General features: G+C 63.9%; 109 protein-coding genes and 1 tRNA gene (1 of these 110 cut by a window edge). 46 read left to right on the top strand and 64 right to left on the bottom strand.

All coding sequences use genetic code 11. The features are described 5' to 3' along the window. Window positions 1-1197: the 5' portion of a flagellar motor switch protein FliM gene (gene fliM, locus G522_RS0118970; protein WP_026792401.1), read on the bottom strand. 24 nt of this gene lie to the left of the window's left edge; 1197 of the gene's 1221 nt are visible here — the first part of the coding sequence; its start codon is at window positions 1195-1197; its stop codon lies beyond the left edge, outside the window. An 11-nt stretch (window positions 1198-1208) separates the two neighbouring features. Continuing rightward, window positions 1209-1721, bottom strand: a complete 513-nt coding sequence (locus G522_RS0118965) for a flagellar basal body-associated FliL family protein (protein WP_026792400.1) — start codon at window positions 1719-1721, stop codon at window positions 1209-1211. A 344-nt stretch (window positions 1722-2065) separates the two neighbouring features. Here G522_RS0118965 and flgF point away from each other — a divergent pair, with 344 nt between their 5' ends. From flgF to flgH, 4 genes are read left to right on the top strand one after another with little or no spacing between them, the layout of a single operon-like run. Then, window positions 2066-2809 (top strand): flagellar basal-body rod protein FlgF, encoded by a 744-nt coding sequence (gene flgF, locus G522_RS0118960; RefSeq protein ID WP_026792399.1) that lies wholly within the window; start codon window positions 2066-2068, stop codon window positions 2807-2809. 23 nt (window positions 2810-2832) lie between these two features. Continuing rightward, a complete protein-coding gene (gene flgG, locus G522_RS0118955) occupies window positions 2833-3621 on the top strand; it encodes a flagellar basal-body rod protein FlgG (RefSeq protein WP_026792398.1) in 789 nt (262 codons plus the stop codon). 8 nt (window positions 3622-3629) lie between these two features. After that, a complete protein-coding gene (flgA, locus tag G522_RS0118950) occupies window positions 3630-4613 on the top strand; it encodes a flagellar basal body P-ring formation chaperone FlgA (protein WP_169453558.1) in 984 nt (327 codons plus the stop codon). A 10-nt stretch (window positions 4614-4623) separates the two neighbouring features. Continuing rightward, window positions 4624-5367 (top strand): flagellar basal body L-ring protein FlgH, encoded by a 744-nt coding sequence (gene flgH / locus G522_RS0118945; protein ID WP_026792396.1) that lies wholly within the window; start codon window positions 4624-4626, stop codon window positions 5365-5367. Between the two features lie 246 nt (window positions 5368-5613). On the opposite strand, the gene dksA is transcribed toward flgH, so the two are convergent. Next, window positions 5614-6030, bottom strand: coding sequence for an RNA polymerase-binding protein DksA (dksA, locus tag G522_RS0118940; protein ID WP_026792395.1), 417 nt, complete (start codon window positions 6028-6030; stop codon window positions 5614-5616). A 164-nt stretch (window positions 6031-6194) separates the two neighbouring features. Beyond that, the gene (locus G522_RS0118935) at window positions 6195-6617 is read right to left on the bottom strand and encodes a flagellar assembly protein FliX (RefSeq protein ID WP_026792394.1); all 423 of its coding nucleotides are present in this window, start codon (window positions 6615-6617) and stop codon (window positions 6195-6197) included. Window positions 6618-6842: 225 nt separating this feature from the next. Here G522_RS0118935 and G522_RS0118930 point away from each other — a divergent pair, with 225 nt between their 5' ends. The 3 genes from G522_RS0118930 to G522_RS0118920 are packed head-to-tail and all read left to right on the top strand — an operon-like array spanning window position 6843 to window position 8757. Continuing rightward, window positions 6843-7961 (top strand): flagellar basal body P-ring protein FlgI, encoded by a 1119-nt coding sequence (locus G522_RS0118930; protein WP_425414083.1) that lies wholly within the window; start codon window positions 6843-6845, stop codon window positions 7959-7961. Beyond that, window positions 7961-8281, top strand: coding sequence for a rod-binding protein (locus tag G522_RS27630; RefSeq protein ID WP_051228839.1), 321 nt, complete (start codon window positions 7961-7963; stop codon window positions 8279-8281). The genes G522_RS0118930 and G522_RS27630 overlap by 1 nt, the downstream gene beginning before the upstream one ends. Then, window positions 8278-8757: a hypothetical protein gene (locus G522_RS0118920; protein WP_026792392.1), complete on the top strand. Its 480-nt coding sequence runs from the start codon at window positions 8278-8280 to the stop codon at window positions 8755-8757. The genes G522_RS27630 and G522_RS0118920 overlap by 4 nt, the downstream gene beginning before the upstream one ends. Window positions 8758-8772: 15 nt before the next feature. On the opposite strand, the gene G522_RS27625 is transcribed toward G522_RS0118920, so the two are convergent. Beyond that, the gene (locus G522_RS27625; protein WP_051228836.1) at window positions 8773-9879 is read right to left on the bottom strand and encodes an acyltransferase family protein; all 1107 of its coding nucleotides are present in this window, start codon (window positions 9877-9879) and stop codon (window positions 8773-8775) included. A 423-nt stretch (window positions 9880-10302) separates the two neighbouring features. Between G522_RS27625 and G522_RS0118910 the strand changes: the two genes are divergently transcribed. Continuing rightward, a complete protein-coding gene (locus G522_RS0118910) occupies window positions 10303-10677 on the top strand; it encodes a hypothetical protein (protein ID WP_026792391.1) in 375 nt (124 codons plus the stop codon). Between the two features lie 121 nt (window positions 10678-10798). Here G522_RS0118910 and flaF read toward each other — a convergent pair whose 3' ends face one another. From flaF to G522_RS29200, 3 genes are all read right to left on the bottom strand, one after another. After that, window positions 10799-11173: a flagellar biosynthesis regulator FlaF gene (gene flaF, locus G522_RS0118905; RefSeq protein WP_026792390.1), complete on the bottom strand. Its 375-nt coding sequence runs from the start codon at window positions 11171-11173 to the stop codon at window positions 10799-10801. 336 nt (window positions 11174-11509) lie between these two features. Continuing rightward, window positions 11510-13267, bottom strand: coding sequence for a flagellin N-terminal helical domain-containing protein (locus G522_RS0118900; RefSeq protein WP_026792389.1), 1758 nt, complete (start codon window positions 13265-13267; stop codon window positions 11510-11512). 537 nt (window positions 13268-13804) lie between these two features. Further along, window positions 13805-15562 (bottom strand): flagellin N-terminal helical domain-containing protein, encoded by a 1758-nt coding sequence (locus tag G522_RS29200; RefSeq protein ID WP_026792388.1) that lies wholly within the window; start codon window positions 15560-15562, stop codon window positions 13805-13807. A gap of 327 nt (window positions 15563-15889) precedes the next feature. On the opposite strand from G522_RS29200, the gene G522_RS0118890 reads away from it, so the two are divergent. Together G522_RS0118890 and flbT are read left to right on the top strand one after the other, a co-directional pair. Beyond that, entirely contained in the window at window positions 15890-17359 is a 1470-nt protein-coding gene (locus G522_RS0118890) for a flagellin (RefSeq protein ID WP_026792387.1), read from the top strand. 23 nt (window positions 17360-17382) lie between these two features. Next, entirely contained in the window at window positions 17383-17796 is a 414-nt protein-coding gene (gene flbT, locus G522_RS27615; RefSeq protein ID WP_036840002.1) for a flagellar biosynthesis repressor FlbT, read from the top strand. Window positions 17797-17909: 113 nt separating this feature from the next. Here the strand turns inward: flbT and G522_RS0118880 are convergent, their stop codons facing one another. The 6 genes from G522_RS0118880 to G522_RS0118855 form a co-directional block, all read right to left on the bottom strand. After that, a complete protein-coding gene (locus G522_RS0118880; RefSeq protein ID WP_026792386.1) occupies window positions 17910-19580 on the bottom strand; it encodes a hypothetical protein in 1671 nt (556 codons plus the stop codon). A 41-nt stretch (window positions 19581-19621) separates the two neighbouring features. Then, window positions 19622-21508, bottom strand: coding sequence for a flagellar hook-associated protein FlgK (gene flgK / locus G522_RS0118875; RefSeq protein WP_026792385.1), 1887 nt, complete (start codon window positions 21506-21508; stop codon window positions 19622-19624). A 74-nt stretch (window positions 21509-21582) separates the two neighbouring features. Continuing rightward, a complete protein-coding gene (locus tag G522_RS0118870; protein ID WP_084633281.1) occupies window positions 21583-23460 on the bottom strand; it encodes a flagellar hook-basal body complex protein in 1878 nt (625 codons plus the stop codon). Between the two features lie 205 nt (window positions 23461-23665). Further along, on the bottom strand, window positions 23666-24661 hold the full coding sequence (locus G522_RS27610; protein ID WP_036839999.1) for a YcjF family protein: 996 nt from the start codon (window positions 24659-24661) through the stop codon (window positions 23666-23668). Then, window positions 24658-26121, bottom strand: a complete 1464-nt coding sequence (locus tag G522_RS0118860) for a YcjX family GTP-binding protein (RefSeq protein ID WP_026792383.1) — start codon at window positions 26119-26121, stop codon at window positions 24658-24660. Before G522_RS0118860 ends, G522_RS27610 begins: the two co-directional genes overlap by 4 nt. A 101-nt stretch (window positions 26122-26222) precedes the next feature. Then, window positions 26223-26750, bottom strand: a complete 528-nt coding sequence (locus tag G522_RS0118855) for a SixA phosphatase family protein (RefSeq protein ID WP_026792382.1) — start codon at window positions 26748-26750, stop codon at window positions 26223-26225. 149 nt (window positions 26751-26899) lie between these two features. On the opposite strand from G522_RS0118855, the gene G522_RS0118850 reads away from it, so the two are divergent. Beyond that, window positions 26900-28279 (top strand): glutamine synthetase family protein, encoded by a 1380-nt coding sequence (locus G522_RS0118850; RefSeq protein WP_051228835.1) that lies wholly within the window; start codon window positions 26900-26902, stop codon window positions 28277-28279. Here the strand turns inward: G522_RS0118850 and G522_RS29195 are convergent. From G522_RS29195 to G522_RS0118835, 3 genes are all read right to left on the bottom strand, one after another. Continuing rightward, window positions 28225-29436, bottom strand: coding sequence for an acyltransferase family protein (locus tag G522_RS29195; RefSeq protein WP_156886988.1), 1212 nt, complete (start codon window positions 29434-29436; stop codon window positions 28225-28227). The genes G522_RS0118850 and G522_RS29195 overlap by 55 nt on opposite strands. 196 nt (window positions 29437-29632) lie before the next feature. Then, window positions 29633-29953 (bottom strand): 2Fe-2S iron-sulfur cluster-binding protein, encoded by a 321-nt coding sequence (locus tag G522_RS0118840; protein WP_026792379.1) that lies wholly within the window; start codon window positions 29951-29953, stop codon window positions 29633-29635. A 227-nt stretch (window positions 29954-30180) separates the two neighbouring features. Further along, window positions 30181-30522 (bottom strand): hypothetical protein, encoded by a 342-nt coding sequence (locus G522_RS0118835; protein WP_026792378.1) that lies wholly within the window; start codon window positions 30520-30522, stop codon window positions 30181-30183. Window positions 30523-31202: 680 nt separating this feature from the next. On the opposite strand from G522_RS0118835, the gene G522_RS27600 reads away from it, so the two are divergent. The 7 genes from G522_RS27600 (at window position 31203) to G522_RS0118800 (ending at window position 41364) form a co-directional block, all read left to right on the top strand. Beyond that, window positions 31203-37298: an apolipoprotein A-IV repeat region-like domain-containing protein gene (locus G522_RS27600; RefSeq protein WP_036839996.1), complete on the top strand. Its 6096-nt coding sequence runs from the start codon at window positions 31203-31205 to the stop codon at window positions 37296-37298. 180 nt (window positions 37299-37478) lie between these two features. Further along, window positions 37479-37793 (top strand): BufA1 family periplasmic bufferin-type metallophore, encoded by a 315-nt coding sequence (locus G522_RS0118825; protein WP_026792377.1) that lies wholly within the window; start codon window positions 37479-37481, stop codon window positions 37791-37793. A gap of 43 nt (window positions 37794-37836) precedes the next feature. Further along, window positions 37837-38745 (top strand): MNIO family bufferin maturase, encoded by a 909-nt coding sequence (gene bufB, locus G522_RS0118820; RefSeq protein WP_026792376.1) that lies wholly within the window; start codon window positions 37837-37839, stop codon window positions 38743-38745. After that, window positions 38732-39544: an HvfC/BufC N-terminal domain-containing protein gene (locus G522_RS0118815; RefSeq protein ID WP_026792375.1), complete on the top strand. Its 813-nt coding sequence runs from the start codon at window positions 38732-38734 to the stop codon at window positions 39542-39544. The genes bufB and G522_RS0118815 overlap by 14 nt, the downstream gene beginning before the upstream one ends. Beyond that, window positions 39528-40049 (top strand): DoxX family protein, encoded by a 522-nt coding sequence (locus tag G522_RS0118810; protein ID WP_026792374.1) that lies wholly within the window; start codon window positions 39528-39530, stop codon window positions 40047-40049. Before G522_RS0118815 ends, G522_RS0118810 begins: the two co-directional genes overlap by 17 nt. A 126-nt stretch (window positions 40050-40175) precedes the next feature. After that, the gene (locus tag G522_RS0118805) at window positions 40176-40742 is read left to right on the top strand and encodes a sigma-70 family RNA polymerase sigma factor (protein ID WP_026792373.1); all 567 of its coding nucleotides are present in this window, start codon (window positions 40176-40178) and stop codon (window positions 40740-40742) included. Further along, the gene (locus tag G522_RS0118800; RefSeq protein ID WP_026792372.1) at window positions 40729-41364 is read left to right on the top strand and encodes an NrsF family protein; all 636 of its coding nucleotides are present in this window, start codon (window positions 40729-40731) and stop codon (window positions 41362-41364) included. Before G522_RS0118805 ends, G522_RS0118800 begins: the two co-directional genes overlap by 14 nt. Before the next feature lie 140 nt (window positions 41365-41504). Here G522_RS0118800 and G522_RS0118795 read toward each other — a convergent pair whose 3' ends face one another. The 6 genes from G522_RS0118795 to G522_RS27595 all read right to left on the bottom strand — a co-directional run bounded on the left by G522_RS0118795 (window position 41505) and on the right by G522_RS27595 (window position 46870). After that, complete coding sequence (locus tag G522_RS0118795; RefSeq protein ID WP_425414081.1) at window positions 41505-41954, bottom strand: carboxymuconolactone decarboxylase family protein; 450 nt, start codon at window positions 41952-41954, stop codon at window positions 41505-41507. Continuing rightward, complete coding sequence (locus tag G522_RS0118790; RefSeq protein WP_026792370.1) at window positions 41860-42288, bottom strand: MerR family transcriptional regulator; 429 nt, start codon at window positions 42286-42288, stop codon at window positions 41860-41862. Before G522_RS0118790 ends, G522_RS0118795 begins: the two co-directional genes overlap by 95 nt. Window positions 42289-42473: 185 nt before the next feature. Continuing rightward, complete coding sequence (locus G522_RS0118785; RefSeq protein ID WP_051228833.1) at window positions 42474-43097, bottom strand: ABC-type transport auxiliary lipoprotein family protein; 624 nt, start codon at window positions 43095-43097, stop codon at window positions 42474-42476. Window positions 43098-43296: 199 nt separating this feature from the next. Then, complete coding sequence (locus G522_RS0118780; RefSeq protein WP_026792368.1) at window positions 43297-44949, bottom strand: MCE family protein; 1653 nt, start codon at window positions 44947-44949, stop codon at window positions 43297-43299. A gap of 8 nt (window positions 44950-44957) precedes the next feature. After that, window positions 44958-45752: an ABC transporter ATP-binding protein gene (locus G522_RS0118775; protein WP_026792367.1), complete on the bottom strand. Its 795-nt coding sequence runs from the start codon at window positions 45750-45752 to the stop codon at window positions 44958-44960. 2 nt (window positions 45753-45754) lie between these two features. Continuing rightward, the gene (locus G522_RS27595) at window positions 45755-46870 is read right to left on the bottom strand and encodes an ABC transporter permease (protein ID WP_051228830.1); all 1116 of its coding nucleotides are present in this window, start codon (window positions 46868-46870) and stop codon (window positions 45755-45757) included. A gap of 458 nt (window positions 46871-47328) precedes the next feature. Here G522_RS27595 and dgcA point away from each other — a divergent pair, with 458 nt between their 5' ends. Further along, the gene (gene dgcA, locus G522_RS0118765) at window positions 47329-48309 is read left to right on the top strand and encodes an N-acetyl-D-Glu racemase DgcA (RefSeq protein WP_026792366.1); all 981 of its coding nucleotides are present in this window, start codon (window positions 47329-47331) and stop codon (window positions 48307-48309) included. 30 nt (window positions 48310-48339) lie between these two features. Here dgcA and G522_RS0118760 read toward each other — a convergent pair whose 3' ends face one another. Continuing rightward, window positions 48340-49677, bottom strand: coding sequence for an MFS transporter (locus G522_RS0118760; RefSeq protein ID WP_342663911.1), 1338 nt, complete (start codon window positions 49675-49677; stop codon window positions 48340-48342). A 34-nt stretch (window positions 49678-49711) separates the two neighbouring features. On the opposite strand from G522_RS0118760, the gene G522_RS0118755 reads away from it, so the two are divergent. Further along, a complete protein-coding gene (locus tag G522_RS0118755; protein WP_026792364.1) occupies window positions 49712-50977 on the top strand; it encodes a protein phosphatase CheZ in 1266 nt (421 codons plus the stop codon). A gap of 199 nt (window positions 50978-51176) precedes the next feature. Continuing rightward, window positions 51177-51365 (top strand): putative motility protein, encoded by a 189-nt coding sequence (locus G522_RS0118750; protein WP_026792363.1) that lies wholly within the window; start codon window positions 51177-51179, stop codon window positions 51363-51365. A gap of 10 nt (window positions 51366-51375) precedes the next feature. Here G522_RS0118750 and G522_RS27590 read toward each other — a convergent pair whose 3' ends face one another. From G522_RS27590 to G522_RS0118725, 5 genes are all read right to left on the bottom strand, one after another. Beyond that, window positions 51376-52425: a glycosyltransferase family 4 protein gene (locus G522_RS27590; RefSeq protein WP_084633278.1), complete on the bottom strand. Its 1050-nt coding sequence runs from the start codon at window positions 52423-52425 to the stop codon at window positions 51376-51378. Continuing rightward, a complete protein-coding gene (locus G522_RS0118740; RefSeq protein ID WP_425414080.1) occupies window positions 52422-53249 on the bottom strand; it encodes a UDP-2,3-diacylglucosamine diphosphatase in 828 nt (275 codons plus the stop codon). Before G522_RS0118740 ends, G522_RS27590 begins: the two co-directional genes overlap by 4 nt. 190 nt (window positions 53250-53439) lie before the next feature. Further along, window positions 53440-54132: a 6-phosphogluconolactonase gene (pgl, locus tag G522_RS0118735; RefSeq protein ID WP_026792361.1), complete on the bottom strand. Its 693-nt coding sequence runs from the start codon at window positions 54130-54132 to the stop codon at window positions 53440-53442. A gap of 242 nt (window positions 54133-54374) precedes the next feature. Continuing rightward, window positions 54375-56018 carry a glucose-6-phosphate isomerase gene (gene pgi / locus G522_RS0118730; protein WP_026792360.1) on the bottom strand — a complete coding sequence of 548 codons (1644 nt, stop codon included), beginning with the start codon at window positions 56016-56018 and terminating at the stop codon, window positions 54375-54377. Between the two features lie 152 nt (window positions 56019-56170). Continuing rightward, window positions 56171-56758, bottom strand: a complete 588-nt coding sequence (locus G522_RS0118725) for a cysteine hydrolase family protein (RefSeq protein WP_036839992.1) — start codon at window positions 56756-56758, stop codon at window positions 56171-56173. A gap of 86 nt (window positions 56759-56844) precedes the next feature. Between G522_RS0118725 and G522_RS0118720 the strand changes: the two genes are divergently transcribed. After that, window positions 56845-57702 (top strand): LysR family transcriptional regulator, encoded by an 858-nt coding sequence (locus G522_RS0118720; RefSeq protein WP_026792358.1) that lies wholly within the window; start codon window positions 56845-56847, stop codon window positions 57700-57702. Here G522_RS0118720 and thiD read toward each other — a convergent pair whose 3' ends face one another. The 7 genes from thiD to G522_RS27580 all read right to left on the bottom strand — a co-directional run bounded on the left by thiD (window position 57703) and on the right by G522_RS27580 (window position 65295). Further along, window positions 57703-58500 (bottom strand): bifunctional hydroxymethylpyrimidine kinase/phosphomethylpyrimidine kinase, encoded by a 798-nt coding sequence (gene thiD, locus G522_RS0118715; RefSeq protein ID WP_026792357.1) that lies wholly within the window; start codon window positions 58498-58500, stop codon window positions 57703-57705. It lies immediately after the preceding gene. Beyond that, a complete protein-coding gene (locus G522_RS0118710) occupies window positions 58497-59105 on the bottom strand; it encodes a thiamine phosphate synthase (protein WP_026792356.1) in 609 nt (202 codons plus the stop codon). The genes thiD and G522_RS0118710 overlap by 4 nt, the downstream gene beginning before the upstream one ends. Window positions 59106-59132: 27 nt before the next feature. Beyond that, window positions 59133-60158, bottom strand: coding sequence for an FAD-dependent oxidoreductase (locus G522_RS27585; protein WP_051228828.1), 1026 nt, complete (start codon window positions 60156-60158; stop codon window positions 59133-59135). Window positions 60159-60336: 178 nt separating this feature from the next. Then, entirely contained in the window at window positions 60337-61005 is a 669-nt protein-coding gene (locus tag G522_RS29690) for an FkbM family methyltransferase (protein WP_169453556.1), read from the bottom strand. 470 nt (window positions 61006-61475) lie between these two features. Continuing rightward, on the bottom strand, window positions 61476-62402 hold the full coding sequence (locus G522_RS0118695; RefSeq protein ID WP_026792354.1) for a DMT family transporter: 927 nt from the start codon (window positions 62400-62402) through the stop codon (window positions 61476-61478). Between the two features lie 245 nt (window positions 62403-62647). Further along, window positions 62648-63526: a dienelactone hydrolase family protein gene (locus G522_RS0118690; RefSeq protein WP_026792353.1), complete on the bottom strand. Its 879-nt coding sequence runs from the start codon at window positions 63524-63526 to the stop codon at window positions 62648-62650. Between the two features lie 254 nt (window positions 63527-63780). Then, complete coding sequence (locus tag G522_RS27580; protein WP_051228825.1) at window positions 63781-65295, bottom strand: CYTH and CHAD domain-containing protein; 1515 nt, start codon at window positions 65293-65295, stop codon at window positions 63781-63783. Between the two features lie 292 nt (window positions 65296-65587). On the opposite strand from G522_RS27580, the gene G522_RS0118680 reads away from it, so the two are divergent. The 6 genes from G522_RS0118680 to G522_RS0118655 all read left to right on the top strand — a co-directional run bounded on the left by G522_RS0118680 (window position 65588) and on the right by G522_RS0118655 (window position 71818). Next, a complete protein-coding gene (locus G522_RS0118680) occupies window positions 65588-67183 on the top strand; it encodes an ABC transporter substrate-binding protein (RefSeq protein ID WP_026792352.1) in 1596 nt (531 codons plus the stop codon). Between the two features lie 211 nt (window positions 67184-67394). After that, complete coding sequence (locus tag G522_RS27575) at window positions 67395-67892, top strand: GNAT family N-acetyltransferase (protein WP_051228823.1); 498 nt, start codon at window positions 67395-67397, stop codon at window positions 67890-67892. A 9-nt stretch (window positions 67893-67901) separates the two neighbouring features. Continuing rightward, window positions 67902-68912: an ABC transporter permease subunit gene (locus tag G522_RS0118670; protein ID WP_026792350.1), complete on the top strand. Its 1011-nt coding sequence runs from the start codon at window positions 67902-67904 to the stop codon at window positions 68910-68912. A 4-nt stretch (window positions 68913-68916) separates the two neighbouring features. Then, on the top strand, window positions 68917-69801 hold the full coding sequence (locus G522_RS0118665; RefSeq protein ID WP_026792349.1) for an ABC transporter permease subunit: 885 nt from the start codon (window positions 68917-68919) through the stop codon (window positions 69799-69801). Then, the gene (locus G522_RS0118660; RefSeq protein WP_026792348.1) at window positions 69801-70817 is read left to right on the top strand and encodes an ABC transporter ATP-binding protein; all 1017 of its coding nucleotides are present in this window, start codon (window positions 69801-69803) and stop codon (window positions 70815-70817) included. Before G522_RS0118665 ends, G522_RS0118660 begins: the two co-directional genes overlap by 1 nt. Continuing rightward, the gene (locus G522_RS0118655; RefSeq protein ID WP_026792347.1) at window positions 70814-71818 is read left to right on the top strand and encodes a dipeptide ABC transporter ATP-binding protein; all 1005 of its coding nucleotides are present in this window, start codon (window positions 70814-70816) and stop codon (window positions 71816-71818) included. The genes G522_RS0118660 and G522_RS0118655 overlap by 4 nt, the downstream gene beginning before the upstream one ends. 128 nt (window positions 71819-71946) lie before the next feature. On the opposite strand, the gene G522_RS0118650 is transcribed toward G522_RS0118655, so the two are convergent. Further along, window positions 71947-72852, bottom strand: coding sequence for a LysR family transcriptional regulator (locus G522_RS0118650; RefSeq protein ID WP_026792346.1), 906 nt, complete (start codon window positions 72850-72852; stop codon window positions 71947-71949). Between the two features lie 103 nt (window positions 72853-72955). Between G522_RS0118650 and G522_RS0118645 the strand changes: the two genes are divergently transcribed. Next, window positions 72956-73981 (top strand): zinc-dependent alcohol dehydrogenase family protein, encoded by a 1026-nt coding sequence (locus G522_RS0118645; RefSeq protein ID WP_026792345.1) that lies wholly within the window; start codon window positions 72956-72958, stop codon window positions 73979-73981. Between the two features lie 5 nt (window positions 73982-73986). Here the strand turns inward: G522_RS0118645 and G522_RS0118640 are convergent, their stop codons facing one another. Continuing rightward, the gene (locus tag G522_RS0118640) at window positions 73987-74916 is read right to left on the bottom strand and encodes an NAD-dependent epimerase/dehydratase family protein (protein ID WP_026792344.1); all 930 of its coding nucleotides are present in this window, start codon (window positions 74914-74916) and stop codon (window positions 73987-73989) included. 156 nt (window positions 74917-75072) lie between these two features. Between G522_RS0118640 and G522_RS0118635 the strand changes: the two genes are divergently transcribed. Then, window positions 75073-75966, top strand: a complete 894-nt coding sequence (locus tag G522_RS0118635) for a LysR family transcriptional regulator (RefSeq protein WP_026792343.1) — start codon at window positions 75073-75075, stop codon at window positions 75964-75966. Further along, window positions 75963-76517 carry a DNA-3-methyladenine glycosylase gene (locus G522_RS0118630; RefSeq protein ID WP_026792342.1) on the top strand — a complete coding sequence of 185 codons (555 nt, stop codon included), beginning with the start codon at window positions 75963-75965 and terminating at the stop codon, window positions 76515-76517. Before G522_RS0118635 ends, G522_RS0118630 begins: the two co-directional genes overlap by 4 nt. Window positions 76518-76523: 6 nt before the next feature. Here the strand turns inward: G522_RS0118630 and G522_RS0118625 are convergent, their stop codons facing one another. Beyond that, window positions 76524-76940: a DUF2000 domain-containing protein gene (locus G522_RS0118625; RefSeq protein ID WP_026792341.1), complete on the bottom strand. Its 417-nt coding sequence runs from the start codon at window positions 76938-76940 to the stop codon at window positions 76524-76526. Window positions 76941-77068: 128 nt separating this feature from the next. On the opposite strand from G522_RS0118625, the gene G522_RS0118620 reads away from it, so the two are divergent. Further along, a complete protein-coding gene (locus G522_RS0118620) occupies window positions 77069-77545 on the top strand; it encodes an Lrp/AsnC family transcriptional regulator (RefSeq protein WP_026792340.1) in 477 nt (158 codons plus the stop codon). A gap of 7 nt (window positions 77546-77552) precedes the next feature. Here G522_RS0118620 and G522_RS27570 read toward each other — a convergent pair whose 3' ends face one another. The 4 genes from G522_RS27570 to G522_RS0118600 form a co-directional block, all read right to left on the bottom strand. Next, complete coding sequence (locus tag G522_RS27570) at window positions 77553-78362, bottom strand: HAD-IA family hydrolase (RefSeq protein WP_084633273.1); 810 nt, start codon at window positions 78360-78362, stop codon at window positions 77553-77555. After that, window positions 78362-79033, bottom strand: a complete 672-nt coding sequence (gph, locus tag G522_RS0118610; protein WP_026792339.1) for a phosphoglycolate phosphatase — start codon at window positions 79031-79033, stop codon at window positions 78362-78364. Before gph ends, G522_RS27570 begins: the two co-directional genes overlap by 1 nt. Continuing rightward, complete coding sequence (rpe, locus tag G522_RS0118605; protein ID WP_026792338.1) at window positions 79030-79686, bottom strand: ribulose-phosphate 3-epimerase; 657 nt, start codon at window positions 79684-79686, stop codon at window positions 79030-79032. Before rpe ends, gph begins: the two co-directional genes overlap by 4 nt. Before the next feature lie 152 nt (window positions 79687-79838). Continuing rightward, window positions 79839-80096, bottom strand: a complete 258-nt coding sequence (locus tag G522_RS0118600) for a YjhX family toxin (RefSeq protein WP_026792337.1) — start codon at window positions 80094-80096, stop codon at window positions 79839-79841. A 460-nt stretch (window positions 80097-80556) separates the two neighbouring features. Here G522_RS0118600 and G522_RS0118595 point away from each other — a divergent pair, with 460 nt between their 5' ends. Together G522_RS0118595 and G522_RS0118590 are read left to right on the top strand one after the other, a co-directional pair. Continuing rightward, complete coding sequence (locus tag G522_RS0118595; RefSeq protein ID WP_026792336.1) at window positions 80557-81483, top strand: LysR substrate-binding domain-containing protein; 927 nt, start codon at window positions 80557-80559, stop codon at window positions 81481-81483. A gap of 42 nt (window positions 81484-81525) precedes the next feature. Continuing rightward, window positions 81526-82353, top strand: a complete 828-nt coding sequence (locus G522_RS0118590; RefSeq protein WP_156886986.1) for a hypothetical protein — start codon at window positions 81526-81528, stop codon at window positions 82351-82353. Window positions 82354-82476: 123 nt separating this feature from the next. On the opposite strand, the gene otsB is transcribed toward G522_RS0118590, so the two are convergent. The 3 genes from otsB to G522_RS0118575 all read right to left on the bottom strand — a co-directional run bounded on the left by otsB (window position 82477) and on the right by G522_RS0118575 (window position 85215). After that, window positions 82477-83253, bottom strand: coding sequence for a trehalose-phosphatase (gene otsB / locus G522_RS0118585; protein ID WP_026792334.1), 777 nt, complete (start codon window positions 83251-83253; stop codon window positions 82477-82479). A 149-nt stretch (window positions 83254-83402) separates the two neighbouring features. Continuing rightward, entirely contained in the window at window positions 83403-83711 is a 309-nt protein-coding gene (locus tag G522_RS0118580) for a Dabb family protein (protein ID WP_026792333.1), read from the bottom strand. Window positions 83712-83751: 40 nt separating this feature from the next. Then, a complete protein-coding gene (locus tag G522_RS0118575; RefSeq protein WP_026792332.1) occupies window positions 83752-85215 on the bottom strand; it encodes an MDR family MFS transporter in 1464 nt (487 codons plus the stop codon). A 152-nt stretch (window positions 85216-85367) separates the two neighbouring features. Between G522_RS0118575 and G522_RS0118570 the strand changes: the two genes are divergently transcribed. From G522_RS0118570 to G522_RS29185, 3 genes are read left to right on the top strand one after another with little or no spacing between them, the layout of a single operon-like run. Continuing rightward, on the top strand, window positions 85368-86150 hold the full coding sequence (locus G522_RS0118570; RefSeq protein ID WP_026792331.1) for a LamB/YcsF family protein: 783 nt from the start codon (window positions 85368-85370) through the stop codon (window positions 86148-86150). Further along, the gene (locus G522_RS0118565) at window positions 86150-86572 is read left to right on the top strand and encodes an acetyl-CoA carboxylase biotin carboxyl carrier protein (RefSeq protein WP_026792330.1); all 423 of its coding nucleotides are present in this window, start codon (window positions 86150-86152) and stop codon (window positions 86570-86572) included. The genes G522_RS0118570 and G522_RS0118565 overlap by 1 nt, the downstream gene beginning before the upstream one ends. Further along, complete coding sequence (locus tag G522_RS29185) at window positions 86569-86946, top strand: biotin/lipoyl attachment domain-containing protein (RefSeq protein WP_051228821.1); 378 nt, start codon at window positions 86569-86571, stop codon at window positions 86944-86946. The genes G522_RS0118565 and G522_RS29185 overlap by 4 nt, the downstream gene beginning before the upstream one ends. On the opposite strand, the gene G522_RS0118555 is transcribed toward G522_RS29185, so the two are convergent. After that, on the bottom strand, window positions 86931-87887 hold the full coding sequence (locus tag G522_RS0118555) for a 5-oxoprolinase subunit C family protein (RefSeq protein WP_026792329.1): 957 nt from the start codon (window positions 87885-87887) through the stop codon (window positions 86931-86933). The two genes, G522_RS29185 and G522_RS0118555, sit on opposite strands and share 16 nt — an antisense overlap. Then, window positions 87884-88537, bottom strand: a complete 654-nt coding sequence (pxpB, locus tag G522_RS0118550; protein ID WP_026792328.1) for a 5-oxoprolinase subunit PxpB — start codon at window positions 88535-88537, stop codon at window positions 87884-87886. Before pxpB ends, G522_RS0118555 begins: the two co-directional genes overlap by 4 nt. Before the next feature lie 254 nt (window positions 88538-88791). On the opposite strand from pxpB, the gene G522_RS0118545 reads away from it, so the two are divergent. Beyond that, window positions 88792-89895, top strand: a complete 1104-nt coding sequence (locus tag G522_RS0118545; RefSeq protein WP_026792327.1) for a M24 family metallopeptidase — start codon at window positions 88792-88794, stop codon at window positions 89893-89895. A gap of 3 nt (window positions 89896-89898) precedes the next feature. Here the strand turns inward: G522_RS0118545 and G522_RS0118540 are convergent, their stop codons facing one another. Continuing rightward, window positions 89899-90912 (bottom strand): 2-hydroxyacid dehydrogenase, encoded by a 1014-nt coding sequence (locus G522_RS0118540; protein WP_026792326.1) that lies wholly within the window; start codon window positions 90910-90912, stop codon window positions 89899-89901. A 164-nt stretch (window positions 90913-91076) separates the two neighbouring features. Between G522_RS0118540 and G522_RS0118535 the strand changes: the two genes are divergently transcribed. Together G522_RS0118535 and G522_RS0118530 are read left to right on the top strand one after the other, a co-directional pair. Next, window positions 91077-91424, top strand: a complete 348-nt coding sequence (locus G522_RS0118535) for a hypothetical protein (RefSeq protein WP_026792325.1) — start codon at window positions 91077-91079, stop codon at window positions 91422-91424. A gap of 89 nt (window positions 91425-91513) precedes the next feature. Then, window positions 91514-91969, top strand: a complete 456-nt coding sequence (locus G522_RS0118530) for a DUF411 domain-containing protein (protein ID WP_036840037.1) — start codon at window positions 91514-91516, stop codon at window positions 91967-91969. A 41-nt stretch (window positions 91970-92010) separates the two neighbouring features. On the opposite strand, the gene copM is transcribed toward G522_RS0118530, so the two are convergent. After that, the gene (gene copM, locus G522_RS29180; RefSeq protein WP_051228819.1) at window positions 92011-92496 is read right to left on the bottom strand and encodes a CopM family metallochaperone; all 486 of its coding nucleotides are present in this window, start codon (window positions 92494-92496) and stop codon (window positions 92011-92013) included. A gap of 412 nt (window positions 92497-92908) precedes the next feature. On the opposite strand from copM, the gene G522_RS0118520 reads away from it, so the two are divergent. The 3 genes from G522_RS0118520 (at window position 92909) to G522_RS0118510 (ending at window position 96715) form a co-directional block, all read left to right on the top strand. After that, window positions 92909-94495: a methyl-accepting chemotaxis protein gene (locus G522_RS0118520; RefSeq protein ID WP_026792323.1), complete on the top strand. Its 1587-nt coding sequence runs from the start codon at window positions 92909-92911 to the stop codon at window positions 94493-94495. Window positions 94496-94795: 300 nt separating this feature from the next. Then, window positions 94796-96148, top strand: a complete 1353-nt coding sequence (locus G522_RS27555) for a bacteriohemerythrin (RefSeq protein ID WP_036839987.1) — start codon at window positions 94796-94798, stop codon at window positions 96146-96148. A gap of 153 nt (window positions 96149-96301) precedes the next feature. Further along, window positions 96302-96715, top strand: a complete 414-nt coding sequence (locus G522_RS0118510) for a four-helix bundle copper-binding protein (protein ID WP_026792322.1) — start codon at window positions 96302-96304, stop codon at window positions 96713-96715. Between the two features lie 49 nt (window positions 96716-96764). On the opposite strand, the gene G522_RS0118505 is transcribed toward G522_RS0118510, so the two are convergent. The 4 genes from G522_RS0118505 to G522_RS0118490 form a co-directional block, all read right to left on the bottom strand. Then, window positions 96765-97550 (bottom strand): SDR family NAD(P)-dependent oxidoreductase, encoded by a 786-nt coding sequence (locus tag G522_RS0118505; protein ID WP_051228817.1) that lies wholly within the window; start codon window positions 97548-97550, stop codon window positions 96765-96767. 176 nt (window positions 97551-97726) lie between these two features. Further along, window positions 97727-98278, bottom strand: coding sequence for a TetR/AcrR family transcriptional regulator (locus G522_RS0118500; protein ID WP_026792320.1), 552 nt, complete (start codon window positions 98276-98278; stop codon window positions 97727-97729). 136 nt (window positions 98279-98414) lie between these two features. Next, a tRNA-Lys gene (locus tag G522_RS0118495) sits at window positions 98415-98490 on the bottom strand. A gap of 234 nt (window positions 98491-98724) precedes the next feature. Next, window positions 98725-99636 (bottom strand): PhzF family phenazine biosynthesis protein, encoded by a 912-nt coding sequence (locus G522_RS0118490; RefSeq protein WP_026792319.1) that lies wholly within the window; start codon window positions 99634-99636, stop codon window positions 98725-98727. Between the two features lie 181 nt (window positions 99637-99817). Here G522_RS0118490 and G522_RS29175 point away from each other — a divergent pair, with 181 nt between their 5' ends. After that, window positions 99818-100276 (top strand): BA14K family protein, encoded by a 459-nt coding sequence (locus tag G522_RS29175; protein ID WP_051228815.1) that lies wholly within the window; start codon window positions 99818-99820, stop codon window positions 100274-100276. An 89-nt stretch (window positions 100277-100365) separates the two neighbouring features. Here the strand turns inward: G522_RS29175 and G522_RS27545 are convergent, their stop codons facing one another. From G522_RS27545 to G522_RS0118465, 4 genes are all read right to left on the bottom strand, one after another. Then, the gene (locus tag G522_RS27545; RefSeq protein WP_051228813.1) at window positions 100366-101076 is read right to left on the bottom strand and encodes an NUDIX hydrolase; all 711 of its coding nucleotides are present in this window, start codon (window positions 101074-101076) and stop codon (window positions 100366-100368) included. 154 nt (window positions 101077-101230) lie between these two features. Beyond that, window positions 101231-102904 carry a methyl-accepting chemotaxis protein gene (locus G522_RS0118475; RefSeq protein ID WP_026792318.1) on the bottom strand — a complete coding sequence of 558 codons (1674 nt, stop codon included), beginning with the start codon at window positions 102902-102904 and terminating at the stop codon, window positions 101231-101233. 451 nt (window positions 102905-103355) lie between these two features. Beyond that, window positions 103356-104375: a ketol-acid reductoisomerase gene (gene ilvC / locus G522_RS0118470; RefSeq protein WP_026792317.1), complete on the bottom strand. Its 1020-nt coding sequence runs from the start codon at window positions 104373-104375 to the stop codon at window positions 103356-103358. Window positions 104376-104452: 77 nt separating this feature from the next. Then, window positions 104453-105076 carry a TetR/AcrR family transcriptional regulator C-terminal domain-containing protein gene (locus G522_RS0118465; protein ID WP_036839984.1) on the bottom strand — a complete coding sequence of 208 codons (624 nt, stop codon included), beginning with the start codon at window positions 105074-105076 and terminating at the stop codon, window positions 104453-104455. A 310-nt stretch (window positions 105077-105386) separates the two neighbouring features. On the opposite strand from G522_RS0118465, the gene fumC reads away from it, so the two are divergent. Further along, on the top strand, window positions 105387-106775 hold the full coding sequence (fumC, locus tag G522_RS0118460; protein WP_026792315.1) for a class II fumarate hydratase: 1389 nt from the start codon (window positions 105387-105389) through the stop codon (window positions 106773-106775). Between the two features lie 3 nt (window positions 106776-106778). On the opposite strand, the gene G522_RS0118455 is transcribed toward fumC, so the two are convergent. The 3 genes from G522_RS0118455 to G522_RS0118445 form a co-directional block, all read right to left on the bottom strand. Further along, complete coding sequence (locus G522_RS0118455) at window positions 106779-107288, bottom strand: DUF1993 family protein (protein ID WP_026792314.1); 510 nt, start codon at window positions 107286-107288, stop codon at window positions 106779-106781. 115 nt (window positions 107289-107403) lie between these two features. Beyond that, complete coding sequence (locus G522_RS27540) at window positions 107404-109089, bottom strand: methyl-accepting chemotaxis protein (protein ID WP_051228811.1); 1686 nt, start codon at window positions 109087-109089, stop codon at window positions 107404-107406. Window positions 109090-109205: 116 nt separating this feature from the next. After that, window positions 109206-109670 carry an Lrp/AsnC family transcriptional regulator gene (locus tag G522_RS0118445; RefSeq protein WP_026792313.1) on the bottom strand — a complete coding sequence of 155 codons (465 nt, stop codon included), beginning with the start codon at window positions 109668-109670 and terminating at the stop codon, window positions 109206-109208. 163 nt (window positions 109671-109833) lie between these two features. Between G522_RS0118445 and G522_RS0118440 the strand changes: the two genes are divergently transcribed. After that, on the top strand, window positions 109834-110547 hold the full coding sequence (locus tag G522_RS0118440) for an aspartate/glutamate racemase family protein (RefSeq protein ID WP_026792312.1): 714 nt from the start codon (window positions 109834-109836) through the stop codon (window positions 110545-110547). Between the two features lie 172 nt (window positions 110548-110719). On the opposite strand, the gene G522_RS0118435 is transcribed toward G522_RS0118440, so the two are convergent. From G522_RS0118435 to G522_RS0118425, 3 genes are all read right to left on the bottom strand, one after another. After that, window positions 110720-111469 (bottom strand): pyridoxine 5'-phosphate synthase, encoded by a 750-nt coding sequence (locus G522_RS0118435; RefSeq protein WP_026792311.1) that lies wholly within the window; start codon window positions 111467-111469, stop codon window positions 110720-110722. 67 nt (window positions 111470-111536) lie between these two features. Continuing rightward, the gene (locus tag G522_RS29170) at window positions 111537-112193 is read right to left on the bottom strand and encodes a VOC family protein (protein ID WP_026792310.1); all 657 of its coding nucleotides are present in this window, start codon (window positions 112191-112193) and stop codon (window positions 111537-111539) included. A 6-nt stretch (window positions 112194-112199) separates the two neighbouring features. Continuing rightward, window positions 112200-113966, bottom strand: coding sequence for an acetolactate synthase 3 large subunit (locus tag G522_RS0118425; protein ID WP_026792309.1), 1767 nt, complete (start codon window positions 113964-113966; stop codon window positions 112200-112202). Window positions 113967-113986: the final 20 nt, after the last annotated feature.

Raw genomic sequence — 113986 nt, 5'->3', positions numbered from 1 at the left:
AACCGCGCGCTCGAAGGCCGCCAGCGTCATACGCGGCCGCTTCAGATTTCTGTTGATCTTGACCGACACTTTGTCACCGAGCCGGCCGATGTTGCCGGAGCTGATGTGAACGTCGCCGCACTTGATGGCCACCGGGTCGCTCGGCGATACGCCGAACAGCAGCGTCTGCCCCACTTCGAGATCCATCACCATGGACAGCGGCAGCTCTTCCTCGACCAGCACGGCGTCGACTTCCAGGTCGGCATTGTAGATCTCTGTGGCGAGGTGGCCTTCCCAAATATTGTCGCGGCCGAACTTTTCACCCATGATCATCTGCAGCAGCAGATTGCGAATGGGCTCGATGGTGGCATAGGGCAGCAGCATCTCGACGATGCCGCCGCGATCCTCCATGTCGACGCGGAACTGGATCAGGATACAGGCGTTGGCCGGGCGCGAGATCGGCGCGAAGCGTGGGTTGGTTTCGAGGCGCTCCAGCGTGAAGTTGATCTGGGTGAGCGGCGCGAAGGCCTTCTCGCAATCGGCCAGCAAAAGGTCGATCATGCGGCGGACGAGATTCATCTCGATCGTCGTATAAGGCCGCCCCTCGACGCGGATCGCCGAGGTGCCGCGACCGCCGCCCAGCAGCACGTCGATGATCGAATAGATGAGCGAGCTATCGACCGTCATCAGGCCGTAGTTGTCCCATTGCTCGGCCTTGACCACCGCCAGAATGGCCGGCAGCGGGATCGAATTGAGATAGTCGCCGAAGCGCACGGACGAGATGCCGTCGAGCGACACTTCGACGTTGTCTGACGTGAAGTTTCTGAGCGTCGTCGTCGTCTCCCGCACGAAGCGGTCGAAGACGATTTCCAGCATCGGCAGGCGCTCATAGGAAACCAGCGCCGAGTTGACCAGCGAGCGAATGCCGCTCTGCTCGCTGGAGACGTGATCCTCGACGTTGAAGCCGAGCAGATTGTCGATTTCTTCCTGGTTGAGCACGCGGTCGGCGCCGCGGCTCGACGCGTCGAGCTCGGCGTCGTTGTCGTCGATCATCGCCGCCCATTGGGCCGCCACCGCGTCGGCATTCTCGACGCCCTGCTCTTCGAGCGCGGCGCCCCATTCGGCGGCGAGATCGTCCATATCGTCGCCGCTGTCGGCGCGCTGCTCCGCCAGTGCCGCGCCCCAGTCCGCCGAGAGATCGTCGTCGTCGCCAGCCATGCTCGACATCCTTATTGCACGATCACGTTCTTGAACAGCACGTCATCGACGCGGGCAGGATAGACCGCGATGTTGACGCGACGCTGCAGCTCTTCCTTCAGGCGAAACAGACCGGCCGACCCCTGCAGATCGGAGGCCCTGAGCTCACGCATGTAGGTCTGGAAGGCGTCGAGCACGCGCGGCAGGTTGGGCTTGACCGTCTCCAACATCTTTTCGTCGCTGACCTCGAGGGCGATCTCCATCTTGACGAAGGTCGGCCGTCCATCAGCCGTCGACAGATTGAGGATCATCATCGGCAGATCATAGTAATAGGCATGCGGCTGAGACGCCGCCGCCTCAACCGCGGCGACATCGCTGACCGCCGGCGTTGCCGGCGTGCCGCCCGTCAGAAAGAAAGCCGCGCCACCACCAACCAGCACCACCGCCGCAGCCGCGCCGCCAATGATGATCAGTTTCTTCTTCGAGGAGGAACCGCCGGCCTCGCCGCCTTCCTGTTCGCCCTCTGTTTTCGGGGTCTTGGCCATGGCCTCTGGCGCCTGTTCCGGAATCGGTGGAAGCCAAGCGCCTCCAACGGAAAGCTATGGGTCGGCCCCTCATCAGCGACAACGATTCTTTGCCGGCGCCCACAGCCCTTTCATTGATGGTCAGGATAGTTAACGATTGGTTGATAATTGGTTAACGGCTGGGCAAATCTTGCCGGCTTGGCTTGCCGGTCGGCAAGAAAGACCGGGCGCCAGCAGCGGGCATCTTCTCATAATTCACTGTTATTTAACGTCAATTCAGTTGGCACGTTCCCTGCGATACTAATTTCGGACAGCGGCGCTGGGGAGCGTGATGCCGTCCGATTAGGACTTGGGAACGATTTGCCATGCAGAATGCAACTCTGGTGGCGCTGTCGGGTCAGGTTGCGTTGAGACGCAAGCTGGACGTCATCGCCAACAACGTCGCCAACATGGACACCGCCGGCTTCAAGCGCGTTTCGCTCGACTTCGAGGAGACGACGATGCCGAAGGCGTCTGCGACGCTTTTTCCACGCCGCGACCGCGACAATCGCTTCGTCCGCGAGCTGGCCACCGTGCATGACTTTTCGGCCGGCTCGGTCGAGATGACCGGCAACGACCTCGACGTGGCGATCGAAGGCGAGAATGGCTTCTTCGTCGTCAATACGCCGGCTGGCGAGCGCTACACCCGCGCCGGCGATTTCGCCATCGACAACACCGGCCGCCTTGTGACCTCCGACGGCAAGCCGGTGCTCGGCGATGGCGGCGAGATCACCTTCGGGTCGGAGGAGACCAACATCTCCTTCGCCCATGACGGTACGATTTCTTCGAGCGCCGGCCTCAAGGGCAAGCTGCGCATCGCCGATTTTCCCGACACCACGGTGCTCTCCAAGGAAGGCGACAACCTCTATTCGGCGAGCGCCGCTCCTCAGGTGCCCACCTACGTCCGCGTTCGCCAGGGCGCCCTCGAGAAATCCAACGTCTCGGGCGTTCAGGAACTCACGGCCATGATGGACGTCCAGCGCGCCTATGAGCGCGTCACCAACATGGTGAAGCAGCAGAACGACCTCAGCGCCAAGGCGATCGACCGCCTCGGCTCCGTCAACGCCTGACCGGCTCTAGGGAGCGACCGCACATGAAAGCCCTGACCATCGCCGCCACAGGCATGAAGGCCCAGGAGACCAATGTCTCCGTCATCTCCAACAACATCGCCAACATGCGCACGACTGGCTACAAGAGCCAGCGCGCCAACTTCCAGGATCTGCTCTACCAGACGCTGCGCCGGCAGGGCTCGAACACCTCGGATGCCGGCACCCAGGTGCCGGCGGGCGTGCAGCTCGGGTCCGGCGTCCGCGTCGTCGCCACGCCGCGCAACATGACGCAGGGCGACCCCGAGTCCACCGGCAACGACAAGGATGTCGCCATCCGCGGCGAGGGCTTCTTCCAGATCACCCTGCCCGACGGCCGCACCGCTTATACCCGTGACGGCTCCTTCGAACTCGATACCACCGGAACACTGGTGACGGCTGACGGCTACACCGTACAGCCGGCCATCACCGTGCCGAACAATTCCAGCGATCTCACCATTTCCAACACCGGGCAGGTGCAAGCCAAGATCGGCAATGCCACCACCGCCACGGTGCTCGGTCAGATCCAGCTCGCCCGTTTCGTCAACAAGAACGGCCTCGAGCCGATGGGCGACAACCTGTTCCTGGAAACCGCGTCGAGCGGCACCGCCCAGACCGGTAACCCGGGCGACGCCGGCTACGGCACGCTACTGCAAAACTATCTCGAGTCCTCCAACGTCGAGTCGGTGAACGAACTGTCGTCGCTGATCGCGGCGCAGCGCGCCTACGAGATGAATTCCCGGATCATCACAGCCGCCGACGAGATGTCCCAGACGACATCCAACCTCGGTAAGTGAGCATGATCATGATGCGCACCCTCCTCCGGATCGTCCTCGCCGCGGTGCTTGCCAGTCTGGCTGCCGGCTTCATCGCCACCCATCAGGCGTCCGCCGCCGAACTCAGGCAGCGCGTCGAGATCAACGGCACGATCGTCACGCTGGGCGATCTGTTCGACGGAGCCGGCGCTCTCGCGGAACGCGCCGTATTCCGGGCTCCCGACCTCGGCGTCACCGGCGCTCTGCCGGCTGCCGACGCGGTCAAGGCCGCCGTTGCCGCCGGCCTTGCCGTGGATCACCTGCCGACTTTCAACAGCGTGACCGTCGTTCGCCGCGCCGTCATGGTCGACGCCGATGCCATCAAGGCGCTGATCGGCAACGCTGCCGCCAACCGCATGGCCGTCGCCATCGACAACATCGATATCGCCATCGACGGGACCATGGCGCCGGTTGCCGCCGCGGCAACTGCCGCCACGCCGGCCACCCTGTCCGACTTCGTTCTGCAAACGGAATCCGGCCGTTTCAACGCCACCGTCTCCATCGACCTCGGCGGCGACGACCGGAGGCTGGTCGTCACCGGCCGCGCCATCGAGACCATGGCCGTCCCCGTGCTGAATCGGCCGATCGACCGCCGCGACGTCATCCATGCCTCGGATCTGACGGTCGTGCGCATCGATAAGCGGCGCGTGCCCGGTCCGTCGGTTATCGACACCAACGATCTCATCGACATGGCGGCCAAGCGTCCCCTCCGCGCCGGCGAAATCATCGCCACCGCAGACATCGAACCGCCGCGGATCATTCTGCGCGGCGACCTTGTCACGCTGCAATTTTCCCGCCCCGGTTTGACGCTCAGCGCCCGCGGCCGCGCCCTCGGCGACGGCGCCAAGGGCGACCTCGTCTCGGTGCTGAACGAACAGTCCAAGCGGACCGTCCAGGGCGTTGTCACTGGGGCCGGCATCGTTGAAGTCACTACGTCGGGCGGGCCATCCGTCCTCAAGACCGCGATGAACTGAGGATCACAAGATGCGTTTGTCCGTCCTTCTCACCATCGCCCTCCTCGGCATCGGTCTTTCCGCCTGCGGCAGCACCATGGACCGCCTGTCCCAGGTCGGCCAGACGCCAAAACTGTCGGCCATCGACAATCCGACTGCCCAGCCCGGTTACAAGCCGGTGCAGATGCCGATGCCCACCGTGCAGCCGATGGCCTATAGCCCCAACTCGCTCTGGCAGTCCGGTTCGCGCACCTTCTTCAAGGACCAGCGCGCCCGCAATATCGGCGACATCCTCACCGTCAAGGTGGCGATTTCCGATAAGGCCGCCTTCGATAACTCGTCCGAGCGGACGCGCGCTTCGAGCGACTCGACCGGCGTCGGCGGCGCGCTCGGCACGGCGATCGACACCATCGCCCTGCCCGGCGGCATGGCGGCCAGCGACCTCGCGTCAACCAAGGGCGCCTCAGCCTACAAGGGGACCGGCACGATCGACCGGTCGGAAAAATTGTCGACCAACGTTGCCGCCGTGGTGACCCAGTTGCTGCCCAACGGCAATCTGGTCATCGAGGGCAGGCAGGAAGTACGCGTCAATTTCGAGATCCGCGAGCTGGTGGTTGCCGGCGTCGTCCGCCCCGAAGATATCGCCTCCGACAACACCATCGAGAGCACCAAGATTGCCGAGGCCCGCATTTCCTACGGCGGTCGCGGCCAGATCTCCGACGTGCAGCAGCCGCGTACCGGCCAGCAAGTGCTCGATATTCTCCTGCCGTTCTGACCGGCATCAAAGATCGGCTCGCGCTCCCCAAGCATCCCAAGCGAGCCGTGTCGCCAAGGACCGCTCCCCAACTGGTCCAAGGCGATCTCGCCGGCCTCTTCCCAAATCCGGGCCGGCTTTCCCGAGCGGCGCGACCTCCCTTTCCCAAGTCATCCGGGAGGTCGCGCCCAATCGGAGCGGGACATCGCAAACGAAAAGGGGCGTCCCGAGGGCGCCCCTTTCGTCATGTCCGCGATAACGGCTCTGTTACTCGTCGCGATAGACCTTTTCGCGCCGCTCGTGCCGTTCCTGGGCTTCGATCGACAGCGTAGCGATCGGCCTGGCATCGAGACGCTTCAGCGAGATTGGCTCGCCCGTCTCTTCGCAATAGCCGTAGGAGCCATCTTCGATCCGCTTGATCGCCGCCTCGATCTTGGAGATCAGCTTACGCTGACGATCCCGCGCCCGAAGCTCGATCGACCTGTCGGTCTCCGACGACGCGCGGTCGGCGATATCAGGCAGATTGGTGTTCTCGTTCTGAAGATTTACGAGGGTCTCCTTGCTTTCGCGCAGGATGTCCTCTTTCCACTGAAGCAGTTTGCGCCGGAAATATTCGCGCTGGCGATCATTCATGAACGGCTCGTCGTCGGACGGCCGGTAGTCATCGGCAAGCTCAATCGACATCGACGGTCCTCACACACCACAAAGGCGGGCGGAATATAGCTATCCCTCCCTCGCCCCACAACGGCAAATGCGAGAAAATCACCAAACCTTGTAGGAACGGCGTTTATAAATAAATATCAGAAGGTTAAGCTAGGCTTTGCCGCTTTCATCGCGACGCGAACGGCTCAACTGCGAAAATATCCGAGCTTGGCGAGCTCCACTTCCGCTCTCAGCGCGATGTCCTCCATCAGCTCATCGAGGCGCGGATCGCCGGTCGGCTCCGCTTCGCCGAGCAGGTTCAAAATGCGGGCGATCGCCTCGCCTGACATATGGCCGGACAGCAGTCCGATGCGGATCTCGTCAAGCCGATCCAAGAGGTCGCGCCCCCGCTTCACCGCCTTGCGCTTCTTGCGCGGTGCATCGGCATCCACCGCCTGTAAGGCGATCAGCGCATCCAGTCCGGCCAGCGCGTGCGTGGCGGTGGCCGTGCTGGTCTTCGGCGCGCTGCCCTCGCCTTCGGATGGCAGCGTGAAGCCTGTCCCATCGGTTCGCTTGGCTGGTGATCCCGAGGAGACGCCCCCGAGGCGGTTCGGACCCTGAATGCGCATCGATCGTTCCTTGAGGCTCGGCAGTTTCGGCAGGGCAAGGTTACCGCTTCCCTGCTCACCCGGCAAGAAATGCCGGCCACAAAGCGCACGCCCTAGCAGGGTATTGGAAGTGCACCTAAATAAACATTGCATTTCAGTGGGTTACAAAATGACTCGATCAGCCCCGGTTTGGCATGCCGATTGCGAAACCTTTGGTGGGAAGCCGTGTCGGGAAACACGGGGATGATGACAATGCGGTTTAGGATTCTCGGCGCACTGGGCGCTCTCATGTTTATCCTGATGGGCGCCGAAGCGGCGATCGCCGCCTCGCGCATCAAGGATATCGTCAATGTCGAGGGCGTTCGCGAGAACCAGCTCATCGGCTACGGTCTCGTTGTCGGCCTGCAAGGCACCGGCGACAGCCTCAACAATTCGCCTTTCACCAAGCAGAGCCTGCAGGCGATGCTGGAGCGGCTCGGCGTCAACGTGCGCGATTCCACCATGCGCACCGCCAATACGGCCGCCGTCATGGTCACCGCCAAACTTCCGGCTTTCGCCGCCCAGGGTACCGCCATCGACGTGTCGGTCAGTGCGCTCGGCGATGCCAAGAACCTCCAGGGCGGCCAGCTCTTGGTGACGCCGCTGATGGGCGCCGACGGCGAAGTCTATGCCATCGCTCAAGGCGCCATCGCCGTTGGTGGCTTCGACATCCAGGGCGACGCCGCCAAGATTTCCCGTGGCGTACCGACGCAGGGCCGCATCAGCAATGGCGCCGTCATCGAACGCGAGCTGCAGTTCAAGCTGGCCGACCTCAGCTCGGTCCGCCTGTCGCTGCGCAACCCCGACTTCACCACCTCGCGCCGCATCGCCCTCGCTATCAACGACCTTTACGGCTCGCCGGTGGCAGAGCCGACCGATCCCGCGACCGTCCGCCTGTCGATGCCCCCGAAATTCCGGGGCAATATCGTCGACCTCCTGACCGACGTCGAACAGTTGATCGTCGAGCCGGATCTGCCGGCCAAGGTGGTGGTCGACGAAGCCACCGGCATCATCGTCATGGGCCAGGAAGTGCGCGTGTCGACGGTGGCCGTCGCCCAGGGCAATCTGACGGTGATGATCACCGAAAGCCCGCAGGTGTCGCAGCCACAGCCATTTGCCAATGGCCAGACCGTGGTGACACCGCAGACGCAGATCCAGGTGGCCGACGGCAAGGAGCATCAGCTCGCCGTGGTCCGCTCCGGCGTGACGCTGCAGGAGCTCGTCGATGGGCTCAACGCCCTCGGCCTCGGCCCGCGCGACCTCATCTCCATCCTTCAGGCTATCAAGGCCGCTGGAGCCCTCCAAGCCGACGTGCAGGTGATGTGATGGAGAACAGCGGTCTTTCCTCGATCACCTCCGCCTTTGCCTCCAAGGCCTATGCCGGCATGGACAAGAGCGCGGTCGCCAAGAAGGCGCATGCCGTCGCCGAGGATTTCGAGTCGGTCTATATCGCCGACGCCTTCAAATCGATGTTCAAGGACGTCTCGGTCGACCCGCTCAACGGCAAGTCTGACAATTCCAACGAAACCTGGCGCGACATGCTGCTCGACCAGTACGCCAAGGATTTCGTCAAGAAGGGCGGCATCGGCATCGCCGACGGCATCGCCTCGGAACTCATCAAGATACAGGAAGGGCACGCCGGATGAGCCTAGCGCTGCAGGACAACCGTCCGAAGCTCGTGACGAGCCCGGAAATCGCCGGCAAACTGGTCGAGAAGCTCGGCCATGCCATGGAAGACCTTCTGGTGCTGCTCCGCGAGGAAACGGCGCTGGTCAAGGCCGGCAAGCTCAGGCAGGCCGGCGAACTCGCCATGGACAAGGAGGAGAAGGCCGCTCTCTACACCCGCCTGATGCTGGCGGCCCGTGACGAGATCGAGACGCTCAAGGCTTATGTGCCCGACGCGACCGCTGCTCTCCTCAAGCGCCATGAGCTGTTCCGCGCGGAAGTGCAGATCAATCTCGCAGTGCTCGACACCGCCCGCGACGTCGCGGAGGACATCCTGCGCACGGTGGCAACCGAGGTGGGCCGGAGCGAGGCACCGGCCGTCTATGGACGCTCCGGCCACGCACAGGCCGCCTATGCCGTGGGCGCCCGTGGCGTTGCGATCAACCGCAGCCTCTGATTCTTCGGCCCGCTTTTACTCGGCTACCGCCGGGTTGGGTGCGCGCATGGAGAAGCGGCGCCGCAGGGCCTGCATGGGCTGCGCGATCAGGCGGTAGGAAAGCTCGGCCGCTCCGAAGGAAAAGATCAGGCCGCAGGCAACGTAAAGAAGCCGCCCAACCGTGCTGACAGGCAGGGTGTTATCCAAGACGTAATCGGCCAGGAAAAGATATTCGAAGTGCCAGAGATAGGCGCCGTAGGACAGCACGCCGAGGCGCCGGAACAGCGGCGATTCCAGGATGGACATGGTCCAGTCCCAGGCGACTGACCGGTAGAGCGCCATGAAGATCAGGAGCAGTGCCACGCCCTGGATCGAATAGCGGATCGTCTCGCGAAATACGTCGCCGCGCACCAGCAGCGTCAGCAAAAGCAGCAGGCCGCCAGCAACGCCCACGGCCAGTCCCCTCCCCCGCGACAGCTCCCACGAGCGCTGACACATGAAAGCCAAGGCCGCGCCATAGGCGATGGAGTCGAACCGCGCCTCCGAAGCCAGATAGGTGTAGGGATGCTGCGCCGAAACGTCGATGTAGCCACCCAACACCAAGACGAGGCGATAGACGACGCCGAAGACGAACACCGAAGCGAAGAAAGCCTTCACCCGGCCTTGGCTAACCAGCAGGAAGGCGAATATCGCCGGGAAGGTGATGTAGTAGTGCTCCTCGACCGACAGCGACCACAGCTGCGGCCAGGCCAGCGAGAACGCTTCTCCGTGACGTTCAAGCCAGAACACGAAATAGTTGGTCGTGTAGGTGAGCGCGGCGATGATTTCGCCGAAGCCGAGCGGATGGCCAAGCAGGGCGCGGTAGAATCCGCTGACGACAATCAATCCCACGAGCTCGGGCAAAAGGCGCAGGAAACGCCTGATGTAGAAGTTGCGGATCGAGATCGACCCGAACCTGTTTCTTTCCGAGAGAAGCAGCGAGGTGATCAGGAAGCCCGAGAGAAAGAAGAAGATCGTCACCCCGAGACCACCCGGCACGATGTGGTCGTAGCCGAAATGGGCGAAGAGAACCAGCAGGACAGCGATGGCGCGAAAACCATCGAGGCCGGGTATGTATTTCACGTCCTGAAAATTGACCCGCATCTGCCCAGCTCCGCATTGGATGGGAACGCCACCCCGACAATCGTCGGCGATCGCTGGCCGCTTCTACCATCGCATCGATGAGTTCCCGGTTAATCCGGCGCCAAATCGCTCAACCCGACTCTGAGAAGATGTCGAAGCGCAGACGGTCGCTTCGCTGGCCATATACGCGATACTACGACCTGTCATTATTTCCATGGCCAGAGGCCTCTTTCCTTCGCTGTTTGTTAAGACTCGTGCCCTTATCTGGAGCGGCCGGAGATGCGTCAGGCAGTCCTCCAGTCCCATTTCGAGCAACCGAGAAAAACCTGCGGAAAACGCCGGATCGCTAAAACTTTAGCTATTCTATAAACGCCCCCTTCAATTACCCGTGCTAGCGTCCTTTTCAGGCGAACCCCAAGGGATTCGTGGAAAAGGACATTGGTCATGGATATCGGCAGCGTGAGACCGGTGGTACCGGGCCTGAGCGTGCCGGTGCCGAGAGCGCCGGCGGCGGCGGAACAAGCGGCTAGCACCGACTTGCCCGTCGGATCGGCAGTCGTCAAATCCGATGGGACGGCCTATGCCGGCAATAATGCGCGCGGCAAAACCAACCAGGACGTTCCCAACCCCCTCGATGTGCGTTCCACGGTCACGGTCGACAAGGAAGCCGATGCGGTCGTCTACAAGCAGATCGACGAGATCACGGGCAACGTCGTCAGCCAGATCCCCGACGAAAGTCGCCTGCGCATGCGGGCCATGATCAACGCCTGGACCGAAGCCATGCATGGGCAGACGAGTTCGGCCAGCACCCTTGCCTGACGGCAACGCGTCCGGCAGGCTTTAGCAGCCTCCTGACGCTCCCGGCCGTGCTGAGTATGCCCTAGAATAACAAAAGGCGCCTTGTCGGGCGCCTTTTCGCATTTCATCGGCCGACAACGACCTATTCGTCATCGCCCTGCCCGCGCAGCCCCTGGGCCAGCGAACGATTGATGGTGATCAGTGCCGAAAGTTTCTCCGGCGACGGATCTTCCATGACCTCGAGCGTCCGCTTCAGAATGAACACGGTGAGATTGCCGATGTTTTCTTTGACTTCCAGTGGCAGGGGATTGCTTTCTTCGGTCGCCGAAGTGCCAAGAATGGTCCAGAGCTTGCGGTTGAAGGCCAGGGCTTCCGCAATGGCTTGCTCATCATCCGACCAGTTGTCCTTGAAAGCCTGCAACTGGGCGGCCGCCTTGAGCAACAGGTGGGCCTCCAGTTCGCGCGGACCCAGCGTTGTCTGGGCCCTCTGGTACGCCGACGCTCCGTAACCGTTCATCGAACAAACACTCCCCAGTGTTTCCGAACCCATTGCCCGATCTTGTAGCCGCGAGCTTCGCTGTCGTTTCGCACCACTCGGAGACTTTTCAGTCACCCTGGCTGGCGATGCTGCTGCCCGCGCTTGGCTCCCGAGGCTTTCACCGCCTCGAACCGATCATCAAACAATTAGACACCCAGCACGGTTAACAACAAGTTTCTCCAAAGAAAATAGCAACCAAACTAAGTTAACAATATGCAACTCAACCAGAGACAGAAACAAAAGTAGCAAGAACAACAGAAAAGAAAAGCGGGCCGAACGGCCCGCCTTGTACTTTCGGATATCCTGCCACCGGTCTTAACGGAGCAGTTGCAGCACGTTCTGGTCAGCCTGGTTGGCCATGGAGAGCGAGGAGGTCGCGAGCGACTGGCGAGTCTGCAGCGCAACCATGTTGGCCGCTTCCTCGTTCATGTCGGCGAGCGTCAGGTTGCTGGCACCCGTCTGCAGGGTGTTCATCATGTTCTTGGTGAAGTTCTGGCGGTTCTCGACAACCGACAGGTTCGAACCGAAGGTCGAAGACTGCGAACGAACCTGGTTCAGCGCCGTTTTGACCTTGTCGAGCAGACCATCAATGCCGGTGTCAGCATCGAGATCCTTGGCCTGCATCATCGTCGGCAGACCAAGCTGGGTAGTATCGACCGACTTGCCTCCGGGAACCTGGATATCGATCGACGAAGTGCCGGTCTCGTTGAAGGTGATCTTCAGCTTGTCGCCGCGCAGCAGGTTGATGCCGTTGAACGAGGCATCGTCGGCCAGCTTGTCGAGCTGGTCGCGCAGCGTATTGAACTGATCGGCCAGACCAGAGCGAACCGTGTTGCCGCCGATGGTGGTGCTGGCGGTATTGGTGCCGATGATCTGGTTCGACGAGTTGGTTCCGCCGACGGTCAGATCCTGCGTGGACAGGTTCTGGATGCGCAGCTTGCCGTTGTCGTTGGAAGCCTTGATCGCGGTGTTGTAGTTCGTCGAGTTGTTGATGTTGGCAACAAGCTCGTCGGTCGTCAGGCCAAGCTTCAGGTTGGTGTTCGTGGCCGAGGCACCGAACAGTTCACCGTCAGAACCGCCGATGCTCAGGGCACCAGCATCGGTCGTGATGGCGCGGATTGCCAGATGGTTGGCACCATCGTCATAGGCCTGGAACTTCGAGCCAGCCGCCTTCAGGGCGATGTTGGTGTTGGCGACGGCGTTGGTCAGGGTAGAGCCGGATGTAGCGTCGAGAGACACCGCAGCGCCATTCACGGTGAACGACAGCTTGCCATCGGAACCGCGAGCAGCCGTTGGGGCAGCACCAAAGACACTGGTCGCAGCCGATCCGGAGACGGCGATCGAGGCGTCTTCGTTGTTGGCAGCCGTCAGAATGATGTGGTGGGTTGCATCCTCCGAGGCGGTCAGCTTGCCATTAAGCGACGTGCTTCCGATGGCAGTGTTGAGCTGGGTCACCAGAGCAGCGCCAGCGCCACCAGCGGCGAGATTGGCGCCGACGTTGATGGAAACTGATGTGCCACCATAGGTAAGATTCAAAGTACCAGCCGTGTTACCAGCGGTGTCGATATTCGGGGTACCGGTAAAGGTAGCAGCACTCGCCGCCGGAGTGGCGTAGACAGCGCTCATTGCCGAGGTCTGGCCGGAGCCGGTGGTCGTCAGGGCCAGGTTGGTCGTGCCGGTGAAGGCGCCACCGGAAAGAGCCAGCTGATTGGTCGCACCGGAGTTCGGGTCAAGGCTCGTTAGGGAGTAGGAAGTCGTCTGGAAAGTCTTGTCCTGACGGGCCTGGCGCAGGGTCGACTGCATCGATTCCAGCGTCTTGGTGATCGAGGTCAGACCGTTATCGGCCGCCTCAAGCGTCTTGACACCGTTGTTCATCGAGTCGAGTAACGAACTGAGTTCGCCGGCACGCGAATTCAGCGACGACGCGGTGAAGAAGTTGGAGGGGTTATCGAGGGCGGTGTTGACCTTATTGCCGGTAGATAGCCGGTTTTGAGTCGTCGCCATCTGCTTGGCGGTGTTCTGCAGAGACAGAAGATTCTGGCGCACTGCCTTGGTCAGATTAATGTCGCTCATTTCTGCATCCCACTTCCTTGGGCTGACGGGTCTCTTTCACCCCGAAAACGAACCGGACCTAACGGTCGACCAGCGGGTGCTTGGCAGACGCAGCGGTACCTTTCGGTTTGGAATTAACACCCGACATGGTTAACAAAAAGTTTCCGCCTACCGTTTTGCAACGAAGCGGAATTAATCCCGATAAACGCTTGTTAATTTTGGCGAACGAAATGTGCCGGCGTGAGACGACCGCCGGCCATCATGTCCGAGTGTATCGGCATGTTTCCGAGGCCGGCGAACAGTATCGCCCCATCGAGACAATCGCTTAAACTATTGATTTTATTGAGATCACCGGCGCAGAGGGAAAACTCTCTGCGGCTCGACAGAATGAGCGACCAGCGAAAGGCGCGCAGGCGCGGCAGTCTTAAGAATTTGAAAACAACTCGTTAACAAACGATCCGCACGGCACACCGTTTCGAGTGCTCAGATGCAAAAACGAAGGGGGCGGGCCTTCTGGCCCGCCCCCTTGATTGTCGCTTGATTCGGCCGAACCTGGCGTCAGCGGAGAAGCTGAAGCACGTTCTGGTTGGCCTGGTTGGCCATGGAGAGCGAGGAGGTCGCCAGGGACTGGCGGGTCTGCAGCGAAACCATGTTGGCCGCTTCCTCGTTCATGTCGGCGAGCGTCAGGTTGCCGGCGCCCGTCTGCAGGGTATTCATCATGTTCTTCGAGAAATCCTGGCGGTTCTCAACGACCGACAGGTTCGAACCGAAGGCCGAAGACTGCGAACGGACCGTGTTGATGGCCGTCTGCACCTGCGACAGGGTGGTATCGATGTTGCTGTCGGCGTCCAGGCTCTTGGCGGTCAGCGTGGTCGGCACACCGAGGGTGGTGGAGTCGACGGACTTGCCGTTCTTGGCCAGGATGTCGATCGACGAGGTACCGGTCTCGTTGAAGGTGATCGACAGCTTGTCGCCGCGCAGCAGGTTGATACCGTTGAACGAGGCATCGTCGGCCAGCTTGTCGAGCTGGTCGCGCAGTTCGTTGAACTGATCGGCCAGGCCAGAACGAACCGAGTTACCCTTGATCGTCGTGCTGGCGGTATTGGTGCCGATGATCTGGTTCGACGAGTTGGTACCACCGACGGTCAGATCCTGCGTCGACAGGTTCTGAATGCGCAGCTTGCCGTTGTCGTTCGAGGCCTTGACCGCCGTGTTGTAGTTCGTCGAGTTGTTGATGTTGGCAACAAGCTCGTCGGTCGTCAGGCCAAGCTTCAGGTTGTTGTTCGTGGCCGAAGCGCCGAACAGTTCACCGTCTGCGCCACCCATGCTCAGGGCACCAGCATCGGTCGTGATGGCACGGATTGCCAGATGGTTGGCACCGTCGTCATAGGCTTGGAACTTCGAGCCAGCCGCCTTCAGGGCGATGTTGGTGTTGGCGACGGCATTGGTCAGGCTGGAGCCGGTCGTGGCGTCGAGGGACACGGCGGCGCCATTCACCGAGAACGACAGCTTGCCATCGGAACCGCGGGCAGCCGTGGGGGCAGCGCCAAAGACACTGGTCGCAGCCGATCCGGAAACGGCAATCGAGGCATCTTCATTGCTCGCGGCGGTCAGAATGATGTGGTGGGTTGCATCCTCCGAGGCGGTCACCTTGCCATTAAGCGACGTGCTTCCGATGGCAGTGTTGAGCTGGGTCACCAGCGCGGCACCAGCACCACCGGCGGCGAGATTGGCGCCGACGTTGATGGAAACTGAAGTGCCACCGTATGTAACATTCAGAGTGCCAGCCGTGTTACCAGCGGTATCGATATTCGGAGTACCGGTCAAGGTGGCAGCACTCGCCGCCGGAGTGGCGTAGACAGCGCTCATTGCCGAGGTCTGGCCGGTGCCAGTGGTCGTCAGGGCGACGTTGGTCGTGCCGGTGAAGGCGCCACCGGAGAGAGCCAGCTGATTGGTCGCACCGGAGTTCGGATCGAGGTTCGACATGGAGTAGGAAGCCGTCTCGAAGGACTTGTCCTGACGGGCCTGGCGCAGGGTCGACTGCATCGATTCCAGCGTCTTGGTGATCGAGGACAGGCCATTGTCGGCGGCTTCGATCGTCTTGATGCCATTCGCCATCGAATCCATCAGGTTGCCGAGATCGCTGGCACGAGAGTTCAGCGAGGCAGCCGTGAAGAAGTTGGAGGGATTGTCGAGAGCGGAGTTGACCTTGTTGCCAGTCGACAGCTTGTTCTGCGTCTTCGCCATCATCGTGGCGGTGCCCTGCAGAGAGAGCAGGTTCTGGCGGACTGATGCGGTCAGATTGATATTAGACATTTTTACATCCCATTCCTTGGGTGAACTCATCTTCCCCATCCTGAGGAAGTGGCCCGAACCTAGCGCCGAGGTGTTGCCGAGCCGTTAACGCATTGGTTCAAATGCCGTCTTGCCCTACAAATTCCCACCAAATACGACTTTCTGCGTATCTGGCCGTCATCGTCAGCGGAGCAAATCGTTAATGGTCCAAAATAGAAAAATTGGCCGATTTTTCCGGCAGTTCACCGCTTTTCTTCGGTTCGCGAACAGCTATTCTTAACGAATTGGACGTTATGATTCTCAAAATGCAACGGGCCGCCCCCAAAGGCATTCACGAGAGGCACGCGGATGGTCGATATCTCCCTCACACAATCGCTGCGCAGCACCGTCGCGACGCTGAATAAGGTGAGCGAGGAATCCGCGGCGACCAGCCAGCGCCTCGATACCGGCGTCCGCGTGCAGACCGCGCTCGACGATCCCAGTACCTACATTTCGGCCAAGAGCCTGTCGCTGCACGCTGCCGCGCTCGACAAATATCTCGAGCGCCTGGATCAAGGCTTGGGCGTCATCAAAGCCGCCGACAATGGCATTACCTCGATCACCGACAGCATCAACACGCTGAAAGGCGTGGTGACGCGCGCCGCTTCCAGCAAAGACGCCTTCGAGCGGGCCGATCTCACCAAGGAATACAACAGTATTCTCGACAAGATCGTCGACACCGCCAAGGACTCCTCCTATAGCGGCAAGAACCTGCTGCTTGGCGCCGGTAACGACCTGACGCTCTATCTTTCGACCGATCAGAACGAGTCGGTCACCATCAACGCGGTGGACTTCACCGACCTTCTCAACACGCTCGGTCTCAAAAAGCTCGATGAAGGCAAGCCCGCCCATTTCGAAACGAAGCTGACCGACGGTGGATTGCCCCCCCTCCCGCTGAAATCCACCAGCAAGCTGACCACGTCGGGACAATATGCTGTTGGCGACCAGATTGCCGTCAAGGATGGCTCGGGCAACGTCATCAACACGCTCACGGTGTCCGCCGAAACCACAGTCGGCGATCTGGTGACCGCCTTCACTCTGCCCGACAAGGGCCTGCGCGCCACCTTCGCCAGCGACGGTGTTCTGGCGCTGGACGCGGCGGACAAGATGACGGTCGATGTCACCCGCACCGCCGATACGATCGCGTCAAGCGGAACGCCCCCCACCGCATCGACCAGCCCGCTGATGATCGGCGCAACCCCGGCCACCGGTGCGGACCTGCTGACGGCGACGGGGCAATACAAACAGGGCGATGTCATTACCATTCGCCAAGGCAACACGGCGGTGGGCTCGCTGACGGTGGGCGCGGCGACCACGGTCGGCGACCTCATCAACGCCATGACCATTCCCGCGTCAGGCCTGAGCGCTTCGATCGATGGCGCTGGCGTTCTGACCGTCAACTCGGCGTCGGCCGCTTTCGCTATCGACAAGTCCTCGATTTCGGTCGACCTGACGACGGCCACCACCTCGTCCTGGGTCAAGCGCACCGACGCCGAAGCCGGGCAACAGACCGTGACCGATGCCCGCCATGCGGTGGAAAAACACGCCACCAACATCGGCATCGGGCTGACGATGCTGAACAACCGGGCCGACTACGTCGGCAGCTTCTCCAACGTACTCAGTTCCACCGCGGAATCGATGCGGTCCTCCGACAAGAATGAAGACGCCGCCATCCTGCTGGCGCTCAACACGCAGCAGCAGTTGGCCATCAGTTCCTTCTCGATCACCCAAACCGCCGATAGCGGCCTTCTCCGCCTGCTTGGCGGCGGAAACAGCTGACCCTCTGACAGGATTTAGGTACGATGACCCTCAAGGTTGAACTGAAGCCCGGTGAGCGCATCATCATCGGCGAGTCGATGATCACCAACGATGATCAGCGCACCCGCCTCTATATCGAGGGCAATGCCCCGATCCTCCGCGAGAAGGACATCCTGACCCTCGACTCCGCCAATACGCCGGCCAAGCGGATCTATCTCGCGGTCCAGCTGATGTATCTGTCGCGGGAAGTCACCAAGTTCCAGGACAACTACTTTTCCCTGATCCAGGACATCATGCAGGCGGCGCCGAGCACCATCCCCTTCGTGACGCGGATCAGCAACCACATCATTGCCGATCAGCTCTACAAGGCGCTGAAGGAAGCCCGCGCCCTGATCGAGCACGAGAAGAAGATTTTCGCGGCCCTCAATCCCACCGCTGCGGCGGCTGCGGAGAAATAGGCTGACGTCCCAACACAGCCGATCCGGCCGGGTCAATCCACGACAATGAAAAACGCCGGTCGGGTCATCACAACCCGATCGGCGTTTTTGTTTTCACCCGCCCAGCCCGCTCATTACTTCATGTAGTTGAGCAGGCTGAGGCTGTTGAGAATGCTCGTCGTCGTGTAGCTGGCGTTCATGCGGGTCTGCAGCGTCAGGATCTGCGCGGTCAGCTCTTCCTTGTTGATGCCTTCGACGCCGTCCAGCATCACCTGCAGCGTCGTTTTGGACGTGGTCTGGCGATCGGCCGCGTTCTTGGCGACGTTGCCGGCAACGGCGATCTCAGTGTGGATGTCGGTCGGCTTCTGGGTTCCGTCGGCAAAGGCGAGGACGCCGTCGACCCGCGAGGCCAGCGCCGAATAGCGGGCCTTCTCGACGCCGAGGTTCTTCTGCCGCTGGGCGTCGGTCGTGGCATTGGGATCACCCAGCGTGCCCGCCTTGGGATCGAACTCGGCAACGGTCATCACGGCGAGCGAACGCACCATGTTGGCATAGGCGGTCTCGTTGGCCCGAACGCCGTAGCCGACGGTCATGTTGTTGTCGACGCGTGACGTCACATCATTGCGCGGCGACGTCGCGGTATCGTTGGGATCGATCGCTGCGTTGTAGCCGACATACCACTCCACCGTATCGGTATCCGTGCCGTCGCGCAGTCCGGTCGCGGTGGCGAGCAGGCTGTTGTCGGTGGGATCTGTCACGTTGACCCGCTGCGGCTTGCCGCCGCCAGTGGTGTCGAAAAACGTGTCGGCCGCCCGCATCATCGAGGCGGACTGGAAGGTGGTCTTCGTCTCGGTCTTGAGGCTCTCATTGAGCTGGTTCTGGAAGTTGGTGGCCGTTGCTGCCACGTCGACCGTCGCGGGCGAGCCCGTCTGCGCAATGGTGAACTGGCCGTCGCCCGGTGGGCTGGTCAGCGTCGCGGTCAGCTTGACCGTCGACTTCGTCCCATCCGGATTCTGAAGTTCCAGCGAAACGCTGTCGCCCGCCTGAAGGTTGGCGCCAAACTGGACGGCATAGGCCGTGTCGACGGTCTTGCCGGCGCTATCGGTACCGGTGGTCGGGGTGATCTTGATATGGGTGGCATCGGTCGTCGAAGCCGATGCGCTGGAAAGCTTGTAGCCGAACTCAGCCGACAGCGTCGCCGGTGTCGCACCCTGGCGGGTGATGGTCACCGTATCGCCGGCAACCGCACCCGTGGCGGTGCCAAGGTCGAGCCGGCCGAGCTTGCCGGTGCCGAGATCGGCCGTATAGCGCTCCTGCACAACCTTCTTGAGGCCGTATTTGCTGCCCGTGCCGTAGAGCATGTCGTTCATGCTGACCACCGGCTTGGTGTCGGTGGTCTTGCCGGACATCAGGTAGCGGCCGTCGGCCTCTGAATTGAGCAGACCGATCACCTCGTTGAGGGCGATCTTGGCGCCCTTCTGGCCGGTGGTGGTGCCGGTGGAATCGATGTTGTAGGTGTTGGGATCGATGGCGGAGGAGGCCTCGCTCGGAATGTCTTCGAGGCGGCCCATGCCCTTGTCGAGCAAGGAAATGCGCATGTTCAGAACGTCGGTGTTCTGAAGGTAACCGTTGATCTCGGAAATCTTCGACCGGAAGGTGATCGATTGCGTGCGCCCGGCGCCGAGGGTGCCGTAGGTCGCCGCCTTCTGCCCGGTGGAGAGCTGGCGCTGCATGTCCTCGAGCTGCTGCCGCATGGTCGACAGGAGCGACATGTTCGGATTGACGAGCACGCTATTGATCGGCATGGCATCCTACCCGTGACTTCGGCGACGCTAAGCGGCGGCGCTTACCTGAACGTATTCATCAGAGTGTCCATCAGCTCCTGCGCCACGGAGAGCACCCGGGCGTTGGCCGAATAGGAATTCTGAAGCTGGATGAGCGACATCAGCTCGGTGTCGAGATCGACGGCGCGGCTGTTGTCGTAGCGCTCTTTGAGATTGGAGGTGACGACCGACTGGCCGTCGGCGACGTTTTTGGCATCCTCGACGATGGCACCCTGGGTGTTGACCACCTGCGACAGAAGGCCTTCGAAGGTCCCCTTGAACGGCGTGGTCGGCGAGCCCATGCCGATCGAGGAGGAATAGGAATAGACGCGGCTGTCGAGCGCATCGAGGATCGCCTGCGGCCGCGTGCCGTCACCCGACAAGGTGCCGCTCGAATATTTCACCGTCAGCGACGGATCGGCCACCACCTTGGGATTGACCGAGATGCGACTGGCGAGGCCGGTGATGGTGTCGGTACCGTTGGTAAGGCCGGTGTAGGCGCTGCCGGTCGAGCCATCGATGAACAGCGGATAGGCTTGGTAGCCGCCCTGCTCGCTCGCCGAGATCTCACCGGTGACGGTGTTGATGGTGCCGTGGCTGGCCGGAACGGTCGTCGCCGCAAGGGTCACGGTGGTGGTACCGCCCGACGTTGCCACAGAACCCGAGAAATCAGTGCCACCAGTGGCCGTGTTGAGGGCATTGGCGATCTGGGTGCCAACGTCGGTGGCGCTGGTCAGGTCGATGCCGACGACGGTATCGTTGGGATCGGGAGTGAAACCATTGCCGGGAGCCGTGCCGCCCTTGTAGGCGACGAAGGTGATCGCGCCCTTGACGCCGGAAGCGTTGGTATACTCGACCTTGACGGTGTTGCCCTCGGTAAGGCCGGTGATATCCATCGTGTAGCCGGCCGTGGTGGCCGTCGTGGCGGTGGTGCCCGAAGCCTGCCGTGTCGAGGTCGCCTTGGACAGCGTCGCGGCGATGGTGTCGAGCTGTGCCTGGGCGTCAACCAGCGTGTCGTCGCGCAGTTCCTTGTAGGCGGCGATCTTGCCCGAGCGGATCGATCCACTCTTGAAGAGATCGACGCCTGAGCCGGGGCCGGCGCTGATGCGGACGGTGCCGAGCGAACGCTTGGTATCATCGGTCGAGTAGGTGCGCGAGGCATCGACGACGCCTTGCTGGTCGAAACTCAGTGTCACCGGCACGTCGTCATAAAGCTGAGTGCCGTCGGTCAGTGACAGGGCAATGCCGCCGCCCGGCTGATCGGTGACGTGAATGTCCATGTATTCGGACAGCTCATCGATGGCGGCGTCCCGCTTGTCCTGCAAGGCGGCGGTGCTGTTGGTGCCGCCGGCGCCGACGGCCACCACCTGTTTGTCGAGATCGGAAATCGTCGTGAGCAGCGAGTTCACGCGGCTGACGGCATTGCCAATATTGACCTCCGCCTCCTGACGCAGTGACTGCACGTCGCCCGACAGCTGATTGAGGCGCGAGACAAGGGTCTGGGCGGAGGAAACGGCGCTACCCTGAATCGCCGTATCGCCGGGTGTGGTCGCCAGCTTCTGCAGCGTCGTGTTGAAAGCGCCATAGGCCGCGTTCAGCGAACTGCTGCTATTGGGGGCGCCCCAGTAGTTGTCGAGCGCCGAGAGGGCATTGACGCGCGTTTCGGCATAGGCCGAACTGGCCTGGGAAGTCCGCCATTGCTTCTGCACGAGAAGGTTGATCTCGCGCGTGACCTGATTGGCCTCGACGCCGTAGACCCTGGAGTTGGCGACCTGCGCCGTCGACGACATCGTCAGGCGGCTGTAGCCAGTGCTCTTGGCATTGGCGATGTTGCCCGACGTCACGCCCAGCTGTTGCTGGGTCGTTCTGATACCGGACAGAGCCGTGGAAAGGGCACTCGAAACAGGCATTTCCGTCTCTCGGTCGGAGAACGTCGCGGATTTCGGTAGCCGTCACGCGGGAAGCGCGACGGCTACCAGAAGCGTCAGCGGATGATCTGCAGGATGTCCGACATCATCTGGTCGGCGGTGGTGATCACCTTGGAGTTGGCCGAGAAAGCCTGCTGTGTGACGATCAGCTTGGTGAACTCCTCGGAGATATCCACGTTGGATGCCTCCAGCGCCGAGCTCGAAAGAGTGCCGTCGATCTCGATGGGACTACCGCTCTGAATAGTCTCGGTATAGGCGCCCCCGTCCTCGGCCTTCAGATAGCTGGCGCCGTTGAAGGCGGCGATCGGGATCTTCCACTTCTGGACCGTCTGACCGTTGGAATAGTTGTAGCTGACAATGCCGCTGTTATCGTCGATCGATACACCCTCGAAGGCGCCGGTCGAATAACCGTCCTGGGTCAACTGGTTGGCTGTGGCGAGACCGTTCTTGTCGGCAAATTCCGTGGCGCCCATGTCGAGCGTCAGCGTACCGAAGTTCTTGCCACTGACCGTCAGGTTATTAATGGCGATAGCCGAGGTGGCGTCGATCTGCTTGCCGCTCTTGTCGAAGAAGAAGCCGGTCGGAGCGGTGTTCGTATAGGTCGGCGTCCACGCCGCGGAGCCTGGAACGTTGCCGCCGCCGTCGTTCACGGCCGTGCGGCCGAGCTTGCCGTTGGTGACGGCCGTATTGGACGAAACCTGCGTCCAGACAGCATCGGTGGTGTTGGAAGCATCGTGGGTTTCCAGATTGCGATAGAACAGACCCCACTCGCTACGACCAGCATCGGCGCTGGGAGGAATAACATTTGTGCCGGCGACCGCGGTATTGGTCGCACCGAAGAAGCTGGTAACGTCGGCGCCTGCAACCGCGAGTGTATGGGCACCCGCCGCAGACTCAAGGGAGAGGACGCCGGTGGTCGCGTCGACCTTGGCAGTCACGACGCCAGCGCCGTAGGCAGTATCGAGCTGCGTTTGGATCGCTGTAGCGACGTCACTCCTGGTAGTGGCGCCAGTGAAGGCGCCGGCACCGAAGGTGACGGTCTTCGCCGCGCCACCGTCCAGCGAGACGGTGAACGTCGTGCTGTTGAGTGACGTCAAGCTGCCATTGGCAGGCAAAGCCGAACTACCGGTGACCGTCGCGGCGGTCGCAGGGGTTGGGCTGCTCGGCACCTCGTCGAATTTTGCCCAACGAAGCTGCACCACGGCCGGTGTGCCCTGCGCGTCGTAAACGGTAACCGTGCCACCGGAAATCGAGTTGTTCATGAAGTCGGTAACCTGATTACCGACCACCTTTCCTGTTTTGGAAATCGTGTAGCTGATGGGGGCAGCACTGCCCGCCGGCCAGTTGGGATTGTAGATGTTGGCACCAGCTACCGTCTTGTTGGCGGTAGAATAGGTCGTCACCGGTTCGGTTGGCAGGTTGAGCTTGTAGGTGATCTGCGTCGAAGCCTTGGCGCTCTGCGACGTCTTGTCGATGGTGATCGGGCCCTTCGGATCCTCACCAACCGCCGGCGTCATGTTGATGCCAATCAGGCTGTAGCCGGAGCCGTTGCGCAGATAGGTCTGGCCGTTGCGGGAATCGTAATACTGCTCGAAATCGCCGGCGCGCGTGTAGCGGGCACCGATGGTGTTATCGAGTGGGTCGGCCGACACCGTGAAGAACCCCGTGCCGTTGATGGCAAGGTGGGTATCCACCTTGGATCCCTGGATATCGCCATCGAGCGTGATGGTCGAACGCGAGGAGGCCTGGACGCCACCCGAGGCAACGCGAGCTGGATTGGATGTGTTGGAGCGCACCAGATCGGCAAAACTGGTGTCCTTGCGCTTGAAGCCGGTTGTCGAGGAGTTGGCGATGTTGCCCGAGATATTCTCGAGGGCGAAAGACTGCGCTCCGAGGCCACCGACGGCCGAATTCATTGCGGATAGGATACCCATGCTCGTTTCCCTTACGATCTGCAACGCGGTCGGCCGGGGAGTGGCCGCTACAGAGGTAAGGGCAATGGGCGTGCCAAACGGACGTCGAATTTTTTCCGTTTGTTTTCAGGAAACAAGCGCTTGTCCCTGATGAACGAAGTGTTAACGCCCCGGCAAGGTTCGGCGCGCCCGGCAGGTTTTGCCGGGCCGAACTGGTCGTCCGGTCCTATTTGGCGCGTGTTGCGCGGATGCCGGCCATGATTTCAGACACTTGCGGCCGCCGGCGTTCGAGGAACGGCAGGGGGCGGCAGACGTCGATGGCGGCAATGCCGACGCGGGCGGTCAGAAGGCCGTTGATCACCCCTTCGCCGAGGCGCGCCGACAGCTTGGCGGCAAGGCCGTGACCGATCAATTGCTGCGCAAGGCCATCACCGACGGCGATGGAGCCGGTGACCGCGAGGTGGGTCAGAACCAATCGGGTCAGCCGCGCCAGCCCGATGAAACCGGGCCGGCCGCCATAGAGTGCTGCGAGGCGGCGGATCAGCCCCAGTGTTGCCACCACCACGAAAATGACGTCGACGGCGGCACGCGGCGACACGGCTGTCACCACCGACACGCGGGCGGCGGCATCCGACACCAGCCGCCTGGCTGCAGCGTCGAGCGGTGCGAGAAGATCGGCTTCGGCCAGCACCAGCCGGTCGCGGCCATCGATGATGTCGTCGACGCGGGCTTCCGTGGCATGTCGGCCAGGCGCGAGGTCGGGCCGATCGGAATAGAGCGTCATCAGCTCACCGACGACAGCCTCGGCTTCCGGCCGGTCGTCGCGAGCGGCCGCGAGATCGGCCCGCCGACGCATGCGGTCGATGCGCCTCAGCCAGATCAGGCCGGCGATCTCGCGGGTAACGATGGCGATCACGGCAACAATGGCGAGGGCGATCAGACCGATCGCCAGCCAGCCCAGCCAGTCGTCGCGGGCAAACAGCTCACGCACCAACTGGTCGAGCCACAGGCCGATCGCCAGCGACAGGATGCCGCCAACCGCGCCGAAGAACAGCCGCGACCAGGAAAAACGCTTGCGGACGGGCAGCAGCGGCACCGGCAGATCGTCGGTCTCGACCATTTCCTCGACGATGACGGCGGCATCGGCTGCCGGCACCTCGCCGGGGCGGACATGGCTGACGTCATCGGCCGTCAGATCGAAGGCGGTGGGGCGGCGCGTCATGCCAGGCGGTCTCCGATCAGGAAATCGAGGGCGCGGTCAAGGCGGATATGCGGCAGCGACAGGCTGACGCCCTCGGCCGTCACTTCCACCGGCGGCGGACGGAAACGCAGGAAGCGCACGGCGTCGAAGGCCGGCTTGCCCTCCTCCGGCGCCTTGAACAACGCCTGGGGATTCTCCGGCAAATCCCCTGGGAACAGCGCGATTTCTTCCTTGCCATCATAGAGATGGTCATCGAGAAGTTCGCCCTCCTGCGGCACGCCGAGGATGCACGGCAGGCTCTCGCCATTGCGCCGCACCGTCGCCTCGCGCGTCGCCCGCACCGCCGCCAGCGCCTTCACCTCCACCTCGGCGCCGGAAAACGACGCGCGGGCGATCGCCCGGTCGGTCAGGCGGCGGAGGATCAGCTCCAGCCGGTCATGGCTCACATGGTGGAGATGGTCGGCCTTGGTGGCCGCGAACAGGATTCGATCAATGCGGCGGGTCAGCACCTGCCCCAGCCAGGATGACCGCCCGGGCCGGAAGCAGCCGAGGATCTCGCCGAGCGCCACCTCCAAATCGAGCAGCGCCTCGCGGCCGCCATTCAGCGCCGCCAGGACGTCGACCAATACCACCTGCCGATCAAGGCGGGCGAAATGCGTGCGGAAGAACGGCCTGACGACCACGTCCTTATAGGCCTCGAAGCGGCTTTCCATCAGCGCCCACAGGCTGTCGCGCGGCGCCTCGCCACTCTCGGGCAGATCGAGCGGAGCAAAGGTCAGCGCCGGCGACCCGGCAAGGTCGCCCGGCATCAGGAAGCGGCCGGGCGGCACCATGGACAGCGCCAGGCTGCCGCTGCGCGCCGCGCTCAGATAGAGGGTGAACAACTCGTGCAGCCGTCCGGCTACCTCGTCGTCGGCCGGCCCCAGCGGGTCGATGCCGGAGGTATGGGTCAACCAGTCGGCGGCAATGGCAGTGCGTCGCGGCTCGCGCGCCCGCTCCAGCGTCTCGCGGCAAAAGGCCCTGTAATCCTTGGAAAGCAGCGGCAGATCCAACAACCATTCGCCGGGATAATCGACGATGTCGAGATCGAGCTTGCCACGACCCAGCGATCGACCGAGGAAGGTAGCGCTCTCATAGGCGATGGTGAGGCGCAGCTCGGAAATCTGCCGCGTCGACTCCGGCCAGACGCGGGCCTCGGTCAGCTTGCGCACGTGGCCACGGTAATCGAAGGTCGGAACATCCGGATGGAGCTGGGGGCGAATATCGGCGCCGAGAAGCCGGCCGGAGCGCCAGGGCTCGAGCATCGGCAACCGGCCGCCATGGGTCAGATTGTGGATGAGCGCCGTGATGAACACCGTCTTGCCGGCACGGGAAAGCCCCGTGACACCCAGGCGAAGCGACGGCGAACCGAGGCTCCAGGCAAAATCAGCCATGTTGTCGAGGGCGATGCGCGCCTCGTCGGAAAGCGTGGTGAAGCTCACAGCCCCTCGAACCTCCGGCGCGAAAGGCGCCGCGGCCTCTATGTAGGCACGCCCCGCGCCGTCACAATGGCTCAGCGCATCGGCCTGCCCACCCCACCACTCTAGTCTCCGGCTGGCCCGCCGAGATCAGCCGGCGTCACGAAGGATACGAGCCGACCGCTATCCTGCCGGACTTCATGCCAACCGACCGAGAAATCGATGACGGCGAGCGAGGCAGTCGGAAACCGCGTTTCGAGGTTGGCCAGCATGGCCGGGTCGCCCTCCCCCGGTAGCGTTGCCGCCAACCTGTGGATCGACGGGTTATGCCCGACCACCAGAAGCCGCTCGGAACTGTCGGCGTGGCTGGCGATCACCTTCAGCATGGCGCCCAGCGAGGCTTCGTAAAGCTCCCGCACATAGTCGACAGCAATATGATCAGGCAAAAACGGCCGTAGCGCCTCGAACGTTTCCCGCGTCCGCGCCGATGGGGAACAGAGAACCAGATCGGGCACGTAGCCTTCCTTGACCATGTAGCGCCCGACGGCCGGCATGGCCGCCCTTCCCCGCTCGGCAAGCGGCCTGTCAAAATCTTTCTGGCCAGGAAGCCCCTGGGGCGACTTGGCATGACGGAGCAGAAAAAGACGTGGCATGGGCGGCCTCCGGGACTCCCATCGCGCCGGACTTGGCGTAATGTCCACTCATTCTAACCTGATTCCGGGCTGCCGACGCGGCTCCGACGATTTGTCGCTTCCGTCGAGCTTCGCAAACTCCACCGGTCCGGATCGCAAAGGATCATTTCATGCCTACCGCTTCGGACGTCGCGCCGCGCTTTTCCAACCAGGCTGACGCCATCCATTGGCTTCGCGACCGTCGGATCAACGAGGTCGAGTGCATTATCCCCGACATGAACGGCATCATGCGCGGCAAGATCGTGCCGCGCGAGGATTTCATCCGCATCATCGATGCCGGCGTCCGGCTGCCGGAATTCGTGTTCTTCCAGGCGGTGACCGGTGACAGCGCCGTCGAGAGCAAGATCGTCAATCCGCTCGACCGCGACATTCGCTGCATTCCCGACCTTTCAACGCTGCGTCTCGTGCCCTGGTACGACGAGCCGACGGCGCAGGTGATCTGCGACTGTCATTTTGCCGACGGCCGCCTCGTCGATTTCGCACCGCGTTCGGTGCTGCGTCATGTCGTCGAGCTCTACGCCGCGCGGGGCATCCGGCCGGTTGTGGCGCCAGAGGTGGAGTTCTACCTGACCGGCCAGAACGACGACCCCGACCTGCCGCTGGAAGTGCCGATCGGCCTGTCCGGCCGCAAGGAAAGCGGCAGCCAAGCCTACGGCATCGAGCACGCCAATGACTACGACCACGTCGTCAACCAGATGTACGACTATTGCGAGGCCTCGCGCATCGAGATCGCCACCATGGCGCATGAGGCGGGGCCCGCCCAGCTCGAAATGAACTTCCGGCATGGCGACCCGATCGAGCTCGCCGACCAGACGTTCCTGTTCAAGCGCACCGCCCGGCTTGCCGCCCGCAAGTTCGGCATGGTCGCCACCTTCATGGCCATGCCGCACCAGGAAATGCCCGGATCGGCCACCCATATCCACCAGTCGGTGGTGCGCGTCGGCGATGGCGGCAACATCTTTGCCAATCCCGACGGCAGCGATACCGACCAGTTGCACCACTACATCGGTGGCCTGCAGCGCTATGTTCCCAAGTCGATGAGCCTGTTCTGCCCCAACGTGAACAGCTACCGCCGCATCCGCCTTGAAAGCGACGCGCCGATCAACGTCCACTGGGGCCGCGACAACCGCACCTGCGGACTGCGTGTGCCGGATTCAGGGCCGGAATCGCGCCGCGTCGAGAACCGGGTGATCGGCGCCGACAGCAATCCTTACGTTGCCATGGCGACGACGCTGGCCTGCGGCCTGATCGGCCTTGAGGACAAGCTGGAGCCGGATGAAGCGGTGACCGTCGATGCCAAGACGCTGGGCGTGACGCTGCCCATCCACCTGTCGGACGCGCTGATCGAGCTTGGTGAGTGCGAGCGCCTGAAAGCCGTGCTGGGCGCCCGCTTCGTCGAAGCCTATATCGACGTCAAACAGCTCGAGCTGAGGCTCTATAACCGTGTGATTTCGAGCTGGGAACGCGAATACTTGCTGCTCAACGTCTGAGACCTGTTGATGCGGGCGGCGATCGCGGCGGCGAGGCGCTGCCCCGGCAGCTCGATCAGCCGCCAGGTCGCCAGCGAGAAGGCCATCACCAGCGCGATGTAGATCGCTGCCACGATGGCTTCCCGCAGCACGAGGTTGCCTGATGCCAGGCCGTCGACGGTCTGCGACAGGCGCGGCACCACATAGGCGACCAGGAACAGGTGGGTCAGGTAGATCGAGTAGGAAAGCCGGCCCAGCCACTGCATGGGCCAGGTGGCCATGAAGCGCGACATGAGGCCATGATCGCCGGCATGGGCGAACACCAGCACCATGAACACCAGCGGCGCGGCGTAACGAACCTCCGCCTGCGAGGCCGTGATCCATACGAGGGCGACACCGGCCAGCGCAGTCGGAACCTCAGCCCGCCCGTCCATGAGCGCCCGGAACGATCCCCGGCGGTGCAGCCATTCGGCCACGACACCCGAGAAGAAGCCCAGGAAGCAGCGGACGATGCCGAACACGTCGGTGCTGATCATGCCGCGACCGGTGGGATCGATGAAAAGAACGATCCAGGCCGCCACGGCGATGAGAGCGGCCACAGCGGTACGCTGACCGGGGCGGCCCGCCGTCATGACGGCCACCAGCGCAAAGACCAGATAGGTCCAGATTTCGGCCGAGATGCTCCAGCTCGGGAAATTCCAGGTGAGTTCCGGACCGAGACGAACCGTCTGAAGGAACAAAGCGATCGGCAGGATGTCCGACGGATTGCGGGCGGCTGCGAAGGCGGCGTGCTCGGACGAAAAGCCCGTTTCGCGCAGGAGCGCCAGCTTGGCGAGCTCGACGACAATGAATAGCGCCAGCATGGTGAGATGCAGCGGCCACAGGCGGCCGAGACGCCGCACGGCGAAGATGGCGAGCCGCTCGCCGTCGACCAGGTCGTCGGCATAGACGCGGGCGATGACGAAGCCGGAGAGCACGAAGAAGAAGTCGACCGCCAGGGTCCAGGAGTCGAGCGAGGCCACCGAGGTCAGGTAGCCGTTGAGCTGCAAATGGATAAAGCAGACGGCAAGCGCCCCAAACCCTCTCCAGCCGTCGAGTGCCTTCATGCGCATGGCATCGCTCCAGTTCGCTGCCGGCATGCCGGAACCGGTCCGGCCACGCTGCGGCGACAACCTCACGACAAAACTTCGTGAGGGAGCTCATCTTTAATTCCGACTGTCGGCTGGAGGCAATCTAAACTGAGAATTAAGGATAACGACGCTGTCCGGCCTCAGTCAGACGTGTCGCACTGGTATGCGCCACCAACCCTTAACGTTCGTTAATATCGGATACCCGGGGCTTGAAGCCAGATGCTTGCTTCCGGCAAAGCTCCAGTCAGGCCTGCCGCGCTGGAATATGCACCACCAGCCCGTCGAGATCGGCATTCACCTTGATCTGGCAGGACAGGCGCGACGTCGGCCGGGGATCGGCCGCGAAATCCAGCATATCTTCTTCCATCGGCTCGGGCTCGCCGGCGGCCGCCACCCAGGCGTCGTCGACGTAGACATGGCAGGTGGCGCAAGAGCAGGCGCCGCCGCATTCGGCCTCGATGCCGGGCACGAGGTTCTTGACGGCGTTTTCCATCACCGTGGTGCCGATCTCGGCGTCGACGTCGTAGCGATTGCCTTCGTGAGAGACGTAGGTGATCTTGGGCATGGCTACCTGCGGCTGCGGGGCGCTGCCCCTTTCCTCCGGCAGTAGGGCTTCGTCACCTGCCTCCGATCGACATCACGGAGCAAAAGCCGACGCCACAACCACCAGCATAGTGTTGTTTTCCAAGGAGCTGTTGGATCGTTCCGCAACGGGATGCCGGTGCTTTCCCGATACAAACGCCAAATCCGCTCCACGCGAGCCACTTGCAAATATAGAAGCATCCGCCGTCGTCAACCCCTGAGGCCGAGACGGGCCTCGATAAAGGCATTGGCGGCGACAACAGCGTCTTTCAAAAGGGTGAGTTCGGCCGTCCCGCCCTCGCCGCGCAAGAGGCCGGCTTCGAGCGCCGCCGCCGCGCTGGCCACGGCCACAGCGCCAATGCCCCGCGCCGATCCCAGCAGCAGGTGGGCGGTGCGGGCGTCGGGCGCCGCCTGGAGGCGCTCCAGACAGTCGCGGCTTTGCTTGACGAACAGGCGCAATACTTCGGCCTCGAGATCGGCATTGCCGAACGTCTGTTCGGAGAGGTGCCCGAGATCGAGAGGAGCACCGGTGTCCCGGTCGTTATGGCTCATCGCTATCGCCCCTTCCGCATGCGTCCCTGGCCTTCCCACCGCGTTGCAAACGGCGCCGGACGGGACCTCAACATGCTCCGCCAGCTTCGAGGAGCGGCCGGAATTCTGAAGATATGGTTAATTCATCCAATGCAATCCAAGCCTGTTGCCGCCGTTAAACATGGCAGGTCGGTTTTCGATCGCCGCCAGCGTACGTCGCCGCATCGACGATCGAACGGGCAAACCGCGTCAATCCGGACGGTAACCATATGTTTTAAGCCAATATTCAAGTGGATCGCCTAGCGTCTTGACTGTGTCCGCCCGGCATCTTGCCACCGTGGACCCCGGCGTACGCGCCGATCGACGGAGCCAAATGGCCGCCTCAAATATCCACCTTCGGGTCAGGAAATAACAACCAGAAGATGAATAACAATGTGAGGTGCCTATTAGTGGCTTGTTAACAATACCGGGCGCCGGGGGAGCTTTCCTTGTCCGGAAGAGCCTGTTGTGCCATTACGTTTTAATAGGCATTCCTCGGCCAGCGTAGCCATTGCTGTCTCTTCCATGGACGGATGGCGGTCAGGAAAGCCCGAGTTCATGTCTCTCGCCTAGGCCGGGCGTGGACATGGTTCGACCGGGACGGCAACCGGGAGTACGCTTCCGGAGTTGTCCCGCAGCAAGTATGCGGACATGAGGGTATCATGGTAAAAAGCACCAAGGCATCGGATCCGGCGGAGGCCGCACTCTCCGCCGTCGAGGAGGCCCTGAAGATCGACTTCGGCGTCTCGGCCGATGAGCCGAAATCGCCCGACCAGGATACCCTCTCCGAAACCGCCGACACTGCTCAGCGGCAACCGCACATCGATGCTGCCGACGCTCCACGCGTCACGGCCCGCCCAGGTCGCGCCCCGGCCAATGACGACCGCCGGTCCGTCTCGACGCTGCTTTATCAGATGCAGCGCCGGCCGTCGGCTGCGCCTTTCTGGATCGCCCTTCTCGCTTCCGTTATCTGGGTCGCTGGCGGCTTCTACGTTGCCCGCGCTGCCTTTGGCGACTTTGCCGTGCTGGCCCAGCCGGCTGCCCTGTTCGCCCGTCCCGACGGATTTGCGCTGGTCGGCGGCATCATCGCGCCGGTCGTGCTGTTCTTCGCCATCGCCACCATGATCTGGCGCGCCCAGGATCTGCGGCTCGCCGCCCGCTCGCTCACTGAAGTGGCGATCAAGCTCGCCGAGCCGGAGCTGTCCGCCAAGGAAAACGTCGTCACCGTCGGACAGGCCATCCGCCGCGAAGTCGCCGCCATGGGCGACGGCATCGAACGGGCGCTTGCCCGCGCCAGTGAACTGGAAGTGCTGGTCCATAACGAGGTTTCCTCGCTTGAGCGCTCCTATGCCGAAAACGAGCTGCGCATTCGCGGCCTGGTCGAGGAACTCGTTAACCAGCGCGAGAGCGTGATCGCCAACGCCGAGAAGGCGCGCACCGCCATTTCCGGTGCCCATCAGAACCTCTCCGAAGAGCTGCGCACCGCCGGCGACCTTCTGACCAACCGCATTGACGAAACCGGCCGCAACGTCACCCGCACCTTCGGCTCCAAGGCCGAGGAACTGGCCCTGGCCTTCGAGGCCGCCGGCAACTCGGTCACTGAGACGGTGGGCAAGCGCGGTGCCGAATTCCTGGCGACGCTGGGCGCCGAACGTGAGAGCCTGATCGGCGGTCTGTCCGAAACAGGCACCGCCATCAACGAGGCGATCGCCACCCGCAGCGATTTGCTGACGCGCACCATCACCGAAGAAGGTGGCCGTCTGGTCAGCGCGATCGGTACGGAAACCGAGCAGCTCGGCAGCGAACTTGCCAAGCGTTCCGAGGAACTGGTGTCGACCATCGCCACCCGCGCCGCCGACCTGTCGGCAGCCCTCAGCGACGGCACCGGCGAGCTGGCCTTCACGCTGGCCTCGCGCACCGAGGAACTGGTCTCCACCCTCGCCGCCCGCTCCGACGAGCTGTCGTCGACGCTCACCGACCGCACCGCCGATATCGCCTTCACGCTGTCGGCCCGCACCGAGGAGATCGTCTCCTCGATCGCCGCCCGCTCCGACGAACTGTCCTCGACCCTGTCGGTTCGCACCTTCGAGCTCGGCAAGGCGCTCGGCGAAAAGGCCGAGGAGATCGGCACCACGCTATCCACCCGCACGGCCGAATTCTCCGCTGCCCTCAGCGAGAAGAGCGAAGCGCTGGAGAGCACGCTGGCCCTGCGGTCTGCCCAGCTCGCCAGCACCATCGAGGCCCGTACCGGCGAACTCAGCGCCGAGCTAAGCGACAAGACCCAGCTGATCGATCAGACGATCTCCGGCCGCACCAACGAGCTGGCCGAGACGCTGGCGACCCGCGCCGAATTGTTCGGTGCCACCCTGGCCGAGCAGTCGTCCAACTTCGACAAGACCATCGGCCACCGCGTCAACGAACTGGTCTCCACGATCGCCACCTCGACGTCGATCATGGAAACGCAGCTGCTGACCCGTACCGACAACCTCGACAAGGTGCTCACCGAGCGCTCGCAGGAGATTTCCTCCACCCTCGACAGCCGCACCGGTTCGCTGGAGACGCTGCTGCGCGACCGTAGCGACGCCATCATCTTCTCGATCGACACCACCGTCGCCGCCCTTGAGGAAAACCTCACGCTGCGCACCAAGGAAATCGACGAGACGCTGGCCCGTTCCGGCCAGACCTTTGCCGAGGACATCTCGCAGCGCGCCTTTGCCGTCAGCGAGCAGGTCGCCCGCACCACGGACGAAGCCTCCAAGGCGATGGCCGAAAAGATCGAGACCATCAACGAGACACTGCGCTCCACGTCGGAAGGCGTGCTGCTCGACCTGTCGATCCGCGGCAGCGAGATTACCGATCGCCTCGACCAGACCGGCAACCTGATCACCTCGACGATCACCGAGCGCGGCACCGATCTCGTCAACAAGCTGGCGACCACCGGTGAAGCCGTTCACACCGCCATCAACGTCAATGGCTACGACCTTGCCGACCGCATCGCCGCGTCCGGTCAGGAAGTCGCCCGCATGATGGACGACCGGACCACGTCGATCCGCGGCATCATCGACGGCGCCACGCTGTCGGTGGAGACGCTGCTCGCCGATAGCGGCAGCCTGTTCTCCGAACGCCTGTCGACCATCGGCGCCGAGATCGCCCGCGCGGTCAACGCCCGTGGCGAGCGCGTCGCCGAGACCATCCTCGCCGCCGGCAGCCAGATCGCCAACCTGCTCGACGACCGCTCCGACAGCATGTCGGTCAGCTTCGCCGAGCGTATCCGCGTGCTCGACGAGATCATCAACGGCCGCGCCGCCGAACTGGTGGAAAGCCTGGTCAGCCGCACGTCGATGCTCGACGGTTCGCTCGAAGAGCAGATCGCCCGCATCGAGGCCGCGCTTGCCGAGCGCACACTCACCATTCAGAACGCCCTCTCCGAAGGCACCCAGGTTCTTGAATCGACGCTATCCGGCCGTTCCGGCGCCATCACCGGCCTCATCGACGAGCGTGTCGAGCGTCTGGGCGCCGAATTCGACAAGCGGTCCAGCGCCCTCGTGGAGACGCTGGATGGCCGGACCCAGTCGGTCCTCACCTCGCTGGAAGGCCGCGCCGGCAGCTTCGGCGAAGCGCTGGAAGGCCAGCTCTCCGCTTTCGACGGCAGCGTCGGCAAGCGTCTCGAGGATGCCACCCGCACCTTCGCCGACAAGGCGGATGCACTGACCGGCACCCTCGACAACCGCATCGAGCTGATCGACCACGCGCTGGATGGCCGGGCTCGCCAGATCACCGAAACGCTGATGGCGCGCACCCGCGATCTGGCCCAGGCCTTCTCGGCCGGTCAGTCGGAAATGGTCGACGCCATCGAGGGTCGCCTCGACGCCGTTGGCCGCTCGCTGCAGCGCAAGACGGAAGAGTTCACCGAGACGCTGGCCGACAAGGTGGCCGAGATCAACGTGTCGCTCGGCTCCAAGGTATTCGAGGTCGCCGAGACGCTCGACAGCCGCGCCAACTCGCTGGAAGTGTCCCTCACCCAGCGCCTCGCCTCCATCGTCGACATGCTCGGCAGCCAGACCGAGACGGCGCGCGAAGAACTCGCCCGCGCCCTCATCAACGCCGCCGCCGTGCTGCAGAAGGAAAGTGCCCGCGCCCGCGAAGACCTCACCGGCTCCGTGGAAGCGGCCACCGACAAGCTGCGCATCGAGGCCGATCGCGCCAAGGCGATCGTCACCGAAGCGATGGCTGAGATCGCCCGCGAAATGGAAACCGGTTCGGTCCGGGCGCGCGACGTGGTCGCCGGCGTGCTGGAAGGCATGTCCGAACGTCTGGCCGGCGAGAGCGAGCTGGTCCGCAGCGTCGTCGTTACAGCCATCGACGGTGCCGCCTCGCGGCTTGCCGCCGAAGGCGAGAACACCTCGCTCGCCGTCAGCCAGTCGCTGGCCGGCGCCGAGGACCGCCTCGCCAGCCTGCGCGACGAGACGCACGGCACGCTCAACGAGCTCATCACCACGCTCTCCGATGTGCTGTCCACCGAAAGCCAGAAGGCGCGCGAGAACGTCTACGAGGCGATCACCGCCGTCGAAGGCCGCCTCGTCGGCGAGAGCGAGCGCGTCCGCGATACCATCATCGGTTCGGTCGACGACGTCACCGGCCGCATGGCTGCGGAAAGCGAGAAGGCACGCGCCGGCCTGATCGGCGCCATCGACGAGGTCACCGACCGTCTGTCGGAAGAGACCGCCCGCGCCCGCTCCAACCTTATCGGTTCGGCCGAAGCGGTCACCGGCCGCATCGCCGGCGAAACCGAGCGGTCGAGCGAGATCCTGGCAGCCGCCATCGCCGCTGCCACCGAGCGTCTGGCCGATGCGACCCGCGACCTCGAAGCCGTCCTCAATGCCCGCACCGATGCGGCGGCAAGCGCCTTGGACAGCCGCGCCGAGAAGGTGGTCGATCTTGTCACCCGGCGCATGGCCGACCTGGCCGAGCTGGTCGACGGACGCGGCGGCGACTTGGCCAATGCCTTCCTCTCCGGCACCCGCGCCCTCAACGACGCCGTCGGCAGCCGTGGTGAGGAAGTGGCCAGCCTGGTCCGCACCGCCGCGAGCGACGTGCTGGCGGCCTTGTCCGAGGGTGGTGAAGGCGTCAGCCGCGCCATCACCAAGCGCGGCAATGATGCGGCGGAAACGCTGAAGCAGGCCACGCTGTCGCTGATGGCCACCTTCGACGAACAGGGCCGCGATGTCCTGCAGTCGCTCGACGAAACCACGACCCGCGTCAAGACCGACGTGGTTGCCGTGCTGGAGCAGGTGGACGGCGCCAACCGCAGCCTCCGCTCCCTGGTCGATCAGGCGGCTGGCAACCTCGCCCGCATCGAACGCGGCCTCGAACAACAGACCGGCGACCTTCGCCTGTCCCTCGAGCGCGTCGTCGCCGATACCACCGCCTCCAGCACCACCGTCGCCGAGACGACCGAAGTGCTGCGCGACGTGTCGCGGACCGTGCTGGCCGATATCGGCTCCATCGCCACCTCGCTCTCCGAGCAGACTGGCGACCTGCAGTCGTCGGCCCGTGCGCTGTCGTCGGTGGGCGGCACCCTGCAAGGCGTCATCGGCGATCGTCTCGCCGCGCTCGACGGCGTGGTCTCCACGCTGCAAGAGCGGACCGAGATGATGTCGGAAAGCCTGCAGTCCATCGCCGGCCAGATCCAGGACACGCTGTCCAACGCCGAGCGCCGCGCCCGCGACGTCGGCTATCAGCTGGCCCGCAACGCCGAGACGGCGATGAACGGCGTCACCCAGCAGCTCGAGCAGCTGTCGGTCAGCGCCGAGGAAGAAGGGCAGAAGACGAAGGTGACCATCGAGCGGGTGCGCGGCGAGCTGATCTCCGAGATCAACTCCTCCATCGGCTCGGCGGTCGACCGCTTCGCCGGTGCCACCGAGGAAATGCGCAAGGCGACCCGCGCCGTCGGCCGGGAGCTGGAACAGATCCGCGAGGATTTGAGCCGTGGCATCCTCGACCTGCCGGAAGAGACCAGCCAGCATACCGCCGCCATGCGCCGCGTGGTCAGCGAGCAGATCCGGGCGCTCAACGAACTCTCCGAGATCGTCTCGCGCCAGCTGCCCGGTGAGAGCGTCACGGCGGAAGTGCCGGTTCGCGCTCAGGCCTCGGCCCAGGCGTCGTCCAGTCGCAGCCTGCCGGCCCAAAAGTCGCAGCCCGTGGAGGCGCCGCGCGCCTTCACGCCGCGCCAGCCGGCCAACCAGCCTCCCCGCCCGGCCGTTGCCGAGCGGCGGTCCGAGCCGCGCCAGCCGGTGAGCGACGAGCGCGGTGAGCGGGCGAGCGGCTGGATCTCCGATCTGCTGCGTCGTGTCTCCGATGAGGAAGGCGCCTCGCCGCGTCTGCCGTCATCCGATCGAGGCAACAAGGCCGGCAATCCGCTGGACGGTCTGGGTTCGCTGAGCTCGGACATCGCCCGGTCGATCGATCCCGAGACCTATGCCGATCTCTGGGATCGCTACCGGCGTGGCGACAGCAACGTGTTCACGCGTCGCGTCTACACGCTGCAGGGCCAGCAGACCTTCGATGAGGTGCGCCGCCGTTATGGCCGCGAGGCCGACTTCCGCGAGGCCGTCGACCGCTACATCGACCACTTCTCCTCGCTCTACGAGGAAGCGGTCCAGAAGGATCCGAACGGCCGTCTCGCCGAGAACTACCTGAACTCCGATACCGGCAAGGTCTACACGCTTCTGGCGCACGCCAGCGGCAAGCTCGGCTGAACCTGAGGATCAGAACCATCCAGGAAAAGGGCGCCACACGGCGCCCTTTCTCATTGGCGCTTGCTGTCTTCAGGTCATCACGCGTTCGTGATCAAGCCATCTGTAACAAAACGTAGTCCGCTTCCGAGTTTCTGACGTGCCCAGCAAAAAAGGGCGCGTCTTAAAACACGGAGAACATCAATGCTGAGGACTTCCGTCACCACCGTCCTTCTCGCCGGCGCAATCACTTCGGCCCTCGCGACCTTTGCCAGCGCCGCGCCGCTGACCAAGGCGGAAGCGGCTGCCGCCATGGCCGCCCACAAGGAGAAGTGCTACGGCGTGGCGCTCAAAGGCCAGAACGACTGCGCCGCCGGTCCGGGCACCACGTGCCAGGGAACCTCGGTCAAGGACTTCCAGGGCAATTCATGGAAGTTCGTCCAGGGCGGCACCTGCGCCTCCCTCGACCTGCCGGGCGGCCGCCATGGTTCGCTCATGCCGCTCGATCGCGACATCTAACCGACGAATTCGGAAAGCGGAGGCGACGATGGCGCAAGCCGAAATGACATCCAGCATTTTGGGAACGGAAACGCTGCCCCGCTTTCCGACGATTTCGCCGGCCGGCCAAGCCGGCACCAGCTTCAAGCCGGAACATCTGACGGCGATCTTCGCCGCCAACGACCGGCGGGGCTTCTTCGAAGTCCACGCCGAGAACTACATGGGCGCCGGCGGCCCGCCGCATCGGGCACTCGAACGCGTGCGCCGCGATTATCCGATCTCCCTGCACGGCGTCTGCATGTCGCTCGGCGGCCCTCAGCCGCTCGACCGGCAGCACCTCGCCCGCTTCAAGAGCTTGGTCGATCGCTACCAGCCGGCGTTGGTCTCCGAGCATCTCGCCTGGTCGACCCATGTGAACACCTATCTGAACGACCTGCTACCCCTGCCCTACACGCCGGCGACGCTGTCTCACGTCTGCGACCATGTCGATGAAATGCAGGCCGCGATCGGCCGGCCGATCCTGTTGGAAAATCCGTCCACCTACGTGCTTTTTTCGGACTCCTCGATGAGCGAGACCGAGTTCATCCGGGAGATTTCCAGACGGACCGGGTGCGGTCTGCTGCTCGACATCAACAACGTCTTCGTGTCCGCTACCAACCACGGCTTTTCCGCCTTGGACTATCTCGCCGACTTTCCCCTTTCGAAAGTCGGCGAGATCCACCTTGCCGGACATGCCGAGCAGGAGGACGACGAGGGCGACCTTCTACTGATCGACAGCCATGACGGACCGGTCGCCGACGCCGTGTGGCGGCTCTACGAGATGGTGATCGTCCGCTGCGGATCGATCCCCACGCTGATCGAGTGGGACAGCCAGATCCCCGATTGGCCGGTGCTGCGGGCCGAGGCGTTGGCCGCGCAGGCCATCCTCGACCGGCAGAGAAACGCCAGGGAGCCATCCCATGCCCACGGCTGACATCCTGCCGCTCAGGTCGCAATCACTCGATTTCACCGGCCCGTTCTCGGCCGCCCTGCTCTCGCCCGACGTGGCAACGCCGACGCTGGTGACCGGTCCGCGCGGCAAACGAGCGGAGAAGCGCTACAGTGTCTATCGCAACAACGTCACGGTCAGTCTGATCGCGGCGCTGACCTCGATCTTCCCGGCTGTCGAGCGCATCACTGGGCCGGATTTCTTTCGCGCCATGGCCCGGTTCCATGTGCGTGAGACGCCGCCAACCTCGCCGCTGCTGTTCGAGTACGGAAGAGACTTTCCGGGTTTCATCGACCGCTACGAGTATGCCCAGGATATGCCCTGGCTTTCCGATGTGGCGCGGATCGAACGCCTGTGGCTCGACAGCTATCACGCCGCCGATGCGCCGACGCTTGAGGCCGATGTGCTGTCAGCCGTGCCGCCGGAAGACCTTGCTAGGCTGACCTTCAGGCCGCATCCGGCAACCCGTTTGATGTCCTCGGCCCATCCCGTCGTCAGCGTCTTCGCCATGAACCGCAGCGCCGGCCCTGTCGGCCGCATCGAAGATCGGCCTGAGGTCGGGCTGATCACCCGGATCGACGACGAGGTGGCCGTGCGGCGTCTGGCGCCGGGCAATGCCGCCTTCCTCAACATGCTGCTCGGCGGGCAATGCCTGGCAGCGGCCGTTGCGGGGGCTTTCGAAGCCGAGCCCGCTTTCGACCTTCCGAGCGCCATCGGCGAGATGATCGCTTCGGGCGCCTTCTCCCACATCGAGACGGAGAGTGACCATGTCGAGCACGTCTAGCCCCATTCCCCGCCGAGATGCTCTTTCTCCGCTGGTCCGGCTCGCTGCCAAGGCCAATTGCCTCGTTCGCGCCGCCGCCCAACCGGATTTCGTGCAGGTCGTCCTCCGTCTGGCGCTCGCCGTTCCCTTCTGGCGCTCCGGCATCCTGAAATGGGATGGCTTCCTGCAACTGAACGATACGGCGGTCGACCTGTTTAGCCAGGAATTCATGCTGCATTTGCCGGGCGGCCCCTACCCCTTCCCGGCACCGACGGCGATGGCTTTCCTCTCCGGCTGCGGCGAGATCATCTTCCCGACGCTGCTCGTCCTCGGGCTTGCCAGCCGCTTTGCGAGCCTCGGCCTGCTGTTCATGACGGTCATCGTCGAGCTGACCATTCCCGATGGTTGGCCGATCCACCTCACCTGGGCAGCGATGGCGCTCGCCATCACGCGCCACGGGCCGGGGCGACTATCGCTCGACCATCTGCTCGCCAGGGCATCTGGCTTTGGCGCTCGCCAAGCATGAGGAGGGACGATCCGACAAAATCCCTCTCTCCGCCGACCTGACAAGGAAAAGTGACACTTGTCTTCCCTTGACGTTTATCTGCCAATGCGTTCACAACGTGGGTCCGCGCTGAGAGGGTGCTGGCGGATGAACCATTCGGCCCGTGAAGAGGAATGGGCGGCCTGGATGTGCGCTGCGATGGCCGGCGATACGCTGGCCTATCACCATTTCCTGAAGGCCATAACACCCTACCTCCGATCGATCGCCCGCCGGCGCTGCGACCAGTTCGGCGCCCCACCGAGCGAGGTGGAAGACGTGGTTCAGGAAGTTCTGCTGGCCGTGCACCTGAAGCGCGGAACCTGGGACACCTCCCGGCCGGTTGGCCCGTGGCTATCGGCCATCGTGCGCAACAAGCTGATCGACAGCCTGCGTCGGCGCGGCCGCCACGTCAGCGTGCCGATCGAGGACGTGATGGAGACGCTGGAAGCTATCCCCCACGACGAGGGTGCCGATCGCCTCGACGTCGACCGCATGCTGGAAGGCCTGCGGGATCCGCAACGCGACATCGTACGGTCCATCTCGCTCGGCGGCGCCGGCATCCGCGAAACGGCCGAGCGATTGCAGATGACGGAAGGTGCCGTGCGGGTGGCACTCCACAGGGCGCTCAAAGGACTGGCGGCCCTCTATCGGAGCGACAGACGTGCAAACGGATGACCTGATCAACCTTCTGGCCAAGGATGCCCACGTGCGTGTCCGCTTCGGCCACATATTCCGGATCGCGCTGGCGATCGGAGTGGTGATCTCCGCCGTTCTGCTGCTGTCGACCCTGGGCATCCGCAAAAATATGGCCGAGATGATCGAGACGCCGCGCGTCCTCTTCAAACTCGGCCTGACCCTGCTGCTCGCCATCACCGCCACGCGTCTCGCCTTCCTGATTGGCAAACCGGGGGTGTCGCTGCGTTCGGCTGCGCTGACGCTTCTGCTGCCGCTCAGCGCCTTGCTCATTGGCATTGCAGCCGAACTGTCGGTCGTGCCCGCAGCGGCCTGGGGCGCCAGTGTGGAGGGGCGATATTCGAGCTTCTGCCTGTTCTTCGTGCCGACGCTTTCGATCGCCCCGCTCGCGGCTATCCTCTATTCCATCCGCCAGGGTGCGCCGCAAAACCCAGGTCTGGCCGGCGCGGTCGCGGGCCTTGCCGCCGGCGGCATCGCGGCCGCCATCTACGCCTGGCACTGCCCGGACGACAGCCCACTGTTCTTGGCGACTTGGTACTCGATCGGCATACTGGTCGTCACAGCCGCCGGTTCGCTGATCGGTCGCCGCGTCCTTCGCTGGTAATTGCCTTGTCCTCACCAGGGGCGACCGATCTGCACTCCAAAAGGGCGCCACGCAGCGCCCTTTCTTCCTTGGGAAGGTCGCGAGCTACAGCGCCAGCACCACAGTAGGACGGCCAACAGCCGCGGCGCGAAGAATGTTCATCATGCCGCTGCCTCAGCTTCCTGAGCGGAGCGGTTCGCGAAAACTTCCCTGGCGGCAAACAGTCCGTTGAGGGCGGCCGGGAAACCGGCATAGACGGCCATCTGCATGATGATCTCTACGATTTCATCCCGGCTTAGCCCAACATTCAAACCGGCCTCGATATGCACCTTCAGTTGAGGGGCAGCATTTCCCATCGCCGTCAGAGCTCCGATGGTGGCGATCTCACGGGCGCGCAGGTCGAGGCCCGGACGGCTGTAGATATCGCCGAACGGAAACTCGAGCACGTAAGTTGCGAAGTCAGGCGCAATATCCGCGAGAGAAGCGACAACCTTCTCTCCGGCCGTGCCGTCGATCTCAGCGAGCGCGCGCCGCCCGCGTTCCAGCCGGCTTTCGCCGATGTTCTGGGAGTGTTGCGTCATAATCCTTGATCCTCTGTTCCAGGCCGGCATAACCGGCGATCTTGGTGTCAAGGACGAGAAGACAGGCTTGCAGTTCGACCACATGGGCGCGGACGCGGTCGCGATGCTGTTCCAACAGTTCGCGTCGTTCCGCCTCCGTGTCGACGCCACGCTCCCGCAAGGCTGCATAGCGCAGCATGTCCCGGATCGGCATCCCGGTCGTTCGCAAACGCCCTAGGAATTCAATCCAGATCAGGATCGATGCGTCGTAGTCTCGTTGGCTCGATTGGTCCCTGTCCGCATAGGGCAACAGCCCGATCCGCTCGTAATAACGGATGGTATGGGCCGACAATCCCGAACGCTTGGCCAGTTCACCGATCTTCATGAGCACCTGTCTCGCCACGACGCAGAAACAGATACGGCTTAGAGTGCACTCTAAGTCAAGGGCATTATCCGGCTCGCCGCTAGAGTGCCGCACGCACCTGCGATCGCAGGAGGTATCCCCTCCCTATCCTTTGTGGGAGAGGGGACACCAGGCGATCATCTGTTGAGGCATGGGGCGCCCATCGCCTACAAAGACGACGCCGTCCAGGTCACCACCTCCGCCACAGCTGCCGAGGCGGCCTGATCGATTGCCGCAATGGCATCTTTTGGCCGGTCGGACGCCGCGGGACGGCTGACATCGAACACATGGGTGGCCCGCACCTTACCGGTGCGCTCGTCAAGCAGCTTGACGCCGAGGGTGACGTGCCCGGCGGGCGAACCGGTGACGTCCAGCTCGAAGGCGCGAATGTCGACGATCACTTCCCGGTCGATGGCCAGGCTTTCGCCCGGCTTGCCGACCGCCTTGACACGGCCGGAATTTTCAAAGGCGCGGACTGTGACCGTCTGGATCAGCGGCGGCAGTTGATCGGACCACGAGACGCCCGGCAGATAGGAGATCGATCCGCCACCGGCGCGCACGGCGATGCGCTGGGTCGCCAACGCGTCGCTGGTACTCGGTAGCGGCACCAGAAGCTGCGTCGCAGAGCGCTTGGCCACGCCGTCAAACGCCGTCGGCACGGCAAGATCGTAGATGGCATCGGGCTTGGGCGAAGACCCGATGCCGAGCGTCGAACAGCCCGTGAGTGCGAGCGCCAGGAGGATAGCCGCCAGAGAGGCCGTTCGCCGGCCCGGATGAACAGAAATCAACATCGCCTCCTAGAGCATCCGCCCGAAAAGTTGCAGACTTTTCGGACAACGCGGATGCGTCAAACCAAAACCCTAGGCATCCGCCCGAAAAGTTGCAGACTTTTCAGACAACGCGGATGCGTCAAACCAAGATCTCAACATCCGTTCGGATGCCTGAAAACAACGCGCTGGAGCAAAAGCCGTTGCGGACCATCGCTCTTTTCTATCGGCGTGGCGCATACTCGGGCACGCCCTGCCCGCCGAAGATGAACTGCTGAGGATTCTTTTCAACGCCTTGTAGCACGCGGTCAAGCCGTGCCAGGGCCTGCCGTCCCTGATCCGTCAGCGCCACCACGCTGTCGAGCCCGCGGCTCGAGAATTTCGACACGTTGTCGGCGATCGGCCCGACCTGCTGGTTGAGCTTGTCGGCCACCTCGCGGATCGATTTGGCCGCCGCCGTTGCCTCGGCAACGAGGCCCTTGCCATCGCCAGTCACGTAGCCGTCGACCTTCTGCAGGATGCCGTCGGCGCGCGCCGCGATGCCGTTGAGCTGGTCGGTCAACGTCCGCGTGTCGCGGACGATGCGGTCGACATCCGGCGTGCGGGCATCGATGGTATTGCCGAGATTGGCCAGGCTGGCCGAGGCGTGGTTGACATCGGCCATGATGGCATCGATCTGCGGCTTGTAGCCCTTGAGCATGGCCGCGAAGTCGCTGACGTCGGTCACCGTCGATCGCACCTTGGCGGGATCGACGGCTTCGACGACGCTTCGCGCCGCCCCGATCGTCTGACGGGTGTCATCCACCACCATGCCGAACGAGTTCGAGGCGGCCGCGATATTCTTCGAGGCGGTATCCACCGAGGCGACCACCGATTTCAGCTTTTCCGTGTCGACGGCCGCGAGCACCGCATCGGCCCGGGTAGCGGTGGCCCGCAGTTCGTCGGATGTCGACGTGACGCTCGCCACCAGCCGATCGACTTCCCTCGGATCGACAGCGGCCAGAATGCTCTTCGCTTGCGCGATCGTCTCGTCGAGCGTCCGCGCCGCGTCGGCAACGTTCTTGACGACGCTGTTCACCGTTGCCGGATCGATGCCGTCGGCGATGACATTGGCGCGTTCCAACACGGCACTGAGCTGCTCGGAGGATTTCGTCAGCCGCTCGGTAATTTCGGTCACCCTCTGCGGATCCACCGCGTTGAGGATGCGCGTCACCTGCGCCGCCGCTCCCTTGAGATCGCGCGAAATGTCGCCGATGGAATCGGCGGCCGACGAGATCGAGGCCATCGCCTTGGAGATATTGTCGGAATTGTCGGCGAGTGCCGCCGAAAACTTCTCGACGTTGTTGACGGTTCGGTTGAAGGCCGGACCATTCTCGGTGATGAAATCGTCGATTGCCGCCATGGCGCTGTCGGCGCGCGTCAGCACGTTGCGCGCGCTTTCGAGGATGTCCTGGAACGGAGAGATATCCGCCGGCATGGTCGGCATGCCATCGGTTGACGATTCAAACAGGCTGGGAGCGTTGCGCGATCCACCTTCGAGCTGCAGCGTCGCCGCGCCGGTCAGCCCCTGATAGGACAGCGTCGCGCGGGTGTCGGTCTTGATCGGCACATCGCGATTGACGCGAATGATCGCGATGACGGTACGGGGATCTTTCTCGTCAAGCCGGAGATCGCGCACTTCACCGATCTTGATGCCGTTGAACAGCACCGACGACCCGGTCGAAAGGCCGGTGACCGCGCCGGAGAAGATCACGCGCACCTCTGCCTGTCGCTGGGTCTGGCCGGCGTTGCTGAGCCAGCCGAGGAACGCCAGACCGATCGTCAGCATGACCAGGACGAAGCCGCCGATCACCGCATAGTTGGCCCGAGATTCCATGGCGTTTCCTATCCGAAGGTGAAGTGCTCGGCACGCGGGCCATTGAAGTAGGCGCGCACCCAGGGGTGGTCGAAAGACCTGAGCTCGGCGAATGTACCATCAACGAGAACGCGGCGGTTGCCCAGCACGGCGATGCGGTCGGTAATGGTGACGAGGCTGTCGAGGTCGTGTGTTACCATGAACACGGTCAGGCCGAGCGTAGCGCGCAATTTGAGGATCAGCTGATCGAATTCGGCGGCGCCGATCGGATCGAGGCCTGCCGTCGGCTCGTCGAGGAACACGATGTCGGGGTCGAGCACCAGCGCCCGCGCCAACGCCACACGCTTGATCATGCCACCCGAAAGCTCGGCCGGATACTTGCCACAGGCATCGGCCGGCAAGCCGGCCATTTCGATCTTCAGCCGGGCGAGTTCGTCGACCAACTCTTCGGGCAGCCGCATATGTTCGCGCAACGGCACGCCGACGTTCTGAAGAACGGTCAGCGAGGAAAACAGCGCCCCTTGCTGGAACAGCACCCCCCAGCGGCGGCCGATCTCCTGCCGCTCCTGGTTCGACATGTCGTCGTAATCCTTGCCGAAGATCTTGATGCTGCCCGCCGAGCGGTTGTTCAGGCCGATGATGGTACGAAGCAGCACCGACTTGCCGGTGCCCGAGCCGCCGACAACGCCGAGGATCTCGCCTCGCCAGACGTCGATGTCGAGCCCGTCGAGGATCGGCTCCCCGGAAAAGCCCACGACGAGATCGCGGGCGGAGATCACCGCTTCCCGTTCCTCATCGCCCTGCCGCGCCACCTCGTCCGCCATCGTCAGATTCCGATCGTCGCGAAGATCATGGCGAAGATACCGTCGGTGACCACCACCATGAAAATCGCCTTCACCACCGCCGTGGTGGTGTGCTCGCCGAGCGACTCGGCCGAGCCCTTCACCTTCATACCCTCGATCGAGGCGATGAGACCGATGATCGCAGCCATGAATGGCGCTTTGGAAAGGCCGATCAGCACATGGGTGACGGTCAGCGCCGCCTTGAGGCGACTGAGAAAGACGTCCGTGGGTATGCCGAGATAATAAAGCCCCACCACCCAGGCGCCAGCCAGCGCCGCGAGGTTGGAAACCAATGTCAGAATCGGCAAGGCGATGATCAGGGCGACGAGGCGCGGCAGCACCAGCACTTCCACCGACGACAGGCCGAGCACTTTCAGCGCATCGACCTCCTCGCGCATCTTCATCGAGCCGAGCTCGGCCGTGTAGGCCGCCCCCGAGCGGCCGGCGATCATGATGGCGGTGAGCAGCACGCCCAGTTCGCGGCAGGTCAGCACGCCGACGAGATCGACCACCAACAGGTTGGCACCGTAGCTCGACAGATAGAAACCGCCTTGCTGGGCGATGATCATGCCGACCAGAAAGCTCATCAGGGCGATGATCGGCACCGCCAGAATCGCCGCCTGATTGATGTTGTTGAAAACAGCCGCCCAGCGCATGCGTCGACGGAGCAGCAACACGTTGAAGAAGGCGACCGACGCCTCACCCATCATCGATATCAGCAGATAGCCGTCGTCGATGATGCCGGCCGCCCCACGACCAACCTCCTCGAGCGTCCAGGCCATGGGGTTGACGCGCTCCGGCTCTGGCAGCCGCTCGCGGCCAAGCGGATCAATCTCCGCGATCAGCGTCGCCGCAGGCTTGGAAAAGCCCTTGAGTTCGCTCGAGCCACCGGCCTCTTCCTGCTGCCGCATCAGGCCGACCAATGCCCAGGCGCCGGCCGTGTCGAGCCGTCCGAGATCGCTGCCATCGAACACCAGATGATGGCCGGGCGTTACCTTGTCAGCGACAGTGGGCAGCACTTCGCCGACGGTCTCCACCGTCCAGTCGCCGGCAACGCCGAGCACCGTCACATCGTTACTCGCCCCGTCAGCCGACCGCACGCCACACTCCTCGAGGACCTGCGCCGCGCCGGAAGCGCTGCGTCCTCATGCACGATACATCAGCCTCGCCTGCTGGCGCCAGCCTCCAAAGACAATCCGTGCATTCCCAAAACCGTGAGAGGACGCGAACGGTTCCATGAGCTGCCGATATTTCGTCCGCCAGAGACAGATCGACCCGGATGCCCATATCTCGCACTTCCGATGTCGACCCCGCTTGACTAGACGAAAGATAAGGGTTTCGACATAGCGAAGTCCCTTTAAGGATTTCCATGGGGCCTTGATATCTTTACTCTAGGGCCAAACGGACCCACGCGAATGCAGTGTCCGTGGAGCAACTGATGGACAAAGTTGACCGAAACAGACAGTTGTTCGGTCCCCACGATATGGCGTTTCCAGCGTAGCGCCGGCGGCATCGACCGAAGCCGCCCTAACCACGCGGAAATCAATGTGAGGTCTCATTGCGTAAGCTCAGCATAGCCGTCGAACGCTTTCCCATCGCCGGTACCTTCACCATCTCTCGCGGCTCCAAGACGGAGGCGGTCGTCGTCGTAGCCACCGTCAGCGAAGGTAGCGTATCGGGACGGGGCGAAGGCGTTCCCTATGCCCATTACGGCGAGTCGGTCGAAAGCGTCGTCGCTCAGATCGAAAGCGCCCGGCAATTCATCGAACAGGGCGGCGACCGCTTTGCCCTACGCGACACTCTGGCGCCCGGCGCCGCCCGCAACGCGCTCGACTGTGCCCTAATCGACCTCGAAGCCAAGACAACCCGCCGCGGCGTCGCCCATCTTCTGGGTCTGCCGCCGCTCGAACCGGTCAATACTGCCTTCACCATCTCGCTCGCCAGCGTCGAGGACATGGCGGCCGCCGCCAAGTCGGCCAGCGACCGACCGACCCTTAAGGTGAAACTCGGCGGCGACGGTGGCCGTGAGCGCCTCGTCGCCATTCGCCGGGCCGCACCGCGCAGCCGCATCATCGTCGACGCCAACGAGGGTTGGACGCCGGAGATGTTCCCGGACATGATGGAGGCCTGCATCGAGCTGGGCGTCGCGATGATCGAACAGCCACTGCCGGCCGGCGCCGACGACTACCTGATCGAGGCCAAGCGCCCCGTTCCCGTCTGTGCCGATGAAAGCGCCCATACCACCGCCGACATCAAGCATCTGGTCGGCCGCTACGATGCCGTCAACGTCAAGCTGGACAAGACCGGCGGCCTCACCGAAGCGCTGGAGATGATCGCCGCTGCCGAGGAGGAAGGCTTGATCGTCATGGTCGGCTGCATGGTGTCGAGTTCGCTTGCCATGGCACCGGCTTTCGTCGCCGCGCAGCGCGCCCAATATGCCGATATCGACGGCCCGCTTCTTCTCGCCCGCGATCGCCTGCCGGGCCTGATGTTCTCCGGCTCGATCGTCCACCCGCCCTACCCCGATCTCTGGGGTTGACCGGGCGAAGCTCGCACGACTAGCTCCGCTTTACCGAGCAGGTGCTTCTGGGCCTGGGGCGGGCATGATCTCTGTGGTCCCTGTCACGGTGAACGTTGCGTCATGGGCCGGCAGGCGCCGGGCGCCACCGCCGGCCGCCGTCAGGATGATCAGGCCAAGGATCGGAAACACCGACATCACCACATAGGTATCCGAGCCGAGCGTCGGCACCAGCCGGCCGGCCAGCGCCGTACCGAGCGCCATGGCAAGACCGTTGAAGATCACGAAAGTGCCCTGCGCCGAAGCGGCCCGCTCGGTCGGCACCACCTCGCGCAGAAACCGCATCAGTCCGATATGGGCGAGCGCGAAGGAACCGGCGTGCATCACCTGCAGCACCAGCGTCGGCACCAGCGGCAGATCCATCGAGAACAGCAGCCAGCGCAGACAACCGATCACCGCGCCGCCGGCCATCAGCTTGAGCGGCGAAACGACCCGGAACATCCGTCCGGCCTGCGAGAACAGGATGATCTCGGCGATGACGCCGGTTGCCCAGAAGATACCGATGGTAAAGTCCGAGAAGCCGTTGGCCCGCCACAGGATCGTACCGAAGCTATAGAGCGCGGCGTGCCCGGCCTGATTGACCGCGTGGCCGAGCAGCACCGCCAGGAAAGCCGGCTTGCGCAGCACGGTGAGCGCCGCCGCCGAAGACTGCGTTGTGGTCGGCGGGGCCGGCGGGATGGCGACGGTCGACGTCATGGCGATGGCGAAGCCGAACAGCACCAAGAGATAGACCGCCGTCGAGCCGGAATGCTGCATGGCATAGCCGCCGACGATATTGCCCAGGATGAAGGACGCCGAGCCCCAAAGCCGCATCTTGCCGTATTCGCCAAGGCCGTGGCGATCCATGATCATGGCAAAGGCATCGGCGAGCGGCCCGACGCAATAGGAGAGCACCAAAAGGATGGAGCCGACGGCCATCACCGCGAGGTCGCCATGGGCAAGGCCGAACAGCACGGCAAAGCCCAGCGTCAGGCCGATGAGGCCGGCCATCACTTGGCGCCGATCGCCCGCCCGGTCCGACAGGCCGCTGACCACCGGCATGGTGAACATGCGCATCACCTGCGGCGTCGCCAGCACGAAGGCGATCTGCTCGCCGCTGAGGCCCTTGACCTGCAGCAGAACCGGAAAGAACGGCGTCAGCACGCCGTTGACGAAGAACGCGATGGCATAGAAGGCGCTCATCAAATAGACGGGGGCAAAGCGCCCGATCATTCTTGTCAACGGAGCAACTCGGAATAAACTCGTTGTGAAGGATTCGCGGCGATGATGGTCACTTGCCGACCTGAATCGCTTGCCTGTCTTCGGCTGGGGCTTTAGCTGTAGCTGTATCCGCTTAGTCTACAAAGGGGTCTGCGGCGAAAATATGGAAAATTCGCAAGCCCTCTCGCCCTTGCGCGAATCCGATTACGAGGCCATCGAAGCCGCCGTCATGGAGACGGAGAAGGGCCGCTGGTTTCTTTTCGAATACGCTCGGCGGCACCGTTCGGTCGATACCGACATGGTCGTTGAGGCCATCGGCCGGCTCGAAACCATATTGAAGCGGGAGCGCCGGCCGGACGCCGATCGCATTCGCCTCGACATCGGCGAGATGAAGGATGCCATCGAGCGCACCAAGCTCGAAATCGCCCAGATCAAGAGCGACGGCCGTTCGCCGCTCAGCCGCTTCGATCGCGCATCCAATGAGCTCGATGCCGTCGTCGAGCAGACCGAGGCCGCCACTTCGGAAATCCTGGGCACTGCCGAGAAGATTCAGGAACTCGCCTGGACGATGCGCGAGGCTGGCGCTGACAACGCCCTGTGTGACGAGATCGAGAACCTCACCACCAACATCTACATGGCCTGCTCGTTCCAGGACCTCACCGGCCAGCGGACGCAGAAGGTCGTGCAGGTGCTGCGCTATCTCGAGAACCGCATCAATGCGATGATCGAGATCTGGGGCATGGACGACGACGAAGTCCATAAGTCGTCGGTTGACCGCCGCGTTGCCGTCAACGCCCACGACCACCGTCCGGATGCCCATCTCCTGAACGGCCCGGCGCTGGCCGGCGAAGGCATCGAGCAGAATCTCGTTGACGACCTGATGGTCGAGGATGCCGAAGCCGATCGCGCGGCTCTCGACGCGGTGGCCCACCATGCCATCGATGAGTTGGACTTCGACCGCATCGACGCAATGGCCGGCCTCGGTCAGGCCCCTGCCCCGTCAATGGTTGGAGCCGACGGTCAGATCGATTTCGACGCCATCGACACCGGCGATGACACGCCGGAGACCGCCGCAGCGCTTGCCGACAGCATGGATTTCGATTCCATCGATACCGGCGATGATACGCCGGAGACCGCCGCAGCGCTCGCCGACAGCCTGGATTTCGACGCCATCGATACCGCTGACGCCGTGCCGGAAACGGCTGCGGAGCTGGCCGACAGCATCGATTTCGATGCCATCGAGCCGTCCCCGGACGAGGCGGAAGCCGCCGAGGAGCCGACCGACGAAGCTCTCGCCATCGCCTCCGAGGCGGTGGATACCGCCATCGAGGCGCTGAAGGAAGTGTCGGACACGGTACGGCAAGGCAAGGACGTCGACGACCCCTTCGCCAAGATGACCAAGGCCGAGCGACAGGCACTGTTCTCCTGAGTGGGATCACCGGGGGCTTTTCCGGAAGGCAGCCGGACGTTAGGCCGACAGTTCGTCTCGCCCTGTTCGTTGCGGGTGCGAGCGATCTCGGAGCGATAACCGCTGTGCGCCATCGCAGCGTCGCGCCAATAACAACTTGTCAATTTTTCGGGCGTTCACTCCACCCGACAGAGCCACCTAACAGGCGCGAGTATCGGACATGGACCTTGCTGCGACCGTCACGACCATGCTGCAGGCCAACACCAAAAGCGACATCGGCACGGCGGTCATGAAGATGGCGCTCAAGTCGGACCAATCGGCGGCCGACCTTATGAGCCAAGCCGTCCAGTCGGCAGCGTCTGCCCCGCCACCGGCTGGCATGGGTAGCTTGGTGGATATGACCGTCTGATTCTGCGACGCTAGACCGTCACCGGTACGAGGGGCGCCTCATCCAACGTCTCGCCGTTGGCAAGACGGATATTGTCGAGAAACTGCATTGCCGCCCGCCGCCAGCTGAAGGACAGCGCCAGCTCGCGCGCCGCCTCGCGATCGATCGCCAGGGCGCCAAGGCAGGCGGCCCGGAGGTCCTCGTCGAGAATGCCGGCGTCACTGTCGCCGAGGATATCGAGCGGCCCCATCACCGGATAGGCGGCGACCGGCAGGCCCGAGGCCAGCGCTTCCAGCAGCACGTTGCCGAAGGTGTCGGTACGCGAGGGGAACACGAAGACGTCGGCCGAAGCATAAGCGCGAGCAAGGTCCTCGCCGATCTTCACGCCGACGAAATGGACGTCCGGGTAGCGCCGCTCGAGGCTGGCCCGCTGCGGCCCATCACCCACCACCACCTTGGAGCCCGGCAGGTCGAGAGCCAGGAACGCCTCAAGGTTCTTTTCGACGGCAACACGTCCGACATTGATGAAGATCGGTCGCGGCAGGTCGAACACGCCCTCTTCAGCCGGTCGTGGCCGGAACAGCTCGGCGTCGATGCCACGCCCCCAGCGCATCAGATTACGGAAGCCGCGAGCCGACAATTCCGCTGCCAGGGTGTCGGTGGCGACCATGCATCCGGCCCCGCCATTGTGAAAGCGGCGGACGAAAGCGTAGAGCCAGGATTCGGGCACCGGCAGGCGGGCCGCCACATATTCGGGAAAGCGAGTGTGATAGCTCGTCGTATAGGGCATGCCGTGGCGACGGCACCACTTGCGCGCCTTGAGCCCGAGCGGGCCTTCGGTGGCGATATGGACGTAGGCCGGCTGGCCGCGTTCGATCTCGCGCGCCACGCGCCGATAGGTCGAGATCGTCACCCGTATTTCCGGATAGCTTGGCAAAGGCAGCGTCCGGAACAGGTCGGGCGTCACCATGGTGATCTCGGCGCCCATGGCAATCAGTTCGGCATTGGTGCGCTCGATCGAGCGGACGACGCCATTGACCTGCGGATGCCAGGCGTCGGTAACGACGGTGATGCGCGTCATTCCGCCGCCTCGGCCCGCGGCAGCATCAGAGGTGACTGACGCTCGTGCTCCAGGCGTGTCCAGCGGATAATTTCCAGGCTTCCGTCGTGGTTCTCGGCGACCGCCGTGCAGCTTTCCACCCAGTCGCCAGTATTGATGTAGGCGATGCCGTTCATGTCGCGCATGGTGGCGTGGTGGATATGGCCGCAGATGACGCCGTCGGCACCAACGCGCCGCGCCTCGTGGGCGAGCGCATCCTCGAAGGCGCCGATGAAGTTGACGGCATTTTTTACCCTCAGTTTGGCCCAAGCCGACAGCGACCAGTAAGGCAGCCCGATGGCACGTCTCAGCTTGTTGACCCAGGTATTTGTCCAGAGCGCCATCTCGTAGGCCCAGTCGCCGAGATAGGCGAGCCAGCGGGCGTGACGCACCACCACGTCGAACTGGTCGCCGTGAATGATCAGATATCGGCGACCGTCGGCCGCCTCGTGCACGCAGCGATCCATCACCTCGACGCCGCCGAAATGGGTGCCGAGATAGCCGCGCAGAAATTCGTCGTGATTGCCGGGGATATAGACGACGCGCGCGCCCTTGCGCGCCTTGCGCAGCAGCTTCTGCACCACGTCGTTGTGGCTCTGCGTCCAGAACCAGGAGCGACGCATCCGCCAGCCATCGACGACGTCGCCGACGAGATAGATCGTCTCCGCCTCGTGGACCCGCATGAAATCGAGCAGAAGATCGGCCTGGCAGTCGCGCGTACCGAGATGAATGTCGGATATGAACAGCGCCCTGAGGCTTCGAGTAGTATTGGCGTCCGTCATGGCAAACAAAGATGCGTGCTGCATCTTCTCCGAGGCGGGAATCGATGGCAATTCGCCGATCCCGATACCTCCTTTTGTCCCGACAGCTTCTCAGTTTTATGACAAAGACGCCTATTCGCCTCCAAACAGCGTCAGGAGGAACACTATCCCGCCTTTCAAATGCAAAACGGCCCGGTCAAGACCGGGCCGTGCTCTTGGAGAAATTAGCAATCCCTCACGGGCACCAGAGAACCTTCACCAGCTTCTCCGACTTGAGGAGGCTGCGCACCGGCATCTCCATCACGTCGTCGCCGGCCACGGCTTTCTCGAAGGCAGCACGCTTCTCCGCGCCTTCGATATGCAGCAGGATCTCATCGGAAGCGAGCAGCAGCGGCAGTGTCAGCGTGATACGCGGCTCGCCCGCTCCAGCGGCGTTGATGGCCATCACCTGCGCCTTGCAGTCCGGTGAATTGGCGGCCGCCAGGTTGTCGCCACCGGGATAGAAGGACGCGGTGTGACCGTCCTCGCCCATACCGAGCACCACAGCGGCAAACGGCAGCGGCAGATCGGCAATCACCTTGCCAACCTCGGCCACCGCGTCTTCGGGCTTCGGCACCGGCCGGTAGAGCGGCACGAATTCGACGTTGCTGAGCGGCCCCTTCAGGAGGTGACGGCGGGCGAGTCCGGCGTTGGAGCGCTCGTTGGTCTCCGGTACCCAGCGCTCGTCGACCAGCGTCACCACCACGTCGTTCCATGGCATGCGATAACGCGACATCGCTTCCAGGAAACGCACCGGCGTCTTGCCGCCGGAGAGGGCCAGCGCTGCCTTGCCATGCAGGCGGATGGTATGAGCGAGCGCACCGGCAACCTCAACGGTCAACGCGTCGGCGAGCGCGGCGCCGTTTTCGAACTCCTGAAACTCGTACATCCGTTTCCTCCAGATCGGCGATCCCGTAGCGCCGCCGGCCGTTATCGGCTGGGCGGCGAGTGTGGCCGATACATCGGACGATGCCGTGCCGGCCTATTTCCCCTTATTCAATATACACAGTCGGCCGGCGTTGGCACCGGCCGACATTCAGTAATCCCTATCAGACCGTGTCGGTCCCTGCAGTGGAAAAACCAGCACGGGAATAGTCGGCGACGAAAATCGTCGCCGACTGTGTCGGAAACTCAATTCTTTTGAAGTGCCTTGATGGCTGCAACCAATCCCTTGGTCGATACGTCCTGGCTCGCCGCCGGCTCGGCTTCGCCCTTGAGCACCGGCAGGAGACGGTTGGCCAGTTCCTTGCCGAGCTCGACGCCCCACTGGTCGTAGGAGTTGATGCCCCAGATGGTGCCCTGCACGAACACCTTGTGCTCGTAGATGGCGATCAGCCGGCCGAGCGTCCTCGGATCGAGCGTCTTGTAGAGGATGGTGTTGGTCGGCCGGTTGCCGGGGAACGCCTTGTGCGGCGCCAGCGCGGCGATATCGGCATCCGACTTGCCGGCCTTCTTCAGCTCGGCAGCGGCTTCCTCCACCGTCTTGCCCAGCATCAGCGCCTCGGTCTGGGCGAGGACGTTGGACAGCAGCTTGGCGTGGTGATCGCCCACCTGCTCGTGCGGCACGGCAGCGGCCAGGAAGTCGGCCGGAATGACGTCGGTGCCCTGGTGGATCAGCTGATAGAAGGCGTGCTGGCCGTTGGTGCCGGGCTCGCCCCAGACGATCGGGCCGGAGGCACGCGGCACCGGCGTACCGTCGGTGCGGACGCCCTTGCCGTTCGATTCCATGTCGAGCTGCTGCAAATAAGCGGCAAAGCGCGAAAGACGCTGGTCGTAGGGCAGCACGGCATGGGTCGAGAAGCCCCAGACGTTGCGATACCAGACGCCGAGAACACCGAGGATCACCGGGATGTTCTTCTCGAGCGGCGCCGTGCGGAAGTGATTGTCCACCTCATGGGCGCCGGCCAGGAAGGCGACGAAATTGTCGAAACCGACGGCGATCGCCACCGGCAGGCCAATGGCCGACCATACCGAATAGCGGCCGCCGACCCAGTCCCAGAAGCCGAAGGCGCGCTTCACGTCCATGCCGAAGGCGGCCACCTTGTCGAGCGCCGTGGAAACGGCGCAGAAGTGGGCACCGACCGCCGCTTCGCCGAGATGCTGCTTGATCCAGTCGCGGGCGGTGCCGGCGTTGGTCATGGTCTCGGAGGTGGTAAAGGTCTTCGACGCCACGACGAACAGCGTCGTCTTCGGGTCGAGCTCAGCCAGCGTGTCGGCGATATGGGCGCCGTCGACGTTGGAGACGTAGTGCAGGCGCGGGCCATTGCCGCGATAGGGCGTGAGCGCGATCGTCGCCATGGCCGGACCGAGGTCGGAGCCGCCGATGCCGATGTTGACGACGTCGGTGAACTTGGCGCCGGTCGACGAGGCGATCTTGCCGGAGCGCACTCCCTCGGCGAAGTCGCGAATGCGGCCAAGCACCTCGTTGACGTCGGGCATGACGTCCTTGCCATCGACGATGACCGGCGTGTTGGACCGGTTGCGCAGCGCCGTATGCAGCACCGAGCGCTTTTCGGTGGTGTTGATCACGGCGCCGGCGAACATGGCATCGCGCCGCTCGGCAACGCCCGCCGCCTTGGCAAGCTCGATCAGCGTGGCGAAGGCCTCGGCGTCGAGACGGTTCTTGGAGAAGTCCAGCAGCAGGTCGTCAAGGTGCACGCTGAAGCGGTCGAAGCGACCGGCGTCCTCGGCGAACAGCTTGCGCATCGGGCGATTGGCCAGCGCGGCCTTCTTGGCTTCCAGACGCTTGAAGATAGGATCCAGCTCCGCGACCATTTCACGCACTCCCATGCCGGGCAAACGCCCGTTTATGTTCCACCGGTTGGCGCGGGATATTACGGAGAGGATGGAAGCAAGGCTAGTACCTTCGTCTAGGTTTGATTGCGAATTCGGTAGCATTGCCGTGACAAGCGGCTTGAACCGAAAGCCTATTCTCCCGTGAGGTCGGCGACCGTGACGACCACGGCGTGCCGGTCGGCCAGCGCCGCCAGTTCCGCCCGCTGGAGATCGACGGCCGGCACGATGCCACCCGACAACGGCAGGTCGCGCGTGGCGGTGGCGTCGGCGACCACCGTCGGCAGAATACCCAGATCGAGGGCGGCGCGAACCGTCGAGGAAACGCAGTTGTGTGTCATGAAACCGGCGATGATCATTTCGCCGCCCGTATCCCCAAGCTCGGCGAGCAGCGTCGTGTCGGAAAAGCCATTGGGCCGTGTCTTGATCACGATGCTCTCGCCTGCCTGCGGCGCGAGCCGGTCGATAATGGCGCCGCCGGGACCACTGAGATCGAACAGACCACCGGCCGCGCCGCGCTGGACAACGTGGATCACCTTGGATCCCCGTGCCCGCGCTGCGTCGAGCAACCGGCCCGCCGCTGCCACCGCCGCTTCGATGCCGGCGAGCGCCAGCGGACCGGAGAGATAGTCATTCTGACAGTCGACCAGCACCAGCGGTGCCACACCGAGGCGGGCGGGTACCACGGTGCGGCCGAAGAGCTCGTTGAGGGTGCGCGGCATGACAATTTCCTTTTCTGCTTGAACTGAGGGCGACAATACGCTCTGCATGGATGCAGAAAATCGGCAATTTTCGGAACATAACCTGCATGAACGCAGACATACGTTGGGACGAGCTGGAACTGGTGAGCGAGATTGTCGCTGGCGCGACGCTGAGCGAGGCAGCCCGTCGCCTCGGCGTCGATCAAACCACGGCGGCCCGCCGGCTTGGCCGCATCGAAGCCCGGCTCGGGGCCGCGTTGTTCGACCGCATCGACCGCCGGCTGCGGCCGACGCCGCTGCTCAGAACGATCCTGCCGCAACTGTCGGCCATGGCGGCGGTCGCCGAGGAAGCGGACAGCCGCCTGCGCCAATCACGGGAAGAAGCGGCCGGCAGTGTCCGCGTTTCTAGCCTCGGGCTCATCCACAAGCTGATCTTGGCACCGGCGCTCGGCAATCTCTCAGCCCTCCATCCGGATATCGAAGTGGACCTGACGATCGAGGATCGCAGCGTCAGCTTCGAAGACCGCGAGGCCGATCTCGCCGTGCGGCTCGGCCGAGGGCCTGATGACAACGCCACCATCCGCCGCCTCGGTCACCTCGGCTTTGCCCTTTACCGCCCGAGGGAAGGCGCCCGCCCCGACACGGTGGTCGCCTATGGCCAGGATTATGCCGAGTTACCCGAGGCGCTCGCCCTTAAGGCGCTACGACCGGATGCGCGGGTTGTCACGCGCTCGAACCGACTGGACGTGCTGGCGGAAGCGGCGGCTGCGAACGGCGCGGAGGTCATGCTGCCGACGCTGATGGGCGACGACGATGCTCGGTTCTCGGAAGTGGCCGGCACGCGCGGCGCCGCTGTTCGCGACGTCTATCGCCTCGCCCATCCCGAGCGCGGCAAGGCGCCCTCGGTCCGCGCCGTCGCCCGCTGGATCGACGAAACAGTCAGCCGTCGGCTCGACCGGACCTAGTTACCACCAGGCATGGAAGTGATGCACCGGACCGTGGCCGTGGCCGATCTCCAGACGGTCGGCGGCGACGATGGCCGCCGTGACATAGGCCTTGCCCTCGGCGACGGCTTCGACCAAGCCAAGCCCCTTGGCGAGACCAGCAGCGATCGCCGACGACAGGGTGCAGCCGGTGCCATGGGTGTTGCGTGTCGCGTGGCGCGGCGCCGACAGCCAACGCTCGCCGTCGCCATCGAGGTAGAGGTCGGTGCTTTCGGCGCCCGTGCCATGGCCGCCCTTGACGAGTACCGCCTTGGGGCCGAGCGACTTGAGCTCACGCGCCGCCGCCAGCATGTCCTCAGGCGTTTCGCCAACGGTTCGCCCCAACAGCTTGCCTGCTTCCGGAAGGTTGGGCGTGATGAGGCTGGCGAGTGGAAACAGCACCTCGCGCAGCGTCGCCACCGCCTCGCCTTTCAGGAGGCTGTCGCCCGACGTCGCCACCATCACCGGATCGAGCACGACTTGGCTCTGGCCATAATCGCGCAGGCCGCTGGCTACGGTGCGGATCAGCTCGGGGCTCGCCAGCATGCCGATCTTCACCGCGTTGACGGCAAGGTCGGAAAACACGGCGTCGATCTCGGCGCGGACGAAATCGGCTGGCGCTTCGTGGATCGCCGTCACACCGCGCGTATTCTGCGCCGTCAACGCCGTGATCACCGAGGCGCCGTAGACGCCCAGCGCCGAGAAGGTCTTGAGGTCGGCCTGGATGCCGGCGCCACCGCCCGAATCCGACCCCGCGATGGTGACTGCGATCGCCGTCATGGCCGCGCCTCCCAAGCCTTGGCGGTATCGAGCCATTCGGTCAGCCGCGCCTCGGGACTTTTGGCCGACAAGACATCGGAGATCACCGCCACACTGTCGGCGCCGGCGTCCCAGCAGATCGGCGCCCGGTCGAGCGAGATGCCACCGATCGCCACCAGCGGCCGTTTGGCGATGCGCTTCCACTCGGTGAGCAGCTCGGGACCGCTGGCCGGCGCCGCGTCGTCCTTGGAAACCGTCGACCAGATCGGCCCCAGCGCCACGTGGTGCGGGTCGACGGTGAGCGCCCTATCGAGTTCCTCACGGTTTGCCGTGGAGACGCCGAAACGGATGCCGGCGGCACGGACGGCCTTGAGATCGGCCGTATCGAGATCTTCCTGGCCGAGATGCAGCCACTCGGCGCCGAACTCGATCGCCTCCCGCCAGTGGTCGTTGACCACACACATTGCGCCCGCTGCCTTGCAGAGAGTGAGCGAGTCGGCAATTTCCCGCCGCCGCGTCGCGATGTCGGGCGCCTTGGTGCGGATCTGGACCAGTTTCAGCCCGAGCGGCAGCAGGCGGGGCAGCCAAGCAGCCCGGTCGATGATGAGATAAAAGCGGTCGAGCATCGGCTTTCCGTTTGAGAGGAAATTGGATTACGGGCGTATCGGCCGGTGGGCATGGATGACCTTGGTCGCCTGCGTGTAGATCACCCGCAGGAGATCCTCGGCAATGGCCGGCGCCACCATCCAGCCGTAACGATAAAGGCCGTTGACGGCGATCACCCGCTCGCCGACTTGCACCTTCGGCACGCCGTTCATCAGCACCGGCATCAGGCCGGAGCGCAGCTCCAGCACCTCAGCGTCGGCAAAGGCGGGCAACAGCGATACGGCATGCGTCATGAGCTCACCAGCCGAGCGAACCGACATGCCGCCGCGGTCGTCATCCACCGTCGTCGCACCGATCACATAGACCCCCTGGCCGCGCGGGGTCACATAGAGGGAATGGCGGTTGTGCAGAAGCCGGACCGGCCGGCTGAGTTCCACCTTGTGGCTGCGCACCTGGGCCATTTCCGCGGTGACGGCTCGGAGTTCCGGAAAGCGGTCGCGTGCGCCAAGACCTCGGGTGTCAACTATGCGCTCGGCTTGCAGACCGTCGATCGTGCCGACCCACTCGAAGCGAATCCGGACACCACCAGCCTCCAGCACGTCCCGGAGGCCGGTAAACATGAGGCGCGGGTCGGCATGCGCGGCCTGCGGGAAAAACATACCCCGGCTATAGATGGCGGCGAGTGCCGGTTCGAGAGCGGCGATCCGCTCCTCGTCGACCCATTCGTAATTGAGGACGAAGGTGGAATAATCATCGATCGCCGTCGGCTGGCGTCGATTGCCCAGCACGAGGGCGCCGTTGAGGGTGATGCCGGGGATCAGCGTCGGCCAAAGTTCGATCGAGCGACGGCCGAGATCCACGATCGTGGCATCCGCGCCATCCGCCTCACAGTCAGGCGCCAGCACGCCGGTGCCGTTCCAGGCTGGGGAGCCGGCAAAATCGGCCTGCCGTTCGTAAATCGCCACCTTGAGGCCCGCCCGCAGGCACATCAGGGCGGTGACAAGCCCCATGGGACCGGCACCGACGATCGCCACATCGACGGTCTCGCGCTTGCCGCTCGCAATCTCGCTCATCGAATATCTCTCGCGCCGAAATTTCTCTGCAGGCTCGGCAGAACCTTTTGGCCCGCTCCCGAAGGAGTGTCAATGTCGACCGATTGTCCGAAGGCAATCACTTGAAGCAGGTTATCCAACGCTCGGTCTAGACTTTGTGCAGCTAGACAATATACTTTGTTTTCGTTTTCTAGAAAAATCATACGAGTACTTTATTCCTAAATATATAGTCGTGAGTAGATATTTTCCTGATCATTTCGTAGCCCTTCTCATCCAGATAGGAGAAAATTTTTTCAAGATCAAAGCATTCGATGCACATATACTTAAATCGAAATTCTTGAAAATCGATGCCACGCAGGACTTCAAGCTCCGCCCCCTCAACATCCAAAGAAAGAAAATCGATTTCCTTCGGCGCGCCGGATTCAAGGAGAATGTCGTTCAGTGTTTTCGCCTCCGCCCCAAAAATAACCACATCTTCATGTTTTTCCAGGTGAGGTCTAGAAATATTCACATATTCTTCTTTATCGACAATGCTGGACGACTCAATTATGGGCATAGTCATCAAATTTGCATAGGATATAGGAACAAATCTATCTTTATACTCAAACGAGACGCAAGCATTGCAGTGAATAGAGTTTTCCTCTGAACGATTTTTTCTGCACATAAAATAATTATGGGCTACAGGTTCAACAAGAACCCCTTTCCACCCTTTGAATAGCTCAAAATACAGCGTGTTTGATTGATCGACCCCATTATTGGCACCAAGCTCAACAAAAAAACCATTATCAAAAGGAAGGTATTCCTCAAGTATTTTGTCTAGATTATTCAATCCGAAATATTTACTCTGGCGTTGATTTGGCTTCTTCAAGACCTGCAGTCCAAATGGAGATAGGATGTAATTTAGAAATTTTCTCATGTAGACGTAGCCTTAGATGCTGAGTTTTGTATCTTACTCTTCCGGCCTGGATGATAACGACTCACAATATGCCGGTAAAGAAGGCCCGGGCACTTCAGCGACAAAGCCTATCCGCCCCAATTACCGAACCCCATGCGATGGCGTAACTCCTGCGATAGGAGACTCCAATCCTGGACGGATTGAGCCATTTAGTTGGGCTATAATTCAATTCGGCCACCAATTTGAGTGCCCCTTGTCCCGAACCGCAGCCGCTCAGGGACGCTACAGATAAGCTACTGTCCGACACGAAATGAGGCTTGGTCCCCCTTCCTAGCGCCGTCAAAGCCAATCGGCCGTCCTCAGACGGCATATCTGCACGAACCCAAACTTCTCCGTAGTCCCTTCGATCACATCGCACCAGCGAGACTTACAACGCCAAAGTCCTAAGTCGGCGTGTCGGCGCTTCTCGCCCTCGCCTTGGCTTCGAGGATGCCGAGGCGCCGCTCCCGCCAGACCACGAAGACGCCCGAGGCGATCACCACCAGCGAACCCGCGAGCACGACCACTGTCGGCACGTCGCCGAAGACCATGTAGGATATGAGGACAATCCAGACCATGTTGATATAGTCGAGCGGAGCGATCACCGACGCTTCGGCGAGGCGATAGGACTGTGTCATCAGCACCTGTCCGATACCGCCGAACAGACCGGCGACGATCAGCATGGCAGCATCGGAAAAGCTCGGCACCACCCAGCCGAACGGCAGCGTCACGAAGGAGAACGCTGAGCCGCAGGCCAGGAAGTAGAAGACGATGGCGCCGGTGGTCTCGGTGGAGGTCAACTCGCGCACGGTAACGGCGGCAACGGCGCCCAGCATCGCCGAGGCGAGCGCGCAGGCCGCGCCGATCGCTCGGCTGCCGTGAAATCCGGCATCGAAACCGTTGAGCTGTTCCGACAAGACGATCAACACGCCGAGAAAGCCGATGCCAACCGCCACCCAGCGGAAGGATCTGACCCGCTCATGCAGCAGAAGAGCGGCGAGACAGACGCCGAACAACGGCCCCGAGTAGCTAATGGCGGTGGCGTCCGGCAGCGGCAGATAGGTGACCGCCGTGAACCAGCAGAACATCGACGCGGTCCCGACCAGCGATCGGCGCACATGGCCCAATGGGCGCATGGTGGCGAGCGAGGCGGGGAACACGCCGAGGGCAGCGAGATAGACGATGACCGGGACGATGCCGAAGAAAGATCGGAAAAACAGCATCTCGCCTGGAGGCACGCGACCCGACACCAGCTTGATCAAGGTCAGCATGAAGGCGAAGGCAATGGTCGAGGCGAGCTTGAAGAGAACGCCCGCGGCAGTCGGCGACATGGAAAAGACAGCTCCTAGCTCAGCCGCTTATATAGCGATTTGCCGCGGCACCAAGGCCCATTTGTCATATTTTTGGACTTGGCGTCGCGTTGGCCCAGCCTCAGAGCCTGATCCGAAACTCGCTGGGGTGTGGCAGATGGCGATGAATTCGAGAACCGGAGCGGAGCGAACTTGAGGTTCGTGAGCACCGGAAGCGCAGAAGTCGAAGCCAGATGCCCGCCCCAGTAGAGTTTCGGGACTGGCTCTCAGGCAAGATGGGCTTTTAGAAAGCCGACCGTTCTCGTCCAGGCGAGGTCGGCCGCCGCCTTGTCGTAGCGCGCCGCGGAGGTGTCGTTGTTGAAGGCGTGGTTGACGCCGGGATACATGTGGAGCTCGTAGCTTTTGCCGGCTGCCTTCAGAGCCGCCTCGAACACCGGAATGCCGGCGTTGATGCGGTCGTCTAGGCCAGCATAATGCAGGAGCAGCGGCGCCTTGATGGCCGCCACTTGCTCTGCCGCCGGTTGGGCGCCGTAATAGGCCACCGCCGCGCCGAGGTCGGGATCGGCCACCGCCGTCTGAAGCGACAGCCCGCCGCCCCAGCAGAAGCCGACGCTGCCGGACTTGCCGTTGCCGCCCTCATGGTTGCGCAGGAAGGCGGCAGCCGCCACGGCGTTCTTGACCGTCTTCACCCGGTCGAGACCGGCAATCAGGTCGCGCGCCTTGTCCTCATCAACGGGCGTACCGCCGGCCGGCGAAAGAAAATCCGGCGCCAGTGTGAGGAAGCCTTCGAGAGCCAAACGGCGGGTGACGTCTTCGATATGGCCGTTGAGCCCACGGTTCTCGTGAATAACCATCACGGCCGGTAGCGGCCCAGTCACCGCTTTGGGGCGCGCAAGATAGCCTTTCACCGTGCCGCCATCGCCGGCGAATTCGACCGTCGATATCTCCAGCCGGTCGTCAGTGGCCGCAACAACGGCCGCCTTGGCCTGCCCGGCTTCGATCAGCGGCACGATGGCGGCAGCCGCGGCGCTCGATCCGGCCAGCTTGGCCAGCTTCTCCATGAAGCCGCGGCGATCGAGCGTCAGGTGAGTATATTCGTCGTAGAGACGGATCATGTCCTGGGTGATGGCGATGCGTTCGCTCATGTCGATGGCTCCCTGGATTCCGTTCGGTGCCGGCACTCGCCCGGCCTGACTCACGAAGAAAATATCAGAGCAAAACGAACCACTTACGACTTGGTGTTTCGGTGGAGCTTTTGGATTCAGTATTTGAATCTCTTGATTAGGACGAGCTTCAAAAGCCGAACTCAGCTCCCCCGGGGGCAAGATGCCCCAAGCCCGCGCCGACAGTCACGTATTTTTACTGATATGTAAACTGCATAATTCCGCCATTGCGGACATCAGTCCAGCGACAGGTCGTCGGAGCGCCGCTCCCAGATGGCCTTGGCGCGCGCGCTATGCCAGCCGAGGCAATAGCCGATGGCGCGCTCCACCGCGCCCGCCTTGGGCCCAACGGTGCGAACGTCATCAAGCATCAGGTGAGCCATGTGAATGTCGTTGAGCACGCCGAGCACGTCCTGAGCCGCCTTGACTCTCGGCAATAACTTGCGCCGCGTCGACTTTGGCAGCAAAGGCTCAAAGAAATCATAGGCATAACGTAGGCGTTTGAATCTCTTCCTGAGTTCGTGTCGTTCGTCTGGAGACAGTGCTTCAGGATCACGTCCGAGCTTTTCAACCTTGCGTCTCAGGCGGCTGATGACGCGCTCGGCAAACGGCTCGATGGGCGCAGCCAATCCGAGACTCTGGCCGATGTCGTCCGTCGACAACCAGCCGCGAGCCTCGGTGAAAGCCAGGAGGTCGATCAGGAAATCGCCGCTGCTTCGATCGGCAAGCACGGTCGCGAGCCGCACTCGCGCCGCCTTGCGTCGCTTCTCGAGAAGCTCGATCAGTGCCCTCATGTCCCCACCGCCGTCGAGCGGCGCAACGAGTTCGTCGATCAACACATCCATGTCGCGCGTGACGGCAACCTCTTGGGCAAGCCGCTGCGCCTCGGCGGCCAGCGCATCCGCGGAGCCCGGCGCCATGACGGAAGCGAAAATCTTCAGCGCCGTCCGGAGGCGACGCAGCCCGACGCGCAACTGATGAGCGCCCTCGGGAGCCTCATCAATTCTCAGCGCCGCGACGTTGGCGGAAATCTGGGCGGCACAGGATCTGAGCACCAGCTGCAACGCCATCTCGACGGACATGTCGTCGTCGAGATCGGCGTCTACCGCCGTGGTCGGCTCGGCCGCGCCGATCTCGCCTTCGAGAAGGGCGTAACCGAGATCGGATTTGGCATGGGTCGAGAAGTGAAAGGCAATACCGGCCAGCGCCGGTCGCGCCACTTCGAACAGCGCCCGCCGGTCGCCGGAAAGCAGTTCGAACTCCACTTCCCGGATATCGGCGCGCCGACTGCCGGCCGTCGCCGTGCCCCGGTCGAGCGCCATCTCGACGCAATCGCCGCCGGGCGTAGTGATCTCCCAGCGCCGCCGCGTCACCCGCATTGAAAACAGCGGCACCAGCGGCCGGCCATCGACCAGTTTGGTGAGCTCGACCGCTGCCTCGTCCGGCAGACGCGCCAGATCCGGCACACGACCGGCGTAGGGCACGTTGAATTCCGGCCGCTCGGCAAGCCCCAGCGAGAAACCGCCCGGAAACTTCACCGTCTGTTCGCCGCTCCGCCCAGTGCGGCGCAGACGCAGGCTGATGCCCTTCGCCCTCAAGGCGAGGTCGGGCGTGTCGAAATAGGTACTGACGAGCCGCTTGTCGCCCTTCGCCGTGACCGTCAGGCCCGGCAGAGCGGCAAGGCGTGCAAGACGCGAGGCGCCGGCCGCGTCCACGGCCACCTTCAGTTCCGCCTCGATCCCGTCGGCCATCTCACGCTCCTCATCCGTTGGTTTGATCCTATCGTTGTCGGAGCGCTTTGACGAGCCGCAGCGGCAACGATTCGGATTTTCCGGGCAATCGATCAGAGGCAAAAACCGTTGCGGGAACAACGCCAGGGCGACGAGATGCCTCATTTCTGACCGGATGGGAAAAAAGGCTTGCCAACCGGCCAATTGTCGGTTCGGATAAGGGCTCGCCGGCTGACGGGCATAAGTGACAAAAAGACCGTCTGACCAGGCACGGGGTTCGCCGACCTCGCTCGGCAACAGGGGAGTATACCTTATGAAAACGATGTCCCGCCTTCTGGCGGCCACCATGCTTGTCGCCGGCCTCGTCAGTGCCGCGCATGCCAAGACGTTCGTCTACTGCTCCGAAGGCAGCCCGGAAGGCTTCGACCCGGCGCCCTACGCCTCCGGCACCACGCATGACGCGTCCTCGGTTCCGGTCTACAGCCGCCTGACCGAGTTCGAGCACGGCACGACTTCCGTCATCCCCGGCCTCGCCGAGAGCTGGGACATTTCCGAAGACGGTACGGTCTACACGTTCCATCTCCGCAAGGGCGTCAAGTTCCACACCACCGAGTATTTCAAGCCGACGCGCGACTTCAACGCCGACGACGTGATCTTCTCGCTGACGCGCCAGAACGACAAGAACAGTCCTTGGTACTCCTACGCCGGCGGCTCCTGGGAGTATTGGGAGGGCATGGATATGCCCAAGCTGGTCAAGTCGCTCGAGAAGGTTGACGACTATACCGTCAAGCTCACCCTGACGTCGCCGAACGCGCCGATGCTCGCCAACCTGGCGATGGCCTTCGCTTCGATCATGTCGAAGGAATACGCCGACAAGCTGGCCGCCGAAGGCAAGCAGTCCGACCTCAACCAGCTTCCGATCGGCACCGGCCCGTTCCAGTTTGTTGCCTACGAGAAGGACGCGGTCATCCGCTACCAGGCCTTCGCCGACTACTGGAATGGCAAGCCGAAGATCGACGACCTCGTCTTCGCCATCACGCCTGACGCTTCGGTTCGCGTTCAGAAGCTGAAGGCCGGCGAGTGCCAGGCCGCTCCCTATCCGAACCCTGCCGACATCGACGCCCTCAAGACCGACAGCAACATTCAGCTGCTTGATCAGGCTGGCCTCAACATCGGCTATCTCGCCTACAACACCCTGCAGAAGCCCTTCGACGACGTGCGCGTCCGCAAGGCTCTGAACATGGCGATCAACAAGAAGGCGATCATCGACGCCGTCTATCAGGGTACCGGCCAGGCCGCCAAGAACCCGATCCCGCCGACCATGTGGTCCTACAACGACCAGATTCAGGACGACCCATACGATCCGGAAGCGGCCAAGAAGCTGCTCGCCGAGGCTGGCGTCAAGGATCTCAGCATGAAGGTGTGGGCGATGCCGGTGTCGCGTCCCTACAACCCGAATGCCCGCCGTATGGCCGAGCTGATCCAGGCCGACTTCGCCAATGTCGGCGTCAAGGTCGAGATCGTATCCTTCGAGTGGGCCGAGTATCTGAAGCGCGGCAAGGAAAAGACCCGTGATGGCGCGCTTCTGCAGGGCTGGACCGGCGACAATGGCGATCCGGACAACTTCCTGTTCGCGCTTCTGAGCTGCGCTGCCGTCGACAGCGGCTCGAACCGCGCCTTCTGGTGCAACAAGGACTTCACCGACCTGGTGACCAAGGCCGCGACGGTTTCCGACGTGGCCGAGCGTACCAAGCTCTATGAAGATGCCCAGGTGGTCTTCAAGAAGGAAGCGCCGTGGGCGACCATCGCGCACTCGACGACCTATATGCCGCTGGCCAAGAGCGTCACGGGATACAAGGTTGATCCGCTCGGACTGCATTGGTTCGAACAGGTCGACGTCGCCGAGTAAGGCAGGCCAAATCGACAGACGCGGTTCCGGGGAAATCCTCTCCGGAACCGTTTTTGCATGTGCAAACAAGGTCTGGATAAGCCGAGCCCGACGCCGTCATGCGGAAAATCATGTAGGACGGCGGAAATCTCGGCAATTTCATGCCGCCAAAATGGTCAAATCGCGTCCTTGTCGCTTGCAGGCCGGGGTTCCGGCGGCTACTGGAAGCCCCATGTCGATCAAAACTGCCTTCCGTCCCTTCCGTTCCGATGACCGCCCCGCGGTCGTCCGGCTATGGCACGATGCCTGGCACGACGGCCACGGCTCGGTCCTGCCGGCCCACGTAATCGCCGAGCGGACCCTGGAAAGCTTCGATCATCGGCTCGGGCCGCTTGAGCCCGGCTGCCTCGTCGCCGAGGCGGATGGCCGTGTCGTAGGTTTTGCCGTCATCGAAGGCAACGAGATCGACCAGTTCTTCGTCGCCGCCAAGGTGCGCGGCACCGGTGTCGCCCACGCCTTGCTTGCTACCACCGAGACGGAACTCGCCCGGCGCGGCATACGCGACGCGGTGATCCAGTGTTCGGCCGGCAACCAGCGTGCCCACCGTTTCTACGCGCGGACGGGCTGGCGTGACAGCGGCGTCCGGCAAGCTCCGATCTGGACTCCCGACGGCCGCCACGAAACACATCCGACCCACATCTTCGTCAAGCAACTCTCGAGCCTGGACTGACCCCGCATCATGTTCGGTTTCATTCTCCGACGCCTCAGCCTTTTGATCCCGACCTTCCTTGGCGTCAGCCTGGTCGCCTTCTTCTTCATCCGCCTGCTGCCCGGCGATCCGGTCCTGCTGCTCGCCGGTGAACGTGGCATGTCGCCAGACCGTTACGCCGAGCTGATGCATCGCTTCGGCTTCGACCTGCCGCTCTGGCAGCAGTTCATCTACTATTTCACCGATCTGCTGCATGGCGATTTCGGCACCTCTATCTCAACCAAGAAGCCGATCTTCACCGAGTTCTTCACGCTGTTCCCGGCGACGCTGGAACTGTCGTTCTGCGCAGTGATCTTTGCCGTCGCCCTCGGCGTGCCAGCCGGCGTCATCGCCGCCGTCAAGCGGAACTCCTGGTTCGACCATACGGCGATGGGCACCGCGCTCGTCGGCTATTCCATGCCGATCTTCTGGTGGGCGCTGCTGCTCATCATCGTCTTCTCCGTCATGCTCGGCTGGACGCCGGTGTCCGGCCGCATCTCCCTGATGTTCTTCTTCCCCAAGGTAACCGGCTTCATGCTGATCGACAGCCTGCTGTCGGGCAAGGCAGGCGCCTTCCAGTCGGCGATGAGCCATCTCATCCTGCCGACCATCGTGCTCGGCACCATCCCGCTCGCCGTCATCGCCCGCCAGACGCGCTCGGCCATGCTGGAAGTGCTGGGCGAGGATTACATCCGCACCGCCAAGGCCAAGGGTCTCAGCCCGTTCCGCGTCGTCGCCGTGCATGCGCTGCGCAACGCGCTGATCCCGGTCATCACCACCATCGGCCTGCAGATCGGCGTGCTGATGGCCGGCGCCATCCTGACCGAGACGATCTTCTCCTGGCCGGGCGTCGGCAAGTGGATGGTCGATTCCATCTTCCGCCGCGACTATCCGGCAGTGCAAGGCGGCCTCGTGCTGATCGCCCTCATCGTCATGGCCGTCAACCTGATCGTCGACATGCTCTACGGCCTCGTCAATCCCAAGATCCGGCACCAGAGGTAATCCGATGACCGCCGTCTCCGCTTCCGTCCGTCCGGGGCGCCTCAAGGAATTCTGGCGCTATTTCTCGGAAAACCACGGTGCCGTCGCCGGCCTCGTGCTGTTCGTAGCGCTGGTGATCGTGGCGATTGCCGCGCCGCTGTTCGCCCCGTTCAACCCCGACCAGCAGTTCCGCGACGCGCTTCTGGCGCCGCCGCTCACCCATGGCAGCGAAGGCATCTTCCTGCTGGGTACGGATGCACTCGGCCGCGACATTCTGTCGCGCCTGATCTTCGGCTCGCGCTTCTCGCTGTTCATCGGTGTGGTCGTCGTTTCGGTGTCGCTGATCGGCGGCGTCATCATCGGCATGTTCGCCGGCTTCTTCCGCGGCTGGGTGGATACGACGATCATGCGCGTCATGGACGTCATCCTCGCCTTCCCGTCGCTCCTCCTGGCGCTGACGCTGGTTGCCATCCTCGGCCCCGGCCTCACCAATGCGATGATCGCCATCGCCATTGTGGCCCAGCCGCACTATGTGCGCCTCACCCGCGCTGCCGTTCTCACCGAGCGCAACCGCGACTACGTGACGGCCGCCCGGGTGTCCGGCGCCGGCCCGCTGTGGCTGATGTTCGTGACCATCCTGCCGAACTGCATGGCGCCGCTGATCGTTCAGGCCGCCCTCTCCTTCTCGGGCGCCATCCTCGACGCCGCCGCCCTCGGCTTCCTCGGCATGGGCGCCCAGCCGCCGACGCCGGAATGGGGCACCATGCTGGCCGAGGCGCGCGAGTTCATCACCCGTGCCTGGTGGGTCGTCACCTTCCCGGGCGTTGCCATCCTGATCACCGTGCTGGCCATCAACCTGATGGGTGACGGCCTGCGCGACGCCCTCGATCCGAAGCTGAAGAGGTCGTGATGCCCATTCTCGAAATCAGCAACCTCTCGGTCGATTTCCGCACGGTGGGCGGCCAGTTCCGCGCCGTCGACGGCGTGTCGATGACCGTCGATCCCGGCGAGATCGTATCCATCGTTGGCGAAAGCGGCTCGGGCAAGTCGGTGTCCATGCTGGCGTTGATGGGTCTCCTGCCGTGGACGGCCACCATCACCGCCGACAAGATGATGTTCGACGGCAAGGACCTCCTGACGATCCCGGCCCGCGAGCGCCGCCGGATCATCGGCAACGACCTCGCCATGATCTTCCAGGAGCCGATGAGCTCGCTCAACCCGTGCTACACGGTCGGCTGGCAGATCGGCGAAGTGCTGAAGGTCCATCTCGGCCTCAACAAGCGCGCCCGCCGCGATCGCACCGTCGAGCTCCTTGAGCTGGTCGGCATCCCCTCGGCCTCCGAGCGCCTCGACACCTATCCGCACCAGATGTCGGGCGGCATGAACCAGCGCGTGATGATCGCCATGGCGATTGCCTGCAATCCCAAGCTGCTGATCGCCGACGAGCCGACCACCGCGCTCGACGTCACCATCCAGGCGCAGATCCTCGACCTCCTCGCCAAGCTGCAACGCGACACCGGCATGGCGCTGGTGCTGATCACCCACGACATGGGCGTCGTCGCCGAAACCGCCAACCGCGTCTCGGTGCAATATGCCGGGCAGAAGGTGGAAGAGCAGCCGGTCAGCCAGCTGTTCGCCGACCCGCACCATCCCTATACGGCGGCCCTTCTGTCCGCCCTGCCGGAGCGGGCAACCACCCGCCGTCTGCCGTCCATTCCGGGCGTGGTGCCAGGCCAGTATGACCGCCCCGCCGGCTGTCTGTTCAGCCCGCGCTGCGACTTCGCCACCGAACGCTGCGTCGAGAAGGCGCCGGTCACTCAGGGCCAGGCTGCCGGCTACGCGCTCTGCCATTACCCGCTCAATCAGGGCAAGCCGGTTGGCCACCCCGGCCCGGCCGCCATCCTCGACCGGAGGCTTTCGGCATGAACGCTCCCGTTTCGTCCCCCGTTTCATCCGATGTCGTTCTCGAGGCCCAACACCTCGCCCGTCACTACAGCCTGAGGCGCGGCATGTTCGCCGAGCCGGCCACCGTGCGGGCTCTGTCGGAAGCGTCCTTCAAGCTCAGTGCAGGCAAGACGCTGGCCGTCGTCGGCGAGTCCGGCTGCGGCAAGTCGACGCTGGCCCGCCTCGTCACCATGATCGAGCCGCCGACCGCCGGCGAGCTGATCATCGACGGCAAGCAGGTGCACCACAACGTGGCGCCGAGCCACGAGCTGCGCCGCACGGTGCAGATCGTCTTCCAGGACCCCTATGGCTCGCTCAACCCGCGCCAGAAGGTCGGCACCATCCTGGAAGAGCCGTTGCGCCTCAACACCTCGCTGTCGGCGTCCGCGCGCCAGCAGAAGGCGCGGGCGATGATGGAAAAGGTCGGTCTCCGGCCCGAACATTACGACCGCTACCCGCACATGTTCTCCGGTGGCCAGCGCCAGCGCATCGCCATCGCCCGGTCGCTGATGCTCAACCCGAAGATCCTGGTGCTCGACGAACCGGTGTCGGCGCTCGACGTATCCATCCAGGCGCAGGTGCTGAACCTTCTGATGGACCTGCAGCAGGAATTCGGCCTCGCCTACCTGTTCATCAGCCACGATCTCTCGGTCGTGCGCCACATCGCCGATGAGGTGATGGTGATGTATCTCGGCCGCCCCGTCGAATTCGGCACGGCCGAGGAGATCTTCAACACGCCGCGCCATCCCTATACGCGCGCCCTGTTGTCGGCGACGCCCACCACCGAACCCGAGAAGCGGCGCGAGCGCATTCGCCTCACCGGCGAACTGCCGTCGCCCCTGCGTCCGCCGAGGGGCTGCGCCTTCCATCCGCGCTGTCCCTTCGCCTACGAGCCTTGCGACGTCGACACGCCAAAGCTCTTGAGGGCGCCCGGCGGCAACGCCGACGTCGCCTGCTTCGCGGTGCAGGGCGAACTGCTCTAGGCCGGCATCGCGGCACCCATTGCACAGGACGCGGTACGGTCGATCCGTACCGCGTCCTTTTTCATGGCCGGAGCAACTCCCGCAAAGGTGGGAAGCGGTTTTGCGTCCGGGGGCGTGAGACCAACAGGCTAGAGTTCGGCGCTTCCGGGAAGCACGGCCGCCAGCGCATCGATGGCGCACCGAACGCGCAGCGGCAAATGCGGGGTGTCCGGCCAGAGGGCATGCGTCCTGAACACCTGGCGCGGCACGTTACCGAGCAGGGAAACGAGGGTGCCCGCCCTGACCCTGCTGCGGATCAGCCAACAGGGCAGCCACGCCAACCCATAGCCGGCTTCCGCCGCATCGGCGATCGCTTCGAGATCGTCGAAGCGCATCCGGCTCGGTGGCGTCACCTCCCGCAACACGCCGTCCTCCATGGGAAATTGCCAGCTTCTGATCCGGCCGGAGCGGCCGTAGGTGATCGCCTGATGATGAGCCAGATCATCGAGGTCTGCCGGCCGTCCATGGCGATCGAGATAGGACGGCGAGGCGCAAACCGTCATACGCTGCAAGCTCACCGTCCGGGTCATGAGGCCGGCGCCATTGCCGATGTCGCCATTGCGGATGGCTAGGTCGAAGCCGTCCTCGATCAGGTCCACCTGACGATCGCTGAAGGATAGATCGAGCTCCAGCCGGGGATGTTCCGCCGCCAGGCTTGACAGGACCGGCGCCACGCAGCGCTTGCCGAACAGCATGGGCACCGACACCCTGAGTCGTCCCGCCACCTCCCGCCGTCCCGAATCCAAGGCCACCTCGCCAGCATGCAGCTCCTCCAGAGCCCGCAGGCAATGCTCGTAATAGCCTTGGCCGTCCTCGGTGAGCGCCAGGCGGCGTGTGGTGCGATGGAGCAAGCGGACATTGAGCCGGGCTTCCATCCGCGCGATCGTCTTGGCCACCGCCGAACGCGTTACGTGCAGCCGCTCGGCCGCCGCGGCGAAGCTGCCGGTCTCGACCGCCGCCACGAAGACATCGACCCCATTCAATATGTCCGCCATGATTGTCATCCCATAGGCGCCAATGATCGGAGTAGATGTCGCCACCGGCTCCAATAACTCAACGATATGCTGCGCACTCCTGGTCAACGTCAAGGAGCGAACAATGATCGGAACGATGCAGCGCTGGGAAATGGATGGGATCGGACGCGACAAGTTGGTCCTGAGGTCGGTGCCCATCCCCGACCCCGGGCACGGCGAGGTGCTGGTCAAGGTAGCGGCCGTCTCCCTCAACTACCGCGACAAGCTGATGATCGACAGCGGCATGGGCCTGCCGCTGGCCTTCCCCTTTACCCCCGGCTCCGATCTCTCGGGAGTGGTGCAAGCGGTCGGCGACGGCGTGACGCGCTTTGCCGCCGGCGACCGCGTCATTTCGGTCTTTGCGCCGGAATGGCTCGATGGCCCACCGCGCGGCAATGGCCGCTTCCCGCCCTATCAGACGCTCGGCGGGCACTATCCCGGCGTACTCGCGGACTATGTCGCCTTTCCAGCCGACTGGTTCGTACGCGCACCCGCCTCTCTCGACGACAGCGAGGCGAGCACCTTGCCCTGCGCCGGAGTGACGGCCTGGTTCGCGCTGGTCGAGAAAGGTCACATCCGCGCCGGTGAAAGCGTGCTGATCGAAGGGACGGGCGGCGTCGCCCTGTTCGGCTTGCAGATTGCCAAGGCGCGCGGCGCCAACGTCATCGTCGTCTCGGGCAGCGCGGAGAAGTTGGCGCGCGCCAAGACGCTCGGCGCCGATGAAGGTATCGATCGGTCGAAAGAGGACTGGGTGGAAGCGGTCTACCGCCTGACCGCCGATCGCGGTGCCGACCATATCCTCGAACTGGTCGGAGGGCCGCATCTCGCCAAGGCCGTGCGGGCAGCGGCGATCAACGGCCGGATCTACCAGATCGGAGTTCTGGAGGGATTCGAGATCGCATCCCCTGCCGGCCCGCTGATGTTGAAGAACGTCACGGTGCAGGGCATCGGTGTCGGCCATCGCCGGGCGTTGGAAGACCTCGTCGCGGAGGTCGATCGCGCCGGCCTCAAGCCGGTGATCGACAAGCGTTACCCGCTTGCCGATCTTCCGGCGGCGCTCGACCATCTCGACCGAGGTCCCTTCGGCAAGATCGTCGTCGAAATGGCCTAGGCCGATCAGACCTGGATCGACGCCAGCGCCTTCGGCAGCGGGGTCGCCGCCAGCGGCCCCGCAACTGCTTCCAGGCGGCGATCGACCAGCCGGTGCGGCACTCGCCAGAGATAAGCCATCTCGTGCGAGGCGCGGATCACCGGGTTGACCAGGCCCATCAAGGTGAAGACGAAGGCCGGCACGCGCCGCACCCGCATCGGCCGCTGATGGGCAAGGCCGGCAGCCGCCGCGATATCGCTGATCGACGCGGTATGTCCCTCGAAGTGGAACACCTCGAAGGCGCCGAGGCGGTCACGCTGTTCGGCGAGCTGCACGAAGGCGCGGGCGAGATCCGGAAGATAGGCCCAGGCATGCGGCACATCCTTCGGTCCGCGCGACCGAATGAGGCCCTCGGCCGCCTTGGTGGCGATGAAGGCGGACAGCCAACTCTGGCCGGAGATGGTCGGACCGAAGAAATCGCCGGCCCGGAGAATGCAGGTCCGGACGCGGCCGGCCTTCGCCGCCTCGGCGAAACTCCGCTCGATGGCGACGCGGATCTTGCCCTTCTCGGAAGTCGGCGCTGCGACGAGATCCGGCGTCAGCCGATCCGGCATCCCCTCGCCGAAACCGTAGACGTTGCCCGGAAAGAGATGCAACGCCTCGAGCCGTTCGGCGATGGCCAGCGCGGCGGCATAAAGCGGCTCCGCCAGTTCGGCCCAGCGGTGATAGGGGGCATTGAGACCGTCGAAGACCACATCAACGGGCGAGCTCACAGCCTTGGCCACCGCCTCGGCATCCTGGAGCTCGGCCTCCACCGGCCAAATCCAGTCCGGCAGTTCGCCGGCCCTGCCCTTGCGCACCAGGCCGGAAACCTCCCAACCCTGGCGATGGAATTCCTCGGCGACCGCTTGGCCGACGCCCCCCAGGGCACCGAGGACGAGGACATGTCCGCTCATGGCAAACTCCTGAAATACAAGCAACGATAATGGTTTATGGGGCTATCTCTCCCGCCGTCCGTCGATGCGGACCCCCTAAGGTCTGAATTAGATAGTTTTATTCCGCACATCAATTCGCTATATCTGTCGGAATGGTATTCGAATTTGCATGGATAAATGCTCGACTGGACCCTCCTTCGCTCCTTCCTCGCCGTGGTCGATACCGGTTCGCTGTCGGCGGCCGCCGATCGGCTCGGCCTCGTCCAGCCCACCGTCGGCCGACACATTCGCGAGCTTGAGGAAACGCTCGACGCGGCGCTGTTCCGCCGGCAGCCGCGCGGCTTGGAGCCGACGCCAGCCGCCCTCGATCTGGTGGAGGATGCCCGACGCATGGGCGAGGCGGCCCTTGCTCTGGAGCGCAAGGCCAGCGGCGCCGGAGACAGTCTGGCCGGGACGGTGCGCGTCACAGCGAGCCGCATGGTGGCCGCCTATCTGCTGCCGGAGATCGTCGCGGCGCTGCATATCGAGGAGCCGGCCATCGACATCGAGATCGTCGCCAGCGACGCGACACAGAACCTGCTGCGCCGCGACGCTGATATCGCCCTCCGCATGTACGAGCCGCGGCAACCCCAGCTCGTCCGTCGCCACGTCGGCGATATCCCGCTCGCCGTCTACGCTTCGCCGGCCTATCTCGCTCGGCGCGGCACGCCGACCCGGCTGGCCGACCTGATCAATCACGATGTCATCGGTTTCGACCGAGCCGACGATCTCTTGCAGGGCTTCGCCCGCTTTGGCCTGCCGGTATCGCGCGAGTGGTTTCCCATTCGCAGCGACGACCACATCGTCGGCTGGCAGATGGTGATCGCCGGTGCCGGCATCGGCTTCGCGCAGGTGCCGATCGCCGAGACCGAGCCACGTGTCATCCGTCTGCCGGTCGAGGATATCGGCTTTGCGCTGCCGCTCTGGCTGACCTATCACGAAGACCTTAGGCCGAGCCGTCGCATCCGCTTTGTTGCCGATCGTCTTGCCGATCGCCTCGTCCGACGTATCGCTCCTCGGAAGCAACCATGATCTCTGCCCTTGCCCCTCTTCCCGCTCTCGAGCTGGCGCCACAACTGATCGGCGCCACGCTTACGGTAGACGGTGTCGGCGGCATCATCGTCGAGACCGAGGCCTACGAGCCGGACGACCCCGCCTCGCATGCCTTCGCCGGCGAACGGCCGCGCAACCGGGCGATGTTCGGCCCGCCGCTCACCGCCTATGTCTACCGTTCCTATGGCATCCATTGGTGCTTCAACATCGTCGCCGGTCCGATCGGTCACGGTGCCGCTGTGCTGGTGCGAGCCATCGAACCGACCGCCGGCCTGGCGACGATGGCGGAGCGGCGCCGAACGGCCGAGCCGCGCCTTCTTGCCTCCGGTCCCGGCCGGCTGACAGAAGCGCTCGGCATCACCATCGCCCACAACGGCCTGTCGGTCGACGTCCCACCCTTTCGCCTGGTCCCACGCGAGGGCATGCCCGACATTGTCGTCGGTCCACGTATCGGCATTACCAAGGCGGTTGACCATCCCTGGCGTTTCGGTCTCAAGGGATCTGTCTTCCTGAGCCGCCCCTTCCGTTGACAGCGATCACCGGAGAAGACGCAACGAGCCGGTCAGCGACTTCACCCACTTGGCCGGACCACACAGGCCAACACCGTCGATCACCTCCTCGGCGAGACGTTTGTCCGGCAGCAGCGCCTCGTACTCACGGTAGTCGTGCAGCGCCCGCGAGAAAGCGGGAAACACCACCAGTGCGCTGTCGTCGCCGCGCGGCATCGCCTTCAGCATCAGTGCGGTCATGGCTTCCGGCGAAGCCGCGAGGATGGGCACCGGCAGGACGGAACTGTCATCGATGGTCCGACCGTCCAGGTCGGTGAGTGGCCGATTGCCCAGCCACGGAAGGCGGGCACCGAGACCGATGCCGATTGCACCAACCGTATTGGCGAGAAGACCGAGCTGCAGGTCGGGATTGACGACGATGGCGAGGCGGTGGTCGGGCGACATGAGAACTCCGAAGTGAATGAACACGTCGGCAGGCTATCTGCGTTATCGGGACAATTCTTACCGAAGTTTGTGGCCTAACCGGGAAATGTGGTAGATCCTACCTTATACAGACCAAGGAAGGGTAGAACATGCCGAACTCGCCGTTGGAGCCGGTCGACAACAAGATTCTCGACGCGCTCCAAACCGACGGCCGCCTCACCAACCAGGCGCTGGCCGCCGAGGTGGGACTGTCGACGTCGCCCTGCTGGCGGCGGGTGCGTCAGCTCGAGGAGAGCGGCGTCATCGGCGGCTATCGCGCGGCGCTCGACCGTCAGAAGATCGGTCTCGGCGTGCTCGCCTTCGTCCGCGTCAAGATCGACAGCCACAGCGAGGCGGAAGCCGAGGAATTTTCCAGGAGCGTCGCCCGCCTGCGCGAGGTGATCGCCTGCTATTCGATTGCCGGCGACGCCGATTTCCTGCTGCAGGTGGTTTCGCCCGATCTCGACACCTACGCCGATTTCGCCATGACGGTGATCCGCCGCCTGCCGCGCATCAAGGAAATGCAGACCACCTTCGTGCTGAAGGAGATCAAGCCGTTCACCGGCTTCCCGGTGGGGCTCGGATAACCGGAGGTCAATAGACCGGCCGGCCGCCGATGGTCAGCAGACCCAGCATGTCGTCGTCATCCGACACCCAGCGCTGCAGGGCGGCCACCGTCACCATGTCGGTGCCTCCCTCGTCGCCGACACCGGCGATATGATGGTAGGGCTCGAAGGTGTCGCCGAGGTGCGACAGCACGGCGAAGGCAGTGCCGAAGTCGTCGTTGCCGGCGTAGCGGCTGGGTGTGACGATGGTCCGGATACCGGCCGCCGTGGCGGCAGCAAGGCCCGGGCCGTTATCCTCGAACACGATCGCCGCCCGAGGCGTCAGGCCGAGGCGCGTGAGCGCCAACTCATAAACATCGGGTGCCGGCTTTGGCCGCACGGCATCGGCGCCGCCGACGATGGCGGTGATTTTCTCCAGCCCGTCCAGCCCGAAATTGGCGAGGATCAGCGCCTCGGCATTCTCGACGCTCGACGTGGTGGCCAGCACCACGGCGAGTCCCTGCGAACGGGCGTCGTCGATCAGCCGCTCGATGCCGGGGCGCGGCCGGGCCAGCCGCCGGTCCACCAGCTTGGCGAACAGGCGCGTCTTGGCGGCGTGCAACTCGTCGATCTGTTGGCGGCCCTGTTCGGCCATCGGCGGCGCACAATGTTCGATGAAATGGGCAAGGCGTGCCCGGCCGCCGTGCACGGCCAGCAGCTCGCCATAGAAGGCGGGCTCCCACACCCAGGGCAAGCCGGCCTCGGCAAAGGCACGATTGAAGGCGAGGCGGTGAACCTCCTCGGTTTCCGCCAGCGTCCCATCGACGTCGAAGATCAGCGCCTTGATCGGGGGGGCCATCACACTCTCTCGGATAACTGCTCCAATACTGCCGGAATTTCCCGGAAATCGTCCATCACGAAATCGGCGTCGAGCTCATCGGCGGGAATGTCGGAAATTCCGTAGCGCACCACGGCCACCTTGACGCCGGCCGCCTTGGCCGCGGCGACATCATTTTCGCTGTCGCCGACCATCAGCACCTCATCCTTGGCAAGGCCAAGCCGCTCGGCTACCAACCATAGCATATCCGGTGCCGGCTTCGGCGTGACGCCGCTGTCGCCGCCCACCACCACCGAGATCTCCGTGCCGATACCCAGGCTGTCGACGATCTTGCGGGAGACCGCCGTCGGCTTGTTGGTGCAGACGGCGAGGCGATAGCTCCTAGAGAGCGCCTTCACCATCTCGGCGGTGTGCGGGAAGAGGTGCGTCAGGCGGGTGGCGCGCGGCTCGTAGAGACCGAGATAGGTCTTAACCTGCGTGGCGAGCGCCTCGCCCTCCATGGTGATGCCATGGGCGGCAAAAGCCTTCTGCACCAGCACCGGCACGCCCTTGCCGACCATCGACCCCACGGCGCTTTGCGCATGCGGGGCGAGGCCGTTCGCGACCATCAGTTCATTCACCGCCTCGGCAAGATCGGGCAGGCTGTCGACCAGCGTGCCGTCGAGGTCGAAGATCAGGGCGCGAATGCTCATAGACTGTCTCTCAGGGCCTGGATGTTGCGGCGATAGTCGGCCTCGGTACCCCCCTTGAACACGGAGGTGCCAGCCACCAGCACGTCGGCGCCAGCGCGGGCGAGGAGGCCGGCGTTGGCGGTAGAAACGCCGCCGTCGATCTCGATGTGAATCGGGCGGTCGCCGATCAGCGCCTTCACCTTCTTCACCTTCTCGACGACGGCCGGAATGAACGCCTGGCCGCCAAAGCCCGGGTTGACGGTCATCACCAGTACCAGGTCGATCTCGTTCAGCATGTATTCGAGGCCGCCGACATCGGTGCCGGGGTTGAGCACCACGCCGGCCTTCTTGCCGAGCGAGCGGATCACTTGCAGCGAGCGATGGATATGCGGCCCGCCTTCCTTATGCACGCTGATCACGTCGGCGCCGGCCTCGGCGAAGGCCGCAATGAATGGATCGGCCGGTTCGATCATCAGGTGCACGTCGAATGGCAGCTTGGTATGCGGCCGCATCGCCTTCACCACCGACGGGCCGAAGGTGATGTTGGGCACGAAGTGGCCATCCATGATGTCGATGTGGACCCAGTCGCCGCCTGCTCTTTCTACGGCGGCGAGTTCTTCGCCGAGGCGCGAGAAATCCGACGACAATACGGAAGGAGCAATCTTGACGGTCATGAGCAGCGTTCCGGCAAAGGTGTTCAAAAGCCAGACGTTCTTAAAGCAAGACGCCGCCGAGCGCTAACCCGTTTCCCCAAAGCCAAAGGAAAATCCGGCCGTAATCGATCAAGTGCCGGCGACGGCGGGTGACGCTGTCGCCGGCACTTGCTTCATCTGTTGTCCGGTTGCGAGCGCACAAGCTCCAGCCCGCGCGGCGTGATGCGATAGGGCTTGCTGTCCCGCGAGGCGATCGCCCGCTTCTGCTTCAACTTTCGAAACAGGATCAAGTTGAAGTCGGTGTAGAGCCAGCCGTCGCGGCTGTAGCAGGCGAGCTCTTCGATATCGCCGCGATCGTCGCGGGCGATTTCAATGCGTCCGCCCTGGGCGAGCAGGTGCAGAACGCGCTGCTCGGCACGTGAAATATCCATCGTCTGAAGTCCGGAAGAAGCGCCACTTGGGCGCACCAAAGCGTTCCGGAAGCCTCAAGGCCTCCGGGGCGACATTTGGATCGGCCCGAAACCGGCACCATGCCGGGCGGGCCCTCACCGGGATTCAGACTGACGTGACATCCACGCTCCTGCTGCGATGGCCCGATCCTGCCGGCTGCCCCGCCGGGCGTCAACGGCAGGCAGCGGCCGCCCCGGTCGGTCATCTGTCGATTGTTGCGCCGAGGTCACGATCCCGTCGCTTTTGGCGAGCACCGAGAGGGCGCCGCCGGGGGACGGGAATGGCCCGCCACCTTTTCCCCCGCGACAATGGTCGAAACGACGCCCTGCAAATGGTGTCGGACGTGAGCTTGCGGTAAGCTTCGGAAGACCATTGTGATTCCGGAGCGGGCAGCATCGCCGGTCACACCGGCATCGACCTATGGAGAGACGGGAACCGAGCATGCGCCACACAACTTTGAAGCAGCTGCGATTCCTGTCGGCGGTCATCAAGACCGGCACCGTCACCGCCGCCTCCTCCGCCATGAACGTCACGCCGCCGGCCATCACTGCCCAGGTGAAAGCCCTGGAAGACCTCGTCGGCCTGCCGCTCCTGGAGCGCGTCGGCGACCGGTTCATTGCCACATCGGCCGGTCGGGAGATCGCCACCACGCTCGACCGTATCGAGGCGCTGCTCGCCGAATGCTCGGGCGCGCTGGCCGAGATGCGCGAGGCCGGAGCCGGCCGCGTCGCCGTCGGCGTTGTCTCCACCGCCCGCTATTTTGCGCCGACGGTGCTCGCCGCCTTCCGCAAGGAACGGCCCAAGGTGGATATCGACTTCATCGTCGGCAACCGCGACGAGACCATCCAGCGGCTTCGCAACTACGAGGTCGACCTTGCCGTCATGGGCCGACCGCCGGTGGAATTCGACGTCGAGGCCAAGACCATCGGCAAGCACCCGCAGGTGATGATCTGCGCGCCCGACCATCCGTTGGCTCATGAGCGCAACATTCCGATCGAAGCGTTGATGGGCGAGACCTTCCTGGTCCGCGAGGTCAACTCCGGCACCCGCAACTCCTTTGGTCAACTGATGACCCAACATGACGGCGGCCGTGACATCCGCGAGTTCGAGATGGGCTCCAACGAGACCATCAAACAGGCCGTCATGGCCGGCCTGGGCATCTCCTTCATCTCCTCGCACACCATCGCCGCCGAGGTCGAAGCCGGTCGCCTCGTTATCATGGATGTGGTCGGCCTGCCGCTGATGAAAACCTGGAACGTCGTCCGTCGTACCGACAAGCGTCTGCTGCCGTCGGCCGAGGCGATGTATCGCTTCTGGGTCGAGCACGGCGGCGAATACCTGCCGAAGATCACCGGTCACGCCGACTGAGCGGACATCGGTTTCGCGGAAAGCCGAAGCATGGAGAACCCGATGATTGCCGCTAAACGCCCCTTCCGGGTGGTCGAAAGCCTGTGCGCCACCGGCAAGGAGTCGGAGGCGAAGAAGGAAGACCGGCTGATCGTCACCGACGACTTCGCCGCCGTCATCGATGGCGCCACGTCCTCCGGTCCGATCGGCGGCCGGGCGGGCGGCATCGTCGCCGCCGAGGCGGTGGAGCAAACCATCAAGGATCTCCCGTCGGATGCCACCGTTCGCGACTTCGTCGACCGCGCCACGGCGAACATCGCCCAGGCGATCGGCCATTGGCCGGATGAAACGATCATGCGCCCCTCGGCGGTGGCCGCCGTCTGGTCGCGGGCACGCGGCGAGGTGTGGCGGGTTGGCGATTGCCACGTCCGCATCGACCGGCAGGAGTATTCCGGCGGCAAGGAGATCGACCGCATCGGCTACGAGTTCCGCTGCGCGGTCATTCGGGCGCGCCTCAGGCTCGGCATGACCAGCCTTGAGGCCGAGCGCCGGGTGCCGACGCTGGAACAGCCCTTTCGGCCACTGGTTCTCGCCCAGCACGCCTTCCTCAACCTCGACAGCGACGATCCCCTCGCTTATGGCGCGTTGGCTGGTACCTTCGTGCCCGACCGCTTTATCGAGGTGTTCGGAGCAACGGACGCCCGCGAGGTCGTGCTCGCCTCCGACGGCTTCCTGTCGCCGTCACCAAGCCTTGCCGAGGGGCTGGCCGAGATCGCCCGCGTCAGGGAAAACGATCCGCTGATGGTGGATCTGGTGATGGGGTCGCGCCCCTTCGTGCCGGGCCGCGACTATTTCGACGACACCACCTATCTCAGGATCGAGATCGATTGACGCGTCCGCTTATCCGAAAAGTTGCAGACTTTTCGGATAAGCGGACGCGCAGAAAACTAACCCACCGCTTCCGCCCAAAAAGTTGCAGACTTTTCGGATAAGCGGACGCGCAAACAACGCCACTCACTGCGCGGCGGCGCGCTCTTCGGTCATCCAGCGTGCTTCGTAGGCGGCCAGCATTGTCCAGGTTTCCTCGTGGTCGGTCAGCCGATGGGCGACGCCGCCCACCTTGCCACCAATGGCAATGCCGTAGCCGCCGAGGTCCTGCGCGGTGTCAAAACCGGGCGCGTCGGGCAAATCATCGCCCACGTGGACCGGCACGCGATTGAGAAACGGCCGGTGCTCCATCAGGAAGGCGATGCCCGAGCCCTTGTTGGCGCCTTGCGGCACCACGTCGATCGACACCCGACCGGGGATGACCGCCACATGGCCGCCGGAGTAGCGCTCCGCCAGCACAGCCGCCTTTTCGGCGAGAGGATCGCCCTCGTTGTAGACGATGGCCAGCGCGCCGATCTTCCACTGGATGTCCATGGTGGGATAGGTCTCGGACACCACCGTGGCGATTTTCTTGAGCGCTTTCCGCTCCTCCGGCGTCTGTACCGGCGTGAAACGGCGGCCATCGGCAAAGCGGCGATCGGCACCCTGCAGCGCCGCCACCGGCAGCTTCAGCGGCTTGAACATCGGATCGACCGTTTCAACCGAACGGCCGCTGACGATGGCCAGCGCGCCACCCAACAGGCCATAAAGCCGGTCGATCAGGGCGATGCGATCGGCGGCGATGCCGCGCTCGCGGTCGGCATAGGTGGGGCCGATCAATGTGCCATCGACATCAAGGAACAGCGCGAGGCGGTCGGGCGCGGGCAAAAGGGCGGCGAGGTCGTGCGGATCGATGAATGACATGGGCCTGCGTTGGTCGGCGGAAAGGAAGGTCGCTCAGACGAAAGTATCGTCCGCAACATTCCTAAGGTCTACAGCCAACGCCGCCCGCCGACAATGCCTTGACGGTTGAATCGATATGGAAGCCGCCCAAGACGCCCAAAAGCGTGCCTTTAGACTTCGAAGTCGTAAACGAGGATGCCGTCGAGCCCACCATCCGCCGCCGCCACGATCTTGTCGCCGACCTTCACGTGCTCGGGGTGGACGAGATAAGCGTCGCGCGCCGCCGCGTCGGTGAAGGTGACGACGAAGCCGTGCTGAAAGCCATGGCCGAGGCCTTCCGGCGAGGCGTTCGGGCCGGCCTTGAAGTCCACCATGCCGGGGATGAACGACTTCAGCGCCGCCACGGCGCCATAGAGCTTCAGGACGTCGGCCGACGAAGCGGCGGCCGGCATCTTCATGAACACGCAGTGCAGGATCATTCAAACTCCTCCCTCGCCGGACAACAGCCGGCCAGAACTCTTATTCTTCGACCGGCGGTGGCGTGCGGCCGCGCAGGGGATGCTCTTCGATACGGGCGAGCAGCGCCAGCGACAGAAGCTGCGCCACGGCGGCGGCGAAGAACAGCGCGCGGAAGGCGGCAATGGCGCCGTCTCTCGCCGCCGGATCCAGCGCGCCGACGCTGATATGATCGCCGATGCCGGCGCTGCCGACGATGGCACCCAGCACGGCGATGGCGACCACCGAGCCCAGCGAGCGCACGAATGTGTAGGCGCCGGTCGCCGTGCCGAGATCGCGCGGATCGGCGGCGTTCTGCACCATCACCGTGCCGACCGGGAATAGCGTGCCCTGACCGAAGGCGGTGAGGAAGGCCAATACCTCGATCACCCAGAAGGAGACACTGCCGACCAGCAGGCCGACCACCGCCAGCGACACCAGGGATATGAGGCTGCCGATCATCGGCAGGCGCTTGTAATGTCGGCCTTTGCGCAAGATCCGCGCCGAGATGCTCGACCCAGCCACCGAGCCGATCATCGGCCCAAGCAGCGCGAGACCGGCCGCCGAGGCGCCGAAACCCTCGATCAGTTGCAAATAGACGGGGTAGTAGACCGACAGACCGAACATGCCGGCCGTCGCCAGGAAGGCCGTGGCGGAGGTGAGCGCAATCACCTTGTTGCCGAAGATGCGCGGCGGCAGCAGCGGCTCGGCCGGCTGGAATTGGTACCAGGCGAACAGGATGAAGGTGGCGGCCGATATCACCAGCATGCTGAGAATCAGCGGCGAGCTCCAGGGATAGGAGTGGCCGCCCAGCGTCAGCGCCAGCAGGAACAGCAGCGTCGCCGCCATGATCATCAGCGCGCCGAGGATATCGAGCTTGTGGTCGCGACGAATATTCGGCAGCTTGGACAGTGGATTCAGAGACAGGCCAACGGCCATCGCGCCGAGCGGCAGGTTTAGCCAGAAGATGGCCGACCAGTGGACATACTCGGCGAGGACACCGCCGAGCACCGGCCCGGCGATACTCGCCGTCGCCCAGATCCCGGCGATATAGACCATGTATTTGCCGCGCTCGCGCGGCGGCGCCACATCACCGATGATGGTCTGGACAAGCGCCATCAGCCCGCCACCACCCAGGCCCTGCAAGGCACGGCCGGCAATCAGCACCGCCATCGATGGCGCCAGCGCCGAGATCAGCGATCCCGCAACGAAGATGCCGACGCCGGAGTAAAGCACCGGGCGCCGCCCCTTGAGATCGGCGAGCTTGCCGTAAAGCGGCGTCACCGCCGTCGCCGTCAGGAAATAGGCCGACACGATCCACGATACCCATTGGCCTCCGCCGAGCGAGGCGCCCATCACCGGCAGGGCCGGCGTGACGATGGTCTGGTCGAGGGCCGCCAGGAACATGCAGAGGAGCGCGGTGACGACAATCTTGGTCTTGTCGTCTTCGGTAAGGACATGCTGATCGGCCGGGGAAATCGTGGTCATGGTCTGGTCCGCAAGTTGCGCGGCGCACCCTATCCGCTGTCCAATCCGAAAGCCAGCCGGCTTCCCGGCCTCGAATTTCAAAACGCTCTGCCACGCCTTCCGTTCGCCACACGAGCCTCTATATTGGTTGGAATGAACCGGAGACCGCCGCGATGACAGCTGCCCTCCCCCACGCCGTCGATCTCAATGCCGATCTCGGCGAGGGCTTCGGCGCCTATCGCATGGGCGACGATGCCGCGCTGCTCGATGTGGTCACCTCGGCCAACGTCGCCTGCGGCTTTCACGCCGGCGATCCCGAAATCATGGTGGAAACCTTCCGGCTCGCCAAGGCCGGCGGCGTGATCGTCGGCGCCCACCCTGGCTTTCCCGATCTCTGGGGCTTCGGCCGCCGTGCCCTGCCCTATTCGGCCGGCGAGATCGAGCGGCTGATCGCCTATCAGATCGGCGCGGCGCTGGCCCTGTCGGCACTAGCCGGCCACCCGATCGCCTATGTGAAGCTGCACGGCGCGCTCGCCAACCTCGCCGTGGCTGATCCCGATATCGCCGCCGCCAGCGTCCGGGCGATCAAGGGCGTCGATGCCTCGCTCGCCTGTCTTGCCATCGCCCACGGACAACAGGAGCGGCTGGCCCGTGACGCCGGCTTGGCCACCTTTTCGGAGGTCTATGCCGATCGCGGCTATCAGGACGACGGCAGCCTGATGCCGCGCGCCCGGCCCGGCGCCTTCGTCCACGACCCGGCCGAGGCGGTGGAGCGGGCCTGCCGTATGGTACAAACCGGCGAAATCGTCTCGGTTTCAGGCAAAGTGCTGCCGACCTCGGTCGATTCCATCTGCGTCCATGGCGACAGTCCGACGGCCGTGGTAACGGCGCGTCTTTTGCGAGAACGCCTCGCCGTCGAGGGCATTGTGGCCGCCTCCTTCATGGACAAGGCCTGATGGACGACGCGCTTCTCGACCGCCTCGTCGCTCTCCTCAACGATTCCGGCCTCCGTGAGATCGAGTTCGAGGAAGGCGACATCCACATCCATCTCGTCAAGGATGGCGCCACCCGGCCGGCCGTTCCGGCTGCGCCGGCGCCCGCTCTGGCACCCGAGTTGATGGCAGCTCGAAATTACACCATCGCCGCCGGCCTCACCGGCACCTTCTATCGATCGTCGTCGCCGGAGGCGCTGCCCTTCGTCGAAGTCGGCGACCACGTCGAGGAGGGGCAGACCATCGGCCTTCTCGAAGCGATGAAGATGCTGAACCCCATCGAGGCCGACCGGGCCGGCCGGGTCATATCGATCGCCGCCGAGAACGGCGCTCTGGTGATCCGCGGCGCCACGCTGTTCCGCATCGTCCCGGATGAACCGTCATGACCTTCGAGGAAATCGAGGCCATCGTCCGCCGGCTGGATGGTCAAGGCATTGCCACCGCCGATATCCGCGCCGGCCGAGCGCACCTCAGGCTGCGCTTCGCCTCGGAAGAAGCCTCCGAGCCGAGCCCACTCGAACCGCCGCTCTCTCGCGTCGCTTCCCCGTCGCCCGGCCGCTTCCGTCCCGTGCACCCTCTCGAAGGCACGCCGCGCTTTGCCCCGGGCGAGGTCGTCAGGCAGGGCGAAACGATCGCCTTCGTCGAGGCCAATGGCCTGTTGCTGCCGGTCATTGCCGCTGCCGATCTGACGCTCGGCCAAGCCCTAGCCGATGACGGCGACGCCGTCGCCTGGGGCATGTCGCTCTACGAAACGCGATAGAGCGCCGCTGCCGAGCGCAGTCGGTCGAGCCAGTCGGCCGTCTCGCGGAGGGCCGCCAGTGCCTCGGCGCGGTCCACCACGGCAAAGCGCAATGCATCACCCGGCATCGCCTGCCCCAGGCGCCAGAGATCAGCCTCGATCACCGTAGCAATCTTCGGATAGCCGCCGCAGGTGTTGGCCTCGGCGAGCTGCACGATCGGCCGGCCGGAGGGCGGTACCTGCACCGTGCCCGGCACGATGCCATGCGACAACAGCTCGCGCCGCCGCTCGCGGACAAGCTCCGGCCCGTCGAGCCGGCAGCCCTGCCGATCGGCCTCGGCCGTGACACGCCACCCGACGGATAGGAAGCGCTGACGAGCTGCGTCGGAGAAATCGAGCCACTCGGCCGCCGGCAGCACGCGCAACGGCCGATCGGGATCGCTCCGTCCGGGCGGCGGCAAGGCGCCGATGCCGCCATCGGGCAGCCTACCCGTGGCTCGCCGTCCCAAAGGCAGACGATCGCCGCGCTTCAGTCCCCTCCCCTCGTGGCCACCATAACCGCTCTTGAGATCGGTCGCCCGCCCGCCGAGCAGCTGCGGCACGTCGACGCCGCCGCCGAAGGCGACATAGATGCGGGCGCCCGCCGTTGGTGGATCGATTGTCAGTTCGTCGCCAGGCCGAGCCTCCGCTGCCCCCCAAGGCATCAGGCGACGGCCGGCCAGCCTCGCCTCGGCGGTGGCGCCAGTCACCGCCACCGTCGCCACCACAACAAAGCGCAGCCGAAAGGGAAAAGTAGCCACCTCGACGGCCGCCGCGTTCGGCTCGTTGCCGAGAAGCGCGTTGGCGGCATCGAGGGCCGGCAGATCCATGGCGCCGGAGCGGGAGACGCCGCTCGACAGCAGGCCGCGACGGCCCCGATCCTGCACCGAATTGAGTGCGCCGGAGGAAAGGATCTCGATCACCGCTCCCCTCCCTTGCCGATGAAGCGCACGCTATCGCCCGGCCGCAGCGTCGCCGGCACGGCGCGATGGGGATCGAACAGTTGGAAATCGGTGTGGCCGAGGATGTGCCAGCCCGACGGCGCGGTGATCGGCATGATGCCAGCCTGCCCGCCGCCGACGATCACCGCCCCCTTCGGCACGCCCTGGCGCGGCACCGCCCGGCGCGGCGTGGCCAGCTTCGGATCGAGCCCCGAAAGATAGGGAAAGCCGGGCATGGCACCGATGGCCGCCACCCGATAGAGGGCTTGGGAATGCCGCTCGATCACCTCGTCGACGGAGAGACCGAGCCCGGCCGCGAAATCCTGGAGATCCGGTCCGCCATAGACCACGGCGATTTCGTGCGACCGACCGGGTTCACCAGCGGATGCCGCGCGGCGCCAGCCCTCGGCAAGGCGGCGCCCGATCTCGTCGGCGTCGACCGTCAGCGGATCGAAAGCGACCATCAGGTTGTTCATGCCGGGCACGACGTCGTCGATGCCGGGAGTACCGGCAAGGCTGTCAGCCAGCGCCAGCAGCCTCGCCTGCCGCGTCTCGTCGAAAACCCCGTCCTGGGCGACGTCGAAAAGCAGCGCACCGGTTCCGGCGTCGGATAAGGTAAATTCGTTGGCCACCCGGGTCCCCTAAACGCATCGGACCGAAAAGTGGAATCCGGTTTTCGGAAAATCCGATGCGACAGCAAAAGACCAGATCGCCACTCTGCGTCTGCCAGGACGCAGGGCGATCTGATTAACCGCGATTATCGGCAGCCAATGCCTGCGGCGCAAGGGAGCCACGCGGCAATGCAGTTGGTGGACGTGCGCCGAAAGTCTATACTCGTAGACCGATAGCCGGCCGCAAGACGCCGGCAAACACCAAGGACCGCCTGATGACCCCTGAGACCCAAGTCCGCCTCGCCGCCCTGCGCGAGCGGATGGTCGCCACCGAAACTGGCCTGGTCGCCGTTGCGCCGGGCTCGCACATGCAATGGCTGCTCGGCTTCACCCCTGCCTCCGACGAGCGCGCCTGCCTGCTGCTGGTTTCGCCGGGCGGCACTGCCTTCCTGATGCCGGCGCTCAATGCCGACGACGTGCGCCAGCACACCGATATCGATTTCTTCCGCTGGTCGGACGAGGTAGGGCCGCATGTCGCTCTGTGCCAGGCGCTCAGCGCCATTGGCGCCAACGCCACCGACCGGGTCGCCCTCGACGAGACCATGCGCGCCGACTTCGCGCTGCTCGTACTCGACGCCCTGCCCTCCGACGTGCTGCGCACCTTCACCGCCGACACGCTGGGCGGCCTGCGCATGCGCAAGAACGAGCGCGAATACGACCTCCTGAAGATGAACGCCGGCATCGCCGACCGGGCGATCGAGGCGGCCGTTGCCGCCCTGGTGCCGGGCATGACGGAAAACGAGCTTGCCGCCGTCATCCGCAATCACTTCCTGAAGGAAGGCGCGGCGCCGAGCTTCTGGATCGTCGGCAGCGGCCCCAACGGCGCCTTCCCGCACCACACCGCCTCCGACCGCCACATCGTTGAAGGCGACGCGGTGGTGATCGATATCGGCGGCATCAAGTCGGGCTTCCCGAGCGACATCACCCGCGTCGCTGTCGTCGGCCGGCCGCCGGAAGGCTATGCCGACGTCCACGCCGTCGTCGAACGGGCCGTTCAGGCGGCGCTGGCCATCGCCAAGCCCGGCGTGCTGGCCCGCGACGTCGACGCCGCCGCCCGCACGGTGATCAGTGACGCCGGCTACAGCAAGTTCTTCACCCATCGCACCGGCCACGGCATGGGCATCGACGGCCACGAGCCACCCTATATCACCGCCACCTCGGAAACCGTGCTGGAAGAAGGCATGGTGTTTTCCATCGAGCCGGGCATCTACCTGCCCGGCCGCTATGGCTGCCGGCTCGAGGAGATCGTCATTCTGAGGAAGGACGGACCGGAAATCCTGTCCGGCCTTCCCCGCGACATTCTCGTCGCCAAAGGTTGAGTTTCAGCGGCCCGCCACCTTCTCACTGAGCACACGATTGGGCGACACCTTGCCGGCTTCCTCGTCGGCGATGTTGCCCATGGTGGTCTCGGCGATGGCCAGCAGCGCCTCTTCGGTGAAGAAGGCCTGGTGGCCGGTGATCAGCACGTTGGGGAAGGTCAACAGGCGCTGGAATACGTCGTCCTGGATGATCTCGCTGGAAAGATCCTCGAAGAACAGGTCCGCTTCCTGTTCGTAGACGTCGAGAGCGACGCCGCCGAGCCGGCCGCTCTTCAGGCCGCTGATCACCGCCTCGGCGTCGATCAGCGCGCCGCGCGAAGTGTTGATCAGGATGAAGCCGTGCTTGGCGCGGGCGATGGCGGCCTCGTCAATCAGATAATGCGTCTCCGGCGTCAGCGGACAATGCAGGCTGATGATATCCGACCGCTCGATCAGCTCGTCACGGTCGACATAGGTGACGCCGATCGCCTTGAGATCGTCGACCTCGTAGCGATCGTGGGCAACCACCTCGCAGCCGAAGCCGAGGCGATAGGCGCGCGCCACCAGCGCACCAATGCGGCCGGTGCCGACGATACCGACGGTGCGACCGTAGAGGTCATGCCCCAGCAGACCTTCCAGCGCGAAGTTGTTTTCTCTGACCCGAGCCCAGGCGCGGTGTATGCGCCGGTCGAGGGCGAGCAGCAGACCCACCGAGAATTCGGCAACGGCGTGCGGCGAATAGGCCGGCACGCGCAGCACCGTCACACCCTTCTCCTCCGCCGTCTCCAGGGCGACGTTATTGAAGCCGGCCGCTCGGAGCGCCACGATGCGCGTGCCGCCGGAGGCGAGCGTCGCGATTACCTCGGCGTCGAGCGTGTCGTTGACGAAGGCGCAGACGGCTGGAAACCCTTCGGCGAGCCGCGCCGTTGCCAGATCCAGCTTCGGCTCGAAGAAGGTGAGCTCGTGGCCGTGCGTGGCGGCGGCGCGGCTCAGGAAGTTGCGGTCGTAGGGCTTGGTGCTGAAAACGGCAACGCGCATCGGGCTCTCCGGATCGGTGGTCTGAGCGAGACCCTATCAGGCGCCGGCAACAAGAAAAGAGGGGCGAATTGCGGCGGGCAGCGGCTCTGCGGCAAAAGCATGGCGCGGCGCATCCGCATCACTCCATGCTGGCGAGGTGCCCCGAACAATGCGAGACTTGCATCATGCGCTTTCTTGCCGGCTTTCGCTTCGTTCTCGTCGCAGCTGCCCTGATCGGTCTTCTGGGTGGACGGAGCATTGTTTTGCCCGTGCCTGCCGCGCACGCCGAGATGGCAATGGCGACGCTCGACAGCGGGCATGATTGCTGCGGCAAGACCTCGAACGCCCCGGCCGACAAGGCCGGCCTCGCCAGCAACTGCCTTGGCCCCGGCTGCGCCATGACCGCCCCTGCCTTGCTGCCGACCACGCCGGTCCTGGCGGTCTTCGTCGAACGCGCGGCCAAGTCGCCGGTCGTCGTGGCGGGCCTCGAAGGTCGTTCCCTGCCGCCGCCGCTCGAACCGCCGCGCACCTGAACGGCATTTCTCGAAGCAGTTTTCCTATTCGTCGCACCGCCGGCCGCATGAAGCGCCGCGGTCCCGTGACCATCCTCACAGGTAAAATCATGAAATCCTATTTCGTCGCCTTTCTTCTCCTTGCCTCTTCCACCTCGCTGGCCGGCGCTGCCGGACAGAAGGTCGATGTCGTGCTCAACGAAGGCTGCATGTGTTGCCATGGCTGGATCAGCCACATGCAGGCGGCCGGCTATGAAGTGAACGCAACCGAGCTCGATTACGACGCCATCACTGCCAGGAAGAAGCAGCTTGGCATTCCCGAGGATGCGGCCTCCTGCCACACCGCCCTGGTCGGCGGCTACGCCATCGAGGGGCACGTGCCGGCAGCGCTGGTCGACCGGCTGCTCACCGAAAAGCCCGATGCCGTCGGCCTTGCCGCCCCCGGCATGCCGCTCGGCTCGCCCGGCATGGGTGCCGATGCCGATGCCCAGCCCTACGACGTGCTGCTGATCGGCAAGGACGGCAGCACCAAGGTGTTCGCCACCGTTCAGCCCGATCGCGGCTGATCAATGCAGCACGGCCGGCGATCTCTCGCCGGCCGTCGCCTCTATTGCTTGGTCATCGTCTCGATACGCGCCGACATCTCGGTGATTTCCTTGGTCTGCGCCTCGATGATCATCTCGGCCATCTTCTTGCTCTGGTCGTCCTTGCCGTATTTCAGCTCGAGGCGCGCCATGTCGATCGCGCCCTGATGATGGACCAGCATGCCGCAATTGAAGGCGAGATCGGGGTCGGCGATCTTGGCCGCCGCCATCATTGGCTCATGCATGCGATTGACCGCGTCGAGGGCTTCCTGCTGGGCGCTGTCCGAGGCCGTCTCCTGAACCTGCTTGGTCGCATCCATGCCCGGCATCGTCTTGGGAGCGTTCGCTTTGGCGTCGGCGCTGGAACTGACCATCGTATGGTCGGCCGACATCATGGCCGCCCGGCAGGCCTGAGGCAGGATGGAAAGCGTGTCCACCTTCTCTTGGGCGAAAGCATCGGCAGCCGGTAGCGCAAAGGCCGCGGTGAGAATGACAAGGCGTAGCCGCATCGTAAGTCTCCTGTCGCTGGGTTCGCTGGCCGGCAGAGGCCACATGGGAGCGATCCGGCCCGGCGCAAATGGGGGCGGCACTGCAAGGGAGATAACGCGGGGAGCGCCGATCGGTTCAGAGTCCGATCGGTTGGAACGAAAGATAAAGGCGCCGCCGGCGCATCGGCAATTTCGCCAGGTGGCGAAAGAACTCATTCATTCCATCGGGTGGCAGACAAATAATAATCTTCAACCACGGATCCGTTTTATCCCTTATTAATGAGTAAGGAGCGACATGGTCCTACGTATTCGACCGGAGGTATCTATGTCGCTCAAGAATCTGTCGTTGCTAACAAAGGTTGTTTTAGTTGCCGGTTCTATTGGATTAGTTGCTATTGCAGGAGCCGGCTATTTTGGATGGCAAACCAGTACGGTGAGCGACAACTATCAGAATCTGATCCAGAACGACGCCCATGCGCCTTTCCTGATGGCGCGCGCCAATCGCAACCTTTCTGACGTGGTGGCCTCGCTGTTCAAGAACGCCGCCTCTACATCGGACAAGGACAATGCCGATGCCGCTGCTACTCGCGACAAGGCGGAAGCCGCGGCCCAGAGCTATCTTGCCGAGGCGGCTCAAAGCCTCCCAGCCCGGGCGACGGAAATCAAAGCTTTCGGCGAGCAGGTCAAAGGGGCGCTTGCTGGCTCCTGCAGCGAGGTCGTCAAGCTGTCGGGCAGCACCGACCCAAGCCAGAATGCCAAGGCCCTGCAGCTGTTGGTCAGCGATTGCCAGCCCGCCATCGCCAACATCCAGCAGGCCACGGTCGTCTTCAATGACGAGGTGCTTAAGCAGGTCGCCGCTCAGATCGAGGAAAACCGTCAGACGGTGACCCGGACCATCTGGTCCGCCATCGCCGGCATTCTGTTGGCGACCCTGGCGATCGGCGCGCTGTCGATCGTTGTCATGCGAAAGTCCGTCACGCAGCCGCTCGCCCATTTGCTCAAGCAGATGCGGGCGATGCAGGACGGCGACTACGACGTGTCCATTGAAGATCGCGATCGCAAGGAAGAGATCGGCCGAATCGCCAACAGCCTCGAGGAATTCCGCGTGAGCCTGAAGCTGGCCGAAGACGCCCGTCATGCCGCCGAAACGATCAAGGCGGCCGAGGCAGCTGAACTCAAGCGCCGCTCTGAGCTGACCGACCGCTTCGCCAGCCGCATCGAAGAGCTATCGGCCGCCTTCACCGGCTCTTCGACCGAGGTGGCCGACGCCGCCCGCAACCTGTCGGCCACGGCGGAAGAAACCGCCCGGCAGGCGCAGTCGGTGGCCGGTGCATCGGAAGAGGCCTCGACCAACGTCCAGACGGTCGCTGCCGGCACCGAAGAACTCACCGCGTCGGTGAGCGAAATCTCCCAGCAGGTGACCAACTCGTCAAAGATCGCCAAGGAAGCGGCGGCCGAAGCAGCCACCTCCAGCCAGAATGTCCAGTCGTTGTCAGTCTCGGCCCAGCAGATCGGCACCGTGGTCGAGCTGATCAGCAACATCGCCGCCCAGACCAATCTCCTGGCACTCAACGCAACCATCGAGGCGGCACGGGCGGGCGAAGCGGGCAAGGGCTTTGCCGTCGTCGCCGCCGAGGTCAAGCAGCTCGCCGACCAGACCGCCAAGGCGACCAATGAGATCGGTACCAAGATCAACGAGATCCAGGCCGCCACCGGCGTTGCGGTCGAGTCCATCTCGCGGATCGTCAAGACCATCGACACCATCCAGCACGCTTCCGAGGCGATTGCCGGGGCCGTCGAGCAGCAAGGCGCCGCTACGGGCGAAATTGCCCAGAATACCCAGCGGGCGGCACAGGGAACGGCAGCCGTCAGCCACAACATCTCCGGCGTCGGCACCGCCGCCGAGATGACCGGCGCCGCCGCGACCCAACTGATGGGCCTTTCGGAAGGCATGAGTGCCAATTCGGCCACGCTGCGCCGCGAGGTCGAAACCTTCGTCCGGAGCCTCAAGGCCGCCTGACCCTCGCCTCCTTCGCCGAATACGTCGCAGCCCCCACGCCAACCGCGTGGGGGCTTTGCTTATCGGTATTACCCACGGGAAAGCACAACCCACAGGTGGAGAGCCTAAAGACTGAGTGGAAAGCTTTCACCATCCCCATGATAAGTAGCGGAGGGAGACGACATCCGGCCGGCATCGGAGCTTTGCCAACCGGATCCGAGGACCTGTGAAGGCGGAATGCGGACATGCGGTATCATCACCGGCTTTCGGCCCTTGCCGACCCCGCCCGGTGAAACGAGCATGCATGCCGGAATGTGACGAATGGCACTCTTTTACTGGAACACGCATCTGGAAACGGGGAACGGTCAGATCGACGGCCAGCACAAGCGGCTGTTCGAACTGACGAACAATATCGCCGATGCGGTTTCCGGACGGGGAACCTTGCCGGACGCTCCCGGCTTGCTGGCGCAGCTGATGGACTACGCCGACACGCATTTCTGCGACGAAGAGCAGCTGATGTGCCAGTCGTCGCTGAATCTCTCGAAAAGACAGCGGCATGTCTGCGCCCACCGGTCGTTTCAAACGCGGGTGCAAGGCATCGCGGCCAAATCCAATCTCGCCCAGGCCGAGACGGTGAGTGAGATCCTCAACTTCCTCGTCAACTGGCTGGTCACCCACATCCTCAAGCTGGACCATCGCATGGTCCATGCCCTTCCGGAGCATGCCGAAGGCACCACCTCTCCCCTTTCCGTCCAGGAGATATTGATCGCCGCTTTGAACGAGTCCGAGCGCCGCTTTCGCCAGCTGGCCGAACAGGCGCCGACCATGCTGTGGTTTGCCGGCGCCTCGGGCACGCGCGAGTTCGTCAATCGCGAATGGATCGAGTTTATCGGCCTTTCCGAAACCGAATTGAAGGCCAAGGACTGGACGCTGTTTCTGCACCCCGCCGACCGGGAGCGCTACAGGGCATTCCTGGAGGAGCGGCTGCGCCGGCACGACGCCGGGCTCATCGAATACCGAATTCGCGCCCGAGACGGACAGATGAAATGGGTGGTGGAAAAGGTCATGCCCCGGCTCGATAGCGACCGATTTGTCGGCCTCGTCGGAGCGGACACAGACATCACCGCCATGAAGGAAACAACGGCGACGCTGGAACGGCTGGTCGCGCAAAGAACCGAACAGCTCGAACGCCTCGTCAACACCGATCCGCTGACGGAACTTCTCAACCGGAGAGCCTTCGATGAGCGGCTCGATTTGGAAATACAGAGGGCGCAGCGCTATAACCGCCCGCTATCCCTCCTGTTCATCGATATCGACCATTTCAAGCAGGTCAACGATCGGCACGGGCATGTCATTGGCGACGAAGTGCTGCGGATGATGGCGGCCGTTCTGAGAAACGGGCTGAGGGGCACCGACGCCGCCTGCCGTTATGGCGGCGAGGAATTTGCCGTCATCCTCGTCGAAACCGACCGGCTCGAAGCGCTGTCGATCGCCGAGCGCATCCGGACCGCCGCCGAAAACACCAGGCTCGAGCAGCTCGGCCAAAGCACCACGATCAGCATCGGTATCTCGTCTCTCACCCGCGAGGATCTCGCGGTGGATCTCGTCCAGAGAGCCGACGATTCCATGTACATTGCCAAGAAGAACGGGCGCAATCAAAGCCACATGCAATGAAGGGCGCCGGCGCGCCACCGGTGGACCGAAAGCGAGCTGATCGCAAGTCCGGCCTGCGAGGCGGGCGGAACAAATCCGGGGCAGAATTGTTGTAGGTCATTCCGGCCTCGGGGCCGGCAAATGCCATCAAATCTCCAAGCCCTGGAGGCCGCCATGCACGCCGAAGCGATGATCCGCTCTCACCCCGCCCTCAACGGTCATATCGACGCAGCCCTGCTGCGCTGTGTCGAGGAATGTCTCGACTGTGCTCAGACCTGTACGTCCTGCGCCGATGCCTGCCTCGGCGAGAGCAACGTCGGCGACCTGCGCCAGTGCATTCGCCTCAATCTCGATTGCGCCGATCTTTGCACGGTCACGGCGGCGCTCGCGTCGCGGCGGACCGGCTCGAACGACGCCGTCCTCCGGGCCGCCATTCTGGTTTGCCGCGATGCCTGTCAGGCTTGCGGCGCCGAATGCGGCCGGCATGCCTCGATGCACGAGCATTGCAGGGTCTGCGCCGACGCCTGCCGGCGCTGCGAAGCCGCCTGCGCCGCGGCGGCCGACGGCATCAGGCCGTCCCTGCAATAACACCGGTGGCCGGCGCGGCCCATTGCAGCCGCGCCGCCTTGCTTCGACCTCAGCCGGACGTCCGATAGCGCGCAGCGGGGCGTGCCTCGCCGAAGCCCGACCGCATGGCCTTTCGTGCCTCCTGATAGGTCTCCCATTGCCCGTGGTCGGGCAGCGGCGGGATGGTGATGAGTTCGCCGCGATCGAAGCCAACCAGCGCGGCATCCACCAGGTCGTCGACCTCCATCAAGCCGGGTATCGTGTTGATGTCCTTGCCGGCGCGCTGCCAGATCTCGGTCCGCGTCGCCGCCGGCAGCACCGCCTGCACGTAGACCCCCTTGGGGCCGAGCTCCAGGTCGAGCCCCTGCGACAGGAACGTCACGAAGGCCTTGGTGGCGCCATACACCGTCGAACCAAATTCCGGGGCCAGCCCGACCACCGAGGATATGTTGACGATCGCCCCCTTGCCCTCGCTCGCGAACCTCTTGGCCACGGCGGCGGCCAGCCGGGCGACGGCGGTCGCGTTCAAGGCGATGAGACGCCCGATGTCGTTGGTTGTTTGATCGACAAAGGTTCCGCCAAGGCTCGCCCCCGCATTGTTGATGAGGATGCCGATCCGCCGGTCGTCGGCAAGCCGCGTTTCCACGGCACGGAGATCGTCGAGATTGGTGAGGTCAGCCTGGAGGATATCGACGGCAACGCCGGCTTCGCCGCTGAGGCGAGTCGCCAACGATTCCAGCCGCGCCTTGTCGCGCGCGACTAGAACGAGATCGTGTCCGCGGTGGGCAAACCGGTCGGCATAGGTGGCGCCGATGCCGGACGAGGCTCCGGTAATCAGAACTGTGGGTTTGGTCATGACGGCTCTCTTGTCGGACAGTTATTCATGATGGTTATCATCAATGAGAGAAAATATGATGGTCATCATGAAAACAGTCAATGCGGAGCCGCGCTCGCCGACCGTCTCGTGAGTTCAAGAGATCGTGTTGATGAACGGCATGCCTCGGACCGCAAGGCCGCTTGCAGCCGATTGGCTCAGCCGTTCAGGTTGGCATCGAGCCAGGCCCGCGTTTCGTCCAGCAGCTCATTGGACAGAGCGGGATCGTCGACGGCGCGGGCAAGGATGACCGCTCCCACCATGGCGGCCCAGGTTCCAATCGCCTTGCGGCGCTTGTCGGCGTCATTCTTGCCGGAGAGCGCCCTATTCAGGCCATCGATCTGCTGGCGCAGGCCGGCGGTCATCGCTGATTGCGCCGCCGAGCCCTCGTGGCGCGTCTCCGCGGCCAACCCGGCGGTCGGGCAGCCCTTGCCGGGATTGTCGCGATGCTCGGGCGACAGGTAATCGTCCATGAAGGCGCGCGCATCGGACGTCTTGCCGAGGCTTGCCTCAAGAGCATGCGCGAGCGCCTGTGCCACCAGATCGTCCTTGGAGGCGAAATGGCCATAGAAGCCGCCATGGGTGAGTCCCGCCGCCTTCATCACCTCCGCCACAGTGACGGCCTCGAACCCCTTCTCACGGAACAGCCGGCTGGCCGCCTCCAGAATCCGGGCGCGGTGCTCCGCCATCTGCTCGCGACTGACCTTCATTTCCCAGTCTCCGACGGCCCAATACATGATCGCCGTCATTAATATAGGCAAACAAGCGCCAGACAGCAAACCAAGGTCACGGCCAAAGCGCGCTAACGCTCAACAACCGGCAAGTTTTTGATTGGCTTAGGAAAAGTGGTGGGCGCGACAGGGATCGAACCTGTGACCCGCTGATTAAGAGTCAGCTGCTCTACCAACTGAGCTACGCGCCCACTTTTCTCGCCGGACGTCGGTGTCGTCCGGAAGCGATGGCGGCTTATAACCATGCCGGAGATTGGGCGCAAGCCCTTTTCGATCGGTTAGGCGAAAAAAATGAATATGCTTTGATATCAATCTGCTAGCCGGCAATGGACACCGGCGGATGCCGATCTCGCGGCAGCCCATAAAAACAACGGCGGCTCGCTTGCGAACCGCCGTCTATATCCTGGGATCGGATTGTCTGGAGATCAGACGTAGAGCTCGCCGCGACCGACGATGATCGCCTCGCCGCCGATGCGGCCGCCGGCCAGCTTGCCCTTTTCGATGATGATCTCAAGCTCGATGAGGCTGGGCCGCCCCATCTCGAAACCCTGTTCGATGACCAGCTTCTGCTCGCCATCGGCCGGCCGGTCGAAGCGGCGCACCACAGCCGAGAAAGCGGCGGCGGCCGAACCAGTGGCCGGGTCTTCGCCGATGCCGAGATGCGGCGCGAACATGCGGGCGTGGAAGTCATGCCCCTTGGTCACCACCTCGCGGCTATAGACGAACAGGTCGAGTTCGGTGGAGCCGAAAGCGCCTGCCCAGTGCGACTTGTCGACACGGATACGGCGCATGGCGTCGAGACCGGCCAGTGGCAGGAACACGAACACCGGGCCACCGCCGTCGAAGACGCAGGGCACATGATTCTCAAAGCCGATGTCGCCCCGGTTGAGACCGAGTGCCGAGGCAGCAAGGCCGATGTCGCCGTGGAACGGGCGCTCTTCCGGCAGCTTGGGCAGATCGAAGACGGCGCGGCCGGAGCGCTGCGGCGAGATGGTGACGCCGCAGCGGACCACGCCCACCTGCTCCTCCAACACCACCATGGCATCGGTCTCGCGCTCGATGCCCTGCAGGCGTTCGTGGGCGAGCAACACCGCGGTGCCGACGGTGGGATGGCCTGCGAAGGGCAGCTCGCGTCCCGGCGTGAAGATGCGGATTCTGGCCGACGTGCCGGGGCGCGACGGCGCCTCCACGAACACGGTTTCGGACAGATTGAATTCCTTGGTGATCGCCAGCATGGTGGCCGTGTCGAGGCCGTCGCTATCCAGTACGACCGCCAGCGGATTGCCCGTCAGTCCCTTCGCGGTGAAAACATCAAGAATCGCATATCGACGAGCCACTTGGTCTCTCCTGGGCGTACGGTGCCGGCCACCATAGTTGCGGCGGTGGCGTTAGTCCACGTCGGTTATCACCCGAATTTCACCACGCCTCTTCCCAAATGCGACCAAAATTACCAGCTATGGCTAATGGAAAGGATGCATCGGTCCGTCGTTATTCCAAGACCGAGCATGGAGACGAGAAATGTCCAGGCTATCGAAGATTGCCGCACCAGTCGCCATTGCCGCCGTTCTCTCCTCGCTGGCTTTACCGGCGTTGGCGGATGGCTACTATCATCATGGGCATCGCTATGATGGTGGCGACCTCGCCGCCGTAGGCGCGATTGGCCTTCTCGGTGGCGCCTTGCTCGGCAGCACGCTGGCCTCGCAGCCGGCGCAAGGGCCGGCCTATTACGACCCGCCACCGCCGCCGGTCTACTACGCGCCGCCTCCGCCGCCGGTCGTCTATCGCCCGGCGCCCGTCTATCGCCCGGCACCCGTGGTCGTCTATCAGCAGCCCGCTGCGGTTTATGCGGCACCGATGCCGCAGGAGCACCAGGCTTGGTGTGCCGGCCGCTATCGTTCCTATAATTCTTACGACAATACGTGGGTCGATAACCGCGGAAACCTGCGCCCCTGTCAGTCGCCCTACTACGGCGGCTGATCGGAAAGCCACCACCCCAGGCAGATCGCAGTACCTTAAACCGCTCGCCATGACCTCCAGGCGGGCGGTTTCTTTATATCCAGCCGGAATCAGCCCGCGAGCAGGCGCTTCGCGAAAGCGCGGCTATAGGCGGTGACTTCGGGACGATCGAGTTCGGCCGCGCTGCGGAAGGCCACCACCTTCGCCAGCTCACGCTCCTCCTGCCGGTCGAGTTCGGCCATGATGACGGCGACGAGGTGGTCGGCGGGCAGCGGAAAGCGCAGCACCCGGCCGATCGATACCCGTGGCCCGTCGAAGGCGGCCAGCATCCCCTCCATCGTCGCCTCCCCGGCAATCAGGCCGGTCTCCTCCCTGAGCTCCCGCTCGATCGAAGCGATCACATCGACATTGCCGTCGGCGTCGACATCGGCCGGCTCCAGGCTGCCGCCGGGCGGATAGATCTTGCCGGCATTGGCCGTCGTTGCTCCCATCACACCCAGGATCAGCGCGCCGTCCGACGACAGCACCAGCGCCGAGCCGAACAGGTTGCGGATGCCGATCTCCGGAAAGCCCCAATCGCGCCAGGCGATGAAGCCGGCAAAATCGCCCTCCACTGCTTCGCCCGTCAGCACGCCGGCGTTGATGGCGATGCCGCCCGGCGCACCCGGCGCGATGGTGCCGAGCACCCGACCGTTCCAGAGGTGAGGATTGGCGTTGAGGCAGGCCGCCCAGTGGGCCTCGATCTTGGGGCGCAGGTCGTCGGCGATCGGCCACGCGCCTGGCCGAAGGCGAAGGCGAATATCGGTAATTTCGTGAAGCATGAGGCGTTCCGGAAAAGCCGGCCAATCAGGCGGATCGGCAAACTCTAGCCAGCCGATGCGACCAAAGGAAGACGCACCGCTCCGATCAGGTGGCCGAGTAACAAAAATCCCCGCCGGATACCGGCGGGGATCGATTGTCTTGCGAGGTCAGATATCAAGCGGCGCGGATGGTTCCGACGAAGGCCGACACCTTCTGCTCCAGCACCGCCGACTGCTGGGCGAGATGCGACATGCGGTCGAGAAGATCGCGCGAGGCCGCACCGCTCTTCTCGGCGGTGGTCCGGACGCCGATGATGGTCTGAGCCACCTCGGCGGCACCGACGGCCGCTTCGGAAATATTGCGGGAGATCTCGCCGGTGGCGGCGTTCTGCTGGGTGGCGGCACCGGAGATCGACGAGGTGATGTGCTCCAGTTCGGCGATGCGGCGGGTGATATCGGCGATCTTCTCCACCGACTGCTGCGTGGCGCTCTGGATAGTGCCCATCTGCGCCTCGATGTCCTGCGTCGCCTTGGCGGTCTGGCTGGCCAGCGCCTTCACTTCCGAGGCAACGACAGCAAAGCCACGGCCCGCCTCGCCGGCGCGCGCCGCCTCGATGGTGGCGTTGAGGGCGAGAAGGTTGGTCTGCTCGGCAATGGCCTGGATCATGGCGACGATGGTGCCGACCTTCGACGCACTGTCGGCCAGCGAGCGGACATCATGGTCGGTCAGGCGGGCCTGCTCGACGGCAGCGCCGATCAGCGTCGACGCTTCGCCGATCTGGCGGCCAATCTCGGCGATCGACGACGACAGCTCTTCCGACGCGCCGGCGACCGCCTGCACGTTGGCAGACGTCTGCTCGGAGGCCCCGGCCACGGCAACCGACCGGCCGGAGGTCTCTTCGGCGTCGGCAACCATCACTTCGGCGGCCTTCAGGGTCGACTGCGCGGTCTGAGACACGGTGGCCAGCATCGCGCCGACTTCTTTCTCGAACTCGCGGGCCAGCCGATCGAGCAGCGCCTTCTGCTCGGCGCGCCGCTGCGCTTCCGCGTCAGCCTGCGCCGCCTTGAGCCGCTCGGTCTCGACCAGCGTGTCGCGGAAGGTGCCGACGGTATTCCAGAGAAGGCCGATCTCGTCGCGCCCAGTCTTGGCGGGAACTGCAACGTCCATCTTGCCCCGGGTAAGGTCGGCGAGGGCTCCGTTGACCTTGTTGAGCGGGCCGGCAATCTTGGCCGTGCCGATCCAGGAGGCAATGCCGATGCCGGCTAGGATGCCGATGACGGCGAAGATGATCAGAGTGCGACGACCGGCAACATAGTAATCTTCGATTGCGGCGCGCACGGCATCGAGATCCTGCCGATCGGCGTCGACGAGCTTGTCGACATCGGCCTGCAACTGCTTGCGATTGTTGCGGTTGGCGTCGTTGTTACCCTGCTCGTTGGCGGCGGCCGGCGATACTTCGATACCAAGCCGGGCGGTTTCAGTGCGGAACGTCTTGAATTCCTGAGCTTTGGCGACAACGGCGTCGAACGCCGCCTTGCGGTCGTCGGGCACGCGCGACGACCATTCCCCGAGCAGGTCGTCAATCGATTTCAGGCCCTTGACGATCCCATCGGCGAACGGTTTGGCCTTCTCGACATCCTTGGCAGCATAAATGCCGCGCGAGTCCATCACCACGGCGGTGATCAGCCGGTTGAGATGCTCGCCGTCATAGGCACGCTGCGAGGCCAACTGAAAGGCATCGACATGTTCGTTATATCCCTGCATGAGGCGGATGCCGAGCAGCGCCACGCCAATGGCGATGACGCCGAGCAGGGCGACGATCGAATAGAGCTTTCCTTGGATTTTCATTTTCGAGCTTCCGCAAACGCCGTCAGTCTAGACACAGGGAATGGCTGACTAAGCCGGAGAATAGAAATATTTCCATTGCCGAGTGATTAACGAGTGGAATGTTTCCAATGAACTGTACCGTACAGATGGCGGAAACCGCCGCGCTGATGAATAAAGGTTGCATTTCCCTCGGCATAACTTGAGGCTCGGATAACAGTAAGCCGCTCGGCGAGGCGTCTATTCTACCGTCGGTTGAATAACATTTCCTGCACTCCAAAAAGAAAAGCCGGAAAGCCTCGAGGCTTCCCGGCTTCGTCATCTTGAGAATGACGCGCTTAGCTGTTCCGAACCTTACGCCTGCGTCTGGCGATCAGTTGCGGGCCTTGTCGACCAGCTTGTTCCTTGGCGATACCCCGCGTCCGGGCGGGCTACCGCCCGGCGCAAGGCATAAAGCGTGGATTGCCCCAGGCGATCAGTTGCGGGCCTTGTCGACCAGCTTGTTCTTGGCAATCCACGGCATCATGGCGCGCAGCTTCTCGCCGACGGCCTCGATCTGGTGGCTGTCGTTGTTGCGGCGGATGCCCTTGAAGCGGGCGGCGCCGGCCTTGTATTCCTGCATCCACTCCGAGGTGAACTTGCCCGACTGGATGTCCTTCAGCACGCGCTTCATCTCGGCCTTGGTCTCGGACGTGATGATGCGCGGGCCGGAGACATACTCGCCCCACTCGGCGGTGTTGGAGATCGAGTAGTTCATGTTGGCGATGCCGCCCTCGTAGATGAGGTCGACGATCAGCTTCACTTCGTGCAGGCACTCGAAATAGGCCATCTCAGGCGCATAGCCGGCCTCGACCAGCGTCTCGAAGCCATTGCGGATCAGCTCGACGAGGCCGCCGCAAAGAACGACCTGCTCGCCGAACAGGTCGGTCTCGCACTCTTCCCGGAAGGTGGTCTCGATGACGCCCGAACGGCCGCCGCCGATACCCGAGGCATAGGAAAGCGCCAGCTCAAGCGCGTTGCCGGAAGCGTTCTGCTCGACGGCGACGAGGCAGGGCACGCCGCCGCCCTTCTGGTATTCGCCGCGCACCGTGTGGCCGGGTCCCTTCGGGGCGATCATCACCACATCAAGGGTCGCCTTCGGCTCGATCAGGCCGAAGTGGACGTTGAGGCCATGGGCGAAGGCGATCGCCGCGCCGTCACGGATGTTCGGCGCAATCTCGTTGCGATAGATGTCGGCCTGCAGCTCGTCCGGCGTGGCGATCATCAGGAAGTCGGCCCACTTGGCGGCATCGGCCACCGACATGACCTTCAGGCCGTCGGCTTCGACCTTCTTGGCGGTCGCCGACCCCGGGCGCAGGGCAATGACGATGTCCTTGGCGCCGGAATCCTTGAGGTTCAGCGCATGGGCACGGCCCTGCGAGCCGTAACCGACGACGACCACCTTCTTGCCCTTGATCAGGTTGAGATCGGCATCACGATCATAATAGACGCGCATGTTGTTGTCCTTCCTCGCTATTGGCGTTCTTGAGACGGCCGATCCCCGCCGGCCGTCGGTTCACTCGTGAAATCGGATTACTCGATGTCCTGGGCGCCATGCCCATAGAGACGGAAAAACTGCGAGATCGCCAGCCGCGCCCGCTGCGACCGTTCCTCGGCCAGACCTGCAGGCGGTTCGCCGAGCAGCATCCGCACGTGGCCGTCATGAACGATCAGGCCATAAAGCGTCTCGTAGGCCTCGCGCGTATCGGAAAACTGCAGGTAGCCGTGCCGCCGGCCAAGCTCCAGAAGGGCGCGGGCACGCTGCTCGATCGGCAGCCGACCGTGCTCGCGCAGCAGGGCGCCGAGCCGAGCGCCGTCGCGGTCGGCCTGGCCGATGGCGAGACGATTGAGCGCCAGCGACACTTCCCCTGAGAGCACACCGAGCAGATCCTCGGCAAAGACGACGAGGCTGCGGGTGAAATCGTCGAGGGTCGGCATGCTCTCGCGCGGCCCCGGCGTCCGCACCTTGCTCGCCTGATAGGTGATCATCGCCGCCAACAGGCCGTCACGATCGCCGAACCACTTGTAGAGACTTTCCTTGGAGCAATTGGCCGCCCGCGCCAGGCCGGCCGTGGTCAGCGCCCGCTCGCCACCGGCGACCAACAGCTGCAGCGCGCATTCCAGCACGGCATTCTGGCGGGGCGTGAAGGGCTCCATGGCGGAAGGTTCGCTCTCTGTCAGCGGTGTCGAAAACTTATGTACCGTACGGTACGGTTCCGTGGTTTTAGTGCGAGTGCCCTTCCCTTGTCAAGCGCCTCTTTCTCATGACCACATTTCAGTGAAACCCCGTCTTTCTCCTTAGGCATGGGTGGAATCCCTGATGAAAATCGCCTAGAGCAGTTGCCGACCGGATGGTCGCACCCGGCCAACGAGGAAACGCTCCAAAGTCAATCGCTTGCGCATGGCGCTACCCGTCCACCACATCGGCGCGTCACCGACGATCGACAAGACATGAGGGAGTTCGCGCTTGTCCACCCGCATTGAATCCGACACCTTTGGCCCCATCGACGTCGACGCTTCGGTCTATTGGGGCGCGCAGACGCAGCGCTCCCTCGGCAATTTCAAGATCGGCTGGGAAAAGCAGCCCAAGGCCATCGTCAAGGCGCTGGGTGTGCTGAAGCGCGCCGCCGCCGAGGTCAACCGCGATCTCGGCAAACTCGATCCCAAGCTTTGCGACGCCATCGTCACGGCGGCGCAGGAGGTGATCGACGGCAAGCTCGACGCCCATTTCCCGCTGGCCGTCTGGCAGACCGGCTCCGGCACCCAGACCAACATGAATGCCAACGAGGTGATCTCTAGCCGGGCGATCGAGATCCTGGGCGGCACGCTCGGCTCCAAGAAGCCGGTGCATCCCAACGACCACGTCAACATGAGCCAATCGTCCAACGACACCTATCCGTCGGCCATGCACATCGCCGCCGCCTCGGAAGTGATCGAGAAGCTGCTGCCGGCGCTCCACCACCTGCACAAGGCGCTCGACGCCAAGGCCAGGAGCTGGGCCGACATCATCAAAATCGGCCGCACCCACACCCAGGATGCGACGCCGCTGACGCTGGGCCAGGAATTCTCCGGCTATGCCAAGCAGGTGGAGAACGGCATCAAGCGCATCCAGCAGACGCTGCCGATGCTGATGGAGATTGCCCAGGGCGGCACCGCCGTCGGCACCGGGCTCAACGCCCCCAAGGGCTTTGCCGAGAAGATCGCTGCCCGCGTCGCCGAACTCACCGGCCACCCCTTCACCTCGGCGCCCAACAAGTTCGAGGCGCTGGCCGCCCACGACGCCATGGTGATGAGCCACGGCGCCCTCAACACCGTGGCGGCGAGCCTCTTCAAAATCGCCAACGACATCCGCCTCCTGGGTTCCGGCCCGCGCTCCGGCCTCGGCGAGCTGTCGCTGCCGGAGAACGAGCCGGGCTCGTCGATCATGCCGGGCAAGGTCAACCCGACGCAGTGCGAGGCGCTGACCATGGTCTGCGTCCAGGTATTCGGCAACCATTCGGCACTGACCTTCGCCGGCAGCCAGGGCCACTTCGAGCTCAACGTCTACAACCCGGTGATGGCCTATAATTTCCTGCAATCGGTGACGCTTCTCGCCGACGCCGCCATCTCCTTCACCGACAACTGCGTCGTCGGCATCGAACCGCGCGAAGACAACATCAAGGCCGCCCTCGGCCGCTCCCTGATGCTGGTCACCGCCCTCGCCCCCAAGGTCGGCTACGACATCGCCGCCAAGATCGCCAAGACCGCCCACAAGAACGGCACCACGCTGCGCGAGGAAGCGGTCGGCGGCGGCTACGTCACCGATGCGGAGTTCGACGCCCTGGTCAGGCCGGAGCGGATGATCGGACCGGAGTGAGCCTCAGTACCTGTGCCACCCGTCGAAATCCGCCTTGCCGAGCTTCACGCCCTCCCAGCGGGCGATGGCGTAGGCGGTGGTGTGGTGGAAGAACATGTTGGGCAGCGCGTATTCGGCGACGAAGCGCGCTGCCGGCAAGGTGATGTCGGCAAGGCCGGCGCGGTCGGTGACGATCTCCCTCTCGCGACCGTCGAGATCGGCCGGTCCTAGAGCCGACAGCGCACCCACGACGGCGGCAATATCGGCTCTGAGATCAGCAAACGACGCAGCCTCCGGGAAATCGAAGTCCGGCAAGCGCGGAACCAGAGGTCCGAGAGCCCTCAATGGAAACCGCGCGGCGATCCGCACCTGCGCCTCGAAGGGCAGCATATCCGGAGCGAGGCGCGACTGAAGCAGCGCCTCCTGCGGCAGGTCGCGATCAGCGACATAGGCCGCCGCAATGAGGACAAGGCCGTCGAGCCGATTGAGATAGCGGCCGAACACCGGCACGGAAATGTCATGAAGACTAATCATTCTGCGCTCCTATGAAGCGCAGTATCGCCTGGGGTATCGACAGGTTTTGTCATCAGCCCCAAACGACAAGAGCTGGACAGCAAGCTGCCCGGCCCTTATTGACGATCGACACCGCTCACCCCACGCGGATGCGGGTGGCGAATTCCGACGACTTGGTCTTCAGTTGATCGACGGAGCCGAGCAACTCGCCCGACATGGCGTAGATGGTGGCGACCGCCGTGCCCGACGTCTGGGCCGTCTCGGCGACGCCGTTGATGCCGGCCGACACCTCCTGCGCACCCGATGCGGCGTAGGTGACGCTCTGCACGATGGCCTGTGTCGCCGCCATCTGCTCCTGCATCGACGCCGACATGGTGACGCTCACCGACTTGATCTCTCCGATGGTCGAGGAGATGCGGTTGATCGCCTTCACCGCCCGATCGGTCACATCCTGCACCGTCGAAATATGGCCGGAGATTTCGTCCGTGGCCTTGGCGGTCTGGCCGGCCAGCGCCTTCACCTCGCCGGCGACGACGGCAAAGCCCTTGCCCGCTTCGCCTGCTCGCGCTGCCTCGATGGTGGCATTGAGGGCCAGGAGGTTGGTCTGATCGGCAATGGAGGTGATCAAGCTCACCACCTCGCCGATACGATGCGTCGCCTCGGTGAGGTCACCGACGATGGTCGCTGTCTGCTTTGCCTGGGTGCCGGCCTCCTCGGCAATGGACCTGGCGCTTTCCACCTGACGGGAAATATCCTCGATCGAGGAGGAAATCTGACCGGCCGCCGCCGACACTTCCTGAACGTTCTGCGACATCACCTGCGACGAAGCGGAAACGCTGCAGGCGGTGGATGCCGTCCGCTCGGTGGCCGTCTGTAGCGACGACGCACCCTGGTTCATCTCGACAGCCGCCTTGCCGACCGCCTCGACAACGCCGCCCATGGTGCCTTCGAAATCGCTGGCGAGTTCCGCTAGCAGGGCGAGCCGGTCGCATTCGCGGGCCGCCTCGGCATCGCGCTGCTGCTCCCGCAGCCGCTCCGCCTCGACGCCATTGTCGCGGAACACGGCAAGCGCCCGCGCCATGGTGCCGATCTCGTCCTTACGCTCGGTGCCGTGCGGCGCCTCGGAGAACTCGCCCTTGGCGTAACGTGACATGGCCGCCGACAGCTGATGAATCGGCACCGCGATGCCGCGTTGCGAGATGGCAAGAGCCACCAGCAGGCCGGCCATCAGCCCGCCGGCCACCATCGCCACCATGACGGTGACGGTGGAATTGGCCTCGGCGTCGAGCGCGCTTCGGTTGGCAACCAACTGCGTCTCGACGGTCGACAGGAGCTTGTCGGTGGCCTGCAAAATGGCGTCGATGCGTGGCTCGACCTCGCCGGAGATCACCTCGCGACCATGGCCCGCATCCATCAGCTTGGCCGCCTCGACCACCTCCTTGGTCTTGGCGAACAGCTCGTCGAGCGGCTGGGCGATGGCGTCGAGATCGGCCGACAGATCGGCCCGGCGCGAGCGGATGCCATCGATCGCCGTCCGGAACTGCGGCTCGGCGTTCTTCACCTCGGCGGTCAGCTTGTCGAGCTGGTCGCTGTCGAAGGTGGTAATCAGCCGATAAAGCGTGGTGTTCAGACGGTAGGCGGCGCCCTCGATCTCCTTGGCAAGGAGGGTGGACTGGGCATCGCGATCGATGAACTGCGCCTGCTCGGCGTTGAGCTTCGTCATGCTTTCAGCCGCGTAGAAGACGGCAGCCAGCGAGAAGACGATAATGGAGACGAGCGAAATCGCTATCTTCAGCGAAATTCGCAGATTTTTGAGGGCCATGCATTCCTCCCGACATACGCCCGATACATCGGATTGTCTGCATAAGTACGGTTAAGAATCCCTGATCGGCTTAGCCGGCTGACCAAGAAATAGCCGTTTCGTCCTTAAGAATAGCATCATGGCGCATAGTCGACGGGCAGCGGCGCTCCGTCTTTCAGCGTTTCCATCGAAATGGAAGCGCTCACGTCAAACAGTTCAACCTTGCGGATGATCTTCTTGTAGATCACGTCGTAATGCTCGACACGCGGCAGGGCGAGCTTCAGGATGTAATCGACGTTGCCGGTCAGGCGATGGGCTTCCACCACTTCGGGTATGTCGGCGATGACGGCGGCGAAACGCTCCATCCAGTCAGCCGAGTGATGGGCGGTACGGATCAGGGCATAGACGGTGGTCGGCACGCCCATCCGGCCACGGTCAAGCACCACCGTGCGGCGGGCGATGTAGCCCTCGGTCTCCAGCCGCTGGATGCGTCGCGAGCAGGCAGACACCGACAGCGCCACCCGGTCGGCCAGATCGATGACCGAAAGGCCGGCGTCGCGTTGCAGCAGCTCCAGGAGCTTTCGGTCGCGTTCGTCGAGCATGCGCCCCCGATTCCCTTGCATCAGAAAGATGGCGCATCTATTTTGCACGATATGCCACAAGAGCGCCAGTTGTTTGCGTGAATGGATTATCGAGCGCCGCGGCTTGCAAACGCCTTGCGCGTGAACGACGCTATGATTAGCCATCGCGACAAGGGGACCTGTGATGCGCACCATTGGCCTTATCGGTGGCATGAGCTTTGAGAGCACCGCCATCTACTACAAGATGATCAACGAGGCGGCGCGGACGCGTCTTGGCGGCCTGCATTCGGCCGAACTGGTGATGCATTCGGTCGATTTCCAATCGATCGTCGATCTGCAGAAGGCTGGCCGGTGGAACGATGCCGCCGCCCGCCTCGGCAAAGCCGCGCAAGGGCTGGAGCGGGCCGGCGCCGACTGCGTCTTGATCTGCACCAACACCATGCATCTCGTGGCCGACGAAGTGGCCGCCGCCGTTCAGATCCCGCTCCTCAACATCATCGACGAGACGGCAAAGGTGCTGAGCGCCGCCGGCATCCGCCGGCCGCTGCTGCTTGCCACCCGCTACACCATGGAACAGGGCTTCTATGCCCGGCGCATGGCCGCCCATGGCCTGGCGATGACCACGCCCGGCGAGGCCGGCCGCACCGTCGTTCACGACGTGATTTTCAACGAGCTGTGCGCCGGCGTCGTCCGTGACGAATCCCGCGCCGCCTTCCTCAATCTGATCGCTCAGGCGAAGGACGAAGGCTGCGACGCCGTCATCCTCGGCTGCACCGAAATTTGCCTGCTGCTCGACCCCGACGCCCTGCCGCTGCCGGGCTTCGACAGCACCACGATCCATGCCGCTGCGGCAGTGGATTTCGCCTTGGCCGGCGAGATGAAGGTGGCTGCGGAGTAACAGGGCGCCCTATATCAGCGCCTTGTCCTATCCTGCCTGAGGTCCTCTGCCTTCGCAGAGGAAGACAGCTTATATGTTTGTTTCTGATATATAATTTTCTTGTCTTCCTCTGCGAAGGCAGAGGATCTCAGGCAGAAAGAGGTGCAACGGCAATATCAATTGCCTCATGCGCTCACGCGTCGGAGTCACCGAGCGCGCAGCGATAGCGGCGCACCGTTTCCGCCATGCCGTAAACAAGGCAATCGGCGATCACCGCGTGGCCGATCGACGCCTCCGCAATGTGCGGCGTCCGTTTGACCAGCGGCGGCAGGTTGTCGAGCGTCAGGTCGTGGCCGGCGTTGACGGCCATGCCGAGCTTGACCGCCGCATCGGCCGTGATCGCCACTTCCTCGAGCCGCGCCCGCTGCTCGGCGGGATCGAAGGTGTGGCCATAGGGGCCGGTATAGATCTCGATGCGCCGCGCGCCGGTCAGCGCGGCGGCGGCCGCCTGCGTCGGATCGGCGTCGATGAAGATCGAGGCGCGCATGCCCTCCCCCTGGATGCGCTTCACCACATCCGACAGGAACGCCTGGTGGGTGACGCAATCCCAGCCGTGGTCGGAGGTGTTCTGGCCCGGCATGTCGGGCACCAGCGTCACCTGGTCGGGGCGTGCCGCCTCGCAGAGTTTCAGGAACTCCTCGGTCGGATAGCCCTCGATATTGTATTCGCGGCCCGGCCAGTCGGTTCTCAACATCTCCTGCAACGCGAAGACATCAGTGCGGCGGATGTGCCGTTCGTCCGGCCGTGGATGCACGGTGATGCCGGCAGCCCCTGCCTCCAAGGCAATACGCGACAGGCCGACCACCGAGGGCCAGGGCAAGTCGCGCCGATTGCGCAGTTGGGCGATGGCGTTGACGTTGACGGAGAGCTTGGTGTGGGTCATCGAAGCCGACCTGAAGGTTGGGACGGGCCGGACGATAGTCCGGCGACCCTCGCCGCACAAGCGGCCTTCAGGCGGCCATAAACAACGGCAGACGAAGCCGCCTGCCAGGCTCAAGGCCGATCAACAGCTCCGGCTCGCCTTCGGCGATCTCCAGTGCCTTGATCAGACCGGCGCGGTGGAAGCTGTCGAGCGCGCCGCCCGCGACGGGGAGCCTCGGCAGCGTCAGCCGTTCGATGGTCAGCTGGGTCAACCCGGCCGCCGTCTGCCGACGCCCGGCCCGTCCGTCGGTCCAGTCTGCTGGTGGCGCATGGACCGGCGAGGAGAAAGCCAAGGGCATCGCCGGATCGTCGCCTTCCTCAGACATGGCAATCGACACGCCGGGTGGAAAGTCGGGGTTGCGATAGGTCCAGCTCTTGCCTGGCAGATCGCCCCGGCAGGCGATGCCGAAGGGCGAGGCGCCGGTCTGCCGCCACGCCGCCCGCTGGGCAAAACCGGCGCGGCCGAGCGGCGAAGCTTTCAGTTCACTCTCGTCGACGACGAAAAGCAGTTCGAGATATGCGTTGTCGAAGGCATAGCAAAGGTTGGCCGTTCCTTGCCCCACGTGCCGGCGCGTAAACGATGGTTCGAGGCCGAGCGCGGCAAGCCGATCGAAGGCAACGCCGCCCGGCTGCGCATCCGCCGGATCAACGAAAACAAACAGATGATCGAGTTCAAGATCGGCCATGACGCCTCACACCAGAACCTTGCCGACTGTAGCGATGGCCGTTTCGATTTCCTCGTCGGAAACGCCGGTGTCGAGCAGCATCTCGTTATGCGCCTTGCCCGAGGGGATCATCGGCAAGCAGTTGGCGAGGCTGATCACCTGGCAGTCGAACAGCACCGGACGATCGATGCGGATCATCTCCTCGATGGCATCGTCGAGCTCGGAAGGCTTGGAGCAGCGGATCCCCACCGCGCCATAGGCCTCGGCCAGATGCACGAAATCCGGTTGCGAGTCGGTGGTGGAGTGGCTGAGCCGGTTGCCGTGAAAGAGCGTCTGCCACTGGCGGACCATGCCCAGATGCTGGTTGTTGAGGATGAACACCTTGACCGGCGCATCGTGCTGCACCGCCGTCGACAATTCCTGGATGCTCATCTGGATCGACGCGTCGCCGGCGATGTCGATCACCAGCGAACCCGGGTGGGCGAGCTGGGTACCGATGGCCGCCGGCAGTCCATAGCCCATGGTGCCGAGACCGCCCGACGTCATGAAGCGGTTCGGCTCGTCGAAATGATAATACTGCGCCGCCCACATCTGGTGCTGGCCCACCTCGGTGGTGATGTAGGTGTCACGGCCCTTTGTCAGCTCGAACAACCGCTCAATGGCATATTGCGGCATGATCGCCTCGGCCGAATGCCGATAGGTCAGGCACTTCTTGGCCCGCCAGCCGTCGATCAGCTTCCACCAGGCGGCATGCGCCACCTTATCCTGCACCGGCTTGCGGGCATTCCAGGCGGCGATCATGTCTTCCAGCACCGAGCCGACATCGCCGACGATCGGCAGGTCGACCACCACGTTCTTGTTGATCGACGACGGATCGATGTCGATGTGGATCTTCTTGGACTTGGGCGAGAAGGCATCGATGCGGCCGGTGATACGGTCGTCGAAGCGCGCGCCGATGCAAACCATCACGTCGCAATCGTGCATGGCGAGGTTGGCTTCGTAGGTGCCGTGCATGCCGAGCATGCCGAGCCAGTTCTTGCCGGAAGCCGGATAGGCGCCGAGGCCCATCAGCGTCGAGGTCACCGGGAAGCCGGTCATCTTGACGAGATCGCGCAAGAGCGCCACCGCCTTGGGACCGGAGTTGATGACACCGCCGCCGGTATAGAGGATCGGCTTCTTGGCGGCGGCCATCAGCTCGACGGCCTCGCGAATGGCGGCATCCGGGGCCTTCACCGCCGGATGATACTGCGTCAGCGACTTGTCCTTGCAGTTCTCGTAGGTACCGGTCTGAAACTGGATGTTCTTCGGAATGTCGACCAGAACCGGGCCGGGACGGCCGGTGGTGGCGATGCGGAACGCCTCGTGCAGGATGGCCGGCAGATCCTCGATGCGGCGGACCAGCCAGTTGTGCTTGGTGCAGGGCCGCGTGATACCGACCGTGTCGGCCTCCTGGAAGGCGTCGGTGCCGATCAGCGTCGTCGGCACCTGGCCGGTGATGCAGACCATCGGAATCGAGTCGAGCAGCGCATCGGTCAGCGCCGTCACCATGTTGGTGGCGCCGGGGCCGGAAGTGGCCAGCGCCACGCCGACCTTGCCGGTCGAGCGGGCATAGCCTTCGGCGGCATGTCCCGCGCCCTGCTCATGACGGACGAGGATGTGGCGAACCTCTTCCTGCTGGAACAGTTCGTCGAAGATCGGCAGCACAGCGCCACCGGGGTAACCGAAAATGGTGTCGACGCCCTGATCGATCAGCGCCTGGATGACCATTTCCGCGCCTGTCATCTGCCGTGTCATCGCCTGTTACCTCAAGCTCT

The organism is Pleomorphomonas oryzae DSM 16300 (assembly GCF_000422965.1).
Lineage (GTDB): Bacteria > Pseudomonadota > Alphaproteobacteria > Rhizobiales > Pleomorphomonadaceae > Pleomorphomonas > Pleomorphomonas oryzae.
The sequence above is the reverse complement of the archived record's forward strand: the minus strand, read 5'-3'. Positions and strand labels throughout refer to the sequence as shown.

Coding starts and splice junctions, on each gene's coding strand:
- flaF (WP_026792390.1), bottom strand. CDS start 11,173: ATGAACGGTTACGGAGCGTCGGCGTACCAGAGGGCCCAGACAACGCTG.
- G522_RS0118580 (WP_026792333.1), bottom strand. CDS start 83,711: ATGATCCTGCACTGCGTGTTCATGAAGATGCCGGCCGCCGCTTCGTCG.
- G522_RS27545 (WP_051228813.1), bottom strand. CDS start 101,076: ATGCTTCACGAAATTACCGATATTCGCCTTCGCCTTCGGCCAGGCGCG.
- copM (WP_051228819.1), bottom strand. CDS start 92,496: ATGCGGCTACGCCTTGTCATTCTCACCGCGGCCTTTGCGCTACCGGCT.
- flbT (WP_036840002.1), top strand. CDS start 17,383: ATGACCCTCAAGGTTGAACTGAAGCCCGGTGAGCGCATCATCATCGGC.
- G522_RS0118655 (WP_026792347.1), top strand. CDS start 70,814: ATGAACGCTCCCGTTTCGTCCCCCGTTTCATCCGATGTCGTTCTCGAG.
- G522_RS27625 (WP_051228836.1), bottom strand. CDS start 9,879: ATGCGGGTCAATTTTCAGGACGTGAAATACATACCCGGCCTCGATGGT.
- flgH (WP_026792396.1), top strand. CDS start 4,624: ATGCGTTTGTCCGTCCTTCTCACCATCGCCCTCCTCGGCATCGGTCTT.
- rpe (WP_026792338.1), bottom strand. CDS start 79,686: ATGACCGTCAAGATTGCTCCTTCCGTATTGTCGTCGGATTTCTCGCGC.
- G522_RS0118625 (WP_026792341.1), bottom strand. CDS start 76,940: ATGTCGCCCGACCACCGCCTCGCCATCGTCGTCAATCCCGACCTGCAG.
- G522_RS0118630 (WP_026792342.1), top strand. CDS start 75,963: ATGATCTCTGCCCTTGCCCCTCTTCCCGCTCTCGAGCTGGCGCCACAA.
- G522_RS0118670 (WP_026792350.1), top strand. CDS start 67,902: ATGTTCGGTTTCATTCTCCGACGCCTCAGCCTTTTGATCCCGACCTTC.
- G522_RS0118930 (WP_425414083.1), top strand. CDS start 6,843: ATGACAATGCGGTTTAGGATTCTCGGCGCACTGGGCGCTCTCATGTTT.
- G522_RS0118435 (WP_026792311.1), bottom strand. CDS start 111,469: ATGACCCACACCAAGCTCTCCGTCAACGTCAACGCCATCGCCCAACTG.
- G522_RS0118825 (WP_026792377.1), top strand. CDS start 37,479: ATGCTGAGGACTTCCGTCACCACCGTCCTTCTCGCCGGCGCAATCACT.
- G522_RS0118680 (WP_026792352.1), top strand. CDS start 65,588: ATGAAAACGATGTCCCGCCTTCTGGCGGCCACCATGCTTGTCGCCGGC.
- G522_RS0118600 (WP_026792337.1), bottom strand. CDS start 80,096: ATGGATATTTCACGTGCCGAGCAGCGCGTTCTGCACCTGCTCGCCCAG.
- G522_RS0118850 (WP_051228835.1), top strand. CDS start 26,900: ATGCCTACCGCTTCGGACGTCGCGCCGCGCTTTTCCAACCAGGCTGAC.
- G522_RS0118835 (WP_026792378.1), bottom strand. CDS start 30,522: ATGAGCCATAACGACCGGGACACCGGTGCTCCTCTCGATCTCGGGCAC.
- bufB (WP_026792376.1), top strand. CDS start 37,837: ATGACATCCAGCATTTTGGGAACGGAAACGCTGCCCCGCTTTCCGACG.
- G522_RS0118445 (WP_026792313.1), bottom strand. CDS start 109,670: ATGCTCGACGAACGCGACCGAAAGCTCCTGGAGCTGCTGCAACGCGAC.
- G522_RS0118775 (WP_026792367.1), bottom strand. CDS start 45,752: ATGGCGGACGAGGTGGCGCGGCAGGGCGATGAGGAACGGGAAGCGGTG.
- pgi (WP_026792360.1), bottom strand. CDS start 56,018: ATGGTCGCGGAGCTGGATCCTATCTTCAAGCGTCTGGAAGCCAAGAAG.
- G522_RS0118595 (WP_026792336.1), top strand. CDS start 80,557: ATGCGCCACACAACTTTGAAGCAGCTGCGATTCCTGTCGGCGGTCATC.
- G522_RS0118785 (WP_051228833.1), bottom strand. CDS start 43,097: ATGTTGATTTCTGTTCATCCGGGCCGGCGAACGGCCTCTCTGGCGGCT.
- G522_RS0118890 (WP_026792387.1), top strand. CDS start 15,890: ATGGTCGATATCTCCCTCACACAATCGCTGCGCAGCACCGTCGCGACG.
- G522_RS0118880 (WP_026792386.1), bottom strand. CDS start 19,580: ATGCCGATCAATAGCGTGCTCGTCAATCCGAACATGTCGCTCCTGTCG.
- G522_RS0118910 (WP_026792391.1), top strand. CDS start 10,303: ATGGATATCGGCAGCGTGAGACCGGTGGTACCGGGCCTGAGCGTGCCG.
- G522_RS0118590 (WP_156886986.1), top strand. CDS start 81,526: ATGATTGCCGCTAAACGCCCCTTCCGGGTGGTCGAAAGCCTGTGCGCC.
- G522_RS0118440 (WP_026792312.1), top strand. CDS start 109,834: ATGCGCACCATTGGCCTTATCGGTGGCATGAGCTTTGAGAGCACCGCC.
- flgG (WP_026792398.1), top strand. CDS start 2,833: ATGAAAGCCCTGACCATCGCCGCCACAGGCATGAAGGCCCAGGAGACC.
- dksA (WP_026792395.1), bottom strand. CDS start 6,030: ATGTCGATTGAGCTTGCCGATGACTACCGGCCGTCCGACGACGAGCCG.
- G522_RS0118475 (WP_026792318.1), bottom strand. CDS start 102,904: ATGAAAATCCAAGGAAAGCTCTATTCGATCGTCGCCCTGCTCGGCGTC.
- otsB (WP_026792334.1), bottom strand. CDS start 83,253: ATGTCATTCATCGATCCGCACGACCTCGCCGCCCTTTTGCCCGCGCCC.
- G522_RS27630 (WP_051228839.1), top strand. CDS start 7,961: ATGGAGAACAGCGGTCTTTCCTCGATCACCTCCGCCTTTGCCTCCAAG.
- G522_RS0118695 (WP_026792354.1), bottom strand. CDS start 62,402: ATGTCGCCGACTGCCGCGGGCGTTCTCTTCAAGCTCGCCTCGACCATT.
- G522_RS0118500 (WP_026792320.1), bottom strand. CDS start 98,278: ATGAAGGTCAGTCGCGAGCAGATGGCGGAGCACCGCGCCCGGATTCTG.
- G522_RS0118565 (WP_026792330.1), top strand. CDS start 86,150: ATGGACGACGCGCTTCTCGACCGCCTCGTCGCTCTCCTCAACGATTCC.
- G522_RS27600 (WP_036839996.1), top strand. CDS start 31,203: ATGGTAAAAAGCACCAAGGCATCGGATCCGGCGGAGGCCGCACTCTCC.
- G522_RS0118740 (WP_425414080.1), bottom strand. CDS start 53,249: ATGCAGCACGCATCTTTGTTTGCCATGACGGACGCCAATACTACTCGA.
- G522_RS0118790 (WP_026792370.1), bottom strand. CDS start 42,288: ATGAAGATCGGTGAACTGGCCAAGCGTTCGGGATTGTCGGCCCATACC.
- G522_RS27575 (WP_051228823.1), top strand. CDS start 67,395: ATGTCGATCAAAACTGCCTTCCGTCCCTTCCGTTCCGATGACCGCCCC.
- G522_RS0118660 (WP_026792348.1), top strand. CDS start 69,801: ATGCCCATTCTCGAAATCAGCAACCTCTCGGTCGATTTCCGCACGGTG.
- G522_RS0118690 (WP_026792353.1), bottom strand. CDS start 63,526: ATGAGCGAACGCATCGCCATCACCCAGGACATGATCCGTCTCTACGAC.
- G522_RS0118545 (WP_026792327.1), top strand. CDS start 88,792: ATGACCCCTGAGACCCAAGTCCGCCTCGCCGCCCTGCGCGAGCGGATG.
- G522_RS27585 (WP_051228828.1), bottom strand. CDS start 60,158: ATGAGCGAGATTGCGAGCGGCAAGCGCGAGACCGTCGATGTGGCGATC.
- G522_RS0118510 (WP_026792322.1), top strand. CDS start 96,302: ATGCACGCCGAAGCGATGATCCGCTCTCACCCCGCCCTCAACGGTCAT.
- gph (WP_026792339.1), bottom strand. CDS start 79,033: ATGAGCATTCGCGCCCTGATCTTCGACCTCGACGGCACGCTGGTCGAC.
- G522_RS0118840 (WP_026792379.1), bottom strand. CDS start 29,953: ATGCCCAAGATCACCTACGTCTCTCACGAAGGCAATCGCTACGACGTC.
- G522_RS29170 (WP_026792310.1), bottom strand. CDS start 112,193: ATGGCCGATCTTGAACTCGATCATCTGTTTGTTTTCGTTGATCCGGCG.
- G522_RS0118855 (WP_026792382.1), bottom strand. CDS start 26,750: ATGCCACGTCTTTTTCTGCTCCGTCATGCCAAGTCGCCCCAGGGGCTT.
- G522_RS0118575 (WP_026792332.1), bottom strand. CDS start 85,215: ATGACCACGATTTCCCCGGCCGATCAGCATGTCCTTACCGAAGACGAC.
- G522_RS27590 (WP_084633278.1), bottom strand. CDS start 52,425: ATGACGCGCATCACCGTCGTTACCGACGCCTGGCATCCGCAGGTCAAT.
- G522_RS0118425 (WP_026792309.1), bottom strand. CDS start 113,966: ATGACACGGCAGATGACAGGCGCGGAAATGGTCATCCAGGCGCTGATC.
- flgA (WP_169453558.1), top strand. CDS start 3,630: ATGATGCGCACCCTCCTCCGGATCGTCCTCGCCGCGGTGCTTGCCAGT.
- flgK (WP_026792385.1), bottom strand. CDS start 21,508: ATGCCTGTTTCGAGTGCCCTTTCCACGGCTCTGTCCGGTATCAGAACG.
- flgF (WP_026792399.1), top strand. CDS start 2,066: ATGCAGAATGCAACTCTGGTGGCGCTGTCGGGTCAGGTTGCGTTGAGA.
- G522_RS0118795 (WP_425414081.1), bottom strand. CDS start 41,954: ATGCCGGCCTGGAACAGAGGATCAAGGATTATGACGCAACACTCCCAG.
- G522_RS0118570 (WP_026792331.1), top strand. CDS start 85,368: ATGACAGCTGCCCTCCCCCACGCCGTCGATCTCAATGCCGATCTCGGC.
- pgl (WP_026792361.1), bottom strand. CDS start 54,132: ATGTACGAGTTTCAGGAGTTCGAAAACGGCGCCGCGCTCGCCGACGCG.
- G522_RS27580 (WP_051228825.1), bottom strand. CDS start 65,295: ATGGCCGACGGGATCGAGGCGGAACTGAAGGTGGCCGTGGACGCGGCC.
- G522_RS0118805 (WP_026792373.1), top strand. CDS start 40,176: ATGAACCATTCGGCCCGTGAAGAGGAATGGGCGGCCTGGATGTGCGCT.
- G522_RS0118755 (WP_026792364.1), top strand. CDS start 49,712: ATGGAAAATTCGCAAGCCCTCTCGCCCTTGCGCGAATCCGATTACGAG.
- G522_RS0118620 (WP_026792340.1), top strand. CDS start 77,069: ATGCCGAACTCGCCGTTGGAGCCGGTCGACAACAAGATTCTCGACGCG.
- thiD (WP_026792357.1), bottom strand. CDS start 58,500: ATGACGGCGATCGCAGTCACCATCGCGGGGTCGGATTCGGGCGGTGGC.
- G522_RS29200 (WP_026792388.1), bottom strand. CDS start 15,562: ATGTCTAATATCAATCTGACCGCATCAGTCCGCCAGAACCTGCTCTCT.
- G522_RS27610 (WP_036839999.1), bottom strand. CDS start 24,661: ATGACGCGCCGCCCCACCGCCTTCGATCTGACGGCCGATGACGTCAGC.
- G522_RS0118920 (WP_026792392.1), top strand. CDS start 8,278: ATGAGCCTAGCGCTGCAGGACAACCGTCCGAAGCTCGTGACGAGCCCG.
- G522_RS0118665 (WP_026792349.1), top strand. CDS start 68,917: ATGACCGCCGTCTCCGCTTCCGTCCGTCCGGGGCGCCTCAAGGAATTC.
- G522_RS27555 (WP_036839987.1), top strand. CDS start 94,796: ATGGCACTCTTTTACTGGAACACGCATCTGGAAACGGGGAACGGTCAG.
- G522_RS0118505 (WP_051228817.1), bottom strand. CDS start 97,550: ATGACCAAACCCACAGTTCTGATTACCGGAGCCTCGTCCGGCATCGGC.
- G522_RS0118900 (WP_026792389.1), bottom strand. CDS start 13,267: ATGAGCGACATTAATCTGACCAAGGCAGTGCGCCAGAATCTTCTGTCT.
- G522_RS0118750 (WP_026792363.1), top strand. CDS start 51,177: ATGGACCTTGCTGCGACCGTCACGACCATGCTGCAGGCCAACACCAAA.
- G522_RS0118530 (WP_036840037.1), top strand. CDS start 91,514: ATGAAATCCTATTTCGTCGCCTTTCTTCTCCTTGCCTCTTCCACCTCG.
- G522_RS0118710 (WP_026792356.1), bottom strand. CDS start 59,105: ATGCTCGACCGCTTTTATCTCATCATCGACCGGGCTGCTTGGCTGCCC.
- G522_RS0118640 (WP_026792344.1), bottom strand. CDS start 74,916: ATGAGCGGACATGTCCTCGTCCTCGGTGCCCTGGGGGGCGTCGGCCAA.
- G522_RS0118720 (WP_026792358.1), top strand. CDS start 56,845: ATGAACGCAGACATACGTTGGGACGAGCTGGAACTGGTGAGCGAGATT.
- G522_RS29185 (WP_051228821.1), top strand. CDS start 86,569: ATGACCTTCGAGGAAATCGAGGCCATCGTCCGCCGGCTGGATGGTCAA.
- G522_RS0118815 (WP_026792375.1), top strand. CDS start 38,732: ATGCCCACGGCTGACATCCTGCCGCTCAGGTCGCAATCACTCGATTTC.
- G522_RS0118725 (WP_036839992.1), bottom strand. CDS start 56,758: ATGCCGCGCACCCTCAACGAGCTCTTCGGCCGCACCGTGGTACCCGCC.
- G522_RS0118810 (WP_026792374.1), top strand. CDS start 39,528: ATGTCGAGCACGTCTAGCCCCATTCCCCGCCGAGATGCTCTTTCTCCG.
- ilvC (WP_026792317.1), bottom strand. CDS start 104,375: ATGCGCGTCTATTATGATCGTGATGCCGATCTCAACCTGATCAAGGGC.
- G522_RS0118935 (WP_026792394.1), bottom strand. CDS start 6,617: ATGCGCATTCAGGGTCCGAACCGCCTCGGGGGCGTCTCCTCGGGATCA.
- G522_RS27570 (WP_084633273.1), bottom strand. CDS start 78,362: ATGGCCCCCCCGATCAAGGCGCTGATCTTCGACGTCGATGGGACGCTG.
- G522_RS0118535 (WP_026792325.1), top strand. CDS start 91,077: ATGCGCTTTCTTGCCGGCTTTCGCTTCGTTCTCGTCGCAGCTGCCCTG.
- G522_RS0118645 (WP_026792345.1), top strand. CDS start 72,956: ATGATCGGAACGATGCAGCGCTGGGAAATGGATGGGATCGGACGCGAC.
- G522_RS0118965 (WP_026792400.1), bottom strand. CDS start 1,721: ATGGCCAAGACCCCGAAAACAGAGGGCGAACAGGAAGGCGGCGAGGCC.
- G522_RS0118540 (WP_026792326.1), bottom strand. CDS start 90,912: ATGCGCGTTGCCGTTTTCAGCACCAAGCCCTACGACCGCAACTTCCTG.
- G522_RS0118455 (WP_026792314.1), bottom strand. CDS start 107,288: ATGATTAGTCTTCATGACATTTCCGTGCCGGTGTTCGGCCGCTATCTC.
- G522_RS0118465 (WP_036839984.1), bottom strand. CDS start 105,076: ATGGAGCCCTTCACGCCCCGCCAGAATGCCGTGCTGGAATGCGCGCTG.
- G522_RS0118780 (WP_026792368.1), bottom strand. CDS start 44,949: ATGGAATCTCGGGCCAACTATGCGGTGATCGGCGGCTTCGTCCTGGTC.
- G522_RS0118870 (WP_084633281.1), bottom strand. CDS start 23,460: ATGGGTATCCTATCCGCAATGAATTCGGCCGTCGGTGGCCTCGGAGCG.
- G522_RS0118635 (WP_026792343.1), top strand. CDS start 75,073: ATGCTCGACTGGACCCTCCTTCGCTCCTTCCTCGCCGTGGTCGATACC.
- G522_RS27540 (WP_051228811.1), bottom strand. CDS start 109,089: ATGGCCCTCAAAAATCTGCGAATTTCGCTGAAGATAGCGATTTCGCTC.
- G522_RS0118650 (WP_026792346.1), bottom strand. CDS start 72,852: ATGGCGGACATATTGAATGGGGTCGATGTCTTCGTGGCGGCGGTCGAG.
- G522_RS29175 (WP_051228815.1), top strand. CDS start 99,818: ATGTCCAGGCTATCGAAGATTGCCGCACCAGTCGCCATTGCCGCCGTT.